Below are 115,343 nucleotides of genomic sequence, written 5' to 3'. Positions count from 1 at the left end.
CGAAGGTCCTTAATTTCAACAGATAGAGAGGCAACTTCACCAGCTCTACTCTCATCCTTTTCAAGTGGTGCAATATTGTTAGGTCTTACTGTTGCAAAAATTAATCCGTCCGTTACGATTTTCTTTTCAAATGCTTTACCAGAATAGATTGGTCTTGTAAAGACAACATTTCCGCCTGCTACTTCAACAGAAGTTGCATCAGAAATTAAACCAGATGCCAGCTTCGCAGCAATCCTTGGTGAAAGATCCTTTCCAAGGGAAGTATGTCCCAAAATTAATCCTTCTGGGATTTCTTTTTCAATAACAGCAAGCAAGCTTTGTGCAAAACCATCAGATGTATATTGCTTTAACTTTTCATCCTCGACAACAACCACACGGTCAGCACCATATTGAATTAATTCTGCTCCTAAAGCGCTAACATTTTCTCCGATTAAAACAGCTACCACTTCTCCGCCCTCTGCTACAGTCTTTGCCGCAGCAATTGCTTCGAAAGATACATTACGTAAAGAACCGTCACGCGTTTCCCCTAATACTAATACTTTTCTAGTCATTCCTTTACCCTCCTGCGAATCATTTTTGTCTTATCAGAATCTACATTCTGAACGTTTACCTGCAAGTAAGTACGATTAAACTACTTTTGCTTCTGTATGAAGAAGTTGAACAAGTTCTTTTACCTGATCAGTTAATTCTCCAGATAAGACTTTTCCAGCTTCTTTTTTAGGCGGTAAGTAAATTTCAATGGTTTTTGTTTTTGCTTCAACATCGTCTTCTTCTAAATCAAGGTCGTCTAATTCCAATTCATCCAGAGGCTTTTTCTTTGCCTTCATAATTCCTGGAAGTGATGGATAACGAGGCTCATTCAGACCTTGTTGAGCAGTAACCAATAAAGGAAGGCTTGTTTCAATCACTTCAGAATCACCTTCAACGTCGCGCGTAACCGTTACAGTGGTTCCATCAATTTGAAGCTTCGTAATCGTTGTAACATATGGAATGTTAAGCAATTCAGCAACACGTGGTGCTACTTGACCAGAGCCGCCATCAATCGCTACATTTCCACCAATAATTAGATCTGCTGCCTTATCTTTTAGATATTCAGCAATGATTTTTGATGTTGTGAATTGATCGCCATTTTCCACATCGTCTTCCGTATTAATTAATACTGCTTTGTCAGCTCCCATAGCGAGTGCTGTGCGTAATTGCTTTTCAGATTCTTCTGTTCCTACTGAAATAACAGTTACTTCACCGCCATTAGCATCACGGACTTGGATTGCTTCCTCTACTGCATATTCATCATAAGGATTGATGATAAACTCGGCACCATCCTCATTGATTTTTCCGCCAGAGATCGTAATCTTTTCCTCTGTATCAAATGTTCTTTTCAAAAGTACATAAATATTCATGATTTCCCTCCTATAATTGCAAACATTTCTTCTGTTTCAAAGATTAAGAAAATTTATAGCAAAAAAAAATTTATTATGAACTTCTACCTTCATCGATAAAAGTTACTCACCCTTTAAAATGAGGCTCACGTTTTTCAATAAATGCCTGAATTCCTTCTTGTGCATCACTTGAAACAAATATTTCTCCAAATAACTCTGCCTCTTTTTTAGAGCCTTCGTAAAACTCTTCGTTTTTTGAATAGTTTAATAGTTGAATCGTCGCTTTCAATGAACCTAAGCTCTTCTTAGCAATCTTTCCTGCCATTTTAAGTGCTTGGTCGAAAACTTCAGATTCCGGATAAGCATGGTTCGCTAAGCCAAATTGAACCGCTTCCATTCCTGTGATTGGCTCAGACGTAAACAGCATTTCTGCTGCCCTCGCAACGCCAACATATTTAGGAAGCCGCTGTGTCCCAGCAAATCCAGGGATTAATCCTAGCTGTAGTTCTGGAAGACCTAGTTTCGTATTTTCACCCACTAAACGGATATGACAAGCCATTGCCAGCTCTAACCCGCCGCCTAACGCCGCACCATGAATAGCAGCAATGATTGGTTTAGGGAATTTCTCCATTCGGTCAAACAAATCTTGACCATATGTACCAAGATTCGTAAATCCTTCAGAAGATGAAACGGTGGTGAATTCCTTAATGTCAGCACCCGCTGAGAAGAATCGCCCTTCCCCATGAATGACAAGCACCTTAATTTCACGATTGGGTTCAATTTCGTCTAAAACAGCCGACAGTTCCCTTAATAGTCCTTGTGAGAGGGCATTTGCCGGTGGACGCCCGATGGTAATTGTCGCGACTCCGTCTTGACTAGACCATTTTAAGTTTTCCAATAAAAATCCCTCCTCCTCATACACTCAAGAATTAATGATTTCCACAGCCTTTAATCAGTAGCTGATGGACCGGTTTAGCGAGTGCAACTAAATCATATTTTTCCTCATTCAAAACCCAGGTTGTAACGGTTTCATCCATCGTGCCGAAAATCATCTGCCTGGCTAGACGGACATCGAGGTCACTTGAGAACTCTCCCGTTTCTTTTCCTTCGATGATGATTTTATCTATCACCTGCAAATAGCCTTTAAGAACATTATTTATTCTCATGCGCAGCTCTTTATTTGATTGACGTAATTCAAGCTGTGTGACAATTGCCATGTGATGATCATCGGAAAGGTTTCGAAAATGAGCTTCAACCATCATATATAACTTCTCCACCGCTGTCTCTTTTCCTGCTAGTAATTCATCTATTTTTTCAATAAAGCTTCCCATTTTTTCTTCAAAGAGTGAGATGAGAATGTCTTCCTTGTTTTTAAAATAAAGATAAATGGTCCCATCTGCAACACCTGCCTGCTTGGCAATTTTAGAAACCTGTGCCTGATGATAACCAACTTCTGCTATTGCAATTACCGCTGCATCAATGATTTGCATGTATTTTGGTTTGTTTTTTTTCATTGTTTCTCCCTCCTCATGAAGAAGTGAATATAAAAATAAAAATATGAATGAATAATCATTCATATTTTTATAATAGTTTTTACTTGTATTTCTGTCAAGAAATACAACGATATTTTTTATATTACTTTACTATTTCCATATAGACAAGCACTATAAATCAAAAAAAAAGAAGTGCAGTTTTTTATGCATGTTTTTTGTTTTCTTCCTCTATTTTTATCATTTCTTCTTCGACAAGTGTCCTTCTTAAAATCTTGCCTACTGCCGTTTTCGGCAATTCTTCTCTAAATTCATATAATCTTGGAGCCTTATAGGATGCTAAATATTTTCTAGCATAATGATTCAAGTCTTCCGGGGTAATCTCTGAGCCTTCTTTTAACACCACATATGCTTTAACGGTTTCACCACGGTATGGATCTGGTATTCCTGCAGCAACCGCTTCTAAAACATCGGGATGCTCATACAATACTTCCTCAATTTCCCTTGGATATATATTAAACCCTCCTGCAATAATCATATCCTTCTTTCTATCTACTACATAAAAATATCCTTTGTCGTCCATATAGCCAAGGTCACCGGTGTATAACCAGCCATCTTGAATGGTTTCCTCTGTTGCCTCAGGTCGATTCCAATAGCCCTTCATCACTTGCGGACCTTTAATGATAATTTCTCCAATTTCACCTACAGGCATTATTTCACCATTGTCCATGGAGACAATTCTTACTTCTGTATTCGGCCATGGTACACCAATACTTCCTTTTACCCGCTCACGATCCCATAAGAAATTAGAATGGGTAACCGGTGAGGATTCTGTTAATCCATAACCTTCAACGAGTTTCCCGCCTGTAACCTTCTCAAACTCCTCTTGTACTTCAATGGGGAGTGGAGCAGAGCCGCTTAGACAGGAATCAATCGACGATAAATCGTATTTTTTCAAATCTGGATGATTTAAGAGACCGATATAAATGGTTGGTGCTCCAGGAAACAGAGTAGGTCGTTGCTTTTGAATGGTCTTTAATGTAGTCAGTGCATCAAATTTAGGTAAAATAATCATCTTATAGGCCTGCATAACCGATAAGATCATGATTATGGTCATACCATAGACGTGGAAAAACGGTACAATACCAAGGACTGATTCTTCACCTGGTTTTGATTTGTATAGCCAAGCCGTACACATAGAAGCATTAGCCACTAAATTCCGATGTGTTAGCATAACCCCTTTTGGAGAACCTGTTGTTCCACCTGTATATTGGAGCAGGGCAACATCTTCTTCAAAATCAAAGTCATATTCTACGAGCTTTTTAGGCTTAATTTTTACAATTTCTTTAAATAAGTGGGTGGTGCCTTCATGTTTAACATTCACGACAATTCCATATTGCTTTTTCTGGATAAATGGATAAACTAAGTTTTTAGGGAATGGCAGGTAGTCTTTGATAGCGGTTACAATTATATGTTGCAAACCGGTTTGCGGCATCACCTTAGAAGCGCGAGGATAGAGGATGTCGAGTGTGATGATTGCCTTAGCTCCAGAGTCTTTCATTTGGTATTCAAGTTCACGTTCGGTATATAAAGGATTGGTTTGAACCACAATAGCTCCAGCCATCAGGATTCCAAAATAACTTATGACTGATTGTGGTGTATTAGCAAGCATAATGGCAACTCGGTCACCTTTTGCTATACCGATTTCCTGAAGATAACTAGCAAAAGACAATGCTTCGTTGTAAAGCTCTTTATAGGTCATTTCCTTCCCCATAAAATGGATAGCCGTTTTTTCAGGAAAACTTTTTGCTGCATCTACTAAATACTGCTGAACAGGTTCTTTTCGAAATTCCAGTTCTGCAGGAATTTCTTCAGGATAAGACGCTAGCCATGGTTTAGAATCATACATAGTAACCCTCCTTATGGACTATTGTAAAATTTACCACTTCCCTTTTATTATAGTATAGTCAGACTGTTTAAACAATTGGAATAATGATATATGTGCACTATCTCACGAATAATATTTGTAAAAAAAAATCACCGCTGTGCTTCAGCGATGATTTCAACTTAAAAGATCATATACCCCAAACCAATTAGCAAAAACAATGCGCATAATCCAAGAAGTACTTTCGCTAACGTCTCCACGCCTAATCTCCCCTTACGATATTCCTGCACCTATTACAAAGGATAAGCCGATTGTTATAATCATCGCAATGAATCCAACTGCGCGATTATCGTTTTTAATTTCATCGTCAATGTTAAATTTAGGTGTTAAGAATTCAAAGATAAAATATCCAACCAGTAACAGCACATAGCCAAATACTCCCCAGCTTATCATCGTTACCAAAGAATCATTTTGTTCAATGGAATAACGGAAAATGTTGGAAATTCCAAATATTTTCCCTCCAGTAGCCATTGCTACAGCGATATTGCCCTTTTGGATTTCTTCCCAATTTTTATATTTCGTTACTAATTCAAAAATAGCTAAAAAGACAACCACACATAGGATAACTACGCTATAATTGGCAGCACTTTGAATATACACGTTATTCCAAAACTGGTTCATTCCCAATTCTCCCCGGATAGTATTTAAGGCCTTTTTTCCTTATTTAAATTCGACCACGGTAACACCAGAACCGCCCTCACCTGCTTCTCCAAAGCGGATTTTCTTAACAGATCGGTGATTTCGTAAATATTCCTGGACACCCTGCCTTAATGCGCCCGTGCCTTTCCCGTGAATGATCGATACACGAGGATAGTTTGATAATAACGCATCATCTATATATTTTTCCACTCTTAATAGTGCGGCCTCATATCTTTCCCCTCGTAAATCTAATTCCAGCTTCACATCTGCGTCTCTGCCTTGAACAATGGCCATTGGTCTTGTTTCTACCGGCTTTGGTGTGCTGATATACTCTAAATCCTTTTCTTTCACCTTCATTTTCAGGATACCGATTTGCACCTGCCATTCGTTATCAGATACTTTTTCTAGAAGTGTACCCTTTTGTCCAAAGGTCAAGACTTTCACTTCATCACCAGGTGTGAAGGTATGTTTCTTCGTTTTCTGACTAATTTGTTTGGAGGATTTCTTAATTTCTGGTGTTGCGGCTTCAAGACGTCGCTTAGCATCAATTAATTCATGTTCCTTAATATCCGCTTGCTTCTCAATCCTCATTTTACGCAGGTCACGAATAACCTTTTCTGCCTCACTCTTTGCTTCATCAAGAATTTCACCAGCTTTTTCAGCTGCTTTTTCAAGCATTGAATCTTTGTTCTCATAGAATTCAATCATCTGCTTCTGCATATCCTGATGAAGCTTTTCTGCCTGTCTTAAATAATCACGAGCTTCTTCCTGTTCGATTTCAGCTTGACGCTTACTGCTTTCGAGTGAGGCAATCATCTTATCAATTTGATTGGTATCTTCACTGACATGAGATCTTGCGGATTGAATCACACGTTCACTTAACCCTAAACGTTTTGATATTTCAAATGCATTGCTTCGTCCTGGTACTCCAAGAAGAAGCTTATAGGTTGGACTTAACGTTTCAACATCAAATTCAACACTTGCATTTAGCACACCTTCACGGTTATAGCCATACGCCTTTAATTCTGGATAATGTGTAGTGGCAATTACTCTTGCGCCTCGATGGTACACCTCATCTAAAATGGAAATGGCAAGCGCAGCACCTTCCTGAGGGTCTGTACCTGCACCAAGTTCATCAAATAGTACAAGAGAATTAAAGTCGACCTTTTCTAAAATATCCACGATGTTGACCATGTGGGAAGAAAACGTACTCAAGCTTTGTTCAATTGATTGCTCATCACCAATATCAGCATAAATGGCATCAAATACAGCAAGCTCTGAGCCATCATAGGCAGGAACCTGCAAACCAGCTTGTGCCATTAATGAACATAATCCCAGGGTTTTTAAGGTAACCGTTTTACCGCCTGTATTCGGTCCGGTAATAACAATCGTTGTATAATCTTTTCCAAGTAAAATATCATTCGCTACCACTTCATCTATTGGAATTAATGGGTGTCTAGCTTTGTATAAAGCAATTCGTCCTTCATTATTCATGATAGGCATACTTGCTTTCATCTTCCGGCCATACCTTGCCTTTGCAAAAATAAAATCCAGATTCGCTAGAATAGCAACAATCACTTGCAGCTCCGACTCAAATTCAGCTGTCTTTGCTGAAAGCTCTGATAATATTCTTTCAATTTCAAGCTGTTCTTTTACTCTTATATCCTGTAATTGATTATTTAGCTGAACAATTACTTGTGGTTCTATAAATAGCGTTTGACCTGATGAACTCTGGTCATGGATAATCCCGCCGTAGTGACCGCGATATTCCTGTTTAACAGGAATAACAAAGCGATCATTACGAATCGTAACAATAGAATCCGACAACATCTTTGCAGCATTCGAGGAGCGAATCATGCTCTCTAGTTTTTCACGGACACGCGCTTCATTCGAGCGCAGCTGGTGCCTTAATGTGCGCAGCAGTTCACTTGCGCTATCAAGAACTTCTCCACTCTCATCAATTGCAAATCGAATTGATTCCTCCAAATTGACTAAAGGAATAATCCGGTCCACCTGCTCCAATAAAATAGGAATTTCCGTTCTTTCTTCGGCAATATCTTCTATAAATCGCTTCATTTGCCGGCTTGCACGGATGGTGCTGGCAATCTGTATCAATTCATGGGAACTTAGGACTCCCCCAATAACAGAGCGCTTAATATGGGCTCGGATATCATGAATGCCTGACAACGGGACATTTCCTTTGATTCGTAAAACAGTTGTTGCCTCATCTGTTTCCGCTTGCAGTTTTACAACTTCTTCAAAATCTGTGGATGGAACCAATCTTTTTATTTTATCTATTCCAAGTGAAGACGCTGCATGCTCAATGAGCTGATCTCTCACTTTCGTAAATTCCAATACCTTTAACGTTCTTTCTTGCATGGAGATAAACCTCCTTAGTTTCGATTATGCAAATACTCTAGTAAGTCATTCGGTTCAAGTGTGTTGATCACTGATGATTTTTTAATCCAGCCCTTTTTAGCTGTAGAAACGCCTACCCCCATATGTGACAGTGTTTCTTTCTTATGGGCATCCGTATTAATAAATATCTTAACTCCTGCGTCCTGTGCTTTTCGTAAATATTCAGCTTTTAGATCCAACCGATTAGGATTGGCATTAAGTTCAAGTGCGGTATTTGTTTCTTTTGCTAACTGTATTAGCATATCGATATCAACATCATATCCTTCACGGCGGCCTATTTTTCTGCCAGTAGGATGGGCAATTAAATCTACATGTGCGTTTTTTAATGCTGTCGTTAACCGCTCCATTATCTTTTCTCTTGGCTGTGAAAAAGCAGAGTGAATCGATGCTATCACGAAATCCATTTCAGCTAGGAGATCGTCTTCATAATCTAGTGTACCATCTGGTAAAATATCCATTTCAACACCAGATAGAATTAGAATATCATCGTATTTTTCATTTAACTTCTTAATTTCCTCTTTTTGCTGCAATAACCGCTCTCTCGTCAGTCCATTTGCCACCTTTAAGTACTGGGAATGGTCAGTAATGGCCATATACTTATATCCTTTTGCACGACAAGCTTCAACCATTTCTTCAATCGAATGCGCTCCATCACTCCAGGTTGAGTGCATATGTAGATCGCCCTTGATATCAGTAAGTTCGATTAATTCCTCATGGGCTGAAAAATCCTCTACTTCTTTCCCATCTTCTCTTATTTCAGGCGGAATAAATGGCAGGTCAAAATGCTTGAAAAACTCTTTTTCGGAAGAAAACGTAAGAATTTCTCCTGTCTCAACATTTTCCACACCATACTCACTTATTTTTTCACCACGTTCTTTTGCAAGCTGTCTCATCCGGACATTGTGATCCTTTGACCCCGTAAAGTGGTGAAGAGTCGTGATAAATTCCTCTGGTTTGACGATTCGGAAATCAACTGAAACATCATAATCAAATTCAAAAACGAGTGAAACCTTAGTATCTCCAGCACCAATCGTTTCTTTTATATTTGGTAATTCCAGCAAAAACTGTTTTACCTTATCTGGCTGTTCGCTCGAAATAATAAAATCAAGATCTTTAACTGTTTCTCGCACTCTTCGCAGGCTTCCGGCTCGTGAGAATCTATGAATTTCAGGAAGTTCAGAAAGCTTTGCTTCAATACTTTCTGCAATTGGCAGCATGTAGGCGAGAGGCAGTCTGTCTGGCCTAGAGCCCACATTGGCAATCGCACTGAGGATTTTTTCTTCTGTCTTCTTTCCGAATCCAGCTAGTGCTTGGACTTTCCCTGCTTTACAGGCTTCCTCTAAGGTTGTAACATCTTCAATTCCTAGTTCTTTGTGAAGCTTAGCAATCTTTTTTCCGCCAAGCCCTGGCAATTGTAATAACGGAATTAACCCTTTTGGAACCTCTTCCTTAAGTTCCTTTAATACTTTTGAGGTGCCCTCATTTATGTATTCTTCAATAACAGCCGCGGTACCCTTGCCGATTCCGGATAACTTGGTAAAATCCTCGATATCAGATAAGCTGCGATCATCAAATTCAAGTGCTGATGCAGCTTTTCGAAAGGCAGATACCTTGAAAGGATTTTCACCCTTCAACTCCATGTAAACCGCGATTGTTTCTAATAATCGAATTAAATCTTTTTTATTTACCTCCATCATTTCCACCCACCTTGCATTTATTTTAACCTTTTAAAAGAAAAACTTCTCCCTTAGAGAGAAGTTAAGAGAACCTTCTCTCCTAGTGAGAAGGTGAACTACCCTTCTAACCTAAAGAGAAGTTAAAGCAGCAGTATATTCAATCCACATACTTTTTATTTGCTGTGAAAGGAATGGTGTATGATTCACAATCAAGTTCGCCATAATGGAATCATCCAAAGGTTTTTGCAAAACTTCCATTGGAACGAGCGCAGCAATATATAATAAAATAAAGATAATTAAATAGACTTCGGCAAAACCTAGGAGGCCGCCTGCCCATACATTTAATTGCTTGAGAATCGGCAAATGTGCAATAAAATCCAGCATTGACCCTATCACTTGAAGCAGAATCTTAACCGCAAAGAAAATAATGATAAAGGCAATTGCACGGTAGAAGGCTTCCTCCATATTCCCGTTCTCACTTAATAGTTTTAAAGGAGACGTCGTCCCGAGATTTGGATATGGAACCCAAAGCGTAAGTCTAGGTGCCAAATCATCGTAGTATAAATTTGCCACTATGTATGCAATAATAAAACCTGTTAAATGGACTAACTGCAAAATGAATCCTCTTTTTAATCCTATAAAAAAACCAAAAACTAATAATATAATAATTGCTAAATCCAACATGACTTATTCAGTCCTTTTCCTTTTGTAGTTCAGCCTGCAGTACCTCTAATTGTTCCTTCATTTTAATATAATCATTGACTGCATTCACGGCAGTTAATACAGCGAGTTTATTTACATCAAGTAATGGATTCCTAGAACCTATTTCGCGCATTTTTTTGTCAACTAATGAAGCGACATGTCGAACATGGTTTTGGGATTCAGTACCTAATATAACGTATTGCGTTCCGTATATATCAACGGTTGTTCTGGTTTTTTCTGTATTTGACAAATTACTGCCTCCATTCGGTTCGAAGAAATCCCTATTTTATAATATAACACGAACGGATATGTGTCGAAAAGAGAAACAGATGAAACTGGAGGTTTTTTACTTTTTCTAGAAAAAATGTCGAGGAGTGTTTTTGAAGTGGGAAATGTTGTGTTAAATCTAAGTTTGTCTGAAATTAATAAAATGAAAAGCTATTATGAAGGGAAATTAGTAGATAAAGCTCCTCCAGGCAGTGTGTTTGCTGCCAAGACTTCCGGTTCGACGATTACTGCCTATAAGTCCGGTAAAGTGTTATTTCAAGGGAGTGGCTGTGAAGCAGAGGCCAGCAGGTGGGGTGAGGCTGCTGCAAAAGCTCCAGCCAAATCCAAATCTCCGAAAGGTAATTTACCAGAAGGTTTTAGCAACTGGTCTGTTATCGGCTCTGATGAAGTTGGTACCGGTGATTTCTTTGGCCCAATAACCGTTGTCGCTGCTTATGTTAGGAAGGAAGATATTCCTTTATTAAAAGAATTAGGTGTCAGAGATTCAAAGGATTTGAACGATGAAAAAATCATTGCGATTGCAAAGGTGATTAAAGATGTTGTTCCATTTAGCCTGATGACACTAAAAAATGAAAAATACAATCAGCTGCAAAAATCAGGAATGTCACAGGGGAAAATGAAGGCGCTCCTCCATAATCAAGCCATCCTAAAGGTGCTTGAGAAGATTTCACCTGTAAAACCAGAAGGTATTCTGATAGACCAATTTGTTCAGGAAAGCACCTATTTTCAGCATGTTAAAAGTCAAAAAGCTGTAGCTAGGGAAAATGTTTATTTTAGCACGAAGGCAGAGGGTATCCACCTTGCCGTTGCAGCAGCATCCATCCTCGCACGGTATGCCTTTGTTCAATATATTGACAAGCTTAGTGAGTCAGCAGGATTTAAGATTCCAAAAGGAGCAGGATCCCAGGTGGATGAAGCTGCAGCCAAGTTGATTCTGAAAAAAGGTCAAGATGTATTTCCCCAATTTGTGAAATTGCACTTTGCGAATACGGAAAAAGCGATAAATTTGGTGAATAAAAAGAGAATGTAATGGAATTCTATCGTTTTTAATAAAAAAATGACCTAGTGGATTGATCACTAGGTCATTTTTTATCTTTATTACCCTCTTAATACTGCTCCAGCTTTTTCTTTTAAAGCTTCTAGTACTTGGGTATGAACTTTCGTTACTTCTTCATCGGTTAATGTGCGTTCTGGATCCATGTATTTCAATGAGTAGGCAATGGATTTTTTGCCTTCTTCCATGCGCTCACCTTCGTAAAGGTCAAAGACCGTTACTTCTTTTAGAAGCTTTCCGCCAGCAGTTTGGATTATATCCTGCAATACTCCAGCGACAGTTTCTTTATCGACAACAAGAGCGATGTCTCTTGTGATTGATGGGAAACGTGGAATTCCAGAGTATCTTAGCGGTGCAGTAGCTTCTTCTAAAATAGCCTTTAATGATAACTCAAACACATAGGTATCTTTTAAATCTAACTCTTTTTGCATGGTTGGGTGTACTTGGCCGACGAAACCGATTCTTTCACCATGTAAGTGAATTTCAGCAGTACGTCCTGGGTGCATGTTATCCACTTTAGCTTGAACATATGTGACACTTTCAGTAAGTCCAAGTTTAGCAAATAATCCTTCTAAAATACCTTTTAATACATAGAAGTCAACTGCCTTCTTCTCACCCTGCCAAGAATGGCTATGCCATAAACCTGTAATCGCACCAGCTAAATGCTCCTGTTCTTCAGGTAATACTTCATTTCCATTTGCTAAGAACACAGCACCTGTTTCATAAACCGCAAGGCTGTCGTTTTGACGAGCACTGTTGTATTTTAAAACTTCCATCAGCTGCGGCATGATGCTTAGGCGTAATATACTGCGGTCCTCACTCATCGGCATCGCCAGGCGAATGAAATCACGTTTCTCAAGGGCAAATTGTGCTGCTTTCTCCTCACTTGTTAAGGAATACGTTACCGCTTGATACAAGCCAGCACCTTCTAAATATTGCCGGACAATCCGGCGTTTATCCTGATATTGTGATAATTTGCCTGGTGTCGCAGAACCGATTGGCAATGTTTTTGGAATGTTATCGTAGCCGTAAAGACGTGCTACTTCTTCAATTAAGTCTTCCTCAATTTTGATGTCACCACGGCGTGTTGGAGCTGTAACCGTAATTGTTTCTTCTTCACTTGTTACCGCAAATTGAAGGCGTTCGAAAATGGCTTCAACCTCTTCTACAGTCAAGTTTGTACCGATGACACTATTTATTTTTTCCAAAGTAATAGAAACCACCGCTGGTTCAACTGTAAGTGTATCAACCACTGAAGCATCTTCTAGCACTTCTCCGCCAGCGTATTTTGCCATCAAGTATGCCGCACGCTCTCCCGCAGCTCGTACGCGGTTTGGATCGACACCCTTTTCAAAACGAGCACTCGCTTCACTTCGTAAGCCATGGTCCTTCGATGCTTTTCTTACAGTTCCTCCTGTAAAATAAGCCGCCTCCAACAACACAGTTGTTGTGTCAGAGGTAACCTCTGAATTAGCTCCGCCCATGACTCCAGCTAATGCTACTGGCTCAGTTCCATTTGTGATCACTAAATGGTCAGAAGTTAACGTACGTTCTACATCATCTAATGTTGTGAATTTCTCACCATCTTGTGCACGACGAACAAGGATTTCCTTTGAACCTAAGCGATCATAGTCAAATGCATGCAGCGGCTGACCATATTCTAATAAAATGTAGTTGGTAATATCGACAACATTGTTATGTGGACGAATTCCAGCAGACATTAGTCTTGTTTGCATCCATAACGGAGCTGGTCCGATTTTAACATTCTTAATCACTTTTGCAGCATATAGAGGATTATCCTCATTTGCTTCTACTTTAACAGTAATATAATCTGTTGCCTTTTCTTTAACTGGCTGAAGTTCGATTTCTGGAAGCTTCACGTCTCTGCCAAGAATTGCTGCAACTTCATATGCTACACCAAGCATACTCAAGCAATCTGCGCGGTTTGGTGTCAGACCAAGTTCAAGAACTTCATCATTACGGTTTAATAAAGCAATTGCGTCTGCTCCAACCTCTGCATCCTGAGGGAAAACAAAGATTCCTTCTGAATATTCTTTCGGTACAATTTTCGCTTCCATACCGAGTTCGGTTAAAGAGCAAATCATTCCATTTGATTCTTCTCCGCGAAGCTTTGCCTTTTTTATTTTAAAATTTCCTGGTAATACTGCACCAACAGTTGCTACTGCTACTTTTTGCCCTTGTGCGACATTCGGTGCACCACAGATGATTTGAACAGGTTCGCCCTGACCAATATCCACTTGGCATTTGCTTAATTTATCCGCATTGGGGTGTTGTACACGCTCAACCACATGACCCACAACTACGCCAGTAATTCCTTCATTAAGGACCTCAACGCCCTCAACCTCAATCCCGCTTTTTGTAATTTTTTCAGCTAACTCATCAGCTGAAACTCCGGATAAATCTACATAATCCTGGAGCCATTTATATGAAACGAACATTTCGTACTCCTCCTCCTACTCGTGTTTTGAATACTGTTTTAAGAAACGCACATCATTTGTGTAGAAATGGCGAATATCATCGACGCCGTATTTCAACATCGCAATCCGCTCTGGTCCCATACCGAATGCAAATCCTGTGTATTTTTTAGAATCATAGCCAGCCATTTCAAGAACGTTTGGATGAACCATTCCTGCTCCAAGAATTTCAATCCAGCCTGTTTTCTTACAAACATTACAGCCGTTGCCGCCGCAAATCATACAGGAAATATCCATTTCAACGGATGGTTCTGTGAATGGGAAGAAACTTGGACGCAATCGGATTTCACGGTCTTCTCCAAACATTTTTTTCGCAAAAATCTCTAATGTCCCATGAAGGTCGCTCATGCGGATGTTTTCACCAACAACAAGGCCTTCAATTTGCATGAACTGGTGAGAGTGTGTTGCATCATCATTGTCTCGGCGATACACTTTACCCGGGCAGATAATTTTGATAGGACCTTTCCCTTGATTCTTTTCCATCGTCCGTGCTTGAACGGGTGATGTATGTGTGCGCAGTAAAATTTCATCTGTAATATAGAAGGAATCCTGCATATCGCGGGCAGGGTGACCCTTCGGTAAATTTAACGCTTCAAAGTTATAATAATCCTGCTCGACTTCTGGACCTTCTGCTACCTGATAACCCATTCCAATAAACAAATCTTCAATCTCTTCGATGATTCTTGTTAATGGGTGGTGGTTTCCAACCTTAACCGGTCTTCCTGGTAATGTCACATCAATTGATTCAGAAGCTAGTTTTTCTAATACTGCCGCTTCTTCTAAATCCTTTTGTTTTGCTTCTAAAATAGTAGCAATAGCTTCACGAACCTCATTTGCAAGTGCTCCCATAATTGGGCGCTCCTCAGCTGAAAGCTTACCCATTCCACGCAGTACTTCTGTAATAGGACCTTTTTTACCTAAATAAGCAACGCGGATGTCATTTAATTCTTTTAAGCTTGAAGACTGTTCAATACTTTGAATAGCTTCCTGCTGCAATTCCTTTAATCGTTCTTGCATTTAGAATTCCTCCTTTAATTTTTAACGATTTCGGGGTGGTTTCTTTCACCATACAAAAAACAAAAAAACCCCATCCCTGGAAAGGGACGAGGTTTATAGTCGCGGTACCACCCTTGTAAACACGGTATGTATAAAAACATTGTGTTCGCTTCATTGGGATAACGGCATAGGCCGGTGCATCTTTACATTTCTATTGAAATGGTCCCGATGCCAACTCAGGAGGTGAACTTCTCCTATCCTTCCCATAAAAGTGCTTCCAGTCACGGCACTCTTTCCCTAAATGGTCATTGATAAGATACTTTTCTCCGTCATCGTCTTTTGTATTTTTCAATAATGTAAATTATTATATAATACTTTACTTGATGATTCAAACTAGTATCGTCTATTTTTTTAAAAAATATAACAGGATGCCCGTTGCTACGGCTACATTGAGTGATTCACTCTTGCCGTAGATGGGAATATAAAGGTTTGCGGTTGTTTTTGCGAGCAGATCTTTGTCAACGCCATTTCCTTCGTTTCCAACTATTAAGGCAAATGATTCACCTGTTGAAATATCAGTATATGCAGAGGCCCCCTCAAGTGCTGTACCATAAACCGAAATATTTTTCGTTTCCAACTTTTCGACCCACTCATGGAGATCGCCTCTTATGATTGGCAGATGAAAATGACTGCCTTGTGCTGAGCGGAGTACCTTTGAATTATAAACATCGACGCTTCCCTTTCCTACAACTACTGCGTCAATTCCAGCTGCGTCTGCTGTTCGGATCATTGTACCTAAATTTCCTGGATCTTGTACGGCATCAATGAGCAGGAATGTCTTTGCATTCGGTATTTCTAACTGCACCTGACGGCAAACGGCATATATCCCTTGTGGTGCCTCCGTGTCAGATAATGAATTGGAGATCTCTTCGGTAACCTGGATGACTGGTACTTCTCCGGAATCCCAGCGCGGCGGCAGACCTGTCTTATCAGAAACGATAATTTCGATTACACTCTCGCGTTGTTTTAATGCTTCTTCGACTAAATGAAAGCCCTCGACTAGAAAGGTTCCGGATTTATCCCGCTCTTTTTTTGTTAACAGCTTTTTCCATTGTTTTACTTTAGGGTTTTGAATCGATTCAATATGCTTCAAGTTTATTTGTGCTCCTCTAGTGTTTTTCCTCATTATATCCCAAAAAAAATACATAATAAAACCAAAGATAGAAATCATATTAAAGAAATGTATGATGAAAAAGGAGTGTGTGATGATGAATTTAAATTTGCGAAATGCGATTATTCACAATGTTACTGGTAACTCCCAAGATCAATTAGAAGATACAATTGTTGATGCCATTCAAAATGGTGAAGAAAAAATGCTTCCAGGCTTGGGTGTACTATTTGAAGTAATCTGGAAGAATTCTTCTGAGGATGAGAAGAAAGAAATGCTTTCTACACTTGAAAATGGGTTAAAGTAACTGGTATTTGCTGCTGCCGATTTGAATTCGGCAGCTATTTTTATGCTTATCCGCAAGTATTTCTCGCCATCCGCAAGTATTTTCTGCTATCCGCAAGTATTTTCTGCTATCCGCAAGTATTTTCCGCCATCCGCAAGTATTTTCTGCTATCCGCAAGTATTTTCCGCCATCCGCAAGTATTTTCTGCTATCCGCAAGTATTTTCTGCTATCCGCAAGTATTTTCCGCCATCCGCAAGTATTTTCCGCCATCCGCAAGTATTTTCCGCCATCCGCAAGTATTTTCCGCCATCCGCAAGTATTTTCTGCTATCCGCAAGTATTTTCCGCCATCCGCAAGTATTTTCTGCTATCCGCAAGTATTTTCCGCCATCCGCAAGTATTTTCCGCCATCCGCCAGTATTGCACAAAAAAATCCCCGACATAAATATCGAGGACGGCAAGCTTTATTCGTACGTTATTTTATCCACCGTCTCACGGTCTAGTCGCTTGATGACTTCAACGATTAGCTTCACCGCATTTTCGTAGTCGTCACGGTGCAGCATTGCTGCATGTGAATGGATATATCGTGTTGCGATGGTAATGGCTAACGATGGGACTCCATTATGCGTGATATGGATTGGGCCAGCGTCAGTACCTCCACCAGGAATAGCATCAAATTGATATGGGATATTCAGTTCATCAGCCAAATTGGTGATAAAATCCCGCAAACCTTTATGTGCCACAAGGGTCGCATCATATAAAATGATTTGTGGGCCTTTCCCCATTTTGCTCATAGCTTCCTTTTCAGAAATACCAGGTGTATCACCTGCAATACCCACATCGACAGCAAATCCGATATCAGGATTAATTTTCTCAGCAGAAGTTTTGGCACCACGAGAACCGATTTCTTCCTGGCTGGTTCCGAGACCATACACCTCGTTTGGATGGTCGACACCTTTTAATTGCTTCAATACATCAATCGCAATCGCACAGCCAATTCGATTATCCCACGCTTTTGCTAAGAGCATTTTTTCATTATTCATCACGGTAAATTCGAAATACGGAACAGCCATATCTCCTGGGAGAACTCCCCATCCAAGAGCCTCTTCACGGCTTGATGCCCCAATATCAATAAACATATCTTTGATTTCTACCGGTTTTTTTCGAGCTTCTACTGATAAAATATGCGGAGGCTTGGACCCGATGACACCAATGATGTCACCTTTTTTGGTAACGACAGTGACGCGCTGTGCCAGCATAACCTGTGACCACCAGCCGCCCACTGTTTGAAAACGAAGGAAGCCTTTATCATCGATTTGCGTAACCATAAACCCAACTTCATCTAAGTGGCCGGCTACGATAATTTTCGGACCGCCCTCTTTCCCAATCTTCTTAGCAATTAGACTGCCAAGTCCGTCCGTTGTTACTTCATCCGCATATGGTGCTATGTATTTCGTCATTACCTCGCGAACTTCCCTCTCGTTGCCGGGAATCCCTTTGGCGTCGGTTAAGTCCTTTAACATCATTAAAGTTTCATCTAATTTCGCCATTGCTTCGCCTCCCTTATATGTATGTTCGATCATCATTATACAATAATTTTCAGCTAATAGTTATTCTGCTGTCTTTGATAATTTACTTCATTCTTCGTAAAATATGCCTCTTCCATTTCTTGATAGCTTATACCAAGCAGCTCACCCAGCTGCAAATAAGCTTCAAGCAACGTTTTAAAATCATGTTCGTTTTTGCTGTTTTTAAGATTATTTATTTTTTCATAAATGAAAAGAAATTGTTCTGAGACCGAGAATGTAGTTGTTTCTGTTTGAATCGAGTATGGAAGTTTATCAAACCCGCATTCAATGCCGAGTGACAAGATGAAATGGATGCCATCTACAAACTCCTCTAGTACCACACTTTTTTCCGAGGATGGCTTAACACTCCAAAACTTGAAGCAGCGAGTTTCATTCGCCAACTCCCCTAGTTCCACAAGCAATGCCAGTACCTTTCTGTTAAATAAATCTTCTTCCTGCAGGCCATGCTTTTCTTCAATATGCTGATCCAATGCTTGTTGCATGTTAAATAATTTTTCCAACTGCATTTTTTTAATCACTCCCCTATTCAAAATTATATCAAAGTGTGGAAAGAATGAAACTTTTCTGTCCCCAAACCGTATAGTAGGTAAAAGTACTAGGAGGCATAACCATGGTTTTGCTGCTGCGCTTACTGTTAGTATGCTTGTTCATCTTTATTCTTTTTGTAACCATTAAGTTTCTTCTTAAACCAACTCGTAAATTAGAAGCAGCTCGAAAACACAAACGTTTCTTACTTCTAGACAATGAAGAGGTTATCAAGAATTTTCAACTTACCTACAATGGTGCCTTGTTTACGGGAGAAAAATATCTAGGTGCTACGAAGAATACGATAGATGTTGTTTCCATTTCGTTATGGCCGGATCAGACTACTTCCATTCATGGAATGGCTAAGGAGGACTTTTATTTTATCGAAAAGAAAATACACGAAAGATATCCACTTGCCCAAATTAATTGGAAAAGTCCAATTGATGAATTTTTACATCAAAAATAGCCGCCTAACCAGCGGCTTTTCCTTTTGTTCTTTTAAAAAATACATTCCATTTAATCACATTTTGTCTTTCTCTCAAGAGATAGACGAGAAAAGTTAAACCAAGAAGAGTTAATAAGATAAAAGACGGAGTAAAAGTGCTGATATACTCTCCAAAAATAGTACAGAAAAAAGCGATTGGAATATTAGTAATGAAAGAAGCTTTCAGGTACTCTTTAAATTTAGGTTTTCTTTGTTTTAGGCAAAAACTTAATAGATGATAATGTACAAATGGTATAAGTCTTAGAATGGCAATTTGACCAACGGTAAGATTTCGATACTCCCCAAACCAGCGATTTTTTATTTTAATAAGACGCTCCTGTGTTTTCGGCATTCTGTCAATGAAAGCATAGAAAAAGATACTTACTCCCATTAAGCCTATCACCGAATAAATCGTCCCCCACAGTGTTCCAAATAAAACGCCTCCAGCAATGATGACAACCGAAACAGGAATAAATAAGAACGATCTCAGCAGATGAAATAGAACAAAAGCCAATGGAGCAAAAACCCCGCCGGCTTCCACCATGATTAACAGCAAAGACAAGTCCTCATTCATATTACATGCCCCCTGGGTTGTTAATCTATCTTGTTAATTAAACATATAGATTGGACCATGCTGTTATGTCTATAACGTTAAAAAATAGCATAAAAGAATGACTTCTGCTACGGCTAGTAATGGAAAGCCAACTTTAAAGGATATGTGCTTTGTTTTATGCCTAAAAACCTGCATTCCTGCTGTTGCACCAACGGCTCCCCCAAATATAGCCACTAACCACAAAGTGTTTTCACTTATCCGATATTGATGTTTTATCGCACGATTTTTATCTACTTTCATTACAATCAAACCAATAATATTCATGATGATATATGCACCTAAAATGGTACCCATTTCCCCATCTCCCTTATAGAAAAAGCCATCCTCATTAAGAGAATGGCTTAAATAATTACTTCTGTTGTTGTTTTGCAACGTTTGCTAATTCAGTAAATGCTGCTGCATCGCTTACTGCTAATTCAGCAAGCATCTTGCGGTTTACTTCGATACCAGCAAGCTTTAAGCCATGCATTAAACGGCTGTAAGAAAGACCGTTCATACGAGCTGCTGCGTTGATACGAGTAATCCAAAGTTTACGGAAGTCGCGCTTCTTCTGGCGACGATCGCGGAATGCATACATTAAAGATTTCATAACCTGTTGGTTTGCTACTTTGTATAATGTATGTTTTGAACCATAATAACCTTTTGCTAATTTAATAACTTTTTTACGACGCTTGCGCGTAACTGTACCGCCTTTTACACGTGGCATGAATTTTTCCTCCTATATCAATCGTTAACGATTATTTAAGATTTGTTAATAAGAAACGGATGCGCTTGAAATCGCCTTTAGAAACAAGAGACGCTTTGCGAAGCTTACGCTTAGCTTTTGTAGATTTATTTGCAAATAAGTGGCTAGTATAAGCGTGTGAACGCTTCAGTTTACCAGAACCAGTCTTCTTGAAACGCTTTGCAGCGCCACGGTGAGTTTTCATTTTTGGCATTGGGATAGTCCTCCTTATTACTTTTCAGTTTTAGGTGCTAGAACGAGGAACATGCTTCGTCCATCCATTTTTGGATGTGACTCGATTGTTGCAACTTCTTTACACTCTGTAGCAAAACGGTCTAATACACGTTGACCGATTTCTTTATGGGTAATCGCCCGGCCCTTGAAGCGGATTGAAGCTTTTACCTTGTCGCCTTTTTCCAAAAACTTAATCGCATTGCGAAGTTTTGTATTAAAGTCATGCTCATCAATTGTTGGGCTGAGACGAACTTCTTTTGTAACGATAATCTTTTGATTCTTTCGAGCTTCTTTTTCTTTCTTCTGATTCTCGAATTTAAATTTGCCATAGTCCATAATTCGGGCTACCGGAGGTTTCGCATTTGGTGCAACTAGTACCAAATCAAGATTCACTCGTCCAGCAATCTCCAACGCTTCAAATTTGGTTTTAATCCCTAATTGCTCGCCGTTTTGATCAATTAGGCGAACTTCACGAGCGCGAATACCCTCATTTAACAACATGTCTTTGCTAATAATTAGCCACCTCCAAGGTTTTCACGAATACAACATCCGGGTCAAGAGCATCTGACTTTTGCTGCATCGGCAAGTACTGAACAACTTTAGATTCTTTGTTTAAACAAATAAAAAAGTGCGGATGAATACACCCACACTTTACGAAACAAAAGTAATAAACTAAAAAGTTCACGTAAAACCTGCCAACTGCCAATTGCGTCAATCAGGTGAGAAGCGGGTGCTTCTTCTTTTCCCAAAACTAGTATTCAATTTTCCTTAGTTACTATAACATAAGCAAAGACGTGATGTCAAACATGCATTTCATATGACAACGAGATTTATTCTACCAAGAAACGAAAAATTATTCAATAGAAATTTTTTCTTTTCAAAAAAAACAAAGGGAGAAAAGTCTCCCTTGTTAACACTTATCCTCTTTTCACTTCTGCAAGTAATGACTCTAGGAATTGTGCGAATGGCTCTGTTGCTGATTTTTGTTCGCCATATTTGCGGACGTTGACGGCATTTTCTTCTACCTCTTTGTCGCCGACTACGAGCATATATGGAATTTTTTGCATTTGAGCTTCACGGATTTTGTAGCCGATTTTTTCATTTCGAGCATCTAATTCCACACGGAAGCCTTCGTTTTGAAGCTGTTCCTGTACCTGCTTTGCAAAATCAAAGTGTGCTTCTGGTGAAACAGGAATTACTTGAACCTGAACTGGAGCTAACCAAGTTGGGAATGCACCTTTGTATTCCTCGATTAAGAAGGCAACAAAGCGTTCCATTGTTGATACCACTCCACGGTGGATAACGACTGGGCGGTGCTGCTTGCCGTCTTCACCCACATATGTTAAATCAAATCGTTCAGGAAGCAAGAAATCTAATTGAACTGTAGAAAGTGTTTCCTCTTTACCTAATGCTGTTTTTACTTGAACGTCAAGTTTAGGGCCATAGAAAGCAGCTTCCCCTTCAGCTTCATAATAATCAAGACCAAGGTCATCCATTGCTTCCTTCAGCATACCTTGCGCTTTTTCCCACATTGCATCATCATCGAAATACTTTTCAGTATCTTGTGGATCACGGTAGGATAGTCGGAAGGAATAATCATTAATGTTGAAATCTTTGTATACAGCTAAAACAAGGTTAACCACTCGTTTAAATTCATCCTTAATTTGGTCCGGACGAACAAAGATATGCGCATCATTTAAAGTCATCCCACGAACACGCTGAAGTCCTGATAAAGCTCCTGACATTTCATAACGGTGCATTGTCCCAAGCTCAGCAATTCGAATAGGAAGCTCACGATAACTGTGGATTGCATTTTTGTACACCATCATATGGTGCGGGCAGTTCATTGGACGAAGAACCAATTGCTCGTTATCCATATCCATTACCGGGAACATATCCTCCTGGTAATGATCCCAGTGACCAGAAGTTTTGTATAAATCGACGCTTCCCATGATTGGAGTGTAGACATGGTCATAGCCAAGACGCTGCTCTTTATCAACAATATATCTTTCAACAACCCGGCGGATTGTTGCGCCTTTTGGAAGCCATAATGGCAAACCTTGACCAACTAATTGTGAGCTAGTAAAGAGATTCAATTCTTTCCCAATTTTACGGTGATCCCGCTCTTTCGCTTCTTCTAATAAGCGAAGATGCTCTTTCAAATCTTCTTTCTTAAAGAAAGCTGTTCCGTAAATACGCTGCAACATTTTATTCTTGCTGTCTCCGCGCCAGTAAGCACCAGCAATACTCAATAATTTAAACTCTTTTATTTTTCCAGTTGAAGGAACATGAACACCACGGCAAAGGTCAGCGAAATCACCCTGCTCATAAATTGTCACTGTCTCATCATCAGGAATTGCTTCAATTAGTTCAAGCTTGTAGGGGTCACCCTCTGCTTTAAAATGTTGAACTGCTTCTGCACGACTTACTTCTTTACGAACGATATCAATATTTTCGTTAACGATTTTGGCCATTTCTTTTTCAATATTCGGAAGGTCTTCAGGAGTAATTGATTCTTCAAGGTCGATATCATAATAAAATCCGCCTTCAATTACTGGTCCTACTCCAAGATTTACTTCTTTTCCATACAGCCTTTTAATCGCCTGTGCCATTAAGTGGGCAGTACTATGACGCAAAATTTCTAAAGCATCCTTTGATTCAGGTACAACGATTTCTATTGAACCGTCTTCATTGATTGGACGGCGAAGATCGAATAATTGACCATTCCATTTCCCGGCAATTGCTTTTTTCCTAAGGCCCGGGCTGATGGAAGCAGCAATATCTTCCGTTGTTGTTCCACGAGGGAACTCCTTCACTGCTCCATCTGGAAACGAAATCTTAACAACGTCTGACATGGTAATTCCTCCTTTTGAATGTAGCGTCCTATAAAAACGCTCTAAAAAATAAAAAAACCCGTCCCTCGAAAAGGGACGAGTTTAATAAACACGTGGTTCCACCCAATTTTTCATTTTCAAAAAAATCTTTAAAAATGACTTTAGGACAGGGTAACGGGCTGTTTCCCGTCAGACGATTACTCACTTCCCAAGAAGCGTTCACCGCTGAAGTTTAAAGGTGGTAAGCATTCAATCCGTGCTAGGAGACTTTCAGCCATGTCCTCCCTCTCTGGTAACCGTGAATAAATACTGTTGTCCTTATCATTACTTTTTGCTGCATATTTTACTATGTAGGTTATTATAATGATTAATTTTTGAAAAATCAATACAGCAAACACACAATTTTACAAATTTTTTCAAGCTCCATTTTCATTTGGGGTGTTTTCCTGCTGAATCCATTCCTTTGTATGACGCAAACCCTTATAGGATTTTACTAAAACTCTTTCTTCAAAAATGTTTTTGATGGTCCTAACAAGCGGTTCCTCTGGATTTTTCGTGTAGAGAAGTATGCTTTTAGGAGCAATCGATAATAAAGGTGCAATTGATGCAGAATCTACATAGACTGGATGATTAAATAAAAGCTTCCGGTCTATCATTCTCACCAACTCTCCTCTTTTTATCTCTTCAAATTTCTCATCAAAGAAGGTAATTTCCTCATCAAAAAGAAGATGCAGCGTGTCCATTTTCGGCTCACGTCCTGTTAAGAAATCCCTTAATGTTTGGATAAACATCTGATATTCCTGCTCCATTTTATATTCGTCGATGGATATTTCTACGTAACTCTCTAATGCTCTTAAATAAGGACGCAATCGAAATTTAAGGAAGGATTCAAATGAAAAGGAGACATCCCCCTGAAAGATTTCCTCAACTACTTCTTTAATGTTTGGTTCTTCCCCATTTTCCCTAATTAAAACAGACAGGTCTTCCCGCTGGCCTTCAAGAACAGAGTAAATAATCTCCATGATGTGCTGCTGTTCCTCAGGATCCTCGAAAAAATATTGATCTTGTAAAATAGCTCTAAACCAATCATCACGCTTTATTTTTACGATAAATTCATAAAATGCTTGTTTAACCTTCTCAATATTTACCTTTCTGTCTAAAACCTTAACTATATATCGATCTTCTAAAAGAAGAATATCTTGATTACTTGGATTACCTCGTAAACACTTCAGCAAGTGATCATAAAATCTCTTCGCATCCATCTTGCTTCGGAAGATGATTTCGGCCAACCAAATCCCCCCTCTCACACATACTCTTGTTTACTATTTATATGGGGGACTTGGCCAAAATAGAAGTTAAGACATCAGAGATACACCTATATTGTGAAAAAAAATAAAAGGATTACCGAAACTATCTCGGTAATCCTTGAAAATTATTAGCTAATCGCGCCGATTTTGTCCTTCAACCAGCACTGGTTCACTTAAACTTCGAATTCTTTCCATGATTCTGCGTGCTTTCATTTTTTCTTCTTCACCACGTTGACTGTAGGTTAAATGGTGCTCAAGTCCTTGAAAGTCAAAATTAGAGGTGAAAAAAGTTGGCAGCTTCTCAAGCATCCTGAATTGAAGGATAGGACCTAACACTTCATCCCTTGTCCAGCTAGAAACGGCTTCAGCCCCAATGTCATCGAGCATTAGGATTGATTCTTTCTTCAGAGCTTCAATTTTCTCATTTAAGGTATTATCACCAATTGCACTTTTCATCTCGCGCAGCAGCTCTGGCACATAAACAATCATCGAAGAAATTTGCTTCTTAGCAAGCTCGTTGGCTATTGCTCCTAACAAATAGGACTTCCCCACTCCAAACTTCCCATAGAGATATAATCCCTTTGGCTTTAGACCAGCCTCGTAATTCATCAAGAAGGTAGCTGCCTTATCGCCTGCATCTAAGCGGCCTTCGTCACCTTCGAAGTCCTCAAACGTTGCTTCCAATATGTCTTTTGGAACATGCAGACTTTTAATAAGCTTTTGATTCTTCTTGTGTTCATCTGCCATCACTTTTCGCGGGCAGCGCTTATAAACTACATCAATAGAGTTTCGTACCAGTACCAGGTCTGGATGATACCCTTTCATGAAATTAATACAGCCATCTAGACTCTCGCAGCGATTACATTCTTTACTTTGCTGCGTATACTCATAAAGCTTACTCATGCTTTTTTCAATCGTCGCCTGGTTGATTTCATTTTGGTGCTCTGCTAAAAAAGCTTGAATATCAGGGTGATTGAGTACCTGTTTCCTCTGCTCTTCATAGCGCTTCTGAAAGCCTTCATTTGAGGCTAGACGCTTCAGTGTTCGATTAATCTTTTCCATTTACGCTCACCCCTATTTACGAAAGGCTTTAAGCTTTTCTTCAATGGCACGTTTTCTCGCTTCAAGCTCTGTGTTATTTTCTTTCACAGGCTCTTTTCCACTTTCTTTACCTTTATCATCAAACCAATCAGGTAAAACTTCTGTCCGAATAGGTTTTTGTTTCGTCGTTTTTCCTGGCTTTTTACTGTCTTTGAAGTTACGCTCTTCTTTTAATGCAGCTTCCATCGCTTCTTTAACCGTCTTTATTTTAAGCCGCGCCCAATGGCTTGCAATCGATTCAACAAAGTTCTTTGTAAATTTCATGTCTGTCTTTTTAAGAGCAACCTCAATTAATACATTTACAACACCAGGGTTCAGCTTATATTTAATCATAACTTCCTCTAAAACTTTTAAATTTGAAACGGAAGGCTCCACTCCTCCCGAGAGTTCTTTAAATATAACAATCGGTGGTGTGGTTTCATAATATCGAATTAATCTTTCCTCCTGGGTTTTCGGTTCCGTAACTTGTACCTGGTGAACAGCCGGCTGGGTTCTATTTATCAAGCTTGGAAGTTGATCATAATTCTCAAATTGATACCAATCTCGTGCCCCTTTTCTAAGGTCCTCGACATCAATTTCATCCTTTTCATTAATGGCCCCTAATATAAAGTTTTTCATTTCGATCGGGCTGATTCCATATAGAAATGCAAGGTTACTAATAACCTCTTTTACCTTTTTGGTAAGTGATTTCTGAGGAACCAGTGATTCATTTAGACCCGCCAGTAACATTTCAAAGTCAAAGGAGCTAGTATCAATTTGAATGGGCTTTTGATCCTGTCTGCCGATAAATTCTTGCTTAGGTTCTGCCTCTAATTCCTCAGAATGCTCCTGCATATATTGAAGACTGCCAGGAGTTGCCGAAGCAAACACATCCTGAAACGCTCTTGTCACCTCTACATAGTCCTCTTCCAACGGCTTTTGCTTATCACTAAAAAAACGTTTTAACCTAGAAAAATGGTTTTTCCCAATTTTACGATATAAATATATATTTAGCATTCCATCAAGGAAAAATTGCTCTGGATTTAATGGTGGATGAAGTTCATAAATAAACGATCGTCCACTCTCATCACTTTTCACATAGGTTTTTAATAAGCCAATCCCCTCAAGGTTCAACCTTGCTTCGTATATATCCTTTAAATTGACACTTAACAAATTCATTAATAAATGATGGGTGGAGGATTCAGACCACAGTCTATTTTCTTCTAGCTCAGCCCAGAGTGTCATATATAAGCTTACACATGTTGAGCCGATTAAGGGCTGATACAAAAAAGTCAACACTTTGCGATCATATTCATGCAGCAATCCACTTGACGTAACGAGATAACGGTCAATCGGAATCAATTCCTGCCAATGCTGCGCCATTTCATTCACCCTTTAATAAAAGTAATAAAGAGCCAAAGACCTCTTTAGCTCCTTAGGATTTCTCCTTGTTTATCAATTCCTTTAATTCCTGAATAAAAACGTTTATATCCTTAAATTGACGGTAAACGGAAGCAAAGCGCACATATGCCACTTCATCCACATGTGCGAGCCTATCCATGACCATTTCACCTATCAATTCACTTTTTATTTCTGATATTCCTTGACTGCGCAGTTCCTTTTCTACCCCTTGGGTAATGTCCTCTAATTCTTTTAGGGCAACGGGACGTTTTTCACAAGCTTTAATTAAGCCGCGTAAAATTTTGTCACGGCTGAATTCTTCCCTTGTACCTTCCTTTTTAACGACAATAAGTGGAATTTCCTCAATCTTCTCGAATGTCGTAAACCGATATCCGCATTCCTCACACTCACGCCTTCTTCGAGTTGCACGACCCTCATCTACCGGCCGGGAATCAAGCACACGTGTACCATAATTTTGACATGAAGGGCACTTCATTTGATCAACTCCCAAATCAATCACTACATAAGTATATTATCTACTAATTATCTTATTAGAAAGAAAACGGTAACACAAGAAGTATTATGAGCTTTTTCCGATTCTAACAAGAGTATGTAATTTGTTCATTTTCTCGTAATAAGAAATGAGCCTTTTTCTTAAAATTGGATACAGTCCAATCGGTGAAAACTTTTCGGAAGAAATATTAAAATCAACCGCTGTTTCCATGCCCCTAACAGATACAACCGTGACGATAAGAAAACAAGGTATCGGTTTATTGATTTCGACAGCTATCTCACCATGATCCTTGGAAACCGTAACAATTTTACAATCTGCATCCTGCCTAAATAACTCTTCAACAGAATTGAACATCTGATTAAATGAAGCTTTATAATAATGAGTGTTTAGTGAGCTATCTTTGTGATGATCGGATGTTTCGATTTGTTTGCTAAAACGTATAAAGAAATTGCGAATGACTGACATGGTACCCTCCAATAAATATTCTTTTCTCTTAGTTTACAATACTTTCGGAAAAAAATAAAAAGAGGTGTACTATAAATACACCTCTAGCTGTTTTTATTTTATAAAATTAAAGAGCTTTTGCCTGTTTTACGTGAACAGGACCCATACCACGTGGAATTTCAATATTTTCACGTGTTTGTGCATTCAATGCCTCTGCAATATAATCCGCTGCAACATTTGGATTTAAATCACCGCATGTGTACACATCAATACTTGCATATCCGTGCTCAGGAAAGCTGTGAATCGTTAAGTGAGATTCAGAAATAATAACAACACCGCTTACGCCTTGTGGTGCAAATTTATGAAATGCTACTTCACGGATTTCCGCACCAGATTTAAGAGCTGCTTCAACAAAAGTTTGTTCAATAAAATTCATATCATTCAATTTTTCAAAATCGCATCCCCATAATTCAGAGATAACGTGACGACCCATTGTTTCCATATTCATTTTTCCCCCTCTAAACATTTTCGCTTCATTCTTGAAATCCTTATATTGACGGTATCAAAGTAATTACCACGGGGGAAAGTTAGTCCAGAGAGGTCCTAACCCTTTAAGTAATCAACAGCTACCTAATTTCAAGAAGTTCACGATGACTAGTATACTAAGTTTATATTTTTTTTGCAACCTATCAATCTAAATTTTTTCACAACTTTTTAGTAATACTGTTTAAAGGGCTTATCTCCTCAGAAAAAAACGAAATTTCAAACTATATTATGCAAGATTATTTGAAAAAGCTACAAAAAACTGCTGTCATTTGACAGCAGTTTTTTTTTATCCGACTTTCACTGAATTTGAATTCGCCATTAGGTGTGCGACATATAAGGTAAGATCGACAACGCGGGAGGAATAACCCCATTCGTTATCATACCAAGCCAGCACTTTCACTTTCCTCGTACCCATTACCATTGTTGATAATCCATCAATAATTGCGGAGTATGGATTTGTATTGAAATCAACGGATACAAGCGGTTCCATTGTAAAATCTACGATGCCCTTTAATGGACCATTTTTAGCTTCCACAAATGCCTGATTGATATCATCTACGGTAACATCTTGTTTCAAATCGACTACTAAATCTACTAAAGAAACGTTTGGTGTTGGTACCCGAAGTGACATTCCATGCAGTTTCCCCTTTAACTGCGGCAGTACCAAGGATAAAGCTTTAGCAGCCCCAGTCGTAGTTGGGATGATAGATTGTCCACACGCTCTAGCTCTTCGTAAATCCTTATGTGGATTATCGATGTTCCGTTGGTCATTTGTATACGAATGAATCGTTGTCATTAAACCATTTTCAATTCCAAACTTTTCATCCAGCACTTTTGCAACAGGTGCCAGACAGTTTGTAGTGCAGGATGCATTGGAAATTACATCATGTTGAGTAATATCTAGCTTATCTTCGTTAACTCCCATCACAATCGTAATATCCTCGTCCTTGCCCGGTGCAGTAATTATTACCTTTTTTGCCCCTGCATCAAGGTGTAGACTTGCCTTGTCTCGTGAGTTAAATTTTCCAGTCGCTTCAATAACCACATCGATATTTAACTCTTTCCATGGAAGCTGCTCAGGATTCCGATTATTTAATAGCTTCACTCTTTTTCCATTTACGATTAGCTCTTCATCTAACGCTATGATATCCCCTTGAAATGGTCCATGAACCGTATCATATTTTACTAAATGAGCTAAAGTTTCTGCTGGATAGCTCGCATTTATAGCAATAATATCAATCGTATTTTCAAGGATCGCTTTTCTAAAAACCATCCTTCCAATTCTCCCAAAACCATTAATCGCAATTCTCGCCTTCATTGTACGGCCCCTTCCGTAATATGTTATACTCATTAACTTATTTGATGTAATTAGTATAACATATTTAGTTGAATAAGTGATATATAAAGTGCGGAATTTTATTAATGTTTTACAAATTAGGCATTTTACAAACCTATATGTGTACATAAGACACTTTAAGTGCCGGATTTTTAATTTAAGTGCCAAACTTACGATTTACGTGCCGAATTCCAATTTTATGTGCCAAACTGGTTCGAGCACCTCCAAAAAAAGCTAAAAAGCCTGGCGAACGCCGGGCTCAGGTCATTGTTTTTTCTTTTTAACTAGGTTTGAGACTGTCTCTTAATCTCTCCGTAAACAAAAAAAAAGAAGGGGACTCCCTTCTTGATTAAGTCAATTTAATTCCCCAGCCTGTTAAAACCTCAATTACCTGTTTTTTTGTTTCGCTAAGTAATCCATTATTGTTAATGACGGCGTCGGCTAATGCTACTTTTTCTGAAAGGGGCATTTGGGATTTTATTCTTGCCTCCGCGTCTTCTAATGACAGGTCATTCCGGTCCATCAGTCTTTTTAGCTGGATATCTCTATCTACATAAACAAGAATTGTTTTTTCCACCATGTGAGTTAGTTTACTTTCAAACAGCAGTGGTATATCGAGGACGATGATTTGTTCCCCGCGCACTCTCGCTGCCTCCACTTGATTATTCATTCTTCTTCTTACTTCGGGATGAACGATGTTATTTAAGAGCTGTCGTTTTTCAGCGTTATGAAAGATAATCGAACCTAGCTTCTGCCTATCAATATCTCCGCTCGGCAATACAATAGCATCACCAAATTCAGCAAGGATTTGCTGATAGGCTAGTTCGCCTTTTTCAACAGCGAGGCGGGCTTCTACGTCTGCATCTATGACAGTGATGTCCATTTCCTTAAGCATAGTTGAAACTGTACTTTTTCCACTGGCTATTCCGCCTGTTAATCCGATTACTAGTGACATACTCTTTTCCTTTCACATTATCATAATTTCCAAATACCAATAATAATTAATAAAATCCCTGGTAAAAAGGTATACTTTTGGACCCAATTAAATTTATGAAAAAAAGCACCGCTCTTTATTCCTAAAGATAGAAATAAAGAACTCATAACAGCAACACTGACAGCTAAATAAAAGGGAGAGAATCCAAGCATCGCAGCTCCAATTCCAGCACCAAACGCATCAATGGATAAGGCAAAACCAAGCATGAATGCCTCGATTCCAGTAATGGTACCCGAACGATCAAAGTCCGCTGACATTGGTTTTCTTAATATATTAATCGCAATTCCAAGTGAGCGGATTTCAAAATTAATTATCAGCTTTTCATGTTCGAGCAGCTCTGTATCCTTTTCTTTTTCTGGTCTAAAAAATTGATACAATACCCATGCGCCTAGAGCGATTAAGATAAATCCCCCGAGGCTTGCTGTGATAGCAGGGGATAAGATTTTTTCCAGGGCATGACCGATTGACACCGCAATCATTAATGAGGTAGCTGAACAGGTTGCAATAATGAGCAATGATTTAATTGGCAGTACCATTTTTCTTAGGCCATACGTAAACCCTACGCTAAAGCTATCAAGACTGAGAGCAAAAGCCAGCAGGAGAAGTGAGAACATTTGAAACATGATGTCTAGGGCTCCTTCCGTCAATCACTACGATAGTATATGGGAGGAGCCTATCCTTTGTTATTAAATTGTCATAACACTTCTACTGATTAAAGCTTTTGGCAGCTTGGACAATAATGCGTTCCGCGGCCGCCAACCGTCGTTTTTTCGAGCGGGGTTCCGCACTTTTTACATTCTTCCCCTTTGCGTCCGTAGGCATATAATTCAAGCTGGAACATACCAATTTCCCCTTGTGAGTTAACATAAGAGCGAATGGTACTTCCTCCTTTTTGAACGGCCTCATCTAAAGTCTTAATAATTTCTTGATGCAGTAATGTTAATTCAGCTTCACTCAAAGAATTAGCGAGCCTTTCCGGATGAATTCCAGACCGGAACAGAGCCTCATCTACATAGATATTGCCTAGTCCGACAAATAGCTTTTGATCTAAGAGTGCAGGTTTTAGCTTTCTGGTAGTCTTTTTCAGCTTCTCAGATAAATACTCCTTTGTGAACTCTTCTGAGAACGGCTCTGGCCCAAGGTCAATCAGCGGAGGCTTTAGAAATTCCTCCCCCTTTTTATACAAATGCATAGTTCCAAACTTACGAACATCTCGATACCGTAATTCAGTTCCATCTGTAAAATGAAAAATGACATGGGTATGCTTGTCATATGGTTCTTCTTTTGGATAAAGCCCGTACTTTCCTTCCATTCTTAAATGGGAAACTAAGGCAAAGGTATTTGTATAAATGATTAAAAACTTTCCTCGTCTGCCAACATCCTCAATTGTTTCTCCTTTAAGGGCGTCGGCAAATTGTTCAACATCAACTGGATTTTTAATAATTTTCGGCCAGTGAATGGTAATATTCTCAATTTGTTTATAGGTAACAAGACTTTTTAATGTTTTTCTTACGGTTTCAACTTCTGGAAGTTCCGGCATACCGTCCTCCTTACCATGCTAATCTGGCTGCAGTGTGTTTTCTATTTGGCGTCAAACCATGTTGGTCCATAAGAATAGTCTACTTTTAATGGTACTTTTAATTCGAGTGCATTTTCCATAACATCAGGAACTAATTTCTTCAGTGTTTCGATTTCCTCTTCTGGTGCTTCAAATATGAGTTCATCGTGTACTTGGAGAAGCAGTCTAGTTTTTAACCCATAATCCTTCAACGCTTCAACCATATCAATCATTGCTTTTTTGATAATATCAGCTGCACTGCCCTGAATTGGTGTGTTCATTGCCGTTCTCTCCGCAAAACTTCTGATGTTAAAATTCCGATGAGTAATCTCAGGAATATATCTTCTTCTTTGCAGAAGGGTCGCCACAAAGCCTTTTTGTTTAGCGGAATGGATGATATCGTCCATATACTCTTTCACTCCAGGGTAGCTGGCTAAATAACGGTCAATAAACAGACCCGCTTCCTTTCGTGTAATCCCAAGGCTCTGTGATAGACCATAATCACTTATTCCATAGACAATACCAAAGTTAACCGCCTTTGCCTGCCTCCTCATATTGGAGGTTACCTCGTCGGCACTCACATGGAAAACATCCATCGCTGTTTTTGTGTGGATGTCGAGGTCATCCTTAAATGCCTGAATCAATTTATCATCACCGGCAATATCGGCCAGAACCCTTAGTTCAATTTGTGAATAATCAGCCGCAAAGATAATCCAACCTGGCTCTGAAGGTACAAAGGCTTGGCGGATTTTCCGTCCTTCCTCTAATCGAATCGGGATGTTCTGTAGGTTTGGATCAATTGAGCTTAATCTGCCTGTTGATGTTAAGGTCTGTTGATATCGTGTATGAATTTTACCCGTTTTTGGATTAATCACCTTTAGTAAACCCTCAATATAGGTTGACTGAAGCTTCCCTAATTGCCTGTAATGAAGAATGTGGTCAATGATTTCATGATCATTTGCTAGTTTCTCCAAAACATCAGCTGAAGTAGAATAACCTGTTTTCGTTTTCTTAAAGGATGGCAGGTTTAATTTTTCAAATAAAATGACACCCAATTGCTTGGTAGAATTAATATTGAACTTCTCCCCAGCCAAATCATAAATGTTTCCTTCGATTTCGATCAGTCTATCATGAATTTCGCTGCCCATCCTCTGGAGGCGTTCACTGTCAACCTTAATTCCACAAGATTCCATATCCGCTAAAATGAGTGATAATGGCATCTCAAGCTCAGTAAACAATTCATATTGTTCGTTTGTTTTTAACTCGTCTTCCAGTTTTTGTTTCAAATCATACATAGCAAGGCTCTTTCGAACAAGGTGCTCAGCTGTTAGCATTGCTTCAGGTATTTTCCGCTTAGCCCCTTTTCCATAAAAGGATTCATCAGATTGGAATTGGATCCCATACTTTTTTGCGATGGTTGAAATATCATCAATGGTTTCGGAAGGGTTAATAATATAGGAAGCCATTAATGTATCAAAATTAACCCCTTTTAAATGGATATCATACCTTCTTAAAGCTACCTCCGTCCGCTTTGCATCATAGACGGTTTTCTTTTTTGTTTCGTCTTCCGCCCAGTTTTTAAAGCTCTGAGATTGCGTCGCTAACTCAGTTGGGAAGTAGTAATATCCATTTTCATTTACAAGTGAAAAACCAATAATATCGGCATAATGATAATTATCCTCAAGCATTTCAACATAAAAGTAATTATCCTCAGCAAACAAATCATCTGTTATCACATCTGGTGTGATAAACTCAATATCTTCAAGTTCAAGCTGTTCAATGCTTGCTGCGTCTCCACCCAGCTTTTCCAACAATGAATGAAAGCCCAGCTCTTTATATAAAGCCACTAATTTTTCTCTTTCAAATCCCTCGTAAAGAGCATTTTCTACAGTTACTTCTACTGGGGCCTGCCTTTCAATCGTAGCAAGCTCCTTGCTCATTTTTGCTTGTTCTTTAAATTCTTCTAGCTTTTCCTTTAACTTATTTCCCGTCACTTGATCGATAGAATCAAGTAATTTTTCTAAGGTTGAAAATTCCTTCAGCAACTTAATCGCTGTTTTTTCTCCAACACCAGGTACACCTGGGATATTATCTGAAGGATCGCCCATTAACCCCTTCATATCAATAATTTGCTCAGGAATTAAGCCATACTTTTCCATTACATGAGCAGGTGTGTACTCCTCGATATCAGTAATACCTTTCCGGGTAATACCAACCGTCGTATGTTCAGAGGATAGCTGCGTTAAATCTTTATCTCCCGAAATGACTTTAATTTCATAGCCTTCTTTTTCTGCTGATAAGACAAGCGTTCCAATAATGTCATCAGCCTCATAGTTTTCAAGCTCATAGCGTTTTATTCCGTAAACATCCAAAAGCTCACGAATATAAGGGAATTGTTCGGATAATTCTGGCGGTGTTTTTTGTCTGCCGCCCTTATATTCACCAAACGTCTTATGCCGGAATGTTGTTTTCCCTGCATCAAATGCCACTAGGATATGGGTTGGCTTTTCATCCTCCATTATCTTATTAAGCATCATGGTAAAACCATATACTGCATTTGTGTGTATGCCTTTATCGTTATTTAAGAGGGGCAGTGCAAAAAACGCACGGTAAGCAATACTATTCCCGTCTATTAATACTAATTTCTTCTTTTCCATCCATTTACCCCTTCCAGGTTATTTCATATACTTATGTAATTCGATGATAAATTCACTGCCTTCTCCAGGGGCGCTTATCACTCTGATGTTGCCATGATGTGCTTCAACTAGATGTTTTACAATTGCCAATCCAAGACCAGTCCCGCCGGAGTCCCTGCTTCTCGCACGGTCAACACGATAGAACCGTTCGAAAATACGAGGAATTTCCTCTTGCTTGATTCCAACACCTGTATCCTTTATATGGACCTTCACAGTCTTTTCATATTCAAAAAGAGATACTTTTACATACCCATTTGACGGAGTATACAGAATTGCATTGCTTATGATATTAATAAATACCTGCTTTAAGCGATCATGGTCACCTTGTATATATAATTCTTCCCTATTAAACTCATGTTCTAGACGAACATCTTTTGACTTTGCTTTTTTATCAAGCATCGTAATAACTTCTTTTATCAGTTCATAGAGGTCAAAGTCCTGAATGTTCAACTTGAATTCCTGCTGTTCAATTTTAGAAAAATCGAGTAAATCCTGAATCAGGGACTGCATCCGATTGCTTTCTTTATTGATAATGGATAAAAATGCTTCCAGTGTATCTGGATTATTCATCGCACCATCCATCAACGTTTCAGAAAAACCTTTTATGGAGGTAACAGGCGTTTTCAATTCATGTGAAACATTCGCTACAAAATCTTTTCTCATTTGTTCAAGCTTTTTAATTTCCGTGATGTCATGAAAAACTAGGAGAACACCTTTCCAAGCATTATTTATACCGATAATGGGGATTCCATAAACATCAAAGTATCTTCTCTCAATTCCCAATGGAAGCAAAAGATGTTTCCTGACTTTTTGCTCGGTCCGGAAAACTTCCGCTATAATATGACAGATTTCTTCTTGCTCAATGACCTCGTAATATAATTTATTTAAGGAATCCTCTGCATCCACTCGAAAGATCTCTACATATCCCTTATTAATTAAATTGACGAACCCCCTGCTATCAATTAATAGCAGTCCGGCTCCCATATTTTCAATCAGTGCACTTAAACGGTCTTGCTGTATTTCTTGAGCTTTACTCATTTCTTGTAAGTTTTGCGCCAAAATGTTTATGGAAGAGGTTAACTTACTCGTTTCGTTTAATTCATTACTTTCTATCCTAGCCCGGTAATTTCTATTTGCCAATTCTATGGCTACATTCGTGGCTGCTTCTATTGGCTTCATATATCTCGATGTTATTCTGTAACCAAGATAAATAAAGACAATCAGCACTATAACTAAGCTAATGGATAGAATCCACCAAATTTGCCCATATGCTTTTTTGAGCTCATCCGTTTTTGTGATAACAAACAGGTAACCTTCTTTCTGCCCTGCTTTTAAAACGGGTTTCCACGAGTAGTGTAAGTCATAATCCTCATGCTCCACTAGCTTGGTTTCATTATTTGGTTTTTCTTTTATTACTTCATTGATATTTTCTTTTATCCCGTTAGTATTTGATTTCTCCATTTCACCACTGTCCAAAAGGAGAATCCCTTTAGTGTCGGTGATTGCAAGTCTCACATTAAGTATTTTACTTATTCTCAATACTTCCTCATGATCGATTGACTGGACTCCGCCGTTATTTTCAATATACATACTTAGAAAATTGCTTTCTTTATTCAAGCGTTCATTGTATGTATCCAAGTAGTTATTTTTAAAAAGCTGACCTAACAAAATTTCCAAACCAATTAAGCCAATAATAATTAGCATTATTAGGGCAAAAAGAAGTTTTGTGTGGAATTTATTCATTCAACCTTCGGCTCCTCGAGTTTATATCCTAGTCCCCTAACTGTTTTAATATAAGTTGGTTTTTTCGTATCCGCTTCAATTTTTTCACGAAGATGCGAAATATGGACATCTACAATACGAGTATCGCCAGCAAATTCATAATTCCAAACCGCACTTAATAATTGATCGCGAGTTAAAACGCGATTTTTATTTTGAGCTAAATAATGCAGCAATTCGTATTCCTTTAGGGTTAATTCTAATTGTTCATTCTTAAAATAAGCTTCATATTTCTCTGGGAAGATTTGGAGATTTCCGATGGTAATCATTGAGCCCTCGGTTTGGTCCACTTCATTACTAATTGTTTGTATTTGAACTCTTCTTAAGATGGCTTTCACTCTCGCAACCACTTCTCTTGGACTAAATGGCTTAATCATATAATCATCTGCACCTAGCTCTAGACCCAAAATTTTATCAAACTCATCATCCTTCGCTGTTAACATCAGGATTGGAATCATTATCTTTTGTTGCCTGAGATCTTTGCATACTTCGATACCATCCATTTTCGGAAGCATTAAATCTAAAACAATAATATCAGGTGCCATACTTTCAGCTAATTGTTTGCCTGTTAAACCATCCATTGCCGTGATTACGTCAAAACCAGCTTGTTCCAAATTATATTGAAGCAAAGTTAGAATCGACTGTTCATCGTCTACAACTAGTACCTTGTTTTTCATAAATACCTCCGAGAGTTTTATCTATTTCGCAACCTCCCTCCATTATAATATAGAAATAAAAAGAATACCCACTATCAACCTTGAAACGAAAAAAAGGAATGTGGGTAACATTCCTTGATGATTTTAAAAATTATCTAAAACTTCCGCATCCATTCCGCCTATGCGATAAGGAGGACAAACCTTAAGTTTTCCATTCATCACTACTTCGTCTTTTTCATTTGTACCTACTACCGTCATCATCACGGTGTGATCATCTCGATTCACTTCAACAATTTCTAACAATAAATGGACAGTACCGTAATGATAAACCGGCTTTGGAAAATGGATTTCCTGGCTAACGATATGACTGCCTGGCCCTGGTAAGTACTTAGAAACAGCCGAGGTAATCATTCCTGTCAGCATAATACTTGGAACAATCGGCTTTTTATGGGGTGTTTGAGATGCGTAATCATGCTGAATATAGAGAGGATTGGCGTCATCCGTTAAACCTAAATAAAGGAGTATGTCTTTATCTTCAACTTTTTCTGTTAAGGCTAATTTTTCTCCAACTGAAATTTCTTTAATTTCCCTGCCTAGTTTTCTTTTTTTTCCTAAAAGCATTCCTTTACGCTCCTTTGCAAACGGTTTCATTTATAGTGGAAAAAATTCGGGGAAAATTTTCCCCGAATTTGTCTATCTTACACTAAAACTTTCATGACATTTTGAACAGATTCAACCGATTTATCTAGAGCTGCTTTTTCTTCAGCAGTCAGATCAAGCTCGATTACTTTTTCAATTCCATTTGCACCAAGGATAGTTGGAACTCCAAGATAGATGCCCTCGTAACCAAATTCCCCTTCAAGGTAAGCGATAGAAGGAAGCACACGACGCTGGTCTTTAAGAATAGCTTCGCACATTTCAACTAGGGAAGCTGCCGGAGCGTAATAAGCACTGCCATTTCCTAAAAGGTTAACAATTTCGCCGCCGCCTTTTCTAGTACGCTCGACAATAGCTTCTAAACGGTCTTTAGGGATTAACGTTTCTAATGGAATACCGCCAGCATAAGAATAACGTACAAGTGGAACCATATCATCACCGTGTCCGCCTAAAACAAACCCGGTAATATCTTTAACAGAAAGATTTAATTCCTGTGCGACAAATGTACGGAAACGAGCTGTATCAAGGACACCAGATTGACCAATAACACGATTCTTAGGGAATCCAGATGTTTTGAAAACGGTGTAGGTCATGGCGTCAACTGGGTTTGTTAATACAAGAATGGTACAGTTTGGAGAGTACTTAACAATTTGCTCCGTTACACTCTTCATTACTTTTTGGTTTGTTTGAACTAAATCATCACGGCTCATTCCTGGTTTACGAGCAATACCTGCCGTAATAACAACGATATCTGAATCACGAGTATCTTCGTAATTAGATGTACCCGTGATATTCGCATCGAACCCTTGAACTGGACTTGCTTCAAGCATATCTAATGCTTTTCCTTTTGTAGGGTTTTCCATTTGTGGGATATCAACTAAAACGACATCGCCTAATTCCTTTTGTGCAAGTAAGAATGCAGTTGTAGCACCAGTGAAACCTCCGCCAATTACGGAAACCTTTTTACGTTTTAAAGACATATTAAACTCTCCCCTTTGAAAGTATTATTGTCGATATTCGAAAGGGCTGTTTTAAAAACAGCCCTGATTATCCTTGTAGATTTTAGCCTCTAGGTGCTTAAAGCTCTTTATTATTCCATGTTCTTAATTAATTCATCTGCAAATTCAGATGTTTTAACTTCCGTTGCTCCGTCCATTAAACGAGCGAAGTCATAAGTTACTACTTTAGAAGCAATCGTATTTTCTACTGATTTAATAACCATTTTCGCTGCTTCATTCCAGCCAAGGTGCTCAAGCAGTAATACACCTGATAGAATAACGGATGAAGGGTTTACTTTATCAAGTCCTGCATATTTAGGTGCAGTACCATGAGTTGCTTCAAAAATTGCATGTCCAGTTTCATAGTTGATGTTTGCTCCAGGAGCGATTCCAATTCCGCCAACTTGCGCTGCAAGTGCATCAGAAATGAAGTCTCCGTTTAAGTTCATTGTAGCAACAACATCAAACTCACGAGGACGTGTAAGGATTTGCTGTAAGAAGATATCAGCAATTGCGTCTTTAACCACGATTTTGCCTGCTGCTTCTGCATCAGCCTGTGCTTTGTTTGCAGCGTCAGTTCCTTCTTCAGCCTTAATGCGGTCATATTGAGCCCAAGTAAAGACTTTATCACCAAATTCCTTCTCAGCAAGTTCATAACCCCAGTTTTTGAACGCACCTTCAGTGAATTTCATGATATTTCCTTTGTGAACAAGTGTAACTGATTTACGACCTTCTTTAATCGCATAGTTAATCGCTGCACGAACTAGACGAGATGTTCCTTCCTCAGAAACTGGTTTAATACCAATGCCTGAAGTTTCTGGGAATCTAATTTTGTTAACTCCCATTTCGTTTTGAAGGAAGTCGATTACTTTCTTAACGGCTTCTGTGCCTTTTTCATATTCGATTCCAGCATAAATATCTTCTGTATTTTCACGGAAGATAACCATATCAGTATCTTGAGGACGCTTTACTGGTGAAGGGACACCTTCAAACCATCTAACTGGTCGTAAGCATACAAATAAATCTAATTCTTGACGAAGTGCAACGTTCAATGAACGAATTCCACCGCCAACAGGAGTTGTAAGCGGACCTTTGATTGCAATCAAATATTCATTGATTACATCAAGCGTTTCTTTTGGCAGCCATTCGCCTGTTTGGTTAAATGCCTTTTCTCCAGCTAAAACTTCTTTCCATACTAATTTGCGCTCGCCCTTATACGCTTTTTCAACGGCTGCGTTTAAAACTCTCTCAGAAGCTGCCCAAATATCTGGTCCAATACCGTCACCTTCGATAAATGGGATAATTGGATTGTTTGGTACATTTAATACTCCGTTTGTTACTGTGATTTTTTTGCCTTGCATAGTTGTTCCCCTCCTGTTATGTATCCATTCGTAATTAGTATTTCCATTATACAGATTGAATCCAAGGTTAAAGAATTTGAATCTTTAACCTTTTCATACAATCCTATTAGAACAATTTTTTTGAAAAAAGTAAAATATTTATTTTTATTACCCTCTTTGTTTAATTGGAACATATGACTGCATGCCTGGACCTGTATATTCCGCACGCGGACGAATTAAACGGTTATTATCATATTGTTCTAGAATATGAGCAAGCCATCCAGAAACCCTGCTTACTGCAAAAATTGGTGTAAATAAATCATGGTCAATGCCTAAGCTATGATACATAGATGCTGAGTAAAAATCAACGTTTGGCGGTAATTTCTTTTCGCCAGTGACAATGCTTTCAATTTTTTCAGACATTTCATACCAATGCGGTTCGCCAGTTAATTCAGTTAATTTTTTGGACATAGCTCTTAAATGCTTGGCACGAGGATCTCCTTGGCGATAAACACGGTGTCCAAATCCCATAATTTTTTCTTTTTTCTCAAGCTTTTCGCGAACATATGGCTCAACATTTTCAATTGTACCAATTTCTTTAAGCATTTTCATTACTGCTTCGTTTGCACCACCATGTAGTGGTCCTTTAAGTGCTCCAATTGCAGCAGTTACACCAGAATAAACATCTGATAATGTTGCCACACAAACCCTTGCTGTGAATGTAGATGCGTTAAGTTCATGATCTGCATGTAAAACAAGTGCTTTGTCTAAAGCGTTTACCGCAATCTCGTCAGGCTCCTGCCCAGACAGCATGTAAAGGAAGTTAGCAGCAAAACTTAAATCTGTTCTTGGTGCAATTGGTTCAAGACCTTTTCTAACACGTGCAAAAGTAGTTACAATTGCAGGCATTTTCGCTTGAAGTCGAATTGCCTTTTGATAATTTGACTCTGAATCCATTAAGTCTGCTTCTTCATCATAAAGTCCTAATAATGAAACAGCTGAACGGAGCGCTGCCATTGGATGAACCTTTTCAATAGGGTACATCTTAAAGTGCTCAATCACTTCTTTTGGAAGTGCTGCATTCTCAGAAAGCTGCTTTTTTAATTCTGCTAATTCAGGCTCTGTTGGCAATTTGCGATGCCATAATAAATAAATTACTTCTTCAAAGCTTGCATTTTCAGCCAAATCATCGATGTCATACCCAACATACGTTAAGGTATCATCAATAATTGAACTGATAGAAGAAGTTGTTGCCACTACCCCTTCAAGACCACGTGTTACTGTCATAGAAATCTCTCCTTCTCATTCTAAATTCCCCATTACCCATTACCCATTTGTAAAAAGAAGTATTTTTATTAGCTAAGCCCAATTACCGGCCGCAACTATGTTGAAAGAAATTCTTCATTTCAAACATTGACTAAGAATGACTATGGCGCGCCTCTTTTTAACAAATATCTAGATTGAGCGCTTGCTCGGGATTGGTCCAACAAGCAAAGTAACTTTTCTTTAATAAAAAGTTATATTACAAGTAATCTAGCATATTTATGTGACTTATGTAAAAAAGGATGCGCTTTCAAGTCCTATTATAAACAATTATCAGATTTTTGTGAACGAAAAGGAGCTGAAAAGTTCAAAAAAATATTATTTTACAAAAAAACTAACTAAAAAAATTTATCATTTTCATAGCTGTGTAAGCTATTCCAGCGCCAATCAGCGGCCCAACTGCCACACCTTTGAAGATGGATACAGATAGAATGGTCCCTAAAACAAGTGCTGTTGTAATATGCGGGTCATGTTCTAATAAAGAAACTCCACCCTTTGCTAATAGCGCAACAAGCATACCAGAAATAAGCGCTACCCAGGCAATTGGTGATTTAAAAGCACTTGATAAATCCTTAAAACCAATTTCACCGGAAGCAATTGGAGCTAATACAGCAATTGTTATTACGGTAACTCCCCAATTAATTCCTTTGCTCTGGATAAAGCTGAAAGTTTTTGAATCTAATCCACCCAATTTTAATACGATTAATACAATAATAGCAACTAACAATGAGTTGTTTTTTACGATAAGTCCAATTATTAATAGCAATAACAAGAACAATAATGAGCCATTAAACATTTTTTTCATCCTTTCTTTTTCGAAAACTAAGTATGGAAAATCATGCAGCTTTGTCCAAAAAATGTTAAACTAGAGCTACCTATATAAGAGAGTCAGGAGGCATGTTATTGGATAAAAAGTACTTATATCGAACGATAAGGTTCATTTTGGTGATCGCCATTGTTGTCCTCGCATTTCTATCATTTTATTATCTGTCAAAAGTGACATATCCATTTCTAATCGCCTTAGTAATTGCATTCTTTATCAATCCAATTGTTAACATTTTTGAAAAAAAACTTCGCATGCCCCGAGGATTAGCAGTCTTTATAGCTCTAATCAGCATTTTTGCCTTTGCTGCTGGTTTAATCACGCTATTAGTGGCTGAAATTGTATCCGGAGCAAATTATCTGGCTAGAGTGGTTCCGGAGCATTTGGATACGTTAATAAGCTATATTGAGAAGTTTATTACTTCTCAAATAATTCCTCTTTATAATCAATTAACGAGTATGTTTAACCAATTAGAAGATGGGCAGCAAAATACAATTATCACGAATATTGAAAATGTAGGCACAACCATTGGAACCACTGTTGGCAATTTCCTGCAAAATCTTTTTGGCAACATACCAATGATACTATCATGGTTTCCTAATGCCGCAACGGTGTTAATTTTCTCTTTCTTAGCTACCTTCTTTATTAGTAAGGATTGGAACAGATTCTCACGTCTTGGCAGTACCATTTTACCTGAGAAGGCTAAATCAAGCGGTAAAACTGTATTTATCGACTTGCAGAAGGCTTTATTCGGTTTTCTAAAGGCTCAATTGACTCTCATCTCGATTACAACCGTGATTATATTAATCGGTCTCTTAATCCTCCGGGTTGATTACGCAATTACAATTGCTTTAATAACGGGTATTGTTGATATTATTCCCTATCTTGGTACGGGAGCCGTTTTTGTACCATGGATTATTTATGAGATTATTACAGGGGAAATGGGTCTTGCAATCGGATTAGGAGTTCTCTATTTACTTGTTATTGTTCAAAGACAAATAATGGAGCCAAAAATCCTTTCGTCCAGTATTGGACTAGATCCATTAGCAACCTTAATTGCCTTGTTTGTCGGATTTAAATTAATCGGATTCCTTGGGTTAATTGCAGGTCCTGTTACATTGGTTATCTTAAGCACTCTTTATCGTGCAAATGTTTTTCACGACCTATGGACATTTATTAAAGGTAAAGAAATTTAAGAGATAGGCCATATTAACTGTTGCTGTTGCTTTGTGCCAAAATCAAAATTTTGTTTTAGCACTAGAAAAAACGTCAACCTCCATTTGGAAGTTGACGTTTTTATTTTATTATTTTTATATTTCCTTTTTCGATTCTCTTACGTAATGCGTTAATCATTAAGAATTTAAAAGGCTTTCTAGACGGGGGAAACAACAATAAAAATCCGAACAAATCGCTAATAAACCCGGGCGTTAGAAGGAGCGTAGCCCCAATTAATATACAAATGCCGTCCAGGAGAGATTCTCCAGGAATTTGACCATATGAAAGCTGTTCCTGTACTCTTTTAATCGTCTGTAGTCCTTCTCTCTTTGCTAAATAAGCTCCGAGGACTCCTGTTAAAATAATAAGGGCAATCGTTGGTAAAAACCCTATCGTTTTACCTGATAACAGCAGGAATCCAATATCTATTGCGGGTATTACAATAATTAATAGTGCTAAATAGCGCATTTTGTAAGTCTCCTTCAAACCAGCTTGTATACATTATATAACGAATACATGAAAACATGCTCAAAAAAAAGAAAAAAGAAGGGAACCCCCTTCTTCTTTCAGTTATTAAAGGACACTAGCATGCCCGTTATAAATGACACCTCTAGATGCGTCAACTGTGATTTCTTGACCATCTCTAAACAGCTCTAATGCGTTTTCCACACCAACAATAACTGGAATTCCAAGGTTTAACCCCACAACTGCAGCATGGCTGGTTAACCCGCCTTCCTGTGTGATTAGGGCAGCACATTTTTCAATGGCCGGCATCATATCACGGTCTGAGCCTAAAGTAATTAATATCGATCCTGGCTTTACTTTTTCCATAGCCTCTTGTGCACTTTGTGCTATTACCACTTTACCAAATGCAGATTTGCGGCCGATTCCTTGTGCTCGAGTAATGATATCTCCAACAACATGAATCTTCATTAGGTTCGTTGTACCTGCTTCACCCACTGGAACCCCAGCTGTAATAACCACTAAATCACCATGTTTGACGATACCGCTATTCACACTTTCTTCAACAGCACTATCAAGCATTTCGTCCGTAGAACTGCAGATTCTTCCCAGCTGTGGATAAACACCCCAAACAAGTGATAAACGGCGGAATACCTGCTCGTTTGCTGTAACAGCCACAATTGGCGCCTTCGTACGGTATTTTGAAATCATTCTAGCAGTGTGACCACTTTCAGTTGGTGTAATAATGGCATTTACATCAAGATTTAATGCCGTATGAGCAACAGACTGACCAATGGCATCTGTAAGATTGTGTTCTGATTCTTTACTGCGGGCAGATAAAATTTCTTTGTGATCTAAAGCTTGTTCGGCTCTTGAAGCAATATTGTGCATGGTTTGAACTGCTTCAACGGGGTAAACTCCTGCTGCTGTTTCACCTGATAGCATAATAGCATCCGTACCATCAAATATCGCATTGGCAACATCACTTGCTTCTGCACGTGTAGGACGTGGATTACGCTGCATAGAATCAAGCATTTGTGTTGCTGTAATAACAGGTTTACCTTGTTTATTACATTTCTTAATTAACATTTTTTGTACAAGTGGTACTTCCTCCGCTGGGATTTCTACACCTAAATCTCCACGAGCGACCATTAAACCATCAGAAACCTCAAGGATTTCATCGATATTATCGACACCTTCTTGGTTTTCAATCTTAGGAATAATATGGATGTGTGTAGCCTGCTTTTCTTCTAACAGCTGGCGAATTTCCAACACATCGCTAGCTCGGCGTACAAAGGAAGCAGCAATAAAATCCACACCCTGCTCAATTCCAAAAATAATATCATTTGTATCTTTATCTGTAATACCTGGAAGCTTAACTGATACTCCTGGAACATTGACACCTTTTTTGTTCTTTAATGTTCCACTGTTAAGAATTTTTGTTTGAATTTCATTTTGTGCCTTATCAATTGTAAGGACTTCTAGTCCAATTAGACCGTCATCTAATAATATTTTTGAGCCCACATGAACATCATCAATTAATCCTGGGTATGTAATTGAAAACTTCTCTGTAGTACCTTCTACTTCCGTCATCGAAAGAATAATATTATCCCCTGATTTAAGTTCAATTGCTCCATTTACCATGTTATTTGTCCGTATTTCCGGGCCTTTAGTATCAAGTAGAATGGCTACAGTTTTTCCAGTTAATTTCGAAGCTTCACGGATATTTTGGATACGCTGGCCATGCTCTTCAAAGTCGCCATGTGAGAAGTTTAAGCGGGCTACATTCATACCTGCTTCGATTAAATGGGTTAATTTTTCTACACTTTCACTTGCAGGACCAATCGTACATACTATTTTCGTTTTACGTAACATTCTATGTTTCCTCCTATATTTCAACTGTACTTTAGATAGATAATTCTTTTGAAAGTTTCACAAGGTCTAGATCTAGGTTGTGCTTTCTTTCTAAAGCTTCGACAATGTCGTAATCAACAAGCCTATTACTTTCCATACCTACAGCACGTCCGCCTTTACCTTCAATTAGTAACTCTACTGCCCTTGCCCCTAATCGGCTTGCCAGCACTCGGTCAGCTGCTGTCGGAGAACCACCGCGTTGAATATGCCCAAGTACAGATACTCTTGTATCAAAGTTTGTTGCTTCTTTAAGCTGCTTTGCAAAATCATTGCCGTTGCAAACACCTTCAGCAACGATTATGATACTATGTTTCTTCCCGCGTTCCTGCCCTTTGCGAAGCCTATCTGTAACTTCATCCATATCATAGCCTTCTTCAGGAATAAGAATGGTTTCTGCTCCACCGGCTAATCCAGCATACAAAGCTAGGTCTCCAGCGTCCCTGCCCATTACCTCAATTACAAAGGTTCTTTCATGGGATGTAGCTGTATCACGGATTTTATCCAAAGCGTCAATAACGGTATTTAATGCCGTATCAAAGCCAATCGTTACTTCAGTTCCTGGAATATCATTATCAATTGTTCCAGGTACACCTACACAAGGATAACCCTGTTGTGTCAAAGCTCTTGCTCCACGGTAAGAACCATCTCCGCCAATAACAACAAGTCCTTCAATTCCATGTGCTTTTAACTGTTCAATCCCTTTTTGCTGTCCCTCTGGTGTTTTAAATTCTGGGCATCTTGCAGTATGCAACATGGTACCTCCGCGATGAATAATATCACCCACAGATCCAAGCTCGAGTTTTTTTATATTACCTGAAATTAATCCCGTATATCCACCATAAATTCCATACACCTCAATGTTATGATAAATCGCTTTTCGAACAACAGCCCTTATAGCGGGATTCATCCCTGGTGAGTCTCCTCCACTTGTTAGAACGCCAATTTTTTTCATTTCTACCACCTCATGTGATTTTCTAAAATCGTATGTATATTTTTTTATGAGTTTTCAGTATACGTGTACTGCATTTATTATTTACATAAACGCATGGAATATTTATAAAATACCATTAAAGAGACACCTATAACAACTCAATCACATTAGTAAATTTAATAGACGGAATAGTCCGTTAACTGGAAACGCTTAACCTTAAAATGGAAACGCAACCATTTACACAAATTGGCTATTTAATGACATATTTGTGAAATGGATAAAAATACAAAAAAATAAAACGTGCTCTTAAAAGCACGTTTTAGATACTAATATAATCCTTTAAAAATGAGTATTCACCAATTGTTCTAAATCGATTATAGCGATCAGCAACAAGTTCCTCTTTTGAAAGCTCTAAAAGTTCCTTGAGAGATTTCTTTAAGAACAAGTCTATCTCCTCTGCTTGCCCCTTGACATCCTTATGTGCGCCACCCTTGATTTCAGGGATGATATCATCAATAATGCCAAGTTCCTTTAAATCTGGCGCTGTTATTTTCATGGACTCTGCCGCCTTTTTGGCAAGGGATGAATCCTTCCATAGAATTGCAGCAGCACCTTCAGGTGATATAACGGAATAAGTTGAGTTTTCAAGCATATACATGCGATTTCCAACTCCTAGTGCAAGCGCACCACCACTTCCGCCTTCACCAATTACAATGCAGATAACCGGCACATTAAAGCCTGCCATTTCAAATAGGTTACGAGCAATGGCTTCGCTTTGTCCCCGTTCTTCAGCAGCTTTACCTGGATATGCTCCCTTTGTATCAATAAAGCAAATAATCGGGCGATTAAATTTGTCTGCCTGCTTCATTAAGCGAAGAGCTTTTCTATAGCCTTCAGGATGAGGCATACCAAAGTTCCTGCGAATATTTTCTTTTGTATCTTTTCCTCTTTGATGTCCAATGACCGTTACTGGCAGACCTCTAAATTTAGCAACCCCGCCTACAATCGCTTCATCATCACCAAATGCTCTGTCTCCATGACATTCAAAAAATCCGTCAAAAAGGTGAGCAATATAATCCAAAGTAGTCGGCCTATTTGGGTGTCTGGCAATTTGAACACGATCCCATGGCTTGATATTTTCATAAATGTCTTTTTCTAGTTTTTCAAGGCGCAATTCTAATTTTTCAATTTCGGAAGATAAATCAACATCTGCACTTTTTGTAAACTCTTTTAATTCAGCAATTTTATTTCTTAATTGCACGACCGGACGTTCAAATTCTAATTCCCCTACCATTCGATTTCGCCTCCTGGTTGATGAATTTCAAGTAAGTTTGTGATTTTATCGATTAAATCAGGTCGGGAAATGATTGCATCAAGCTGCCCATGCTTCAATAGAAACTCTGCAGTTTGAAAATCCTCAGGCAATTCCTCACGAATTGATTGTTCGATTACTCTGCGACCAGCAAACCCAATCAATGCACCTGGTTCTGCAAAGTTATAATCACCTAGAGATGCGAAGCTTGCTGAAACACCACCCGTTGTTGGGTGGGTCATAATCGAAATAATTAACCCGCCATTATCACTAAATCGTTTTAATGCAACGCTGGTTTTAGCCATCTGCATTAAGCTTAGGACTCCTTCTTGCATTCTGGCACCGCCAGATGCTGTAAAAATAATAAACGGTATTGACATTTCATCCGCTTTTTCAATCGCTCGGGTGATCTTTTCCCCTACAACGGACCCCATGCTCCCCATTCTAAATGTAGAATCCATAATAGCTAAGGCAATCTTATTTCCATTAACACTTCCACATCCAGTTACAACAGCCTCATTAATCTTTGTCTTTTGACGGTCTTTTTCTACCTTTTCTAGGTAATCTGGGAAGTTCAACGGGTTTTCAGAAACCATGTTTTCATTTATCTCTTCAAAACTGCCCTCATCTAAAAAGCTGACAATCCGCTCTTTTGCATTCATTGCAAAGTGAAACCCACAATGTAAACAAACTTTTAAATTCTTATTTAGCTCTTTCGTATACATAATGGTTTTACATGAAGGACATTTTGTCATAATACCTTCAGGTACATCATTTTTCGCAGCCTCGGTTGGAATCGTTGCATATTTTTTCTTTTTATGCGTATTTTTTGTAAAAAGTTCTTTAAGCAATTTGCCCAAACCTCCCTTGTTGGAAAAAAAATCAAGCCAAACGGCAAGTTTTTATCATTCTAAATAGAAGTCTTTCCTAAAATAATGACAATTCAAACCTAGCCCTTTAAAATTGGTCAGACCACTTAAACAGTAAAAACGCCCATATCAAATAGGGCTTGATTGCTTGTCTATCACTATAAAGGAAAAATACTTCAAATTCTGTTAGTATTTGTCGGTTAAAATAGACAAATTTCTTAATTGCCGATAAGCATCTAAAGTCTTTTGCTCATCTTTTTCAATCAAAGCTTCTAGTAGCAAGAAATAGCTGTTCCTATTATACTCCACTTTACTTAAATTCAAAGAATTATAGTAGTCCTTTAATATTAGCCAGATTCTTGAAAACAGATAGTTATCAGCCATTTCAATAAGTTGATAAAAAAATTGATCATCATTTAATTGATCATCTTCAACCAAGTCTTTTAGGATAGATAATTTGTTTTTATCCACTTTATTCAGAACCAAGCGAAGAAAATCCATTTCTATGATGTTCTTTGTTTCTATCACATCTAATTTAGCCTTTTCATCTTGAAGTATAAAGGTTCCAAGCAGCTGTACAAGCTGATTTCCTCGAAAGTCTCTAATAAACGTCCCTTCACCACGTCGGGTTTCAATTAACCCGAGCAGTTCTAACGCTCTTAAAGCTTCCCGAACGGAAGAGCGCCCGACATTCAGGCGCTCAGACAATTCACGTTCAGATGGTATTTTATCCCCAGATTTCAAATTATCTGCTGAGATCATTTCTCTTAGCTGTTTGACAATCTCTAAATACACTTTTTTATTCGTCACTTACCAATCACTCACTTTTACCGATAATAGCGAGCCTCATTGTTTTTTCTTTCACATCTTCAGGGTCAACCTTTATCCGGGCAACACCCGTTTCCATTGCAGCTTTTGCAACCGCAGCAGCAACTGCTGGTGCCACTCTTGGATCAAAAGGTGCAGGAATAACATAGTTCTCAGATAGCTCTGATTCACTGATTAAATTGGCAATTGCCTCAACAGCTGCCACCTTCATTTTTTCATTTATATGTGTCGCACGAACGTCTAGGGCGCCACGGAAAATTCCTGGGAAAGCTAGTACATTATTTACTTGGTTTGGAAAATCTGATCTGCCAGTTCCCACCACTCTAGCTCCAGCGTCTTTTGCCACATCGGGCATGATTTCTGGATTAGGGTTAGCCATTGCAAAGATGACAGAATCTTTTTTCATAGAAGCAACCATTTCTTTTGTCAAAGCACCTTCAACAGATACACCAATAAATACATCGGCCCCTTTTATTACATCCTCAAGACTTCCAGTAAGATTATCACGGTTTGTGAATTTAGCTACCTCTGCCTTGACGTCATTCATTCCTTCTGGACGGCCTTCATAAATGGCACCCTTTGTATCACACATAATAATATCTCTTACACCATAGCTGTATAATAATTTAATAATGGCAATTCCGGCTGCTCCAGCCCCATTAGCAACCACTTTAATTTCACTCATTTTCTTGCCAATTAGCTTTAATGCATTGACAAGACCCGCAGCCGTAACAATAGCAGTCCCATGTTGATCATCATGGAAAACAGGAATATTCGCTTCTTTTTTCAATCTTTCTTCAATGACAAAGCAATTTGGCGCAGCGATATCTTCAAGATTCACACCGCCAAATGTTGGTTCAAGCAACTTTACGGTTTCAATTATTTTTTCGACATCAGTTGTGTTTAAGCAGATAGGGAAGGCATCAACGCCAGCAAAACTTTTGAATAATACTGCTTTACCTTCCATAACGGGAAGTGCAGCTTCTGGTCCAATATTTCCAAGTCCCAGGACTGCAGTGCCATCTGTAACGACAGCAACCATATTGCCTTTCATTGTGTATTCGTAAACATTTTCTGGTTTTTCATAGATGTCTTTACACGGCTCAGCAACCCCAGGCGAATACGCTAAACTTAAATCCTTGGCATTTCTAACAGGTACTTTTGATTTTGACTCAAGCTTTCCTTTGTTAATTCGATGCATGTGTAATGCTTCTTCCCGTAATGTCAAGATATGTCACCCCTTAAATTAGTACAAAAAGAAATCGATAATGACAATAATAGCTAGTCCGTTTACAGTGGTCAGACCACACCTATTTCATTACCACTATATCACATCTTTAAGAGTTGTAAAGAATTATTCTTTCAAAACAACATTATTATTTCCTAAAAATTCACTCAATAATTTTAATAGTTTACCGCTGGGTTCAATCATAAATTCATTCCCCAGCCTGATGGTCTTTTTGCTTGTTTCGTAGTGTAGAACAACTTTTGTTTTTCCAGTATTGCCCTTAAATAGTTGTTTTAATTGATTTAACGAATGTTCGTCTTGTTTTCCCTGTACTATTTTTAGATATAAGATAGATTCCTGCTTCGTTTTTGAGCTTAACCAAGGTTCGATTTCAGATACTTGCTGGATAATAAATTGAAGCTTCCCATCTCGTTCTTCCACTTTCCCTTCCATCACAACAAATTTTCCATGGTCCAGCAGGTGGGAGTATTTTTTATACACAATCGGAAACGCGACTGCTTCCATTTCACCACTAGAATCACTTACATTTAAAAACGCCATTGAATCCCCTTTTTTTGTCCGGATTTTCCGGAGGGATACAATATACACCCCTGCAGCTGCTCGTTTATGGTCCGCTGATAACTCAAATAGTACAAATGCCCCAGCTTGTTTTAGTCTTTTTTCAAAAATGGATACGGGATGGTCTGAAAGGTAGAAACCAAGAGCCTCTTTTTCAAAAGAAAGCTTATCCTCTAGTCTAATTGGATCAACTTGGACGTATTTTGGTTTAAGTTGAAATTCATCTAGAAATAACTCCACTTGGCTTGAATCATCAACCTTAAATATTTGTGCATGCTCTAGCGCAACATCTAAACTTGCAAGTAAGACTGCACGGTCTTCCTTAAATTCATCGAAGCTTCCAGAATGAACAAGTACCTCCAGTATTTTTCGGTTGATTGCTTTTGTAGATACCCTTGTGCAAAAATCGAATAAATCCTCAAACTTTTTACTTTTCCTTGCTTGATATATTTCTCTTAATGCTGCCGCTCCCACACTTTTAATGGCTGCAAGACTGTATCTAATACCGCTCTTCTCAACCTGAAAGGAAAATCCGCTGTAATTGATGGAAGGTGGCAGTATCTCAATATCCTTTTGTTTTGATTCCATGACATATTGGGCTATTTTTGTTTCATTTCCAATTGCTGATGTGAGCAGCCCAGCCATAAAATGGAGGGGATAATTCGCTTTTAAATAGGCTAACTGATACGCAATCATACTGTAAGCAACTGCATGGCTTCGATTAAATCCATAATTCGCAAATCGAACGATTAAATCATAAATATCATTTGCAAGTGTTCGTTCATACCCCTTCTTTAAAGCACCTTGAACAAAGTGGTTTCGCTCCTTGTCCAACACTTCCTTTTGCTTCTTCCCTACCGCTCTCCTTAGTAAATCCGCTTCACCGAGAGAAAAACCAGCCATGGTTGAGGCGATTTGCATGATCTGTTCCTGGTATACAATTACTCCATATGTATTTTCCAGTATAGGTTCCAAATCTTTATGAGGGTATTCCACTGCCTGCCTTCCGTGTTTCCGATCAATAAATAGGGGGATATTCTCCATTGGTCCAGGCCGATATAGGGCATTAACGGCAACAATGTCTTCAAACCGTGAAGGTTTTAAACGCAATAATACCTTTCTCATCCCCTCAGATTCCAGCTGAAAAATACCAGTTGTCTCTCCCCTTGCTAATAGTTCGAACGTTTTTTCATCATTTAATGGGATCGTTTTAATATCTATTTTTCTTCCCGTTTTCTTAAGGATAGAAGATACGATTGATTCTAGTAAGGTTAAATTTCTTAATCCAAGAAAATCCATTTTCAGTAACCCTATTTCTTCAAGATGCTCCATAGAGTACTGTGTTAAGTAAACCTGGTTATGCCCTTGTTGAATGGGGATTAACTCAATCAGCTGCTTTTCACTAATAATCACCCCTGCAGCATGTGTAGAAGTGTGCCGAGGTAAACCTTCTAGCTTTAAGGCTGTTTCATAAAGCTTGCGATTTATAGGATTTTCATCAACAAAAGCTCGAAGGTGCTGCGATTCTTTATAAGCGTCTTCAAGATTGATTCCTAGACGTGCAGGAATACGTCTTGATAGCTGCTCTAATTCCTTTGTATTTAACCCAAATGCCCTCCCAATATCCCTTATTGCTGCCTTAGCGGCAAGGGTGCCAAAGGTTACAATTTGGGCTACGTGTAATTCGCCGTATTTCTTTGCAACGTATTCAATTACTTCATCCCGGCGGTGGTCAGGAAAATCAATATCAATATCCGGCATCGATATCCGCTCTGGATTTAAGAATCGCTCAAATAGTAATTGATGTGAAAGTGGGTCGACATCGGTAATATACAATACATACGCAACAAGTGAACCTGCAGCAGATCCCCTGCCTGGTCCTGTCAAAATACCATTCTCACGTGCATATCTCATAAAGTCCCAAACAATTAAAAAGTAGTTGCTAAATTTCATCGAGTTAATGACTGATAATTCATAAGACAACCGCTCAAAGTGTTCTTGTGAGGGTGAAGAGAAACGCTCCATTAACCCTTTTTGGCAGAGCATTTCTAAGTATTTCTCTGAAGGCTGGCCATCACCTGTCGGATATTCAGGTAAATAGGTTTTGTTCAATTCAATGTTTACCAAGCACCTTTTGGCAATGGCAATACTGTTTTCTAACGCCTCAGGTATTTCAGTAAATATTTCTACCATTTCCTGTGCAGTTTTTAGGTAAAATTGATCACTCTCTAATCTTTCTCTATGCTCATCCTGGAGTTTGTCACCGTTTTTTATCGCTAGTAAACATTCATGTGCAAACATATCCTCTTGTTCAAGGTAATGAACTCTATTCGTTGCGACCATTGGAATGCAACGTTCCGCGGCAACACTTTGAATCTTCTTTGTTACAGCAGCTTCCTGCTCCAATTGATGATTTTGAACAGCTAGGTAAAATGACTCACTCCCAAAGATGGACTGAAGTTTTTTTATGATTTCAATTGCCTGTTCTTGCTGATTATTTAACAGATTTTGTTCTATCTCTCCCTCTAATCCTGGGGAAATGGCAATAAGTCCTTCCGCATAATGCTTCAACCATTTAAAAGGGATACCATTTGCTGCTTTTGTTTGTACCGCACTTGATATTTTTAATAGGTTTTTAAATCCCTTTTCATTTTCAGCAAGTAAGACTAGCGGATAGGATACTTCCTTCTCTATATCGCTTTCTACATCTACCGTCAGCCCAATAATCGGCTGTATATTATTTTTTATACAGAGCTTATAAAACTCAATGGTTCCATACATAACATTCCTATCGGTTAATGCTATCGCACGGAATCCTTTTTTCTTTGCGTTATCAATCAATTCATGAACCGAGGCTGTGCTGGTTAATAAGCTATATGCACTATATACATGAAGGTGAATAAAAGACATTTTTGTCACCTCTTTCATTTAAAACTCTTATCTTTATTATAGAGCCAAACGCTAAAAAAGGAAAATATGTTCTTATTTTAAAAAACATAATCAAGGGTGTTTGTCCATATAAATGGTAGTAGGGTATTTATACTTTGTAAGGGCGGTTGAGGTTATGAAAGAGATTGGTTTTTTTCCTACTTTTATTGAAAGCTATTTTATTGCTTTAGGCGTTATTTTGGGCGGTGCTTTAATTGGGGGAATCGCTGCCTTTTTGACTGGACAACCACCGCTCACGGCTGTTTACAGGCTGTCTACAGACTTAAGAATATGGGCAATTGTCGCTGCGATTGGCGGGACATTTGATGCTGTATACACCTTTGAGAGGGGGATATTTAATGCAGAAACCCGGGACATTTTTAAGCAGCTCCTCATTATCCTTTCTGCATTAGGCGGAGCACAGACAGGTGCACTAATTATTAATTGGTTAACACAGGAGTATATATCGTGAGAATTCCTCCCTATTATCGAAACCCAGCATGGCAGCGTTTCTTTGCAGGTATGGTCATTGGCGGTGCGATTAGCTGGTGTATTTTCATTTATATTTTTGGTGTGTGGCAGGAGCAGCATACTGCATTAATTGATAAACAAAGGGAAGAAATCGTTGACTTAAAAGAGGAAAAAAAGATATGGCAGGAAGAGTATAAAGAGATTAATAAACGGACGATTGAGCAGCTGACGATTCAAAAAATCAATATTAAAATAACAAATTGGGAAAAATTCAAGCTAGATATGCTAAGCGTCTCAGAAATAGAAGATTCTGTAAAGGATGACATTAGTTTAATGATTGCAAAGGACATTGATACCGTCTATAAAAGCAAGGAATTAATCAAAAAAATCATTCATAATAAACCTGTTAAAATAAATGACAAAAGGTTTAAACTGCGAGTTAAGGAAATGGTAATTTTCACCACACTGTCCATTCAACTAGAAATAGAATTCGAACAATGAAAAGAATCGGCCCAAAAATTGAGGCCGATTCTTTCACTAGGGTTGAAACTTGTCACAAACTTCATTAAGTTCTTTTATTACATGATCCACTTCATCCCATGAATAAATAGAAGCACCTGAGGCAAGTGGATGTCCACCACCTTTAAACTTTCTGGCAACCCCATTGATTACTGGACCCTTTGAACGCAGTCGTACCCTGATTTGATCTTCCTCTTCAATAAAAAAGACCCATGCCTTAATCCCTTTTACATCTCCTAATGTACCTACAAGTAAAGAAGCCTCTGATGGCACTGCATCATATTCTTCCAATAGCTTCTTTGTAAGCAGGACTGAAGCGACGCCGTTACTCTGCATTTCGAAATTTTGGAGGATGTAGCCGTTTAATTTAATAATATTGGTGTCCCGCTCATACATCTTGTCAAAGAGTTCGGTTCTTGAAAAATTATAGTGAATCAGTTCCCCTGCATAGGCAAAGGTTTTATCTGTAGTACTTGGAAATAGGAACCTTCCTGTATCACCAACAATTCCGCCAAATAAAAGTCTGGCAGCCTCATCATTTAATTTTAATCCTCGGTCTTTACCAAATAGATAAAATTCATAAATCATCTCACTGCAGGAACTTGCCGTCGTATCTACCCACAATAAATCGCCGTAAGGATCTTCGTTAGGGTGATGGTCTATTTTAATTAGCTTATCGCCAAATGAATATCTTTTGTCGCAAATCCTCTCAGCATTTGCTGTGTCACAGACAATGACTAAGGCTCCTCTATACAACTCATCTTCAATGACATCAAGACGGCGCATAAAATGAAGCGACCTTTCTTCTTTCCCAACTGCGAACACCCTTTTATTAGGATAAGATGCTTTTAAGATTTCAACCAATCCGCATTGTGAACCATACGCATCCGGATCTGGACGGACATGGCGATGGACGATGATGGTTTCATATTGTTCAATCATTTCTAAGATTTTTTCATTCAATGTGATCACCTCTTTATTGATTTCGAAAGCTAGGGTAGAATTTTGTTAAAATAATATGTACAATGAACAAGAGAATTTTAGACTTGGAGGAAATATAATGTCTGTTCTAGTTTTTCTGATTGTCATTTTATTCGCTTTCTATTTATTCTATAAAACCAAATATTTTAGAAGCAGCCGTCCCGTTGAAAAGAAATGGCTTGCTGCCAAATCCAATATTGCTCTAGGGTTGTTTGTCGGCCTATTTGGGTTCAACCATTTAATTTTCATTTCACAAACGACCGTTACCATTATTGTTTCATTAATCTTCATTGTTTATGGAGCAGTGTTTACTGTTGTGGGTTTTAAGAAATATAAACATTACCTGCCATTTGCAGCAGAAGAAGCTGAGAGCTATAATGTGCAATAATAAATGAGAGCCGCTTACCCTTTGGTAGCGGCCTTTTTTATGTCCTATCAATCAACTGACACATCATCATTGCTTTTCCAACGAGGATGCCATCATTAAAGACCTCGACATCGACCTTTCCAAACTTTCGGCCTACTTCAAGTACTTTTGGGAAGATTTCGATGACACTTTCCATCTGAACAGGCTTGAGAAAATAAATGGTCATGTTTTCAACAACAAGGTCACCTTTTTTATAGCTTCGCAGTATACGATTTGCTGCCTCCGTAACAATTGTCGTGAAAACTCCGTAGGAAATGGTTCCTAGATGGTTCGTCATTTGCGGAGTAACTTCACTGGTGTAAACTTCTTCACCTTTTGCTCTTCCGCGCATTAACACCATTTGGTTGGTGACGATATCATCAAGCGTTTCTCCTACTTGAGGTTGGCGTTGGTTCATTTGCAATGCCTTTAATACATCCTGCCTGCTGATAATTCCTTCAAGACGGTTGTTATCATCCACAACGGGTAGGACTTCTATCCCTTCCCAAACCATCATATGTGCCGTAGAGGCAACACTTGTCTTGCCAGAAACAGTCATCGGCTGTTTTGTCATGATTTTATCAATGGAAGTATCAGCTTCCTGACCCATAACGTCCTTTGCTGTTACCATTCCTTGAATCTTCATGTTTTGATCAACAACAGGATAACGGCTGTGGGTGGTTTCATGATTCAAGTTATGCCACACTGTAACCTTATCAGAAGACTTTAGAAAATAAGTCTCTGAAAGCGGGGTTAGGATATCCTCCACCAGAATAATTTCCTTTTTTATTAACTGGTCATAGATGGCACGGTTTATCATCGTTGCCACTGTAAAAGTATCATAACTGGTCGATATGATTGGCATTTCAAGACTATCTGCTAATTTTTTGATATGGTCTTCGGTATCAAAGCCGCCAGTAATTAATACAGCAGCACCAGCCTTTAATGCCAGCTCCTGTGCTTGTGTACGATTTCCTACGATTAATAGGTTATCCGGACCAGTATAGCGCATCATCGCCTCGAGTTTCATTGCCCCGATTACAAATTTATTTAGTGTTTTATGCAATCCGGTCTTTCCGCCTAAAACCTGACCTTCCACAATATTAACCACTTCAGCAAAGGTGAGCTTTTCAATATTCTCTTTTTTCTTTCGTTCTATCCTAATCGTACCTACACGCTCAATTGTACTTACATATCCTTTATTTTCAGCTTCCTTGATTGCTCTGTAGGCTGTACCTTCACTAACTGTCATCGCCTTGGCGATTTGACGTACAGATATTTTTTCACCTACTGGAAGTTCATCAATATATTGTAGAATCTGTTCATGCTTTGTAGCCAAGACCTTCACCCTCTTCTATTACCCTTTAATAATAGGCTGTGTTAAAGGATACTGTTGATTTTAGAACCCTGTTGATTGGAGCGGAAGGCGCTCGACTCCTGCGGGATGGACGAGCTGAGTGAGACCCCGCAGGTCGGAACGACCGAGGAGGCTCACGGGCGAGCCCGCGGAAAGCGTAGCGCCTGGAGCGTAAATCAACAGACCTCTTTAAACACAGCCTAATAATAAATTAATCGATATATTATTTATACCATTATTTCGACTAATAAACCAACGCAAAAAGAGCCGTTTTACGGGCTCCCCTTGAAGTGTGGTATTTAATAATAAGATCGTGATTTCTTGTTGACCCGAAGTGCTTGGCGTTTTTTTAATGTCCTCTTTGGACTATACAACATGGCAGTCAGATTCCCTGCTATAACAATTAATGCAAACGCAAGCCAACTCAGGGCAAAGACCCCTTCAAGACCTTCTGCAAATAAAGAGAGTCTCGGTACAGCAAAATAAAGCATGAATCCACATAGCAAAAGGCATAGTAAGTATCGGTTTTTTTTCAATTCTCTTGTCTCCCTTCAAAACGGACTGCTTGTTTCACTTTATGCATAGAAGGGATAAAAAAGTATTATAATTCTATAAATTCTCCAGGTTCCATCACTTTTCCATTCTTATATTCAAGCAATTCAATAAATTGCTTCGGATCCTGTTTAATTGGCGGAAACGTATTGTAATGAATCGGAACAATGGTTTTTGCACCTAATAATTTTGCTGCATACGCTGCATCTTCTGGACCCATTGTAAAATTATCACCGATTGGCAAGAAAGCCAAATCAATCGGGTGTCTTTCTCCGATAAGCTTCATATCCGAAAATAATCCCGTATCACCTGCATGATAAACCGTCTTACCCTCTGCCATAAAAAGAATTCCCGCAGGCATGCCACAATAAATAAGTTCTTTATTTTCCGTTTCATAGCTGGATCCATGAAAAGCTTGTGTTAATTTGACTTTGCCAAAATCAAATTGATGTGCGCCGCCGATATGCATGCCATGCGTATTAACACCCTGCCAGCATAAAAATGTTGAAATCTCATGATTGGCAATAACAAGCGAATTGTTTCTTCTGGCTAACTCCACAGTGTCTCCAACGTGGTCATTGTGACCATGTGTTAACAAAATTACATCTGGATTTACATCATCCACTTTTAAATCTGTTAACTGATTACCCCGAATAAAAGGGTCAATGATAATATTTTTCCCATTGACCTGAATTTGAACGACTGAATGTCCATGATATGAAACCTTCATTTACCTATCTCCTCCAAAATTGTTATAGTATGTATTTCAATAAAAACTTCTAAATTCCTTCCTCATTTATATCCATAAATGGGGGGATTTAGCACATGCTAAAGTAAGATTGTTTACACATGGATTTAAAATTGATACCCTCAAGAAGGAAGTTTATTTTAGGAGGCGTAGTTATGAACCAAAGATTAAAAAAACTTCAAGCATGGATGAAGGAAAATGGGATTGAAGTAAGCTTCATCACCTCTTCTGAAAATGTATTTTATTTAAGCGGATTTTTCTCAAATCCACACGAGCGTTTACTTGCCCTAGCAGTTTTCCAAGAGGAAGAGCCCTTCCTTGTATGTCCTGGGATGGAAGTACATGATGTCAAAAGCTCTGGCTGGAACCAAGAAATTATTGGCTACAGTGATATCGAAAATCCATGGGAATTAGTACATACTTCAATCAAAAAAAGACTAAATGGAGTACAGAAAGTAGCGATTGAAAAGGAACATATGAATGTAGAACGCTTCGAACAGCTAACAGCTTTATTCACAGGTGCAGCTTTTGTTTCCGCAGAAGAAAAGTTAAGAAAGCTGCGGATGATTAAAGATGCAAAGGAATTAAAAATTATCGAAGAAGCTTGTGCCTTAGCTGATTACGCAATAGAAGTCGGTTGCAGCGAAATCAAAGAAGGGCGAACAGAATTAGAAGTTCTTAATGCGGTTGAGTATGCACTTAAGCAAAAAGGCGTAACGGAAATGTCATTTTCAACTATGGTTTTAACAGGTGCAAATGCTGCGTCCCCACATGGTAATCCAGGTGGGACAAAAATTCAAAAGGGCGATTTAGTACTATTTGATTTAGGTGTCGTAGTAGATCGCTATTGTTCTGATATTACAAGAACCGTTGCTTACGGTGATATAAATGATAAACAAAAAGAAATCTATGATACCGTACTAAAAGCACAGTTAGCAGCTGTTGAGGCAAGTAGACCGGGTGTTACAGCCGCTGAGGTTGACATAACGGCTCGGAGAATTATTGGGGATGCAGGCTATGGGGAATACTTCCCGCACCGCCTCGGGCATGGCTTAGGAATTAGTGTACATGAGTATCCTTCGATGACAGAGACAAATCAATTGGTTATTGAAGAAGGAATGGTGTATACCATTGAACCAGGAATTTATGTTCCTGGTGTAGCAGGAGTACGAATTGAGGATGATATTTATATAACTGCTGACGGAGCTAAAGTCTTAACCAAATTCCCAAAAGAACTACAAATTATTCGATAAATATTTAGATTTTTTTACCATTGAAATGTTGAAGGATTTGCAGTAATATACAAATACAAGCTGCGTTGTTCGTAGTGATAATTAAGTTTTAACCTTTAAGCTGTAACAGGGAGTTTTATTATCAAAGCTATAATGACAAGCCTCTGTCTATAACGACATGGAGGACAAGCAGGAGGCTTTTGCGAACACCCACTTTGAGGAGTGGTGGTTTAAAACTTTCTTATATGAGGTACGGCAAATGCGGCTCTATAAAATGAATACAAACGGCCAGCTTCGTTATGAAGCTGGCTTTATTTTTATTGCGGTGTTAACTAGGCTGTACTATTACAATTGTCCAAGTAATGTTTTAGTATCTGAATAGTGAAGACCGTGTGCTTCTGCTACTGCTTCGTATGTTACAAAGCCGCCTAGGGTATTGATACCTTTTAGGAGCGCTTCATTTTCGAGACATGCTTGTCGATAACCCTTATTTGCAATTTGGATTGCATATGGTACGGTTACGTTGGTTAACGCCATGGTAGAAGTTCTTGGAACAGCCCCAGGCATATTTGCAACAGCATAATGAACAACGCCATGTTTAATATATGTTGGGTTATCGTGTGTTGTAATACGATCCGTTGTTTCAAAGATACCACCTTGATCAATTGCAATATCCACTACGACACTTCCTGGTGTCATTGATTGAATCATTGCTTCAGAAACTAGCTTAGGAGCTTTTGCACCTGGAATTAGGACTGCACCAATCACTAAGTCAGATTCTTTAACAGCTTCGGCAATATTATAAGGGTTCGACATTAATGTTGTGATGTCAGAACCAAAGATATCATCCAGTTGACGAAGACGTTCGGGATTCAAATCGATAATTGTAACCTTTGCACCAAGTCCGATTGCCATTTTCGCAGCATTTGTTCCTGCTACACCGCCGCCGATGATTGTGACGGTTCCTCTTTGAACACCCGGAACCCCTGATAAAAGAATTCCTTTCCCGCCATGAACTTTTTCAAGGAATTGAGCACCAATCTGAGCTGCCATTCTTCCTGCAACTTCACTCATTGGGGTCAATAATGGCAGTGAGTTATTTGGTAACTGAACTGTTTCATAAGCAATTCCTACCACTTTATTATCAATTAAGGCTTTTGTTAGTTCTGGTTCAGGAGCTAAATGTAAGTATGTAAATAGGATTAAACCTTCACGAAAATATTGGTACTCACTTGGAAGTGGTTCTTTGACTTTCATAACCATTTCCATCGACCAAGCTTCTGAAGCTGTTTCTACGATCTTTGCCCCTGCAGTTATATAATCCTCATCAGTAAAAGCCGAACCGAGTCCTGCACCTTTTTCAATGTATACCTCATGACCAAATTTCAAAAGATTATAGACCCCAGCTGGTGTCATCGCAACGCGATTTTCATTATTTTTTATCTCTCTTGGAACCCCGATTCGCATGTACTTACCCCCAATTAGTATTATCATAGTAAATGAACCAAGATGATTTTAATATAACCATTTATCTAAGTAAGGAATTTACCATGAAAGCACTTTCATTTTATCAAATATATAGTGGAATCCCAACTCATTTCTTATGAAATTTGATTTTATCACAATAATTTAGTAAAAAAGCCTTGCAGGAATTGTACCTGCAAAGGCTATGATTGTTAATAGTAAGGATAGTAGTAAGGATATGGGTATGGCGGATAGTATGGATACGGGTAAGGATAATAGTAAGGTCCTGGACTTAATGCTGCCCCTAGTGCTAATCCTCCTAGGAATGGTAATCCAAATCCGAATCCAAACCTGCGACGACCAAAACCGAAGCCTGGTCGACCAAAACCAAAGCCAAATCTCATATCATTTTGATTCATGTGCATTTTTCTTTTCCTCCTCATTTTATACTTCTCACACTAAAGAATATGCACATCAGAAACTGGTTTCTTGGGTAAATGTCCCTGAGTCTGTAAATTTATATAGACATTTACATAGAAAAAACTCGCTTAGAAGCGAGTTTAGCATTTATTCCTCATTATTTTGATAAACCTCACTGCTGATTTGTTCCATCTCTTGTCCAATATACCCGCTATTATAGGAATCCATGATTTGCTCGCTTACCTCATTAGTACCATTTTCATCAAATTCAAAAGTAAATTTATTTGGGTCTTGTTTCAACATGTTTAAGCTCCTTTTCATGTATTGTTACACTTTTATTTTTCGAAAAATTGAAACATTTATACTTAGAAATTATTGTATAATTTAAGTGAGGAGGGATTGACATGGGAGGTAAATATGACCATATTTTGGTTGCCATTGATGGTTCACAAGAATCAGAGAATGCACTAGAAAAGTCGATTGAGATTGCTAAGAGGAACAATGCTAAATTGTTATTAGCACATGTGATAGACACAAGGTCATTTCTGTTAATTGATAACTATGATCCAGATATTGCTGAGCGTGCAAACAAACTTGCAATAGACATGCTCGAAAAATATCAAACCCAAGCAATAGAATCAGGCGTTGTACATGTTCAATATGAAATTGAATACGGCTCACCTAAAGTTAAAATACCTAAGGAAATAGCTAAAAAACACAATATTGACTTAATTGTTTGCGGTGCTACTGGTATGAATGCAGTTGAGAGATTCTTGATTGGCAGTGTTTCTGAACATATTACCCGTTACTCCCCATGTGATGTCCTCATTGTCCGCATACAGAAATAAACCGTGAATGCAACCTGGATGTGTTGTAGAATAGAAGAATAACTCGTCTTGGAGGCTATCTCATGAAAGAACATTTTTCCTTTGATCAACGGCTTGGCATTTCGATTCCCAATCTAAAAATGGAATGGGCACACTATAGTGAAGAAACACAGCAGGATATCCTGTTTCATTGGGAAAAAATCAGAGGTTCCATTCCTGATCGAATTGCTGAACTTGAGGATACGATTAATCAAAAGCAAGCAAAACTATCTAATGAAAATAACTTTAAAAAATCATGTGAATTAAACAGTGAAATAGCAGAACTCGCTTCCATTATTAATGACTTATGGCTATGGTACAGAGCTAACCAAACAATGGCAGATAAAATGCACCAATAAGAAGAGCTCCCCTTCTTGAAGGGAGCTCTTCTATTTATAGGTCCTTTTTTATTTCTTTTACTACATGACCAATCTCAGGCAGGATTAGTTTATTCATAGCAAGTTTTACTGCTCCTGTAGAGCCTGGGGTAGAAAATACAGCTTTATTCTTTACTACTCCTGCAATTGCCCGTGAAAGAATAGCAGCTGAACCGATATCCTCTTGGTAGCTTAACATCCTAAACAATTCTCCAAAACCAACGATTTCTTTATCCAAGATTCCCTGAACGGTTTCAATCGTTACATCCCGTTTGGCTATCCCAGTACCGCCATTTGTCAGGATGACATCAATATCTTCTTGCTCACAGCCTTTTAAAATGGCCACTTTTATTGGAGACGCTTCATCCTTAACTATGACATAATCAACAATCGCATGCCCCGCTTGTTCGAGCATTTCCATCATTACCCTGCCACTTTTATCAGTATCCTTATTTCTTGTATCACTTACAGTAATCACTTTGCAATTAACTTTCTTTGGTGCCCCTTGCTTATGTTCGGTCGTACTCATCTCACATTTCCTCTTTCTGATTTAGGTATCTCAGTTTGTAATAGTTATGGGCGAATTCTGTTACTTTTCTTGTTAATTGATAATTTGCACCTGCACCAATGGCCATGCTTACAAGTGGTATTCCTTGAATGAGCCGTTTACGGAATATCGCTATCACCATAGCTTTGAGTAACTGTTGAATGGGTTGCTCTAGCCAGGTCACATCCGATATTTCTTCATTACCTTCATAAAAATAATGGTCATTACTTGAGCTCATTTCAATCATTAAGTTAGACCAGCCCTCCTTTTGCAGGCGAGGGGGTAATGTTGCTGTATGAAAGACCTTTAAAGAACTCATCATCTCGTAAGGTGTATTTACCTCAAACCCATATGTCATGGCAATGAGTTGCACCACCCTTAAATTAATAACCGCCATAGCTGGAATATCTGTACCTAACAGCAGCGGTCCACCCGTACCCGCTAGGCCTCCCTGTGCAAAGGAGTATAGACGGTGCCTGGCAATTTGCTGCATGGCTATATACTGCAACTGATCTATATCCAATTTCCTTAAATCCTCAATTTGGTGCAATTCCTTATTAAAAACACGGCCTGAAGATAGGATTCTCTCCTTCGCATCCATTTGGATCTGAGACCCTTGAATCATTCCGTGCAAATGGAATAACCAGGAATCAATAACCGAAAAAAACTGTTGTTGTACATTTTCAGGTAATAAGGCGAAAGAACGCTCTAAATATTTTTCATACGTAAGCTGCAGGTCATTTGCTTCGTAATTCAATAGGTGCGTTTCCCATTCTCTAATTTCATTTAATACCTCTGTCTCCCGATCAGTTAATGGCATAGGCAATCCCTCTCCTCTCCCTTTATTTCCTTTCCTTCCAGTATATCACAAAAAAAATCACTAAAAAAACGCAAAAGGCAAACCATCTCTAGGATAGTTTGCCTTTTTAATATAAATTATTGTGCTAAACGTACAACGTCGCGTGCAATCATTACTTCTTCATTTGTAGGAATAACGATTACTTTTACAGGGGAGTGTGGATAGTTAATAAACCTTTCCTCACCTCTGATTTTATTTAAAGCTGGATCCCAGTAAACACCCATAAATTCTAGACCTTTTAAGACTTGTTCACGAACGACATCGCTGTTCTCACCTATACCAGCCGTAAAGATAATGGCATCGACCCCATACATACGTGAGGCATATGAACCAATATATTTATGGATACGGTTAGCAAAAACGTCTAATGCAAGCTGTGCGCGATCATTACCATTACGTGCTTCAATTTCAATGTCTCTTAAATCACTTGAGAAACCAGAAACCCCTAACATTCCGCTCTCTTTATTTAACACATCAAGAACTTCTTCTGCTGTTTTATTTGTCTTTTCCATAATAAATGGAATTAAAGCAGGGTCAATATTACCTGAACGAGTTCCCATCGTAACCCCAGCTAATGGTGTAAAGCCCATTGATGTATCAATTGATTTTCCACCTTCAATGGCAGCAATACTTGCTCCATTTCCTAGATGGCAGGAAAGAAGGCGAAGCTGTTCGACCGGACGGCCCAAAAGTTCAGCAGCACGCTGTGAAACATATTTATGACTCGTACCATGGAAGCCATATTTACGGATACCATATTTCTCATAGTATTCGTATGGAAGGCTATAGAGATATGAACTTTCTGGCATCGTTTGATGGAAAGCTGTATCAAATACTGCTACTGCTGGAACGTTCGGCAATACTGCATGAAAAGCCTTTATTCCAGTAACATTTGCAGGATTATGCAATGGCGCTAATTCTGACAATGCTTCAATCTTACCAAGAACTTCTTCAGTAATAAGAGCGGAATCATTAAACTCTTCTCCGCCATGAACCACTCGGTGACCAATTCCTTCAATTTCATTTAAAGATTGAATAATACCTAAAGTAGTAAGCTTATCAAGCAGCATTTTAACAGCTACATCATGGTCAGGAATATCCGTTGTTTCTGTAATTTTTTCACCATTAACCGAAATGGTGAAGATTGAATCGTTTATGCCTATTCTTTCAATTAGTCCTTTTGTTATTACCGCTTCAGCCGGCATTTCAAATAATTGGAACTTTAGAGATGAACTGCCCGCATTAATTGCAATTATTTTAGACATTATATTTACCGCTCCTTTTATAAAACAACATCGGTTCGGGGAAGGTCCTTTTTTTCGTTCAAGGTTATTTTGCGCAAAACCGACATCGTTTATTGCTTTCCTCACCTCATTTAATCACTGTATATATTACATTTCAAGGAGGAAATTGGATGGAAACGGTTACCTCCAAAATGATAATTTATTCACATTATTCTAATTGTTCTTAATCAATAAAAAAGCGATAAAACCGCTGTGAAACCCGGTTTTACCGCTTATTATCCTGGAACCATTTATCGATTTTTCTCAAGATATTGTCCATCTCAACTGCACTCGATAAGTTGGGAAGATTAGCAAGTAAGGCCTGTTTAGGCGCCGCTATCCCTTCACCCTTTTTTTGTAGGACCAAAATACTTTTTGCTGCATTTTTATTCTTAAACATACTTAGTGGAAGTTGAAGTACCCCTTGAACAATGATTTCTTCCTTAAAGTATTCACGAAGCTGCCCGGCCTGATCACTTTCAAAAAGCCCGTTTGGAATGATAAAAAATAAATATCCTCCCTGCTTTGTGTGCTTGACACTCTGTTCAATAAATAAATGATGCGCATATGAGTGTCCTTCTGGCGCTTTTAACTGGTAATCTGAAGCCCGGACATCATTTGGATAATATCCAACTGGCAAATCGGCAATTACCGCATCAACAGGGTCAATAAATAAAGGTTCAAGACTATCTTGATTAAAAAGCTCTATTGGGTGCTCCTGTAAATTTGCATTCACATAGGAAAGTTTAAGTAACAGGTCATCTATATCAATGCCAATACTTTGGACATCTTTTTGCAGCTGATTTAATACGGTCGTTACTAAATTTCCTGTTCCAATCGCAGGGTCTAACAAACGGAAGTTAGGCTGTTCTATAAATTTATCCACTAGATAGCTCATTAACATACCCACACTATCAGGCGTCATTTGATGGTTTGGCTGAACACTTTCTTTCATTCCTTTTAAGATGACAAGCTGATAGGCTTTTCGAATTTCTTCCTTTGTAAAACTGCTTAAATGTATTTCTTGGTATTGTTTCTGAAGTCTTTTTTCAGTAATTTCACTTACTTCATCCTGAAGTACAGATCCATGAAATAAATTCTCACCGGTTTCGGCTAATGCTTCTAAATATGTACAAGATAGTTCTTCCTGCAGGACAAGAGCAGTTTCATTGAATAACGTGAAAAGCTGCTCGACTGGAGCCATTTTCATACTATACCTCCTAAAATAAAGAAAAGACCTCATCAATTGACGAGGCCTTAATCGCCATCTAATTTACTTTGCATTCCTAGCAGCTTCAAGTGCCGCTTCATAGTTCGGGTGATTTGTTGCCTCACTTACGTATTCCACATAAGTAACAGTATCACTAGAATCTACAACAAATACAGCACGAGTCAATAATCGAAGCTCCTGAATGGCCACACCAAATGCTTCTCCAAAAGAAAGGTCGCGATGGTCTGATAGAGTTTGGACATTTTCAATGCCGTTAGCTCCACACCAGCGTTTTTGTGCGAATGGTAAGTCAACGCTGACAGTTAAGATTTTAACATCCCCTAAGCTATTCGCTTCTTCATTAAAACGACGTGTTTCTGCATCACATACGCCAGTATCTAAAGAAGGCACAGCACTAATTAAACGAACCTGTCCTTTTGTATTTTCTAGCGTTACAGGTGATAAGTCATTCGCCAATACGCTGAAATTAGGAGCTTTGTCGCCCACTTTTACTTCGTTTCCTAGCAATGTTACTGGGTTCCCCTTAAACGTTACGTTTGCCATTTAAATATCCTCCTTTTTCGTACAAAAGCGAAATAATTTGCGCCTTCATCACAATTATGTACAGTGTAAATATATCTTTTCAGAATATTTTTTGCAATGATTTAGGCTTCTTCTTTCATGAAAAAAGTTAATCTTCCTCTTGAATTTGGAAGATTAACTTTTTACCTATATATCAAATTCTTGTTTAGGAGCCTCATGTTGTTTCGATTGACCTGAACCTTGACCTGAACCTTGCTGCTCATTTTTCTTTGAGAACATTTGCTGAATTTTATCCACTGCTTGTGGAGCCATTTCTAAAATCTTTTCATAAAGATGAGTACTTTCGTCGAGATGAAGCATTTTTACTCCATGTGAATTCACAATTAAAAAAGCAATTGGAGTAATGGAAACTCCTCCACCGCTCCCGCCCCCAAATGGCAGCTTTGGTTGTCCCTGACCTTGTTCCTGACCTTTTGATTGGGAACTATCAAGTTTAAACTCACTACCACCTGCTGCAAATCCAAAACCAACTTTTGAAACGGTAAGAATGACACTTCCATCAGGCGTTTCAACAGGATCACCAATAATCGTATTTACGTCAATCATTTCTTTTAAGCTTTCCATTGCAGTCGTCATTAAACCTTGAATTGGATGTTCAGACATGGCTGTTTCCTCCTCTTTTTAAACGGTTTTAGTTTTTTCCTTTGCATAAGCTGTGTTCATTTTGAAATTTGGGCGTCCGCCCTTCCAGAATTTTATTAGTTTTAATCCTGCTAAAATAGCATACCCGATACGAAACTGAATAATACATGTAATCCGGGTTTGGATAACAGCCATTTGAAAATGAGGAGTAACGGATAAAACCGGCATTTCCTTCAGTCTCAAAAAGTGACTAATCATGCCCACAACGCTTCCTTTAAGAGTCCAAAGTGCGCCAGTTATGATGCCAGTATGTGCCGCATCACCCACTCCAACTAATGAATGCCATTCAAGTCGCTTAATCATTACTTTTTTCATAAATTTACTTACAATCACCTGCATGTTAAAAACATGCTGAATGAGTTCTTTTGCGTTTGACAATTGTGTTTCAATGTAATCCTTGCCAATTTGTTGGACCTTACTCGAGGATTCACTTTCACCTGAATCTCCCATACTCGTATTACCCTTTACGACGATACTCGGTGAGTTATCATCAATTTTAATCAAGGGAACATTGATTTTATATTTAATCAAACCAAACCAGAGTTTAAACACTACACTCAATTCATCATTATCATTATGATGAAAAAAATTAAGATGGATTGTTAGTTTCGAAAAGATGATTAGTAGAAATAATAAAATAATAGCGCTGAGAGCTATATACAGCCATACCAATTTTTTCACTCCTTTTGTCGCCTATTAGTATCACCCGAAGAAGGAAAAATAAACCCGCTAACGAATCGTTAGCGGGCTTGAATTATCGATCTACATGAATGACCGAGGTATCTGTAAAGAGGTCGTGAAGTCCTTGTTTTTTGGGTAAAAAGGCGACAATGATATATCCAATAACCACTGTTGCTGAGATAAATCGGCCAATCCATTCTCGAAAAAGTATGGTTCCCCATGATAATTTGTCATTCTTCAAATCAATTACTTTTATACCAAATACCATTTTTCCAAGCGTTTGATTAAAATATTTTGTCATTAACACGAAATATAAATAAAATATGATTGCACTAGCTATGGAAATCGGGGCAAACATATTAAATTCTATCAAAGGAATCCCAAGTGCCCGAAATAGTGGATTAATAATTAATCGCTCTATACTCCCAACCACAATTAAATCCAACAGGTAAGCCCAAAACCGCATCCAAAAACCCGCATAACGAATGGAGATTATATCGGATTCATGTGTAGTTATTGGCTCATCGACTTTAACTAATTCATTTGTATTTATTTGATTTTCATTTTCCATCTACTCGTCCCCTCCTACTCTGCATACAAATACATTAGGCGTGGAGAATTGGGTCTTGATAAAATATCCATAAGTCCAGTCATCTCATTATCCGCACCAATAAATTTTTGAACCTTAAAGTTTAATAATGAACCAAATCCTATTTGCTCGGTATAGCGGACAACCTTTGCGTCCTTTAGTTTCTCCTGTTCTTTCATCTGCTGTATCACATCTTCTAAATATCCAAAACCGTCAATTAAGTTCAGCTCTTTTGCCTGTCTTCCATCATAGATTCTTCCATCCGCAATCTTTTTCACCTGATCAGTAGTCATCTTTCTGCCTTCTGAAATAACCTTAACAAACCCCTCATAGGAATTGTCGATCATTTTTTGAAGGATTTGCCGCTCTTCCTCCGTCATTTGTCGAGTCGGACTCATAATATCTTTATATTGACCACTTTTGATGGTGACAAAATCTACCCCATACTTTTCAGCTAATCCTTCATAATTGATTCCCTGCATAATTACACCTAGTGAACCAGTCATTGTTTCTTCACTTGCAAAGATTTTTTTCGCTCCTGCGGAAATATAATACCCGCCAGAAGCAGCCATAGAACCCATTGAAACATAAACTGGTTTCTTTGTTTCCTTTTGGATTTCTAGAAGCTTATCATGGATTTCAGCACTTTCAACTACTCCGCCACCCGGTGAGTTAACCTTAAGAATAATCCCTTTTACGCTATCATCTTCTTTAATGTAATCTAACCTTTTCATAAATCCTTGATGATTATATCCTGCTGCTTGAAAGAATGATTCTGCGGTATTCGTGTCCTGAATAACACCATTGACATCCAGTACAGCAATCTTCTTCATTTCATTTCCTTCCTGTACTACTTCCTCCGTAAAAGGAAGCTCAGAAGCAGCTAAAAGCTCACTTATATCTGTTTCGATACCTTTAAAAGCAAATGCAGATAAGAAATTAATCATAACTGATACAAAAAATAATGCCGCAGCAATTCCAAGAGCGGCCCATCGTTTCCCATTCATGTTAAAAATCCTCCTTGTTTATTTTAAAAATTTTCCTTACATAATTTAATATTGTTTCAAGATAATGTTAAAATTAATGCAGGACTACCTTAGTTTAACAAAAATAAAAAGCTTATTGGGCTATTTTTACAAACTAATAACCAAAATATGGAGGGTACCATGGGAGATAGACGTAATATCTTTTTTTATCACCACTTAGATAAGGAAATGCTGGAAAGGGTCGGAGACTTACATTCGATGGCAGAACAGTATCGTTTAACTATTGTAAAGGACCACCGCCAAGCCAACATCATTGCGAGTATTGGTGATGATGGAACATTCCTGCAGGCTGTAAGGAAAACCGGATTTCGTGATGATGTTCTCTACGGTGGTATTACAATCAAGGATAGTTTAAGTATGTATTGTGACTTCAAAATTAATGAATCCTCTAAAATGATAGAGGCAGTTTCAAATGAACAGTTAAAAGTTCGCCGTTATCCATTTATAGAGGTAATGGTCGACGGACAAGGAACTTTTCCTTGTCTTAATGAATTTAGTATTCGCTCCTCTATCATAAAAACACTGGAATTTGATGTATTTATTAATGACCTCCATTTTGAAACCTTTCGTGGAGATGGTTTAATCGTCGCTACCCCAACTGGAAGTACAGCTTATAATAAATCTGTTAATGGTGCTGTTGTTGACCCCTTAATTTCATGCATGCAAATAAGTGAAGTGGCTTCGATTAATAATAACAAATACCGCACTTTAGGTTCGCCCTTTGTTATTGGCGGTGAACGCACTCTGACGCTTAAAATAATTTCTGCTGAAGGCAATGAACATCCAACAATGGGCTTAGACAATGAGGCATTAAGTATTCAGCATGTTGATAAGATCCAAATTAAACTCAGTGATAAAAAGATTAAAACGCTGAAGTTAAAAGATAACTCCTTCTGGGAAAAGGTAAAAAGAACCTTTCTTTAATAGCAAAAAGGCTGTCGATTGAATGACAGCCTTTTTTTATTATTATTGTTTTATTGATTGCATTTCCTGCTGGCGAAGTTCAATCCGACGTATTTTTCCTGAAGTTGTTTTTGGAAGTTCTGACAAATATTCAATTTTCCTTGGATATTTATATGGTGCTGTAAGTGTTTTAACATGCTCCTGAAGATTTTTGGTTAATTCAGGGGCATTTGCATCGACATCCTCTTTTAACACAACAAACGCTTTTACTATGAATCCCCTAATTTCATCAGGGCTAGCCACTACTGCGCATTCTTTAACAAATGGATGTTTTACAAGTGCATCCTCTACTTCAAAAGGTCCAATTGTGTAGCCGGAACTGATAATGATATCATCTCCACGTCCTTCAAACCAAAAGTATCCATCCTCATCCTTCTTTGCTTTATCACCCGTAATATAGTACTCCCCACGAAATTGCATCGCAGTTCTCTCTAGGTCCTTATAATAGTTCTTAAATAAAGCAGGGGTTTCAATGTGCACAGCGATGTCCCCAACTTCACCAACTGAACAAATTTCGCCTTCTTCATTGATGATTTCTACTCTATTGCCCGGAGTTGGTTTGCCCATAGAACCTGATTTAAGCTCCATTCCTTTTGTTATTCCAACCAACAAGGTATTTTCAGTCTGACCATAGCCGTCACGGACATCCACATTAAAATGTCTCTTAAACGTTTCAATAACCTCACGATTAAGTGGTTCTCCAGCAGAAACGGCACTATGCAAGCTAGGTAATTTGTAATCTCCTAGATTCTCTACCTTTGCCATTATCCGATATTCCGTTGGTGTACAGCAAAGGACATTAACGGAATATTTTTCTAAAAGGCTTAAATACTTTTGGGGATCAAATTTGCCGTTATACACAAGCCCAGTTCCTCCTGAACCAAGAACTGATAAAAATGGACTCCAAATCCACTTTTGCCAGCCTGGCGCTGCAGTTGCCCAAACAGTATCTCCATCTTCAATACAAAGCCATTTTGGTGCGGCTGTTTTTAAATGTGCAAATGCCCATCCATGTGTATGTACAACCCCTTTGGGATTACCGGTTGTTCCTGATGTATAAGATAAAAATGCCATGTCATCTCGAAGAGTATCAGCAAACTCAAACTCCTGTGACGCCGCTATCATTTCTTCCTCTAGATGTATCCAATTCTCATGCTTTTCGCCCACTGAAAACTTTATTAGGTGCTGGGTACTCGAAATATTTTTAAATTGATCAACAAACGGATAATAACTAATGACTGCTTTTACATCACCATGCGTAATTCGATATTGAAGGTCTTTTTCACGCAGCATTTCAGAGCTTGGAATGACAACTAATCCAGCTTTTAAAGCCGCTAAGTAAACAACATAGGCTTCAATTAGTCTAGGTATGATGACTAGTATAACATCGCCTTTTTTTAGACCATTTTGTGTGAAAACATTTCCCGCTTGATTTACTTTTTTAAGTAACTCTTGATATGTAACCTGATTCGTTTCCCCTAATTCATTTTCCCATTTTAATGCTAATCTTTCTGGATCCTTTGCAAAACGTTCAACTTCCGATACAAGATTATACTTTTCTGGTGCAATTAATTCTTCACGGTTCATGTTTCTCCCCCTCACTCAAAATAAAAAACTTTATCACAGATATTATTATACAAAATTATTCAAAAATTTAAAATTGTTATACTAAAAATAGTCTTTTTGTGCATAAAGAAAGAGAGTGGGAAAAATCCCACTCTCTGTAGCCATCTTATTTATTTGTTATCGTGAAAATCCGCCGCCTAATTGAGACTCAGCCATTGCTACTAAACGCTTAGTGATTTCACCACCAACAGAACCGTTAGCGCGTGAAGTAGTATCCCCACCAAGTTGTACACCGAATTCAGAAGCAATTTCGTATTTCATTTGAGAAAGAGCTTGTTCTACACCAGGTACAAGTAATTGATTTGAGTTGTTGTTACTAGCCATGTGATATCACCTCCTTGTGAGTATAGAATGTGTAGAATCACATGGCAGTATTCTTTTTTATAATTGGTAATTGTTCACAAATATTTCACATTTTTCATAATTACTGTCCCTGTTCATATTGAATGTTGATTGAAACTCCAGGCACTTCGCTTTCCGCGGGCGACCGCCGAGCCTCCTCGACACTGCGTGTCTGCGGGGTCTCGCCTGTCTCGCTTCTCCCGCAGGAGTCTCGTGCCTTCCGTTCCAATCAACATTGCGGCAATATAAATGAACCGTATCAAATTTATTTAAAATAAATCTTCAAATTCTGAGGACTGTTTGCTGTCTGGTCTGATTGTTAGTGTTTCTGTGTTTTGTACTGCTTCTTGTATTAAAGAGTCGAAGTCATGGAAGCTTTCGTAGTGCATGACTTTTTCTCTTTTTGGTTTTGTTTTTGGTGAGGATGGGACAAAGATGGTACAGCAATCCTCGAATGGTCTGATTGAGATATCGTAGGTGTCTATTTCTTTGGCGATTTTAATAATATCATTTTTATCCATTGTCAGCAGTGGCCGTAGGATTGGGGTATTGGTTACCTCATTAATGGCATACATGCTTTCCAATGTTTGACTTGCGACCTGCCCAAGGTTATCACCGGTAATAATCGCTAGTGCCTCTTGTTTTTTTCTAATTTCATCTGTGATACGAAGCATAAACCTTCTTGTTGTAGTCATCGAATAGTTTTCAGGAATTTGTTCTTTTATGGTTTGCTGTATCGTCGTAAACGGGACAATATGCAGTTTCATGGAACCAAAAATTTCAGCTAGTTTTTTTGCTAAATCGATGACTTTTTCCTTGGATCTTTCACTTGTATACGGGGGACTAAAGAAATGTACAGCTTCAATTTCCACCCCCCGTTTCATGGTAAAATAGCCTGCAACTGGACTATCAATTCCCCCTGAAAGCATCAACATCGCCTTGCCACTAGATCCAACTGGCAGTCCGCCAGCTCCTAGGATGTTCTCACAAGACATGTAAATGGCCTCAGCTAGAACCTCAATTTTTAAATTAATATCGGGATTTTTAACATCAACCTTTATGCCAGGAATATTTCCGAGTATATGCCCGCCAAATGTATGATTAATACCGGATGTATCCAATCCAAATGATTTATCTGAACGTTTAGGAGAAATTTTAAAGGTTTGACCCTCTGTGTATAGGCTTTTTACTAAGGACAGTGCGGCCTCTTTCATTTGTTCAATGTCTTTCTCAACTCTTATTGCTGGACTAAGGGATTGAATCCCAAATATATTTTTCAATGACTTAATGATTTCTTGAACATTTTCACCATTAACGAGAACATACATCCTGTCCCGCTCAGCCCGAATTTTAATTTTTGGAAAAGGAGCCAATGCAATTCGAACGCTCTTTCTTAACTTGTCTACAAATTTCTTCCGATTTCTGCCTTTGGTTGAAATTTCACCATAGCGAATCAGGATACGATCATAATTCATATTAGTTCATAACCTTTCTAAGTTGTTTTGCACCTTCTTCGATTGCCACAATTACCTTTTGTGCCTCATCCTCATTATTATCGTAGGATAAGCTTATTCTAAACGCACTGTCAGCCAAATCGTCTGGGACTCCCATCGCTAAGAGTGTTTGACTTGGCAATTGTTTCTTAGAAGAGCATGCACTTGTTGTCGATAAATAGATTCCTTTTTGCTCTAGCGTATGGATTAATACTTCTGCTTTCACACCCCTGATTGAAAAGTTTAGAATATGGGGTGCAGAATTTTCAAGCGGGGTATTGATTGTAAGTCCGTCAATCCTGCTTAGCTCTTCTCTCAGAAGTGTTTTAACCCGACTCATTCTTTCTAATCCCAAATCACTGTTTCCTATCGTCATCCTTAAAGCCTTAGCCATTGCAACTGCACCTGCTACATTTTCTGTACCGCTTCTTATTTTCCATTCCTGGTTTCCTCCCGAAAGCAGAGGGTCCAATCTAACACCTTCTCTTATAAAGAGTGAACCAGTGCCCTTTAATCCATGAAACTTATGTGCTGAAATGGAGGATAAATCCACACGATTTTCCATTAGGTTTAATGGAACTTTTCCGACAGCTTGTACAGCGTCTACATGAAAGAGAATGTTTGGATATTGGCTTAAGAGTTCACCTATCTCTTTAATGGGCTGTATGGTTCCAACCTCATTATTGACCTGCATAACAGACACAAGGATTGTATTCTTTTGAATAGAAGCTTTGACATCCTCGACCTTCACTCTTCCATGATGGTCAGTTGGCAAATAAGTAATTTCAAAGCCTAATTTCTTCAGCTGTTCCATTGAACCACGAACAGATGGATGCTCAATACTAGACAATATCAAGTGTTTTCCTTTATTTTTATGTAAAATCGCACTCCCTTTAATTGCCAGGTTATTACTTTCTGTACCACCGGAGGTAAAGTAAATTTCAGTTGGTTTAACGGCTAGGAGGCTGGCTACTTGTGTTCGTGCTTGAGTAAGAAGTTTCTCAGCTTGAACTCCCAATCCATGGAGGGAGGATGGATTGCCAAAAAATTCACTTGAAACCTTTACAAAAGAGTCTACTGCCTCTTTATATGGCTTTGTGGTTGCACTATTATCAAAATAAATCATATCTTTAACACCTCACCTTTGCGCAGATTAAATCTTACCACAAACTGAATCAATTGAAAAAGGTTTGCGTTTTAGATAAAGGCTGTGTTATATATGGCCGTTGATTTGTGCTCCATGCGCTTCGCTTTCCGCAGGCGTTGCGGGAAGCCTCCTCGGCGCTAAAGCGCCTGCGGGGTCTCCCCTGCTCCGTACTCCTGCAGGAGTCTCGCGCCTTCCGCACAAATCAACTAGTTCATTTCCAAATTTACCTTTAACACAGCCTAAAAAAAACCGATTCACCATGTAAGGTTGAATCGGTTTTTAGGGGTTGTTCTATTCTTTACCTACTGTAGCTTTAATTTTCTTTAAGGCTCCAGGGTCGATGGATTCAAGGGAAGTTGCTGCTTGTTCCAATGCTTCCTGGTACTCAAAATGTCTAAATGCTTGTTCTGCATCATTTAGTCCTTTGGCAACCGACGGATATTGACTACGATACCTATTTCCATATTGAATTGCTTTTTCAGCAAGTAATACATTCTCAATCAATTCAACTGTAGTAGTAGAAAGTTTATCAACCGTCAGAACTGCAATTTCTAAATATTGATTCAGCGCAGAAACATTAAGCGGCTTTTCTTGAAGCTGCAGCCTTACGTTTTGAATACTCTCATTGGTATCCTCAAATAAGAATTGATAATCTTCTGGTAAACCAGGAATATTACTTTTGGAAACCAAACGAATCGTTTCTCCCACTTTTTTGGTTAGGTCCTTAAGTGTTTCTCGAGCTTCGAACTCATCCTTCCTTAGCGCTTGAAGCTTGAGTCCGAAATTTTCCTGTTCTTCCTGGATCATTTCGATATGAGTTTTTATTTCTTTCAATTCTTCACAGAGTACCGTTAATGCCGTTTCATTGATATTTAATTTTTCCATTAGGATTTCATAATGTTTCGTAACAGAAGCAAGTTGTTTTTCTAAGTGTCTTTGAATTTCAAAGTCACTATCTGTTAAATGATAGCTTTCTTGAACATGCTTTACTTCGTTTGAAAGTTGGTCATGTTCATCTAATACAGAACTTAAGAGTCCACTCATACTTTTTTCGTTTTGGAAGATAAAATGCTTGGCATTTACTTCTTTTTCCAATAAGTCGAAAAGTATGTCAATCCGTTCTTTAACTTCACCAATTCCTTCTAGTGCATTTTCAATTTTCGTCTCTTCAATCAAAGCTAAATACTCAACCAATTTTTCTTTCAAACTATCGATTTCAGTCTCTAACTGAATATGACCTAAGTAATAACCTTTTTCAGTCATCTCTCTATATCCTTCGAGAATATCGGTTAATTGGGCTGGTATAAGTGAATGACATTCGATTAAAAGCTGAGGAATTAAATCCATATTCTTTTTAACGATCGTTAATTGTTCTTGGATTGACAGTACAAGTTCACGTGCTTCAAGATAATTACCATTATCTGTTTTCTCATCAAACTCATGAAACTTTTTCGTTACATCATCCAATTGCACTTCTAAGTGTTTTTCAGATTTACCAAAACTATGACGATGAGCAAGCAGCGTTTTTTTCGTTTCCCGATACATTTCCTTTAACTGCTCAATTTCCGTTCTATTCTTTTCTTCGCTTCCCACAAGCTCATGTAGTTCTTCAACAATTTTATTAATTTCAGTTTCTGTTGCTTGTAATTTATTATTGATTTCCTGTTGAATACCTTTCGCCTTATTAAAGCGATAGCGGTCTATATATTCTTCGGCGTCAAATAACATCTCTTCCAAATTAGGTAACTTAACGGTTACGATTTCATCCCATTGGTTACGCCAGCCCTCGAATAATTCTTCGGTTTGGCCGGTCATATTCAATTTTTTCACCTTTGACATTTCATCCATTATTGGTCGATTAAACAAATCAATTTTCCAGGCTTCTAACCTATCCATCTCTTTAAAATACTTTTTCTTTATAAAATACCCCAATACAAATAAGGCTAGTAGTAGGATGATAAATCCAATAAAATATTTCACATTCAAGCCTCCTGTTTCAAACACTTCATATAAATCATTAATACATTAGATACTAATCTATAAATAAATTATAATTGTTGGTAAGTTCAATGCCTCTATGATACCATGTAAACGACATTTTTTGACTATTAATTTCATTTTTTTTGTAAAAGAAATTTTAATTTACTAATTTATGACAAATTCCTTTTGAAAAAACTCACTTACCATAAATATTCAAATTAAAAAGCACTTGCTTAAAGGAAATTGGTTTCCCTAGCTAGTGCTTTGCATATAAGAATTCGTTTATTTGTTTCAATTACAATATTGCTTCTTTCTTTTCGATAAATTTTGTTCCTAGGGTGTTTTCAATCCAATTATTGATTTCCTTTAAATACTTTTGTTCAAAGAATCTTTCATTTGGAAAAATATAAAGTACTTCTCGTAAATAATGAGCATTTATAAAAGGCATCATAAGTAAGCCTTTGTATTGGATGATTAAATATGCAATGGAATGCGGACGGAATTCTTTCCTTTCAAACCCTTTTTCAAATATCTTTTGAAAGTAATACTTTTCCTTTAGTGCATAGGTGGACATAATTTCTCTTACTACCTGAGAATCCATTGACATTTCACGATATACGAAGCTTGTGAGTTCAATATTTTCACACTGAAAGTGAAGCAATTCAGCTGAAATTCGTTTTAAACAATCCTTTACCCCTACATCTAGTAAAGAAAATTTTTCTTCAATAATACTGAGGTATTGCTCAAAAAAGTAAGTGAAGCAGTATTCCAATAGGCCCAGCTTATTCTCAAAATGGTAGGCAATGGTTGCCGAGTTAACATTCGCTTCTTTAGCAATGTCACGTATCGATGTTCCAGCATATCCATTTGAATTAAAAAGCGAAATCGCTGCTTTCACTATTTCTTCCTTAGAATCCTTTTTCATCGTACACCTCCAATATTCTTGCGGCATTTTTATCCTTACTATAACTATTCTTTTTATGAGGGGTGATTCCTTTATAAATTTATCGACAAAGTATGCTCTTTTTCTTGTCAGTTTGATAAAATAAATAAGAAATTTAAAAAGAGATGGGTGAAAAAACATGTTTAATGTCGAAATGTACAAAGAGAGCCGCCAGGAAAATTTCGAGTTGGTAAAGAAACAATTGACTGCCCTTCTTGATGGCGAGAAAAATCAAATTGCTAATCTCAGTAATACTTCTGCATTGTTAAACCAATTTCTGGATCGCATAAACTGGGTAGGCTTTTATCTAATGGATGAGAACAATGAACTAGTATTGGGCCCCTTTCAAGGTCTCCCTGCATGTGTTCGCATTCCGCTTGGAAAAGGTGTATGTGGTACATCTGCCAAAACAAAAAAGACAATCCGGGTGGAAGATGTTCACCAATTTCCTGGACATATTGCCTGTGACGCTGCATCTAATTCTGAAATCGTCATTCCCCTAATAAAAGACGGAAATTTACTGGGTGTCTTGGATATTGACTCGCCAGAAAAAAGTCGCTTTGATGAATTGGACCAAGAACAGTTGGAAGAGCTTACTGCTATCCTTATTAACTATTTGTAAAATAAAAAACTCGCAAATAAGCGAGTTTTTTAAATTTTCTCAAGTGCTTGCTCGATATCTTCTTTTATATCCTCCCAAGCTTCAAGACCCACAGAAAGCCGGAGCAATGTGTCTTCGATACCCATTTTTTTCCGTTCTAGTTCAGGGACGACAGCATGCGTCATCGTAGCAGGGTGCTGTATCAATGTTTCCGCATCCCCTAAACTTACCGCTATTTTAATTAATTTTAACTGATTCATAAATAATTGAGCTGTCTGTTTTGTTCCTTTGATTGAAAATGATATTAATCCGCCTGGTTTTTTCATTTGCTTACTCATGATTGAATGATCCTCTTCATAGTCAATGTTACCGGGAAAGTAAATGGTTTCAACCTTTGGATGATTCCGTAAAAAACCAACGAGCATACTTGCATTCTCGCAGTGCCGATCCATCCTAACTGGTAATGTTTTTAACCCCCTAAGTAACAGCCAAGCATCGAATGGAGAAATAATACCGCCCATATCTTTCAGAGTGGTTCTCGACACTTGTTGAATAAATTCATTTTTACCAATTACTACTCCGGCAATGACATCACCATGACCACAAATATATTTTGTCGCACTATGAAGAACAACATCGCAGCCATGGCTAATAGGCGTTTGTAAATAAGGAGAGCAAAATGTATTATCGACTACAACTGGTATACCACGTTGTTTTGCGGTAATGGCAACTAATTCAAGATCCACTAGTTTCATGGTGGGATTGATTGGGGTTTCAATATAAATACAGGTTGTATTTGGTTTAAGGTCTTTTTCGATCATTTCTCTTGTAGACATGGCTGAAAAATCATAGCTAATTTTATATTTTTGTTTTAATAATTGCAGCAAGCCGAACGTACAACCATATATTCCTTGTGAACACAAGATATGGTCACCTGTTTTAGTTAAAGCCGTTAGCACAGCAGAGACCGCTGCCATCCCTGAGGAGAAAGCCAAGGCTGCTTCTCCTTGTTCAAGCTTTGCCATTTTGTCTTCGAGGATTTTTACTGTTGGATTTCCAAGACGGGAATAAATAAAGCCTTCTTCCTGCCCAGCAAATCTCCGTTCCCCTTGTTCTGCCGTTGAAAATGTAAATGTGGAAGTTTGATACAAGGGAGGAACTAAACTTCCTTTATGTTCTTCTGAACGATATCCAGAGTGAACAGCTTCCGTTTCAAAGCGAAAATTTTCATTTCCCAATCTGACTCCTCCTAATTGAAAACGCTGTCATTTATATATATTTCTTTATCCTATTCATTCCCTGAAATTAACTTGACACATTCATGAATAAAATTATATAATATCCTTTGTGTAAAATAACTGCAGCCTATGTGAACACTTTAATGGATTCATTTTGTTCCTCAAGAGTCAATATACTCTTTTCGATGGTGTATCTTGTAACCCTCTGCTGCTAGGGCGAAGGTGCATGAAAACAAAATGGCTATCATTGATGTTTCATAACGGTTTTTATTTTACCAAAATAAAAACACTAAGGAGGAGTCATTCATGGCTCGTTATACTGGCTCTAGCTGGAAAATTTCTCGTCGTCTTGGTATCTCACTAAGCGGCACAGGTAAAGAATTAGAAAAGCGTCCTTACGCTCCAGGACAACATGGTCCTAACCAACGTAAGAAGCTTTCTGAATACGGATTGCAATTACAAGAAAAGCAAAAACTTCGTCATATGTACGGAGTAACTGAGCGTCAATTCCGTAACCTTTTTGACAAAGCTGGCAAAATGGGTGGGGTTCACGGTGAAAACTTCATGATCCTACTTGAATCACGTCTTGATAACGTAGTTTACCGTTTAGGTTTAGCTCGTACTCGTCGTGCAGCTCGTCAATTAGTTAACCACGGACACATTATGGTTGATGGATCTCGCGTAGATATCCCATCATACCGTTTAGCTCCTGGTCAAACAATCACTTTACGTGAAAAATCACGTAATCTTGATGTTGTTAAAGAAGCAATCGAAGTAAACAACTTCGTTCCTGACTTCTTAACATTTGATGCAGACAAGCTTGAAGGTACATTCACTCGTTCACCAGAGCGTTCTGAATTACCAGCTGAAATCAACGAAACTCTTATCGTCGAGTTCTACTCACGTTAATTTTTTCAGAAAAACCGTGCCAGTGGCACGGTTTTTTATTTGTTTTTTATCCATTTTATTGCTCTTGAATAAAGAAAAGAAAGTAAAGCGTAAATTATCACGACCACTGCTGCAGTCCAAATTCTTTCTTGTATCACCCCATCGGCATACAGGACTGGACCCAATCCAAAGAAAGTAACGAGCAATATGAGAATGATAAAAAAAGCATGAATGAAAAACTTCACATCATCACCCCCAAGTTTCCTTTTTACATATAAGACGTTATACCTTGGTTCATTGTTACATCGAAAACCGGCCTCATTAAATTATTAAGACCGGTTTTACTAGATATTAGTATTTAATTAGTGAGTATTTCTTTTTGCCTCGTCTAATAATCGTAAATTGACCTTCGATTCGATCAGTGTCCTGCAATAAATAAGTTGTATCGGTAATGCGTTCACCGTTCACTGTAACCGCACCATTTGTGATGTCTTCTCGTGCCTGGCGCTTGGATGGTGAAATTTTCGCTGCAACTAATAGATCAACTAAGTTAGCTTCAGCTTCAGTTGCATTGAAGGATGGAACATCTTTGAAACCCTGCTCAATTTCGGAAGCAGACAGGCTGCGAACATCCCCGCTAAATAGCGCTTCTGTAATTTTAATCGCTTGCTGTAAAGAGTCTTCACCATGAATCAGACGAGTCATTTCCTCAGCCAAGGCCTTTTGTGCCTTACGTAAATGTGGTTCTTCCTCAACAGACCTTCCTAACGCTTCGATTTCTTCGTGGGACAAGAAAGTAAAGTACTTCAAGTATTTCACGACATCTGCATCCGCTGCGTTAATCCAAAATTGGTAGAATTCATAAGGGGTTGTTTTCTTAGCATCAAGCCAAACAGCTCCACCTTCTGTTTTTCCGAATTTTGTTCCATCAGCTTTTGTAACAAGCGGAATTGTTACACCAAATGCCTTTGAACCTTCTGGCTGCATCTTGCGAATTAATTCTAATCCAGAAGTAATATTTCCCCATTGGTCACTGCCGCCTACCTGTAACTTACAATTAAAATTCTCATATAGGTGATTGAAGTCCATTGCCTGTAGTATCGTATAAGTGAACTCCGTAAACGATATGCCAGAATCAAGTCTTGACGCAATTGTATCCTTTGCCAGCATGTAATTGACGCCAATATGCTTACCGATATCTCTTAGGAACGTAACAATATCCATAGAGCCAGCCCAGTCATAATTATTCACCATAACTGCACCATTCTCACCATCAAAGGAGAAAATTGACTCTAATTGTTTTTGAATACCCTCAACATTTTTCTGGACTGCTTCAAGTGTTTGCAGCTTTCGCTCTTCACTTTTGCCACTAGGGTCTCCAATCAACCCTGTTGCACCGCCAACTAAAACAACAGGACGATGTCCATGCTGCTGAAATCTTCTAAGTGTTAAAAACGGGACCATGTGTCCGATATGCATGCTATCTGCTGTTGGGTCTACTCCACAATAAAGAGAGATTTTCTCCTTACTAATTAAATCCTTGAGGCTCTCTTCATCTGTTTGCTGGTAGATGAGGCCGCGCCATGCTAAATCTTGTAATAAATCCATTTTCTTATCCTCCATTTTCTCTTAAATTAACACAAAAAGCGCCCCTGCAAAAAATGCAGGGACGCATATACGCGCGGTACCACCCGGCTTGAGGAATGAATCCTCCAACTCGAAAATTTAACGGTTTAGGCCGTTCACCGCTACTTCTATATTCACGGAGAAAGCTCTGGGACGTAATTCACTCTTCTATTTGTGTCAGCTTTCACCAGCCGCTGACTCTCTAAAAACAGGGATAGAAGACCTACAGTAGATTCCCTTCATAGCTTGATTATTAAATTAATAACTTATAGAATTTTTATCATAATTTATATCTGTTGTCAAACAGGAACTGGTAATATCAGAAAAATGTAGAAGTTTGTCATTTTTGCACTACTCAATATGCTATAATATATGTGATTTTAAAAGAGGTGATTCTATGAATGATAAATTTCAAGCGTGGATAGAAAAATTAAAGTCCATAACCAACTTGTTTACCCATAAAAGAACAGTAAAAAGTGCACGAATAACGTACCAGGTCTTTTGGAACCTTTTACTGCTATTACTGACTGTCGTCATCCTTGGGGGAGCATTTGCAGGTGGTGTGGGCGCAGGATATTTTGCCTCGCTTGTAAAGGACGAACCTGTCCGGTCTTATGACAGTATGAAGAAAGACATTTATAATTATACGGAAACATCGGACTTATATTTTTCTGACAATGTCTATCTCGGAAAATTGCGTACAGACCTAGAGCGGGAAGAAGTGAAAATTGACCAAGTATCAGATTACCTGGTAAAAGCAGTCATTGCAACAGAAGATGAGTATTTCTATAACCACAAAGGAGTGGTACCTAAAGCGGTTTTTCGTGCACTGTTCCAAGAAGTGACAAACTCTGCCACTCAATCTGGAGGCAGTACATTAACACAGCAATTAATCAAAAACCAAATTTTAACCAACGAAGTCTCATTCGCAAGAAAAGCAAATGAAATCTTGCTTGCCCTTCGATTAGAGAAATTTTTCAGCAAAAAAGAAATACTAGAAGCTTACTTAAACGTTTCAACATTCGGCAGAAACTCATCCGGTAAGAACATCGGCGGTGTTCAAGCAGCTGCAAAAGGTATTTTTGGAAAGAATGCCAGCGAATTAACTCTGGCGCAAGCAGCATTTATTGCTGGTTTACCACAAAGTCCCTTTGGGTATACCCCTTTTACAAGAGAGGGTACAGTGAAAAACAACTTGGAACCTGGGCTTTCCCGAATGAAAACGGTATTAAAAAGAATGTATGATGGCGGTCATATTGATGAAAAACAGTATGCGGAGGCCTCCTCTTACGATATTACAAAGGATTTTATTCCTGCAGGCGAAAATCCGCTTGAAAAGTATCCATATCTTTCATTTGAAATTGAAAAGCGAGCGGTTGAAGTCTTGACGAATGTATTGGCGAAAAACGAAGGTTATGAGGAAAAAGATTTAAAGGAAGATGAGAATCTTTTTTACAAATACAAAACATTAGCCAAGCAAAACTTAAGACAAAATGGATACGAAATTCATACAACCATTAACAAAGATATATATGATGCCTTCCAGGTTGTAAAGAATAACTACCCTAACTACGGACCTGATAAGCCAGAAGAAAAACTCGATCCAGAAACCGGAGAAACCATTACTGTCATGGAGCCGGTTGAAGTCGGTGCAATGCTAATTGAGAATAAGACAGGGAAAATAATTAGCTTTGTCGGTGGACGAGACCATAGTAAAGAGGAGCTTAATCACGCAACTAGCGCTGTCCGCCAAAATGGGTCAACGATGAAGCCTCTCCTCGTTTATGCACCAGCCATAGAATTAGGGAAAGCATCACCAGGTACACCTTTACCAGATGTAGCTTTAAGACTCGAGCCTTCCATTTCAAGACCATGGCCAAACAACTATGACAAGAGGTACAGCGGGATTACCTCAGCAAGACATGCGCTAAAAAAATCTTATAACGTTCCTGCAGTTAAGCTGTATAAAGATATATTAGACCAGCAACCTGCAAAATATCTTGAAAAGATGGGCTTTACATCACTAAAAGGTGATGATTACACCAATCTCGCAACCTCGATTGGTTCATTAAAAAATGGGGTAACAGTCGAAGAAAACACCAATGCATTCGCAACCTTTGCGAACGAGGGTAAATTTATTGATGCTTACATGATTGATAAAATTGTTGATAAAAACGGTAAAACCATCTATCAACATGAAGTGACGCCTGTCGACGTATTTAAACCGCAGACAGCATTTTTAACGATTGATATGATGCGTGATGTAATCAATAGCGGAACAGCTGCAGGTCTCAATAGTAAATTGAAGTTTAAAGCAGACTGGGCAGGTAAAACAGGGACTGGACATGAATATATTGACAATTGGTTTGTTGCTACCAACCCAAATGTAACTTTTGGAATCTGGAATGGCTATGATACGCCAAAGTCATTAAAGACCGGCGGAATGTCATATTCACAAAGAACAAACAATTTATGGGCAGCTTTAATGAATGCGGCCTATGATATTAAACCAGAGTTAATAAATCCGAATGAATCATTTCCTGTACCAGCTGGAATTGTAAAGCGCTCGTTTTGCGCAGTTTCTGGTTTACTGCCTTCGGCTGCCTGCTCACAGGCAGGTTTAGTTGTAAGTGACTATTTTAATGCGGAGAATGTACCAACTAAGCAAGATGATAGCTTAATTGCAGGAAAATATGTGCAAATTGGTGATAAAAAATATCTTGCATTAGATTCAACACCAGCTGAATTTTCAGAGCAAGGAGTTATCCTAAATCCTAACTTTATTACACAGATGGTTGGAAAGAATTTCAGCAATCCAAGCCAGCTAATTCCTAAAATGGAGCGTTGGGGTAAAATCCTTGTCCCTAATGATAAAATTGTTGATAATGGTAAAGCGCCCGATGGCGTGACCCTATCACTATCTGGAAACAATTTAATTTGGGCAGCACCTGGTGATAATGATATTGTTGGATATCGAGTATATCAAAATGGAAATAAGGTCGCGAGCATCAAAAATGGTTCTACTCTTTCCTTTAAAGCTTCTAACGGCTCATATCAGGTAACAGCCGTGGATATCGCAGGAAAGGAATCAGCGCCATCCAATCAAGTGGATGTTGGTGTTATTAGTATACCTGCACCTCAATAATCAAAATAAGGAGCTTGGATATTAATCCAAGCTCCTTATTTTTTTGATTCACTTTTTTTATTACTTCTAATCGGATAAAGTGCTTTTTCAAGAGTAAGTAAATTCTTTTCCGTTATCTCTGCCTTCCTAGGGATTGGTTTGTACATATCTTCTGGATCATCCCAGGTAGCAGGAAGATGAACGGGTGCTTTTTCTTGCCAATAATCCTGCCAATCCTGCGGTAAACTTCCATAACAGTTTGAGTTTTCAGTCATTTCCATCCATACTAGCGCCCAAGCCCTTGGAACAACCCTCCAAATATCATAGCCCCCGCCGCCGACTGCAATCCATTTACCACCACAATATTGATGGGCAATTTCATGTGCAAGCTTTGGAATTTCACGATAGATTTTCATCGTCGCAGATAAATGAGTTAAAGGGTCATAATAATGAGAGTCAGCCCCATTTTGAGTCAGGATAACATCTGGTTTAAAAAACTCAGCTACTTCTCTTAGCGATTGAGTATAAGCATCAAGCCAGGATTCATCCTCTGTAAATGCATCTACAGGAATATTAAAGGAATAACCATACCCCTTTCCTTGGCCTCTCTCGTTAACATTACCAGTACCAGGAAACAAGTATCTGCCCGTTTCGTGAATGGATAAAGTACAGACATCGGGGTCGTCGTAAAAAGCCCATTGCACACCGTCACCATGATGTGCATCGGTATCCACATAAAGCACTCTCGCATTATATTTATTTTGCAAATATTTAATGGCTACTGAACTATCATTATAAATACAAAATCCAGAAGCTTTACCGCGAAATCCATGATGCAATCCCCCTCCCAGGTGAAGGGCATGAAGTGCCTGTCCAGTCATAACTTGGTCGACGGCCGTAAGGGTTCCTCCAACTAAAAAAGCGCTTGCTTCATGCATATTAGGAAATATCGGAGTATCTTCCGTACCTATCCCATAGTTCTCAGCCACATGCTGTGGGAGTTGTCCATGCCCTGCCATCTTTACAGCTTCAATGTAACTTGGATCATGAACAAGAGCAAGCTCCTCCTCTGTTGCCATTCTCGGAGGAACTACCTGATGATTGTCCAGGGCTTTTAATCTATGTAATAAATCTACAGTAAGTTTAAGTCGAAACTGATTAAAAGGATGATTACTGTTGAATTTATAATTTAACAGTTCTTCTGAAAATACGAACGAACATTGATTGGTCATAGGGAAACACCTGGCAGATTTGGCCACAGAACGTCATAGCCAGATTGTTTTAAATCCTGGATAAGCACAGTAGGATTCATGGTTTGCACTCTGATGACAAGTATTTTGTATTGGTCATTCTTTTTGTCCGGATAGACGAGTACACTTAATATATTTGCTTTTCGTTTCTTTATTAAACTAGTAATATCACTGAGCTTTCCTGCAAGATTAGGAACCCTAATTTCAATTTGAGAACCAGGTTGATGGGCACCTGTTAACTCAACTAATGTTCGGAGTAAATCAGTTTCCGTCACAATTCCAACTAGTTTCCTACCGTTTGTAATTGGCAGGCAGCCAATTTTATGCTCATAAAAGAGTGCTGCAATTTCCTCGACAAAATCAAGCGGATGACCTGTGATAACATCCTTTTTCATTATGGTCTCCACAGGGTTTTGCATGTCCTCTACATGTACGTTCGCACGGAAAATAGATGGAGCAGCATCGCGAATATCTGATAAAGTTACAATACCAATAAGTTGGTATTCTGCATCAATAACAGGTATATGTCGAATTTTTTTCATTTCCATTAATTTCATTGTCTCAGCAATTGAAACTGTAGGCATAACTGTAACAATCTCCGTTTTCATTATTTCTTCTACTATCATCCAAACTCCCCCCTCAACCTGAAATTTCGTGTCAATACATAAATCGGTTCATAAACCGAAGTCGGTCAAACCTTTGGATTGTCTCCATATCGACTCTTTTACCAATTCTAGCCATAAGACAATTTGCCGGGTGTGAACAAATCTCTGGGTCATCCGTTGCATACCATTGAAGTCCGCCAGCATTCATCATTTTCTCCATGATTTTCCGGTACTCCCAAACATTTAAACCAGTACCCTTTAAATCCCAATGCCAATAATATTCCGTCGTAATAATTAAGTAATCCTCCATCGCATCATCCATCATAGAGACGGTGAGGAGATTCTTTCCAACCGCACAGCCCCTAAATCGAGGAATTACCTCAATAGCACCCAGCTCAATTAAATTATCCATTTTGTCTTCCGACCATCTTTCAAGAGGATCTGGAAAGAGGTAGGTCACATACCCAACAATGGTATGGTGATGCCTGGCAATAATAATTCTTCCCTCTTCGAGCTGTGCAATCCCAACTAACGCCTGATGCTGCTGTTCTGGAGGACGAAAAGCGGTAAGATGTTCGTGAAACTCATAACCCGCCAATTTATCTGAGGAAATAGGACCTTCAATTATTAAGTTTCCATGGGGAGTCTTTAATTCTTTTGCATTGTACGTTTTTCTGTGTTCCATCCCTACACCACCTGAAAAATCATTCGCATATCTTAATTCTATTATACATAATTTCTATCACTTTTTAGCCTCCCCACTCAATTTTCTGTTTAATTAGAAAACTATGTGACGATTTGCTGAAAATGATAAAACTATTTTTAAAATTGAGAATAATTACTTTTTGTACTATAATTATCTCATACTAGCATAAGGGGGAAATGGAATGAAAGTGGAAAAGCTGCCAGTGACGCAAGGAGAGCATAATTTAGCAAATTATGATGAGAAGTATAAGAGCTTCAGTTGGGAAGAGACTGAAAAGGAATTCTCCTGGCATGAAACAGGACTTGTTAACATGGCTTACGAAGCAATTGACCGCCATGCAGAAACTTTTCGAAAAAATAAGGTAGCCCTTTATTATCGCGATAATTCCAGAAATGAAAAGTATACCTTCAAAGAAATGAAAGAGCTTTCAAATAAAGCTGGGAATGTCTTGAAAGCATACGGAGATGTAGAAAAAGGAGACCGCGTATTTATTTTTATGCCACGGTCACCTGAACTTTATTTTACTGTTTTGGGAGCCATTAAGTTGGGAGCGATTGTCGGTCCATTATTTGAAGCTTTCATGGAGGGTGCCGTTAGGGATCGTTTGCAAGATAGTGAAGCAAAGGTATTAGTCACTACCCCCGAACTGTTAGAGCGTGTACCTGTCGAAGAACTGCCATCCTTAAAACATATTTTCCTTATCGGCCAAAATGTTGATGAACAGGGACCCTATATTGACTTTTTGAAAAAGTTCGAATCTGCAAGTAACAAGTTGAGAATTGAATGGGTAGAACGTACGGATGGTCTTATTCTTCATTATACTTCTGGTTCAACAGGCAAGCCGAAAGGGGTATTGCATGTACATAATGCAATGGTTCAACATTATCAAACAGCCAAGTGGGTACTGGATTTGAAGGAAGAAGATGTTTATTGGTGTACAGCAGACCCAGGATGGGTTACAGGGACATCTTACGGTATCTTTGGCCCATGGTTAACTGGAACAGCTAACGTCATTGTTGGAGGTCGTTTTAGCCCAGATACTTGGTACAAAATGATTGAGGATTTCGGTGTTAGCGTTTGGTATAGCGCTCCGACAGCATTCCGGATGTTAATGGGTGCAGGTGATGAAATTGTTAAGAAATACGATTTAAGCAGTCTGCGACATGTACTAAGTGTTGGAGAGCCGTTAAACCCTGAGGTAGTAAAATGGGGCGTAAAGGTCTTTAACAAAAGGATCCACGATAACTGGTGGATGACAGAAACAGGTGCACAGCTTATTAGTAATTATCCATGTATGGAAATTAAACCAGGTTCAATGGGTAAACCTATTCCAGGTGTCGTGGCTGCGATTGTTGACGACCAAGGCAATGAACTTCCTCCTTACAGAATGGGGAATCTTGCTATTAAGAAGGGCTGGCCTTCGATGATGTATACCATTTGGAATAATCCAGCAAAATATGAATCCTATTTTATGCCAAGCGGCTGGTATTTCTCTGGTGATTCTGCCTATATGGATGAGGATGGATATTTCTGGTTCCAGGGACGTGTAGATGATGTGATTATGACCTCTGGTGAACGAGTTGGTCCATTTGAAGTGGAAAGTAAACTTGTTGAACATCCAGCGATTGCAGAGGCTGGAGTAATTGGAAAGCCAGACCCTGTTCGCGGGGAAATTATCAAGGCTTTCATTGCACTTAGAGACGGCTATGTAGCTTCAGATGAACTTAAGGAAGACATCAGACTCTTTGTTAAAAAAGGTCTTGCAGCACACGCAGCACCAAGGGAAATTGATTTCAGAGATAAGCTTCCGAAAACAAGAAGCGGTAAGATTATGAGACGTGTCTTAAAGGCATGGGAGCTTAACTTACCAACTGGTGATCTTTCAACAATGGAAGATTAAAATAAAAAAAGCAGTTCTAAACAATGTTTAGACTGCTTTTTTTATTTGTCCAGCTCCAGCGCCTAGCCCCTCGAGGTCACTTCGGTCCTGCAGTTGAAGTCGAAAAGCTTGACTTCATCTACAGGCCCTCCAGTGCTTGTCGGGGCTAGGAAAAAATGAACTGCTTTTTTCCCTGGTCAAGGCGCCTCCGCTTTTCTTTTTAATTAGTTGATTGACGGTGCTCAATGCGATGTGGAAGAACAACGGTTTGCTCCTCTACCTCTTCTTTGTTCATTAATTTGGTAAGTAAACGCATTGCCACTGCTCCGATATCGTATAAAGGCTGAACGATTGTAGTCAGTTGCGGACGAACCATTAATGAAAGTCTTGTATTATCTGATGTAATTACTTCGAAGTCTTCAGGAATTTTATACCCTTTATCCTCAGCACCATGAACGACGCCAAGTGCCATTTCATCAGAACCAACAAGTATTGCTGTTGGTCTATTTGGAGCCTCTAATAATTTATCGAATGCTTCTAAGCCAGAGTCATAGGTATAATCACCTTCTACAACAAGTGACTCATTATAGTCTATTCCAGCATTTGCAAGTGCCCGCTGATATCCTTTTAATTTTTTGTGGATATTTCTAGGCTCCTGTAATGGTCCTACTACAAACGCAATATGCTTATGGCCTTTTTCAATAAATTCATTAATGGAGTCATAAACAGCTTGTTCGTAATCAATGTTAACAGAAGGAATCTGTTCAGATTCTTCAATCGATCCAGCTAACACAATGGGAACCGGTGACTTTCCAAATTCATCCACATGTTCTTTTGTAATATTTCCACTCATGAATACAATTCCATCCACTTGTTTTCCTAGCATGGTATTTAATAAGTGTAATTCTTTGTCTAAGTTTTGATCGGAATTGCTTAAGATAATGTTGTACTTATACATGGTTGCGATATCTTCAATTCCACGTGCTAGTTCTGCAAAGAAGATATTTGAAATGTCGGGAATGACTACCCCAACAGTCGTAGTCTTTTTACTGGCCAATCCTCTTGCAACTGCATTAGGACGGTAGCCAAGTCTATCAATGACCTCTAAAACTTTTTTTCGAGTAACAGGCTTTACATTTGGATTTCCATTGACTACACGTGAAACAGTTGCCATTGAAACATTTGCTTCCCGGGCAACATCATAAATTGTTATATTCACGTTAACACTCTCCTTAAACACGATACGTATTTTCTTTTATTTTACAGCAAATTCAATAATTTAGTCTTTTTTTTGTCCAGCTCCAGCGCCTAGCCCCTCGAGGTCACTTCGGTCCTGCGGATGAAGTCAAAAAGCACGACTTCATCCACAAGCCCTCCAGTGCTTGTCGGGGCTGAACAAGGCGCTTCCGCTTTTCTGTTTGTGAGAAAATATACAAACTTTTATATGTATTTAATCATACGATAAGAATCAACAAGTCGCAATGATATATATTCTCATTTTCACTATATTTTCATTATTTAATTAGAAAAGACCTTCTGCAAGGACTGCAGAGGGTCTTTTTCACTTAATTATATTCTAACTAGGTTTGATGCAAGCAGTTCATTATAGAAAGTATTAAACTGATCAAGATTCATTTGCTGTTGTGCATCAGAAAGTGCCACTGCTGGATCTGGGTGAACCTCAGCCATAACGCCATCCGCACCGATTGCAAGCGCTGCTTTTGCAGCAGGAAGTAGTAAATCTCTTCTACCCGTTGAGTGAGTAACATCGACCATTACTGGTAAATGTGTTTCTTGCTTAAGAATCGGGACAGCAGAAATATCAAGCGTATTTCTAGTTGCCCGTTCGTACGTTCGAATTCCACGTTCACAAAGGATAATTTGACCATTACCTTGAGCCATAATATATTCTGCAGCATTAATAAATTCTTCGATGGTAGCGGCAATACCTCGTTTTAATAAAACAGGCTTATTTACTGCACCTGCAGCTTTTAATAATTCAAAGTTTTGCATGTTACGAGCACCAATTTGGATAACATCAATATAATCAATCGCCATCTCAATATCAGCAGGGTTTACAATCTCACTAATGACAGCCATATCATACTCATCGGCCACACGTTTTAAGATTTTTAATCCTTCCACTCCTAGACCTTGGAAGTCATATGGAGATGTTCTTGGCTTATAGGCACCGCCGCGAAGCAGCTTTAAACCTTTTTCCTTCATTGCTTTTGCCACAGTTGCAACTTGTTCATAAGACTCAACTGCACATGGACCAAAAACAAAATGCTGCTTTCCGTCCCCTACTGTTTCACCTTTTAAAGTAACAATCGTATTTTCAGGCTTCTTTTTTCTTGAAACAAGTAGTGCTTTTTGATGGTCATCTTTTTGCAAATCTAAGCCTGCTTTAAAGATTTCCTTAAATAAGTGGTCAATGGTTGCATTATCAAACGGACCATCGTTATTTTCTTTAATAACATCAAGCATTTTTCTCTCGCGAACTGGGTCGTATTTGTAAACACCTTGCGTTTCTTTTGCTTTCCCAATCTCTTGGACGAGTTGAGCTCTTTCATTAATTAGTTTCAATAATTCTAGGTTAAGATCATCAACACGTGTCCTTAATTCTTCCAAATTATTTTTGCTCATGTTTTGTCCCCGTCCTTTCATAGCATGACAGATTAATCGCAAAAAACAGTTCCGAAAATTGTCAGCTAGCTCCCTATTAATAAATTTTTTTAATTATTCAATAATTAGGCTTTATTATAGCTGAAAAGGTTTACTTTGTCACGTATTTTTCTTTAATGATTAAACGCTTTTAAGCACTAAAGCGAAATGTTGTATAATAAATCATTCTATGCTGGGATTTTTATTTGATGCCTATCAATTTTCACTAATCGCACTTGTTAAAGAACGATTTGTAATTTTCCAGTGAGAGGCATTCCATACCACCGAACCATCCTTAATTAACAGCGCTTGTGGGGATTCATGCTTAACTTCAAATTTCTCGGCAATTTCATTAGATAAAGGGCGTGAGTCTTGTACAGCTAAATAATAGGCTGGCACGCTTTGATTTGACTCTGCGTATTTTTGATATTCCTGATAAGCCGCCTGACTTATTGGACATGTTAAACTATGTTTCAGAAATAAAAATTTGTCTTCTTGCTTCAATAAATCCTCAAATTGTTCTAATGTATCGATTTTTTTTAGCATATTCAATCCTCCAAAATAATAAACGGTGAAGTCATTCTATCACTTCACCGTTTTTGATACAAATAATTCGATTAGTTACCCAAATTCTTAATGAGTTACTTTATATTCTTCTTCTTCAAACGCCTTTTTTGCTTCTTCTAATTTTTTTCTGATTGCTAGTTCATCCACGGTAGCCTGTGGTTTAGTTTTTTGTATCCCGCCAATTGAAATGTAGAGTTCTTCTTCTGTATCGGTTGATGGCTGTGTTTTTTTCACAAGTTGGACCGTTTTTTCCTTTAGTGTCTCTGCTTGATTGTTAATGGTACTTCGAAGGTCCTTGCCGGATTTGGGGGCTAAGAAGATGGCAGCTGCTGCACCTACTAACCCGCCAATCAGTGCTCCTAGCAAAAAACTACTTGATGAGTCTTCACTTTTGTTTTGGTTTAGTTCTCTGCTTTCGTAATCTTTACCCATAATGGAATCCTCCTTTATTTTAATAATAATCATTATCTAGATCTAACTCTTTTTATTTCCTCGGTGCTGCCTTCTTCTTTTTCTTTTTTCCTGGCATTCCATTTATCTTTTAGTTCGAGGAAAACGTTACTCCATTGGACTAATTGGGAGACTTTTTCTTTGTTTTCTTCTACTTGTATTTCAAATGAATCTGTTAAGTCTTTTAAAGTTCCATTGAATTTATTTACTGTTGTCCCCACATCTTTTACGGCCGTTACCACACTGTTTAAACTCTTTGACTTTTCCTGGATATCATCAGCAAGTGCATTTGTTTTTTGTAAGAGTTCTGTTGTTTCTTGTGTGACACCATCCAACTGTTTTTCCAATCCAATTAGCGTTTTTGAAACACTCGAAAGGGTTACTTGGAGAGAGGTTAGTGTTTTGGCTATGAAAATGACTAGCACTAAAAAGGCAACCGCTATCAAAGCGACGCTTAAATATAAAATAATTTCCATTTGTCTTACCTCCGCATTTATACCATTATGTATTACCTATCTATCGCTGTGTTAAACGTAGCTAGGTATCTTATACTACTTCAAGATAATTGTCTCATTTTCCTGCATAGGATTACAATACGTTTTACTCTTAAGTTGAATTTTTATCACTTTCTTTGTGAAATCGGTTACAATAAATACTGTATTATTATTTTTTTCGTTGGAGGAATCTGAGCATATGAAAGATCCACGTATTGAAACGTTAGCAAAAAATCTAATTAACTATTCGGTAGACTTGCAAAAAGGTGAAAAGGTATTAATTGAAAACTTCGGTTTGCAGCGTGAGCTTGTAACGGCACTTGTTAAGGAAGCCTATCTTGCAGGTGGCTACCCATTCGTACTTCTTAAGGATCAACAAGTTGATCGTGCCTTACTCCTTGGTGCACAGGAAGAACAATTTAACATGATTGCTGATTTCGAAGCAAATGTAATGGGGAAAATGGATGCATACATAGGACTTCGTTCTGGTGATAACATTAACGAGCAAGCAGATGTTCCGGACGATAAAATCAAGATACATGGAAATACAATTGGTAAAAAGGTTCATCGAGACATCCGTGTACCGAAAACAAAATGGGTTGTCCTGCGCTACCCGACCTCAAACATGGCTCAGTTAGCAAAAATGAGTACGGAGGCATTTGAGGACTTCTATTTTGATGTATGTAATTTGGATTACGGAAAAATGGATAAAGCTATGGACAGCCTTGCAGAATTGATGAACCGTACAGATAAAGTTCGTCTCACAGGTCCTGGAACTGACCTTAGCTTCTCCATAAAGGATATTCCGGCTATTAAGTGTGCAGGCCATGCAAATATTCCTGATGGTGAGGTATATACCGCACCAGTACGTGATTCAGTAAATGGAGTGATTACTTATAATACCCCGTCCCCTTACCAAGGATTTACTTTTGAAAATGTAAAACTTACTTTTAAAGATGGAAAAATTGTTGAGGCAGTGGCAAATGATACAGAGCGTATCAATAAAATTTTTGATACGGATGAAGGAGCACGGTATGTTGGAGAATTTGCCATCGGCGTAAACCCATACATCTTAAATCCAATGCAGGATATTTTGTTTGATGAGAAAATCGCCGGCAGCTTCCACTTTACCCCAGGTCAATGCTATGATGAAGCCTTTAACGGAAATCATTCTAATATTCACTGGGATATGGTCAACATTCAGCGTCCGGAATACGGTGGTGGAGAAATCTACTTCGATGATGTGTTAATCCGTAAAGACGGCCTTTTCGTTATCCCTGAACTTGAAGGTTTAAATCCTGAAAACCTAAAATAAAACTAAAAAAGGATGTCCGTATAGATACGGGCATCCTTTTTTATTATAAAGTAAGCTGATTTTCATAGGATTCTTGGAATTTCTGTATATCTCCAGCGCCCATAAAAATAATGACACTATTTTTATGTTTCGCAAGCAGAGAAGTATTTTCTTCCGACAATATTTCTGCCCCTTCAATTTTCATTTGCAGGTCATTAATTGTCAATTTCCCTTGGTTTTCCCGTGCAGATCCAAAAATTTCACATAAATACGTCTTATCTGCGAGTCTCAAGCTTTTTGCAAAATCCTCAAGAAAAGCTTGAGTTCTTGAAAAGGTATGCGGCTGAAATACAGCTACAATTTCCCTGTCTGGATATTTTTGATTGGCCGCATCAATGGTAGCTTTAATTTCTGTAGGGTGATGGGCATAATCGTCAATCAAAATTTGTGAACCAATTCGTTTTTCTGTAAATCTTCTTTTAACACCCTGGAAGCTGATTAATTGTTCCTTCACAATTGCAGCATCAATTTCTTCATAGTGACATACCCCAATGACAGCAAGAGCATTTAGAACACTGTGCTCACCGAAAGTAGGGATGGTAAATGTATCATAGAAGGTATTACGAATAAATACATCAAAGGTAGTTCCACTAGTGCTTTTCACAAGATTCTTGGCTTGATAGTCATTTTCCTCGTCAAAACCATAGAACAATACCGGTACCTTTGCCTGAATCTTTTGAAGCTGTTCATCATCACCATAAGCAAAAATTCCCTTTTTAACTTGAACGGCCATTTCCTGGAATGCTGAAAAAACATCATCAATATTTGCAAAATAATCAGGGTGATCGAAATCAATATTTGTCATGATTGCATAATCTGGAAAATAGGACAAAAAGTGTCTTCGGTATTCACACGCTTCGAAAACAAAATATTTAGATCCTTCCTCGCCCTTACCTGTACCGTCACCAATTAAAAACGAAGTCGGCTTTGCACCCTTAATAACATGGGCAAGCAAACCAGTTGTAGACGTTTTACCGTGTGCTCCTGTAACAGCCACACTAATAAAATTCTGCATAAAATCGCCTAAAAAACGGTGGTAACGAACAATTGGCAGTCCGAGCTTCATGGCCTCTTGAATTTCCTCATGTGTATCAGGAAATGCATTACCAGCAATAATCGTCATCCCCGGTTTAATGTTTTCCTTTTGAAAGGGGAGAATCTTTATTCCTGATTCTTCAAGGGCCAGTTGAGTAAAAAAGCGCTTTTCGACATCGGAGCCTTGTACATCGAAATTCATATCATGGAGAACTTGTGCTAATGCACTCATTCCTGACCCCTTTATACCTACAAAATGGTAAATAGTCATATAAAGAACCTCCAACCAACGTCTATCTGTAAAACAGTATATGACATCTATCTTGAAATGCTAATTTTTAACTTTAGCTTGGTAACACATGAAATCAATATCGTAATCACATTTAAGTATTATAACATTGTTCATCAATAAAAACTATTTGATACCTATGTCACCTGTAATTTTTTTTAAATTAATTTATTGTACCAGTATCTTGCAAGGACTCCAAGTCTGTTATTGTGATGAGTACTTCTCGCGGCTTGCTGCCATTGGCACTTGTGATGAAACCATTAGATTCAAGCATATCCATTAGTCTTGCTGCACGGTTATAACCGATTTTAAATCTTCTTTGAAGGCTTGAAGTGGAAGCAAGCCCTTGTTCAATAATAAATTCACAGGCTTCGTAAAAAAGCTCATCCTCTTCTTCCGTTACTTGTGCCTTTTTTAACAGTTCCTCTTGTTCAAACAAGTATTCAGGCTCACGCTGCTCTCTCACGTGCCCGACAACTAGGTCAATTTCCTCATCTGACACAAAGGTTCCTTGCAAACGAACAGGCTTTGAAGAGCCATTCTCTAAAAAGAGCATATCCCCACGGCCAAGTAGTTTTTCAGCCCCACTTATATCAATAATTGTTCGCGAATCCACCTGTGAAGAAACAGAAAAGGCAATCCGCGTTGGGATGTTGGCTTTAATTAACCCTGTAATAACATCCACTGAAGGTCTTTGCGTCGCAACAATTAAATGAATTCCACATGCTCGAGCTTTTTGTGCAATCCGGCATATCGCTTCTTCCACATCCGCAGGTGACATCATCATTAAGTCAGCTAACTCATCGATGATAATCACAATAAACGGAAGTTTATCACTGTATTGTTTATGCTTTATGGCAAGCTCATTAAATCGATTAATATCACGAACACCAGTATGGGCAAATAGCTCATAACGTCTTTCCATTTCATCGACAGCCCATTTAAGGGATGCAGTCGCAGCCTTTACATCCGTTATAACTGGACTAACTAAATGCGGAATTCGGTTATACGGAGCTAGCTCTACCATTTTAGGGTCAATCAATAATAGCTTTAAATCTTCCGGACTAGCTTTAAACAATAAACTTACTAGGATGGTATTAATACATACACTCTTACCAGAACCAGTGGCACCAGCTATTAAGCCATGGGGCATTTTCTTCAGATCGGTAACGATTGGCTTGCCGGAAATATCTAGTCCTAGTACTGCAGTCAATGGGGATTCAGACTCTCGAAAGACTGGACTTTGAATGATTTCATTGATAAACACAGGGCGTGATTTTGGGTTTGGTACCTCAATACCTATTGTATGTTTTCCTGGAATCGGTGCTTCAATCCGAATATCCCGAGCGGCAAGACTTAGCTTTATATCATCACTAAGATTTGTAATCTTGTTTACTTTTACCCCGGGCTCTGGTTGAACTTCAAACCGAGTCACCGCTGGTCCTTGCGTTACATTCACTACACTTGCACCGACATTAAAATTTTGCAGTGTTTGGTTTAATAGTTCTTCTTGATATAATAACCATTCCGTATCGTCTTCTACAATAACTGGCGGGTTTAATAAGTTCATTTTAGGAAACTCATATATATTCGAACCTGCATGTATTGATTGCTCCTCTATCAGCCTCTGAATGATAGGTTTTATTGTAACTTCTTCTAGATCATTTGTTTGGTCCATTGTGAGATCTTCTACTTCATCTGATTGTTCTAGTGCGACGACCTCTACTTCATTTATCTGTTCTAGTGCAACGATTTCTACATCATTTGACTGTTCCATTGCCACTGTTTCTAAATCATTCACTTGCACTGCCTCAGGGGTTTCTTCGATTACCTTTTCCGACTGTAGTTTATCTACGGGCAATAATCTTCTTTTGCGTTCTTCCCATTTTACCTTATCCTGTTTTAGCATCATGACATTGAAAGGAAGCGGCGATCGTTTTGGTGTGTGTACCTCAATTGTTTCTTGGGGTTTTTCTTCCACCTTCGTTTCAATTACCGGAACTTCTTCAATTGCCTCTACCTCTACTATTTCAATTGTCTCAGCTACCTCGGATATCGCAACAGCTGTTTGGGCTGCAGCCATTTCAATCTCAGAGAGTGACTCATTCTCCGATACAGTTGTGACAGAATCAAGCTGTTCTTCAAGTTCATCATCAAAAAAATGACTTAATTCATGTTCTACTACTTTATCAGGAACTCTATTCGGTCTGCTAAACCCAAAAATAGGCGATGGAATTTCTGTCAACTGAAACGGTTTTTTCTTAATAGGCGGTGTACTAGTCTTTGTAGTTTCAGGCAGCTTCCTCGTATTATCTATTTTCTTTGTTTCTGAACTTCTTCTTTCATCATTTCTTTTTTCAGTGCTACTTTTTTCAGTATTTTGTTCTACCCTCTTTTGCCGAGCTGCATGTTCAGTTCTTACCATTGAAACTTCTGCCTTCAATTTGAAGTGAAGCTGCCCTTTAGGATACTGATAAGATATTTTTGTATCTAAATGGTGCCCCCCTTCTACTATCTTATGAGGCAATGACCGTACCGGTTGCTTGTTATGTATGTCATATTCAGCATATTCATCTTGATTGTCCTTTATAAACCTTTGAAAAAAGTTTTGGATCCAGCTCAAAACTATCACTCTTTCTAAAATTTCTATCACTCTATTTTAACAGGTATTATTATTTTATCGACAAAAAATCTTAGAATAAGCAAAAAAGACCACTTATCGTGATCCTTTTCCGTCTCTATTGCCTGTCTTTCCTAAAATAAATATTGGTTCTAGTTCTCCATCCTCATACAAAAAGGATAATGCCGTTATCGGTACACGTCCACTAGCAAAGAAGCTCATTGCCATTTGCGCTAAAACATCATACCCTGTATTGTTTTGAATATCAGCGATAATTAAGACATCCTGGTGTGGAACACCAAGGACCATTGTCCCTGTTATTTTTTTCTTCATATCATTCAAGAAGCCTTTATTTAATATCCTGCTTGCGTCATATCCATCATTTGAATTAAGAAAATAAAAAGTATTTCCTGCTACTTGATCCTCTTTCAATGATGTCTTTAGCGACCTGACATTAAACAAGGCGATTTCTTTAATCCGGCTTGCCTGCCATCCCTCTTTTTCCATGATTCGTGAATCAATTAATCGGTAAGTCGTCCCCATATCATAGGCATAATATATTTTTGTTTCCGCCGTATGTTCCTCTGTTAAGAACGGAACCCCTTCCTCCGCTTCGATGGGAAAGGACGTTGAGCGAATAACTGGAAAAATCTTTTTCTCATGGTCTGTTAACTGGACTGTGTCCGTCATGGCCCTTAGTCCCTCTTCCACATAATAAACCACTTCATCAATTGCTTTATCTTTTTCTGAATGCCACTTAGCAACAATACCACCCAGCGAGATGGTAATTCCTTTTCCAAGGGCTTTATTTTCGATTCGCAGTTGATCCTTTTCTCGATCATATGTGATTAGACGATCTTCTGCGCTTAAGCGTGATTCTAATTCTCTTTTCATTTTTATACTATCCATTTTCATTTTAATCCCTCCAACCTATCCCACCCATTGTACATTAAAAATCCTCCATCTCAAAAGACGGAGGATTTGAAACTAAATTAATTTAAACCGTTAATAAATTCTTCAATTTCCTCTTGAGTTTTCCTGTCTTTGCTTACAAAACGACCAAGCTCTTTCCCCTTTTCAAATGCGATAAAACTTGGAATTCCATAAACATCTAATTGCTGGCATAACTCAATAAACTCATCTCGATCGACATGGATAAAAGTAAATTCACTATACTTCGTTTCGATTTCTGGGAGAATTGGTTCAATAATTCGACAATCAGGACACCAGTTAGCAGAGAACATAAAAATTGTTTTCCCCTCATCACGGAGTTGTTCAAATTGCTCCATCGATGCTAAATTCTTCACCGTCATCGCCACCTATAATTATTTTTGGTTTTTTACCGATTTAACAATTTGCGTCATTACAGCAGCTTCATTTTTTAAGCTGCTCGTTTTAATCAAAGTAGTAATTTTTGTTCCACCAATACCAATCGTCATTTCATTCATATCTTCTTCAAGTTTCTTAATAATTAAATATCCAAATTGATTGTTATCCTTGAATTGTTCATTTATTTCTATTTCTTTATTTTGTGCGACTGTTGATTTATATACAACATCACTTACTTTACTTTCTTGTGGATTATTAAAAAGAATATATTGTTTCGATCCATTTTTCAAAAGAATGTTATTTGGAGACTCTTCTTCAATTTCATAACCAAAAGGCAAATAAAAGTTAATATCTCCACTTTTATTATTTGTTTTTTTAGCCTTTTCATTAAGTGTTTCTTTTACTACTTCAATACTTTCTTTACTTTCTGCTTTGAAATTTGTTTTTCCACATGCACTCAGTAAGATAATAGATAAGATGATAATCAATATGGCATTAAAGAATTTCAGCTTTCTTCGCCTCCTAATGACAATTGTCCTATCACTATCATACCTTTCATAATATTCAAAAGACAAGTCTTTTGTCGATATTTGTTGTCGAAATAGGAAGTATTTTCAATTATTTGTGCATTTTTTACTTCTTTGAGCCTTTTTGATAGTAGTATTGCCCAACCAAGAGATTCATGATATGTGAAAACATCTCTGAACGATTGATTAATCCATTCGTAAAGATACCAATAGCACCTTCGTTCTTGCGTACATTTTCCTGTTTTGCATAATCATCCATTACAGGTCCAAGCTCTTCACCAGCTCTTAATCTATCTGCAATTTCTTCTGGCAGAAGAAATCTCGCCCCGCCAGCAATAATTGGCTCTCTCTCCTTCGAAGCTAGTGCACCCCAATTACATAATAATAAACCATGTGGGGATTCCTGCACTCCGCCCTCCAGACCAATGCCAATTTCACCATTTCCCTTTTCTAATGCCCCAACAGCACGGTTGATTGCCCCTTTAATTGTCTCGTCATCAGAAAATGGCTGTTCACTTACTCCAGAAGGGATGTCTAACGAAAGGAACTCCGTTTGCTGATAGTGAAAAGCATTTTTAACTGCCGCAACCTTAGCAGGGTTATTTGAACCAATAATTATTTTCATAACTCCCTCTCCTTTATCAAAGAAAAAGAAGGCATCTATATGCCTCCTCCTCATCGTTAATTAACTGTTCGCCTTAATGGTATCTACAGTTGTTTGATCACAAGCCTTTACAAGTTTTACGATTAGTTCTTTTGCAGCAGCATAGTCATCGATATGGATCATGGAAGCATGCGTATGAATGTAACGTGAACAAATACCGATTACACCGCTTGGGACTCCCTCATTGGATTGATGTACACGGCCAGCATCCGTACCGCCTTGTGAAACAAAGTATTGATAAGGGATTTTGTTTGTCTCTGCAGTATCAAGAATGAACTCTCTCATTCCTCGGTGTGTCACCATGGATCTGTCAAGAATACGAAGCAGCGCTCCCTTACCTAATTGACCAAATTCTGATTTATTACCTGACATATCGTTAGCCGGGCTCGCATCTAATGCGAAAAAGATATCTGGGTTAATCATATTGGCAGCTGTTTGTGCTCCGCGCAGACCTACTTCCTCTTGGACAGTTGCTCCAGAATAAAGTATGTTCGGTAATGTTTCATCTTTTACTTCTTGAAGCAGTTCAATTGCAAGTCCACAGCCGTAACGATTATCCCATGCTTTCGCAAGTATTTTCTTTTCATTCGCCATTGGTGTAAATGGACATATTGGCAGGATGGCCTGCCCTGGCCTTATACCGATTGCTTGTGCATCCTCACGATCATCCGCACCAATATCAATGAGCATATTTTTGATTTCCATTGGTTTGTTGCGCTGTGCTTCAGCTAGCAGGTGCGGTGGAATGGAACCTATGACACCAATAACAGGTCCGTTATTTGTCATGACTTGAACACGTTGGGCTAATAGCACCTGACTCCACCAGCCTCCTAACGTTTGGAATCTCAGCATTCCATTATCCGTAATCCCTGTTACCATGAAGCCAACTTCATCCATATGACCGGCCACCATGATGGTTGGACCCTCATGGTTACCTTTTTTAACTCCAAAAATACTTCCTAATTTGTCTTGCACGATTTCATCCGCATATTGAGATAATTGCTCTCTCATGAAATTTCTAACTAAATGTTCATTGCCTGAAGCTCCTGGTAACTCTGTTAATGTTTTAAATAGATTTAATGTCTGCTCATTCATAGTTATTTCCCCCTAAAGTGTGTATGTAAACAATATGTATATTTTTATATTACTGAAATATTAATTCTCTTACCAATAATAAATTTGTCAGAAGGATTTATTATGTTCTACCTGATAAATGAGATATACTGGAAACAAGAGCAAATTTGAAATTTTGGAGGTGCCTTATGAACTGGAAATCATTTATCCTTGGTGCTGCTGTTGGAGTTATCAGCGGCTATGCAGTTAAGGAAATCATTTCACAAAAAACATATGTTTCACCTGAAAAAGTTTTGGAGAATGTGAAAAAGCAATTTAGCCAAAATGGACCGATTAGCGGCTCTTGGATACATATGGTAACGGAGCCTTTTGAGAAGCATCAAATCAAGTATCAAGTTTATAAAGGCGGCATCTCAAAAAGTCAGGATGGAGTAAATGAACAGTTCGAATTTATTGCGGACGCATCGACCGGTACCCTCCTAGACGTAAAAGCCTCCACAGACTTAGCCCTATAAAGACAGAAGCCGTATCTATATAGATACGGCTATTTTTTTATATCGTCACCTTATTTTTCCCTCTTTATACTGTTTTGAATTTGCCCATCTGTTCCCCATTTGACTGCACGATAATATGCATCATGATAAAAAGTAAACCATACATCCTTATCCATCACATAGGCACTCCATTTCTCTTTGGCCGCAATCGAGTCCATTGGATAATCATCATAGGCCATGACCCATAGTGGATTTTTATGAGCATGGGTAGGCATTATGTCTGCCATATGGATAGCCATTTCACCTTCATCCTCGATTATCACGATAGAATGTCCATTACTATGGCCTCCGGTATGATACATACTAATCGCTCCTAAACTCCATTTCTCATCAAAAGTAAAAACTTGTGATTGTATGGCCTCCCAATTTTCTTTCCAATATGTACTTTTTGAACGGATATTCGGATTTCTCATTTCATCCCATTCAATACTTGATGTGATAATCACGGCATTTGGGAATGTCGATTTATAAAGTCCATCTTCCAACCTCGTCAGTCCGCCAACATGGTCATTATGCATATGGGTCATTAAAACATAATCAATATCCTTTGGTTCTAGCCCTAATTTATTCAAAGAGCCCTCCACATCTGATTCTGCTGTAACTCCGAAATTTCTAAGCTGTTTCTCAGATAGTTTTCCCTTTCCAAGTCCTGCTTCCAGTAAGATATTTTTCCCTTCCATTTGGATTAAGATTGGATCTGTAGGAAGTTCAATCAGGTTATTTTCATTAGGGTGATACTTTTTTGACCATAACGCTTTGGGAACGACACCAAACATTGCACCGCCATCTAAGTTTGTCACACCACCGGCTAACCAAGTCAGCATAACTCTGCCAATTTTTAAAGTCTCCATCTCCTGCCCCCTCTGAGCTTTTATATAAATATTACCATATTCAAAAAGGACAGTCTTTTAAATAGACTGTCCCAAGATTAGTTCTGATACTTTACTTCACAACGATAGATGCGGTTTCCCATTTCAGAGAATTTTTCCTCATATTCTGTCATGATATTTCCTTCAAATTCACTTTTATGAAGATCAAGGCTAAGGAAGGTCAATAATAAACCATATTCAGAAAAACTCTTTAGAGAGTATTCAAACAAGCCTTGATTATCCGTTTTAAAATGGATTTCCCCTTTATTAACCATAATGTTTTCATAAAGCTTCAAGTAATCCTTATAGGTTAACCTTCTTTTTTCATGACGGGTTTTTGGCCATGGATCAGAGAAATTCAAATAGACTCTGTCGACATCATTTTTTTCAAAGTATTTATTTAAATCACTGGCGTTGATATTTAACAGCCTTAGATTTGGTAAATCCGCTTCGATTAATCGATCTAAAGCAGCTACGATAACGGAATCGTAAATTTCTATTCCCATATAGTTGATATCAGGATGGGCTTTAGCCATTTCAGTAATAAACCGGCCTTTTCCAGTCCCCACTTCGATATGCAGAGGCTGTTCATTATTAAATACTTCATTCCACTTTCCCTTAAAATTCTCTGGGTTAGCGACAATATATTGAGGATGTGCTTCTATCCTTTCTTTTGCCCAAGGTTTATTTCTAAGTCTCATTTTGCCACTCCTAAATCTTATATTGTTTTTATTATTGGTAATAATGGGGTTTCCCATTAATGTATAAACAAAAAAAGAATTCACAACCTAACTGTGAATTCTTTTTTATTTTCACTTGAAAGGGTGTACCAAAACATGCCATTAAGTCATCAGGACCAAGTTTCATTACTAAAAGATATTTTAAATAATCATCAAACCGATTGCTGTGGATCTGTTTCCGAATGTGAACAATTGGAACGATTAGTGAAATCTCTGATGGTTAACACACAGATTGATCAAAATGTTAAAAGCATCTTACAGGAGGTATATAATTACAGTCAGCATGGTGCCGAGACAGCAGACCTAGATGAACATATTCTTTCGAATCAGGATAACTTATCACAATGGGTCTCAAATATTGATACGTACTCCTAATTACAAAAGATTATGTAAAAAATTAACCCATTTATCCATTTCATCTAGTCTGCCTTTGTTTTTGTAAAATTGAATGGAATAGAGAGTTTGAAGTGCCACATACCATTTCATTCTGAGTTTCAAGTTTTCCGTTAACGGCTTCCCGTACATGGCTAACCAGCTAGTCCAATTATCTTCTGGTATATAACAATAAAGCAGCGTACCAAGGTCAATGGCAGGGTCTGCTATCATTGCACCATCCCAGTCAATTAAATACAACTGGTTGTCTTCTGTTAGCAGCCAGTTGTTGTGGTTGACATCTCCATGACAGACTACCTTTTCGTCACAGAAGACATTTTCTACTTCTTGCAATAGAAAACTCAGAGTTTGGATTACAACAGGTAACGTTAACACTTCTTCATCCAAATCCACGACAACTGATTGAAAAATCGCTTCTGGCTGTAAAGGCTGCATTTCAAGCCGGCTTAACATCCCTACCATCGGTTCAGACTGGTGGATTTTGCTAAGCATCCTCGCAACATTTTCATGATTCATGTCATGAGGTTTTAATTCACGCCCAGGAAGCCATTGCTGTGCTGTAATCACATCTCCATTTTCCAATCGTTTTGTCCAAACAAGCTTTGGGACGATTCCTTCTGCAGATAGTACTGCTAGAAAAGGAGAGGAATTGCGTTTTAGAAAAAGCCTTTGGTCTTTATAACTAGCATAAAAGGCCTCTCCCGTTGCGCCCCCCGCAGGGACAATCTCCCATTCTTGTCCTAATATATGTTCCAAAATTGTTCACCTTCAATGTATGCCGTTCTCAAATGGGTATAGGAACTCCCATTTAGTAGTATATAAGAAAAATTCTAAATCTATTTTAGAAAAATAAAAAAAGCTATTGGACAATTACACACAATAGCCATCATAGTAAATTTTATTTTAATTAGCCTAGGTCGTCAAGTACAACTGAATAAACTATTTTTTTGCTAAAATGGTTAAACAAACTGGTTCTAGCACCATTTCTTTCCCCGATACAACCTGTTTGGTGGAAATTTCCACTTTTTTTTCATCAGCGAGAACACTCCATCTGCCATCAGGAATCTGGATAGTCTGTTTACTCCTTAAAGGATTAATTAGTAAAAGTACTTCACGGAAATCATGATTTTTATTTTGAATACGATATCCAACGAGAGGAATTGGCAGCGGTAAAACCTGAATATAATTCCGTATTGCGTCACCCGTCTTTAGCCGGAAGCATGGAAACTGTTTTCTTATTTGTATTAAACCTTTAATATATTTTACATTATCTGAGTATAGCTGCTTGCGATTCCAATCGAGCCGGTTGATATGGTCCGGAGATTTGTAACTGTTCCCATCACCTCGCTTAGTACGAAAGAACTCCTGACCGCTGTGAAGAAAAGGAATACCCTGAGATAGTATGACAAGACCTGTTGCAAGCCTATGATATTTGATATGGAGTAATTCGTCCATATCCGGTAGACAGGAAAGTAGTTTATCCCACAAAGTGTGATTATCATGACATTCAACATAATTCACAGATTGTGAAGGATTTGCTAGAAGCCAACTTTCTTCTTTATCTATTCCTACACTCCCAGCAAGGACCTCTTTTGCGTCCTCATAGTAATGCTCGTTTCCAAGCACATACCCTTTATCATATAAATAAAAAGTATTACCCTTTATCGTATCCCGAAACTTATCATTAAATTGGGCGATGCTGGGAAGCTTCGATTGATTTCGAAGAATTGCTTTTTTGTCAATGGGGAGCGGCGTATTCAGGTTCCACCCTTCACCGATAATGAGGGCTCCCTCTTGAATGCTGTCACACGTCTTTCTGACTTCCTTCATTGTATCAATATCCAATATCCCCATTAAATCAAAGCGAAAACCGTCAATATGATATTCTTCCATCCAAAAGCGGATGGAGTCCAAAATGAACTTTCTTACCATTTTCCGCTCTGAGGCAATATCATTTCCAACTCCTGTTCCATTCGATGGAAAACCAAGTTCATTATGTCGAAAGTAATAACCTGGCACTACTTTTTCAAAGGATGAGGTTTCTCTGATAAATACATGGTTGTAAACCACATCCATAATAACTCTTATTCCTTGGCTATGGATGTTATCAATTAATTGTTTGAGTTCTATGATTCGTGCATAAGGGTCGGAAGGATTGGATGAATAGGAGCCCTCTGGTACATTAAAGTGAAGGGGATTATATCCCCAGTTATACTCTTTATTAGGCTCTGTTTCATCCACTCCTGCAAAATCATTGAAAGGCAGGAATTCAATGTGAGTGACTCCTAAATCCTTTACATAAGAGATTCCAGTAGGTTCACCATCTTTTCCTTTTGTATTTAGCTCACCAGCACCTAAATAGAGTCCTTTATGTTTGACACCGCTATCAGGGTGGATGGTGAAATCCCTGATGTGTGTCTCATAGATAATCGCATCTACTGGATTTTCAAAAGGAGGTAAGTAAGGTTTCTGTCTGCGGGTCTTCTCTAAATTCACAACTACTCCAAGCTCCCCGTTTGCTGTGACACTAGCGGCATAAGGATCAACAGATTCACGCCATTCCTGATTTACTAGGACTAAGAACGTATATTGATAAAGTTCTAAATCTGAATGAACTAGTACTGACCATACACCTTTTTCTTCACGTCTCATCTTGATGATTTCAGAGAAGGTGCTGTTTGGCTGTCTTAATTTTAATTTTACCTGAGCAGCTGTGGGTGACCATAATTTAAATTGTGTTTGACCTTCCACAAATCTAACACCTAAGTCATTTCCATCATAGAAAAAACGGTCATCAAATCGAGCTGTTCGAATGACTGCACCAATTTGTAAATCAGTTTTTCCACCATGCTCATCAATAATCCAATAAGGATGACCAAAAGAAATTTCCTCAGCAAGCCGACAAATATATTTATTATAATTTTCTATTTGTTGTTTTTTAATAATTTGCAAGGTTAATACTTTTTGTGTTTCATCTAAAATTGAGAATGTGGAAGACAATCCATGGTGATAGGTAAGTGGAAGAAGTATCGTAATGATATCCATCTCATCTAAATAGGCTTGGAAATTACGGTCATTGGAGTTCATTCGATTTCCTCTCTTTCAGATCAGTTTCTTGCGTATTTCACACCCTCGTTAACACCTTAAGTGTTTTTGTTTGTACGTGAATATTTAGTGGAGTAAACCCAATATCCTCACCGTCAGCATGGACATATAAGGAGGATTGGGAATGAATGGTAACCATTTGCCCCTTGAATGTTTTTACCTCTTTAAAATGTATATGCTTACCCCAAAATACGCTAATAAAAACCAATAATAGCTTTAATTTTGATAACCGATGAACGACTGTAATATCTAAGAGGCCATCATCTGGGACGGCATTAGGCGCAATCATCATTCCTCCCCCGTAATAGGGTTGATTGGAAACAGTTACAAACCATGTTTTTTCAAGTATATGCCTACTGCCGTCAATTGATAAATCAATTGTTGTACATTTATAAGAAAAGAGTTTTTTTAGTAAAAAATACACATAAACCAACCGGCCTAAAGATAGTTTATTGAGCCAAGCTTTTGTTTTTGAATGGTTCACTTCATAGGAAATAAATGCGTCAAACCCTGCCCCCATATTATTAATAAAATAATGCTCAGAATCATCCTTCATGGTAATCTTTCCAATATCAATCGAAGGTACTTCTTCCTTCATTAATCTAAGAATCACCTTTAACGCTTCTTCTGGATTTGCAGGGATCTGAAACCCTCTCGAGAAATCATTGCCTGAACCTCCGGGCACAAATCCCAGAGTGATATGGTTATGACTTGCAATCCCGTTCATGACTTCGCTTATTGTTCCATCACCGCCGAGCGCAATAATGACTTTTTTCTCCTTATTCTCCTGTGCAATTTGTGTGGCAAGCTTGATTGCATGACCATGGTATTCTGTAAAGAAAGCCAAGTAAGGTATCTTATCATCCATTAGTTTTGTTTCAACTTTTCCCCATACCTTTAAACTATAGCCGTTTCTAGCCTTAGGATTGATAATAAAATAGATTTGCTTCATACAACCAACCTTTATCTCGTTAATTTATCTCTTTTTCTAATTGGAATATTGTTTTTGGCTCGTATTTTGGTGTCTTATCAAGATGTGTTTGGTATAAAACTACCTCGTTTATGTTAAATAGGAGTGGTTCTGGTTGTAGTTCCATCCACACATCTAAGAGGTTTTTATGAAAGTGTTGAGAACCCGTCCACTTTCGGGCAAGGGTAATATGAGGTTTAAACGGCCTAGTTTCAAGTTGAAAACCAGCTTCTATGCAGGCTGTAAACACTTTTTCCCTCAGAGTCAAAAGCTCATTACTTTCCTTTGTGTCCAGCCAAAAGATACGGGGTGATTCTTCTTTTCCGAAGATTCCCAGCTTGTTCATTTCTAAACGAAATCCCCTTGTCCCGCTTAAGTCTGCATTTACTTTATCGACCACATTGGACAGTTTATCAGCAGGTGCATTTCCTAAAAAAGCTAAGGTAATATGTAAATCTTCATGATGAACCCAGGTGCTGAAAGGGAGAGTTTCTCTTAACTTATCGCACGTTTCTTTAATGAGTAATTTTATGTCTTCAGGAAGTTTTACGGCAAAGAAAAAATGTGTTTGCTGCATTATACTTATCATTCCTTATCTTATTTTAGACTATTTTTCACATCATGTATGTATTTTATAGCTTAATACAAAGAAAACGTGCACCACAACAGTGCACGCCCTCATTCTAGACTACTTTATCCACAAGTAGACCACATTGTTTTTCAATTTCTTTCTCAAATAATCCTTGTAATTTTCGAGTAATTGGTCCAGGGACACCTTCTCTTATTATCTTTCCATCAATTTCAATAATCGGCATAACTTCAGCTGTTGTACTAGATAGAAATACTTCCTCTGCATCTTCCATTTCAGCCAAAGTAAATGTCCGTTCCTGCACCTGGATATTATTTTTTATACAAAGTTCTAAAATAACATCCTTTGTTATTCCTTTTAATATTAAATTGTTCGATTCATGGGTTATAACACTCCCATTTTTCACAATAAAAATATTGGAAGAGCTGCCTTCGGTAACATCCTGACCACGGTGCTGAATCGCTTCGAAACAGCCCTGCTCACTGGCTTTTTGTTTTGCTAATAGATTTCCAAGCAAATTTAAGCTCTTTATATCACAGCGCAGCCAGCGAAGATCCTCCGTCACGATTGCTTTTACACCAGATTTCAGATTCTCAAGCGGTCTTACTCCCTTAATGGTATAGGCGATAAGGGTAGGAGCCACATTACCAGTTGGAAATACATGATTTCTTGGTGCAGTCCCTCTAGTAACCTGCATATAGATATTTCCGGTTTCAAGATTGTTTTTAATAAGGAGTACCTCTAACATTTCTGCTAATTGCTGACTGATAAATGGGATAGAAATTCCTATGCTCTCAGCACTTTTTACAAATCTCTTTAAATGTTCATCGATTGTAAACATTTTTCCATTATAGATACGAATTACTTCGTAAACACCATCACCAAATTGATAACCTCGGTCTTCAACGTCGACCTTGGCCTCCGAACGGTCAATGATTTCTCCATTTAATAAAGCAAATTCCATGTGTTCATTCCCCTTTATATTTCCTGCTATTTAGCCAATTCATAGATTGCTTGAGCGTAAATAGCGGTGGCTTTCAATAGGTCATCGATATCTATATATTCATCTTTTTGGTGGGCAATGTCTGGTCTACCTGGAAATAAGGGGCCAAATGCCACTCCTGATTTTAACGAACGTGCATACGTACCGCCGCCAATTGCTATTAAATATGATTTTTCTCCCGTTTGTTCTTCATATACCTTTTTCAAGGTTTGGATTAAGAACTCATTCTCATCCACATAATGCGGTTTTGTATCTTTGAACTTTGTTATGGCAAAGCCTTTTACCTCTAAAAGGACATCCAGCTTTTTCATGGTTTCATCAATTTTATTTGTAACTGGGTATCTGCAGGTCAACCCAACGCTGCCACCTGAGTGACGTGAGTATGAAAATTTCCCAGGATTGATGGTTAATTCACCTGAAATTTCGTCAGAGTATGCTACACCTAGGCTCACTCCTCTAGAATCATTAAAGAAATAGTTTGAAACGAATTTGAAATAATCAGAAGCTGAAGGATTTAAATCTAGTTTTGAAAGAAATTCTCCTAAAAATAAACCTGCATTAATCCCCTTCTTCGGCTCCATTCCATGTGCAGATACTCCCTTAACCTCGAGAATTAACTCTCCGTTTTCTACATATGAAGTGTATTCCAATTGATTCTGCTTCATGAAATCTGTGAATCTCTGTACAACATCCATTTGATTTCCAATGATGTTTAGTGTCACCATTGCATGGTCAGGAACCATGTTGTACCTCTTTCCAGAGGTAAAGCTTAGAACTTCAATAGTACCCGCTCCTACTTCCCAAACAGGCTGCTTCTGGACGATATCAATATCGGCAATCCCTTTTTCAGCATTTATGATTGGAAAGTCAGCATCAGGAGCAAAACCTAATGTAGGCATTTCTTCATTCTCAAAATAGTGATCTACACATCTCCAGTCACTTTCTTCATCGGTTCCGATAATCATTCTGATACGCTTATTTAGAGGCAGTCCGAGTTCCTTGACTATTTTCATGGCATAAAAGGCTGCCATTGTTGGTCCCTTATCATCAACGGCACCACGAGCAAATAGTTTACCTTCACGAATTTCAGCAGCAAACGGGTCACTCGTCCATCCATCACCTTCAGGGACTACATCAACATGACATAGAATGCCTAATAATTCCTCCCCCTCTCCAAATTCTAGATGGCCAGCTAAGTTCCCAACATTCTTCGGAATAAACCCATCCTTCTCTCCAAGAGAGAGCATAAAATCTAAAGCTTCTTTAACACCTTTCCCGAGCGGTGCGTCTGGAAACGTATTTTCTTCGTCTAAAAGACTCTTAATATGTAATAAATTTTGTGTATCTTTCAAAAGATTATCTCTTCTCTTTTCTACCTCTTCCATCCAATTAATCTTCGACAATAGCGCAACCCTCCTAATACTGGTATTTGTTATTTATATCCATACAGATATTTTATCAATATTCACTAAAAAAACGAAATAATTTCGGCTATGGTCTATACAATAAATTTACTAAAAATTCAATTAATT

116 protein-coding genes, 1 other RNA gene and 3 other annotated features (1 of these 120 only partly in view) are annotated in these 115,343 nt (G+C 38.3%); of the genes, 19 read left to right on the top strand and 98 right to left on the bottom strand.

Annotated elements, in window-relative coordinates; translation table 11 throughout:
- The 10 genes from M3189_RS12850 to zapA form a co-directional block, all read right to left on the bottom strand.
- Positions 1-551, bottom strand: partial view of an electron transfer flavoprotein subunit alpha/FixB family protein gene (locus tag M3189_RS12850; RefSeq protein ID WP_251634472.1) — the 5' portion only. Its footprint begins 427 nt before the window's first position; the window shows 551 of its 978 coding nt (coding positions 1-551); the start codon lies at positions 549-551; its stop codon lies off the left edge, out of view.
- A 75-nt stretch (positions 552-626) separates the two neighbouring features.
- Positions 627-1,400, bottom strand: coding sequence for an electron transfer flavoprotein subunit beta/FixA family protein (locus tag M3189_RS12845; protein WP_251634471.1), 774 nt, complete (start codon positions 1,398-1,400; stop codon positions 627-629).
- Between the two features lie 106 nt (positions 1,401-1,506).
- Positions 1,507-2,277 carry an enoyl-CoA hydratase gene (locus M3189_RS12840; protein ID WP_251634470.1) on the bottom strand — a complete coding sequence of 257 codons (771 nt, stop codon included), beginning with the start codon at positions 2,275-2,277 and terminating at the stop codon, positions 1,507-1,509.
- Between the two features lie 31 nt (positions 2,278-2,308).
- Complete coding sequence (locus M3189_RS12835) at positions 2,309-2,893, bottom strand: TetR/AcrR family transcriptional regulator (RefSeq protein ID WP_435368083.1); 585 nt, start codon at positions 2,891-2,893, stop codon at positions 2,309-2,311.
- A gap of 181 nt (positions 2,894-3,074) precedes the next feature.
- On the bottom strand, positions 3,075-4,778 hold the full coding sequence (locus M3189_RS12830; RefSeq protein ID WP_251634468.1) for a long-chain-fatty-acid--CoA ligase: 1,704 nt from the start codon (positions 4,776-4,778) through the stop codon (positions 3,075-3,077).
- Positions 4,779-5,027: 249 nt separating this feature from the next.
- Positions 5,028-5,435 (bottom strand): DUF350 domain-containing protein, encoded by a 408-nt coding sequence (locus tag M3189_RS12825; RefSeq protein ID WP_251634467.1) that lies wholly within the window; start codon positions 5,433-5,435, stop codon positions 5,028-5,030.
- A gap of 39 nt (positions 5,436-5,474) precedes the next feature.
- A complete protein-coding gene (locus tag M3189_RS12820) occupies positions 5,475-7,832 on the bottom strand; it encodes an endonuclease MutS2 (protein ID WP_251634466.1) in 2,358 nt (785 codons plus the stop codon).
- Between the two features lie 14 nt (positions 7,833-7,846).
- A complete protein-coding gene (gene polX / locus M3189_RS12815; protein ID WP_251634777.1) occupies positions 7,847-9,565 on the bottom strand; it encodes a DNA polymerase/3'-5' exonuclease PolX in 1,719 nt (572 codons plus the stop codon).
- Positions 9,566-9,676: 111 nt separating this feature from the next.
- A complete protein-coding gene (locus M3189_RS12810) occupies positions 9,677-10,231 on the bottom strand; it encodes a CvpA family protein (RefSeq protein WP_251634465.1) in 555 nt (184 codons plus the stop codon).
- 7 nt (positions 10,232-10,238) lie between these two features.
- Entirely contained in the window at positions 10,239-10,499 is a 261-nt protein-coding gene (zapA, locus tag M3189_RS12805) for a cell division protein ZapA (RefSeq protein WP_251634464.1), read from the bottom strand.
- Positions 10,500-10,634: 135 nt separating this feature from the next.
- Between zapA and rnhC the strand changes: the two genes are divergently transcribed.
- Entirely contained in the window at positions 10,635-11,567 is a 933-nt protein-coding gene (gene rnhC, locus M3189_RS12800) for a ribonuclease HIII (protein WP_251634463.1), read from the top strand.
- A 68-nt stretch (positions 11,568-11,635) separates the two neighbouring features.
- Here the strand turns inward: rnhC and pheT are convergent, their stop codons facing one another.
- The 3 genes from pheT to M3189_RS12785 all read right to left on the bottom strand — a co-directional run bounded on the left by pheT (position 11,636) and on the right by M3189_RS12785 (position 16,235).
- A complete protein-coding gene (pheT, locus tag M3189_RS12795) occupies positions 11,636-14,050 on the bottom strand; it encodes a phenylalanine--tRNA ligase subunit beta (RefSeq protein WP_251634462.1) in 2,415 nt (804 codons plus the stop codon).
- Between the two features lie 15 nt (positions 14,051-14,065).
- Positions 14,066-15,103, bottom strand: a complete 1,038-nt coding sequence (pheS, locus tag M3189_RS12790) for a phenylalanine--tRNA ligase subunit alpha (RefSeq protein ID WP_251634461.1) — start codon at positions 15,101-15,103, stop codon at positions 14,066-14,068.
- Between the two features lie 79 nt (positions 15,104-15,182).
- Positions 15,183-15,424: a binding site (T-box leader), on the bottom strand.
- Between the two features lie 61 nt (positions 15,425-15,485).
- Positions 15,486-16,235, bottom strand: a complete 750-nt coding sequence (locus tag M3189_RS12785; protein WP_251634460.1) for a TrmH family RNA methyltransferase — start codon at positions 16,233-16,235, stop codon at positions 15,486-15,488.
- A 115-nt stretch (positions 16,236-16,350) separates the two neighbouring features.
- Here M3189_RS12785 and sspI point away from each other — a divergent pair, with 115 nt between their 5' ends.
- Positions 16,351-16,557, top strand: a complete 207-nt coding sequence (gene sspI / locus M3189_RS12780) for a small acid-soluble spore protein SspI (RefSeq protein ID WP_251634459.1) — start codon at positions 16,351-16,353, stop codon at positions 16,555-16,557.
- On the opposite strand, the gene M3189_RS12775 is transcribed toward sspI, so the two are convergent.
- From M3189_RS12775 to M3189_RS12760, 4 genes are read right to left on the bottom strand one after another with little or no spacing between them, the layout of a single operon-like run.
- On the bottom strand, positions 16,549-16,713 hold the full coding sequence (locus M3189_RS12775) for a hypothetical protein (RefSeq protein WP_251634458.1): 165 nt from the start codon (positions 16,711-16,713) through the stop codon (positions 16,549-16,551). The two genes, sspI and M3189_RS12775, sit on opposite strands and share 9 nt — an antisense overlap.
- Before the next feature lie 50 nt (positions 16,714-16,763).
- Positions 16,764-16,979, bottom strand: a complete 216-nt coding sequence (locus tag M3189_RS12770) for a hypothetical protein (protein WP_251634457.1) — start codon at positions 16,977-16,979, stop codon at positions 16,764-16,766.
- A gap of 21 nt (positions 16,980-17,000) precedes the next feature.
- A complete protein-coding gene (locus M3189_RS12765) occupies positions 17,001-18,086 on the bottom strand; it encodes a M42 family metallopeptidase (RefSeq protein ID WP_251634456.1) in 1,086 nt (361 codons plus the stop codon).
- A 53-nt stretch (positions 18,087-18,139) separates the two neighbouring features.
- A complete protein-coding gene (locus tag M3189_RS12760) occupies positions 18,140-18,631 on the bottom strand; it encodes a dUTP diphosphatase (RefSeq protein WP_251634455.1) in 492 nt (163 codons plus the stop codon).
- A gap of 104 nt (positions 18,632-18,735) precedes the next feature.
- Between M3189_RS12760 and M3189_RS12755 the strand changes: the two genes are divergently transcribed.
- Positions 18,736-19,116 carry a sigma-w pathway protein ysdB gene (locus M3189_RS12755; RefSeq protein WP_251634454.1) on the top strand — a complete coding sequence of 127 codons (381 nt, stop codon included), beginning with the start codon at positions 18,736-18,738 and terminating at the stop codon, positions 19,114-19,116.
- 4 nt (positions 19,117-19,120) lie between these two features.
- Here the strand turns inward: M3189_RS12755 and M3189_RS12750 are convergent, their stop codons facing one another.
- The 24 genes from M3189_RS12750 to M3189_RS12635 all read right to left on the bottom strand — a co-directional run bounded on the left by M3189_RS12750 (position 19,121) and on the right by M3189_RS12635 (position 42,964).
- Complete coding sequence (locus M3189_RS12750; protein ID WP_251634453.1) at positions 19,121-19,708, bottom strand: TVP38/TMEM64 family protein; 588 nt, start codon at positions 19,706-19,708, stop codon at positions 19,121-19,123.
- A gap of 69 nt (positions 19,709-19,777) precedes the next feature.
- The gene (locus tag M3189_RS12745) at positions 19,778-20,041 is read right to left on the bottom strand and encodes a DUF1294 domain-containing protein (protein ID WP_251634452.1); all 264 of its coding nucleotides are present in this window, start codon (positions 20,039-20,041) and stop codon (positions 19,778-19,780) included.
- 55 nt (positions 20,042-20,096) lie between these two features.
- Positions 20,097-20,453, bottom strand: coding sequence for a 50S ribosomal protein L20 (gene rplT / locus M3189_RS12740; RefSeq protein ID WP_133367531.1), 357 nt, complete (start codon positions 20,451-20,453; stop codon positions 20,097-20,099).
- 31 nt (positions 20,454-20,484) lie between these two features.
- Positions 20,485-20,685: a 50S ribosomal protein L35 gene (rpmI, locus tag M3189_RS12735; protein ID WP_034676880.1), complete on the bottom strand. Its 201-nt coding sequence runs from the start codon at positions 20,683-20,685 to the stop codon at positions 20,485-20,487.
- Positions 20,686-20,702: 17 nt separating this feature from the next.
- Positions 20,703-21,206, bottom strand: coding sequence for a translation initiation factor IF-3 (infC, locus tag M3189_RS12730; RefSeq protein ID WP_034676878.1), 504 nt, complete (start codon positions 21,204-21,206; stop codon positions 20,703-20,705).
- 115 nt (positions 21,207-21,321) lie between these two features.
- Positions 21,322-21,453 (bottom strand) — a sequence feature (ribosomal protein L20 leader region).
- A gap of 169 nt (positions 21,454-21,622) precedes the next feature.
- Complete coding sequence (gene thrS / locus M3189_RS12725; protein ID WP_251634451.1) at positions 21,623-23,560, bottom strand: threonine--tRNA ligase; 1,938 nt, start codon at positions 23,558-23,560, stop codon at positions 21,623-21,625.
- Between the two features lie 395 nt (positions 23,561-23,955).
- A complete protein-coding gene (gene ytxC / locus M3189_RS12720) occupies positions 23,956-24,828 on the bottom strand; it encodes a putative sporulation protein YtxC (RefSeq protein ID WP_251634450.1) in 873 nt (290 codons plus the stop codon).
- 150 nt (positions 24,829-24,978) lie between these two features.
- Positions 24,979-25,908 (bottom strand): primosomal protein DnaI, encoded by a 930-nt coding sequence (dnaI, locus tag M3189_RS12715; protein WP_251634449.1) that lies wholly within the window; start codon positions 25,906-25,908, stop codon positions 24,979-24,981.
- A 12-nt stretch (positions 25,909-25,920) separates the two neighbouring features.
- Entirely contained in the window at positions 25,921-27,309 is a 1,389-nt protein-coding gene (locus tag M3189_RS12710) for a replication initiation and membrane attachment family protein (protein WP_251634448.1), read from the bottom strand.
- 52 nt (positions 27,310-27,361) lie between these two features.
- Positions 27,362-27,823, bottom strand: coding sequence for a transcriptional regulator NrdR (gene nrdR, locus M3189_RS12705; protein ID WP_045523558.1), 462 nt, complete (start codon positions 27,821-27,823; stop codon positions 27,362-27,364).
- Positions 27,824-27,907: 84 nt separating this feature from the next.
- Positions 27,908-28,306, bottom strand: coding sequence for a hypothetical protein (locus tag M3189_RS12700; protein WP_251634447.1), 399 nt, complete (start codon positions 28,304-28,306; stop codon positions 27,908-27,910).
- 106 nt (positions 28,307-28,412) lie between these two features.
- A complete protein-coding gene (gene speD / locus M3189_RS12695) occupies positions 28,413-28,787 on the bottom strand; it encodes an adenosylmethionine decarboxylase (protein WP_095248884.1) in 375 nt (124 codons plus the stop codon).
- A gap of 330 nt (positions 28,788-29,117) precedes the next feature.
- Positions 29,118-30,149, bottom strand: coding sequence for a glyceraldehyde-3-phosphate dehydrogenase (locus M3189_RS12690; protein WP_251634446.1), 1,032 nt, complete (start codon positions 30,147-30,149; stop codon positions 29,118-29,120).
- 367 nt (positions 30,150-30,516) lie between these two features.
- Positions 30,517-31,122, bottom strand: a complete 606-nt coding sequence (coaE, locus tag M3189_RS12685) for a dephospho-CoA kinase (protein WP_251634445.1) — start codon at positions 31,120-31,122, stop codon at positions 30,517-30,519.
- A 20-nt stretch (positions 31,123-31,142) separates the two neighbouring features.
- Complete coding sequence (gene ytaF, locus M3189_RS12680) at positions 31,143-31,784, bottom strand: sporulation membrane protein YtaF (RefSeq protein ID WP_251634444.1); 642 nt, start codon at positions 31,782-31,784, stop codon at positions 31,143-31,145.
- 89 nt (positions 31,785-31,873) lie between these two features.
- Positions 31,874-32,701, bottom strand: coding sequence for a DNA-formamidopyrimidine glycosylase (gene mutM, locus M3189_RS12675; protein WP_251634443.1), 828 nt, complete (start codon positions 32,699-32,701; stop codon positions 31,874-31,876).
- A gap of 41 nt (positions 32,702-32,742) precedes the next feature.
- Positions 32,743-35,376: a DNA polymerase I gene (polA, locus tag M3189_RS12670; protein WP_251634442.1), complete on the bottom strand. Its 2,634-nt coding sequence runs from the start codon at positions 35,374-35,376 to the stop codon at positions 32,743-32,745.
- An 18-nt stretch (positions 35,377-35,394) separates the two neighbouring features.
- A complete protein-coding gene (gene pnpS / locus M3189_RS12665) occupies positions 35,395-37,158 on the bottom strand; it encodes a two-component system histidine kinase PnpS (protein ID WP_251634441.1) in 1,764 nt (587 codons plus the stop codon).
- Positions 37,155-37,871 (bottom strand): response regulator transcription factor, encoded by a 717-nt coding sequence (locus M3189_RS12660; RefSeq protein ID WP_251634440.1) that lies wholly within the window; start codon positions 37,869-37,871, stop codon positions 37,155-37,157. The genes pnpS and M3189_RS12660 overlap by 4 nt, the downstream gene beginning before the upstream one ends.
- Before the next feature lie 123 nt (positions 37,872-37,994).
- Positions 37,995-38,471 (bottom strand): MaoC/PaaZ C-terminal domain-containing protein, encoded by a 477-nt coding sequence (locus M3189_RS12655; protein WP_251634776.1) that lies wholly within the window; start codon positions 38,469-38,471, stop codon positions 37,995-37,997.
- A gap of 77 nt (positions 38,472-38,548) precedes the next feature.
- Complete coding sequence (gene mdh, locus M3189_RS12650; RefSeq protein ID WP_251634439.1) at positions 38,549-39,487, bottom strand: malate dehydrogenase; 939 nt, start codon at positions 39,485-39,487, stop codon at positions 38,549-38,551.
- A gap of 110 nt (positions 39,488-39,597) precedes the next feature.
- Positions 39,598-40,866, bottom strand: coding sequence for an NADP-dependent isocitrate dehydrogenase (icd, locus tag M3189_RS12645; protein ID WP_251634438.1), 1,269 nt, complete (start codon positions 40,864-40,866; stop codon positions 39,598-39,600).
- A 147-nt stretch (positions 40,867-41,013) separates the two neighbouring features.
- Positions 41,014-42,132: a citrate synthase gene (citZ, locus tag M3189_RS12640; protein WP_251634437.1), complete on the bottom strand. Its 1,119-nt coding sequence runs from the start codon at positions 42,130-42,132 to the stop codon at positions 41,014-41,016.
- A gap of 370 nt (positions 42,133-42,502) precedes the next feature.
- On the bottom strand, positions 42,503-42,964 hold the full coding sequence (locus tag M3189_RS12635; RefSeq protein WP_251634436.1) for a DUF441 domain-containing protein: 462 nt from the start codon (positions 42,962-42,964) through the stop codon (positions 42,503-42,505).
- A gap of 107 nt (positions 42,965-43,071) precedes the next feature.
- On the opposite strand from M3189_RS12635, the gene ytvI reads away from it, so the two are divergent.
- Positions 43,072-44,187, top strand: coding sequence for a sporulation integral membrane protein YtvI (gene ytvI, locus M3189_RS12630; RefSeq protein ID WP_251634435.1), 1,116 nt, complete (start codon positions 43,072-43,074; stop codon positions 44,185-44,187).
- Between the two features lie 100 nt (positions 44,188-44,287).
- Here ytvI and M3189_RS12625 read toward each other — a convergent pair whose 3' ends face one another.
- From M3189_RS12625 to dnaE, 8 genes are all read right to left on the bottom strand, one after another.
- Positions 44,288-44,674 carry an FxsA family protein gene (locus M3189_RS12625; RefSeq protein ID WP_251634434.1) on the bottom strand — a complete coding sequence of 129 codons (387 nt, stop codon included), beginning with the start codon at positions 44,672-44,674 and terminating at the stop codon, positions 44,288-44,290.
- A 105-nt stretch (positions 44,675-44,779) separates the two neighbouring features.
- Positions 44,780-46,543, bottom strand: a complete 1,764-nt coding sequence (gene pyk / locus M3189_RS12620; protein ID WP_251634433.1) for a pyruvate kinase — start codon at positions 46,541-46,543, stop codon at positions 44,780-44,782.
- Positions 46,544-46,574: 31 nt separating this feature from the next.
- Positions 46,575-47,534, bottom strand: coding sequence for a 6-phosphofructokinase (pfkA, locus tag M3189_RS12615; protein ID WP_251634432.1), 960 nt, complete (start codon positions 47,532-47,534; stop codon positions 46,575-46,577).
- A gap of 298 nt (positions 47,535-47,832) precedes the next feature.
- Entirely contained in the window at positions 47,833-48,807 is a 975-nt protein-coding gene (gene accA / locus M3189_RS12610) for an acetyl-CoA carboxylase carboxyl transferase subunit alpha (protein WP_251634431.1), read from the bottom strand.
- On the bottom strand, positions 48,801-49,676 hold the full coding sequence (gene accD, locus M3189_RS12605) for an acetyl-CoA carboxylase, carboxyltransferase subunit beta (protein ID WP_251634430.1): 876 nt from the start codon (positions 49,674-49,676) through the stop codon (positions 48,801-48,803). The genes accA and accD overlap by 7 nt, the downstream gene beginning before the upstream one ends.
- A gap of 204 nt (positions 49,677-49,880) precedes the next feature.
- Entirely contained in the window at positions 49,881-50,504 is a 624-nt protein-coding gene (locus tag M3189_RS12600; protein ID WP_353057422.1) for a FadR/GntR family transcriptional regulator, read from the bottom strand.
- Between the two features lie 7 nt (positions 50,505-50,511).
- Complete coding sequence (locus M3189_RS12595) at positions 50,512-51,750, bottom strand: NAD(P)-dependent malic enzyme (RefSeq protein WP_251634429.1); 1,239 nt, start codon at positions 51,748-51,750, stop codon at positions 50,512-50,514.
- A gap of 126 nt (positions 51,751-51,876) precedes the next feature.
- Complete coding sequence (gene dnaE, locus M3189_RS12590; protein WP_251634428.1) at positions 51,877-55,239, bottom strand: DNA polymerase III subunit alpha; 3,363 nt, start codon at positions 55,237-55,239, stop codon at positions 51,877-51,879.
- A 154-nt stretch (positions 55,240-55,393) separates the two neighbouring features.
- Here dnaE and M3189_RS12585 point away from each other — a divergent pair, with 154 nt between their 5' ends.
- The gene (locus M3189_RS12585) at positions 55,394-55,729 is read left to right on the top strand and encodes a YtrH family sporulation protein (protein ID WP_034676826.1); all 336 of its coding nucleotides are present in this window, start codon (positions 55,394-55,396) and stop codon (positions 55,727-55,729) included.
- The gene (gene ytrI / locus M3189_RS12580) at positions 55,726-56,229 is read left to right on the top strand and encodes a sporulation membrane protein YtrI (RefSeq protein ID WP_251634427.1); all 504 of its coding nucleotides are present in this window, start codon (positions 55,726-55,728) and stop codon (positions 56,227-56,229) included. Before M3189_RS12585 ends, ytrI begins: the two co-directional genes overlap by 4 nt.
- A 36-nt stretch (positions 56,230-56,265) precedes the next feature.
- On the opposite strand, the gene M3189_RS12575 is transcribed toward ytrI, so the two are convergent.
- Entirely contained in the window at positions 56,266-57,210 is a 945-nt protein-coding gene (locus M3189_RS12575) for a DHH family phosphoesterase (protein ID WP_251634426.1), read from the bottom strand.
- 97 nt (positions 57,211-57,307) lie between these two features.
- Here M3189_RS12575 and M3189_RS12570 point away from each other — a divergent pair, with 97 nt between their 5' ends.
- Positions 57,308-57,616, top strand: coding sequence for a YtpI family protein (locus tag M3189_RS12570; RefSeq protein WP_251634425.1), 309 nt, complete (start codon positions 57,308-57,310; stop codon positions 57,614-57,616).
- A 37-nt stretch (positions 57,617-57,653) separates the two neighbouring features.
- Here M3189_RS12570 and M3189_RS12565 read toward each other — a convergent pair whose 3' ends face one another.
- The 3 genes from M3189_RS12565 to M3189_RS12555 form a co-directional block, all read right to left on the bottom strand.
- On the bottom strand, positions 57,654-58,973 hold the full coding sequence (locus M3189_RS12565) for a CBS domain-containing protein (RefSeq protein WP_251634424.1): 1,320 nt from the start codon (positions 58,971-58,973) through the stop codon (positions 57,654-57,656).
- 317 nt (positions 58,974-59,290) lie between these two features.
- A complete protein-coding gene (locus M3189_RS12560; RefSeq protein WP_251634423.1) occupies positions 59,291-59,527 on the bottom strand; it encodes a hypothetical protein in 237 nt (78 codons plus the stop codon).
- Between the two features lie 65 nt (positions 59,528-59,592).
- Positions 59,593-60,273 (bottom strand): metal-dependent hydrolase, encoded by a 681-nt coding sequence (locus tag M3189_RS12555; RefSeq protein ID WP_251634422.1) that lies wholly within the window; start codon positions 60,271-60,273, stop codon positions 59,593-59,595.
- Positions 60,274-60,446: 173 nt separating this feature from the next.
- Between M3189_RS12555 and M3189_RS12550 the strand changes: the two genes are divergently transcribed.
- A complete protein-coding gene (locus M3189_RS12550) occupies positions 60,447-61,544 on the top strand; it encodes a M24 family metallopeptidase (RefSeq protein WP_251634421.1) in 1,098 nt (365 codons plus the stop codon).
- A 54-nt stretch (positions 61,545-61,598) separates the two neighbouring features.
- Positions 61,599-61,795: non-coding RNA, 6S RNA (ssrS, locus tag M3189_RS12545), on the top strand.
- 73 nt (positions 61,796-61,868) lie between these two features.
- On the opposite strand, the gene ald is transcribed toward ssrS, so the two are convergent.
- The 3 genes from ald to M3189_RS12530 form a co-directional block, all read right to left on the bottom strand.
- Positions 61,869-62,990, bottom strand: a complete 1,122-nt coding sequence (gene ald / locus M3189_RS12540; protein WP_251634420.1) for an alanine dehydrogenase — start codon at positions 62,988-62,990, stop codon at positions 61,869-61,871.
- A 209-nt stretch (positions 62,991-63,199) separates the two neighbouring features.
- A complete protein-coding gene (locus M3189_RS12535) occupies positions 63,200-63,412 on the bottom strand; it encodes a hypothetical protein (RefSeq protein WP_251634419.1) in 213 nt (70 codons plus the stop codon).
- 142 nt (positions 63,413-63,554) lie between these two features.
- Positions 63,555-63,710 carry a hypothetical protein gene (locus M3189_RS12530; RefSeq protein WP_251634418.1) on the bottom strand — a complete coding sequence of 52 codons (156 nt, stop codon included), beginning with the start codon at positions 63,708-63,710 and terminating at the stop codon, positions 63,555-63,557.
- A 101-nt stretch (positions 63,711-63,811) separates the two neighbouring features.
- Here M3189_RS12530 and M3189_RS12525 point away from each other — a divergent pair, with 101 nt between their 5' ends.
- On the top strand, positions 63,812-64,255 hold the full coding sequence (locus M3189_RS12525) for a universal stress protein (RefSeq protein WP_251634417.1): 444 nt from the start codon (positions 63,812-63,814) through the stop codon (positions 64,253-64,255).
- A gap of 62 nt (positions 64,256-64,317) precedes the next feature.
- Entirely contained in the window at positions 64,318-64,632 is a 315-nt protein-coding gene (locus tag M3189_RS12520; protein WP_251634416.1) for a DUF4391 domain-containing protein, read from the top strand.
- A gap of 34 nt (positions 64,633-64,666) precedes the next feature.
- Here M3189_RS12520 and M3189_RS12515 read toward each other — a convergent pair whose 3' ends face one another.
- The 9 genes from M3189_RS12515 to sppA all read right to left on the bottom strand — a co-directional run bounded on the left by M3189_RS12515 (position 64,667) and on the right by sppA (position 72,071).
- Positions 64,667-65,179 carry a MogA/MoaB family molybdenum cofactor biosynthesis protein gene (locus M3189_RS12515; RefSeq protein ID WP_251634415.1) on the bottom strand — a complete coding sequence of 171 codons (513 nt, stop codon included), beginning with the start codon at positions 65,177-65,179 and terminating at the stop codon, positions 64,667-64,669.
- 1 nt (position 65,180) lies between these two features.
- On the bottom strand, positions 65,181-66,017 hold the full coding sequence (locus M3189_RS12510) for an EcsC family protein (RefSeq protein ID WP_251634414.1): 837 nt from the start codon (positions 66,015-66,017) through the stop codon (positions 65,181-65,183).
- Positions 66,018-66,133: 116 nt separating this feature from the next.
- The gene (locus M3189_RS12505; RefSeq protein ID WP_251634413.1) at positions 66,134-67,321 is read right to left on the bottom strand and encodes an acetate kinase; all 1,188 of its coding nucleotides are present in this window, start codon (positions 67,319-67,321) and stop codon (positions 66,134-66,136) included.
- A 244-nt stretch (positions 67,322-67,565) separates the two neighbouring features.
- Positions 67,566-68,549 (bottom strand): class I SAM-dependent methyltransferase, encoded by a 984-nt coding sequence (locus tag M3189_RS12500; protein ID WP_251634412.1) that lies wholly within the window; start codon positions 68,547-68,549, stop codon positions 67,566-67,568.
- 63 nt (positions 68,550-68,612) lie between these two features.
- Complete coding sequence (tpx, locus tag M3189_RS12495; RefSeq protein ID WP_251634411.1) at positions 68,613-69,113, bottom strand: thiol peroxidase; 501 nt, start codon at positions 69,111-69,113, stop codon at positions 68,613-68,615.
- A gap of 165 nt (positions 69,114-69,278) precedes the next feature.
- On the bottom strand, positions 69,279-69,755 hold the full coding sequence (gene ytfJ / locus M3189_RS12490; RefSeq protein WP_251634410.1) for a GerW family sporulation protein: 477 nt from the start codon (positions 69,753-69,755) through the stop codon (positions 69,279-69,281).
- An 18-nt stretch (positions 69,756-69,773) separates the two neighbouring features.
- Positions 69,774-70,475, bottom strand: a complete 702-nt coding sequence (locus M3189_RS12485; RefSeq protein ID WP_251634409.1) for a DUF2953 domain-containing protein — start codon at positions 70,473-70,475, stop codon at positions 69,774-69,776.
- 73 nt (positions 70,476-70,548) lie between these two features.
- Positions 70,549-71,046 carry an RDD family protein gene (locus tag M3189_RS12480; RefSeq protein WP_285889622.1) on the bottom strand — a complete coding sequence of 166 codons (498 nt, stop codon included), beginning with the start codon at positions 71,044-71,046 and terminating at the stop codon, positions 70,549-70,551.
- A 14-nt stretch (positions 71,047-71,060) separates the two neighbouring features.
- Positions 71,061-72,071, bottom strand: a complete 1,011-nt coding sequence (gene sppA / locus M3189_RS12475; RefSeq protein ID WP_251634408.1) for a signal peptide peptidase SppA — start codon at positions 72,069-72,071, stop codon at positions 71,061-71,063.
- Positions 72,072-72,230: 159 nt separating this feature from the next.
- On the opposite strand from sppA, the gene M3189_RS12470 reads away from it, so the two are divergent.
- Complete coding sequence (locus tag M3189_RS12470) at positions 72,231-73,034, top strand: NAD kinase (RefSeq protein WP_251634407.1); 804 nt, start codon at positions 72,231-72,233, stop codon at positions 73,032-73,034.
- Between the two features lie 42 nt (positions 73,035-73,076).
- Here the strand turns inward: M3189_RS12470 and mbcS are convergent, their stop codons facing one another.
- The 7 genes from mbcS to refZ form a co-directional block, all read right to left on the bottom strand.
- Positions 73,077-74,660, bottom strand: a complete 1,584-nt coding sequence (gene mbcS, locus M3189_RS12465; RefSeq protein WP_251634406.1) for an acyl-CoA synthetase MbcS — start codon at positions 74,658-74,660, stop codon at positions 73,077-73,079.
- 156 nt (positions 74,661-74,816) lie between these two features.
- Positions 74,817-75,023, bottom strand: a complete 207-nt coding sequence (locus M3189_RS12460) for an alpha/beta-type small acid-soluble spore protein (protein WP_133367568.1) — start codon at positions 75,021-75,023, stop codon at positions 74,817-74,819.
- Between the two features lie 287 nt (positions 75,024-75,310).
- Positions 75,311-76,516, bottom strand: coding sequence for a tRNA uracil 4-sulfurtransferase ThiI (gene thiI / locus M3189_RS12455; protein ID WP_251634405.1), 1,206 nt, complete (start codon positions 76,514-76,516; stop codon positions 75,311-75,313).
- A 1-nt stretch (position 76,517) separates the two neighbouring features.
- Positions 76,518-77,660, bottom strand: a complete 1,143-nt coding sequence (locus M3189_RS12450; RefSeq protein WP_251634404.1) for a cysteine desulfurase family protein — start codon at positions 77,658-77,660, stop codon at positions 76,518-76,520.
- A gap of 87 nt (positions 77,661-77,747) precedes the next feature.
- Positions 77,748-77,942, bottom strand: a complete 195-nt coding sequence (locus tag M3189_RS12445; RefSeq protein WP_251634403.1) for a hypothetical protein — start codon at positions 77,940-77,942, stop codon at positions 77,748-77,750.
- A gap of 30 nt (positions 77,943-77,972) precedes the next feature.
- Positions 77,973-79,661, bottom strand: a complete 1,689-nt coding sequence (gene ezrA, locus M3189_RS12440; RefSeq protein ID WP_251634402.1) for a septation ring formation regulator EzrA — start codon at positions 79,659-79,661, stop codon at positions 77,973-77,975.
- 295 nt (positions 79,662-79,956) lie between these two features.
- Positions 79,957-80,586, bottom strand: coding sequence for a forespore capture DNA-binding protein RefZ (refZ, locus tag M3189_RS12435; RefSeq protein ID WP_251634401.1), 630 nt, complete (start codon positions 80,584-80,586; stop codon positions 79,957-79,959).
- Positions 80,587-80,743: 157 nt separating this feature from the next.
- Between refZ and M3189_RS12430 the strand changes: the two genes are divergently transcribed.
- On the top strand, positions 80,744-81,226 hold the full coding sequence (locus M3189_RS12430; RefSeq protein ID WP_285889619.1) for a GAF domain-containing protein: 483 nt from the start codon (positions 80,744-80,746) through the stop codon (positions 81,224-81,226).
- Positions 81,227-81,255: 29 nt separating this feature from the next.
- On the opposite strand, the gene megL is transcribed toward M3189_RS12430, so the two are convergent.
- Positions 81,256-82,443 (bottom strand): methionine gamma-lyase, encoded by a 1,188-nt coding sequence (gene megL, locus M3189_RS12425; RefSeq protein ID WP_251634400.1) that lies wholly within the window; start codon positions 82,441-82,443, stop codon positions 81,256-81,258.
- Positions 82,444-82,749: 306 nt separating this feature from the next.
- Between megL and rpsD the strand changes: the two genes are divergently transcribed.
- A complete protein-coding gene (rpsD, locus tag M3189_RS12420; RefSeq protein WP_251634399.1) occupies positions 82,750-83,352 on the top strand; it encodes a 30S ribosomal protein S4 in 603 nt (200 codons plus the stop codon).
- 35 nt (positions 83,353-83,387) lie between these two features.
- Here the strand turns inward: rpsD and M3189_RS12415 are convergent, their stop codons facing one another.
- Together M3189_RS12415 and tyrS are read right to left on the bottom strand one after the other, a co-directional pair.
- Entirely contained in the window at positions 83,388-83,576 is a 189-nt protein-coding gene (locus M3189_RS12415) for a DUF6954 family protein (protein WP_251634398.1), read from the bottom strand.
- A 106-nt stretch (positions 83,577-83,682) separates the two neighbouring features.
- Positions 83,683-84,939 carry a tyrosine--tRNA ligase gene (gene tyrS, locus M3189_RS12410; RefSeq protein ID WP_251634397.1) on the bottom strand — a complete coding sequence of 419 codons (1,257 nt, stop codon included), beginning with the start codon at positions 84,937-84,939 and terminating at the stop codon, positions 83,683-83,685.
- Between the two features lie 54 nt (positions 84,940-84,993).
- Positions 84,994-85,209, bottom strand: a binding site (T-box leader).
- Between the two features lie 145 nt (positions 85,210-85,354).
- On the opposite strand from tyrS, the gene M3189_RS12405 reads away from it, so the two are divergent.
- Entirely contained in the window at positions 85,355-88,102 is a 2,748-nt protein-coding gene (locus M3189_RS12405) for a transglycosylase domain-containing protein (RefSeq protein ID WP_251634396.1), read from the top strand.
- Positions 88,103-88,137: 35 nt separating this feature from the next.
- Here M3189_RS12405 and M3189_RS12400 read toward each other — a convergent pair whose 3' ends face one another.
- Genes M3189_RS12400 through M3189_RS12390 form a run of 3 tightly spaced genes read right to left on the bottom strand, consistent with a single transcriptional unit; the run spans position 88,138 to position 90,621 of the window.
- Complete coding sequence (locus M3189_RS12400; RefSeq protein WP_251634395.1) at positions 88,138-89,313, bottom strand: acetoin utilization protein AcuC; 1,176 nt, start codon at positions 89,311-89,313, stop codon at positions 88,138-88,140.
- Entirely contained in the window at positions 89,310-89,957 is a 648-nt protein-coding gene (locus M3189_RS12395) for an acetoin utilization AcuB family protein (RefSeq protein WP_251634394.1), read from the bottom strand. The genes M3189_RS12400 and M3189_RS12395 overlap by 4 nt, the downstream gene beginning before the upstream one ends.
- A 31-nt stretch (positions 89,958-89,988) precedes the next feature.
- The gene (locus tag M3189_RS12390) at positions 89,989-90,621 is read right to left on the bottom strand and encodes a GNAT family N-acetyltransferase (RefSeq protein ID WP_251634393.1); all 633 of its coding nucleotides are present in this window, start codon (positions 90,619-90,621) and stop codon (positions 89,989-89,991) included.
- 202 nt (positions 90,622-90,823) lie between these two features.
- Here M3189_RS12390 and acsA point away from each other — a divergent pair, with 202 nt between their 5' ends.
- On the top strand, positions 90,824-92,542 hold the full coding sequence (gene acsA, locus M3189_RS12385) for an acetate--CoA ligase (protein ID WP_251634392.1): 1,719 nt from the start codon (positions 90,824-90,826) through the stop codon (positions 92,540-92,542).
- Positions 92,543-92,741: 199 nt separating this feature from the next.
- Here the strand turns inward: acsA and ccpA are convergent, their stop codons facing one another.
- The 5 genes from ccpA to M3189_RS12360 form a co-directional block, all read right to left on the bottom strand.
- Positions 92,742-93,740, bottom strand: coding sequence for a catabolite control protein A (ccpA, locus tag M3189_RS12380; protein ID WP_251634391.1), 999 nt, complete (start codon positions 93,738-93,740; stop codon positions 92,742-92,744).
- Between the two features lie 350 nt (positions 93,741-94,090).
- Positions 94,091-95,167, bottom strand: a complete 1,077-nt coding sequence (locus M3189_RS12375; RefSeq protein WP_251634390.1) for a bifunctional 3-deoxy-7-phosphoheptulonate synthase/chorismate mutase — start codon at positions 95,165-95,167, stop codon at positions 94,091-94,093.
- A 234-nt stretch (positions 95,168-95,401) separates the two neighbouring features.
- On the bottom strand, positions 95,402-95,731 hold the full coding sequence (gene ytxJ, locus M3189_RS12370; protein WP_251634389.1) for a bacillithiol system redox-active protein YtxJ: 330 nt from the start codon (positions 95,729-95,731) through the stop codon (positions 95,402-95,404).
- A gap of 87 nt (positions 95,732-95,818) precedes the next feature.
- Complete coding sequence (locus tag M3189_RS12365) at positions 95,819-96,184, bottom strand: YtxH domain-containing protein (protein WP_251634388.1); 366 nt, start codon at positions 96,182-96,184, stop codon at positions 95,819-95,821.
- A gap of 32 nt (positions 96,185-96,216) precedes the next feature.
- Positions 96,217-96,678: a DUF948 domain-containing protein gene (locus M3189_RS12360; RefSeq protein WP_251634387.1), complete on the bottom strand. Its 462-nt coding sequence runs from the start codon at positions 96,676-96,678 to the stop codon at positions 96,217-96,219.
- Between the two features lie 217 nt (positions 96,679-96,895).
- On the opposite strand from M3189_RS12360, the gene M3189_RS12355 reads away from it, so the two are divergent.
- The gene (locus M3189_RS12355; protein ID WP_251634386.1) at positions 96,896-98,011 is read left to right on the top strand and encodes an aminopeptidase; all 1,116 of its coding nucleotides are present in this window, start codon (positions 96,896-96,898) and stop codon (positions 98,009-98,011) included.
- A 43-nt stretch (positions 98,012-98,054) separates the two neighbouring features.
- Here M3189_RS12355 and murC read toward each other — a convergent pair whose 3' ends face one another.
- The 7 genes from murC to M3189_RS12320 all read right to left on the bottom strand — a co-directional run bounded on the left by murC (position 98,055) and on the right by M3189_RS12320 (position 105,609).
- Positions 98,055-99,356, bottom strand: a complete 1,302-nt coding sequence (murC, locus tag M3189_RS12350; RefSeq protein ID WP_251634384.1) for a UDP-N-acetylmuramate--L-alanine ligase — start codon at positions 99,354-99,356, stop codon at positions 98,055-98,057.
- Between the two features lie 181 nt (positions 99,357-99,537).
- Complete coding sequence (locus M3189_RS12345) at positions 99,538-101,997, bottom strand: DNA translocase FtsK (protein WP_251634383.1); 2,460 nt, start codon at positions 101,995-101,997, stop codon at positions 99,538-99,540.
- Positions 101,998-102,090: 93 nt separating this feature from the next.
- Positions 102,091-102,903, bottom strand: coding sequence for a DUF1444 domain-containing protein (locus M3189_RS12340; protein WP_251634772.1), 813 nt, complete (start codon positions 102,901-102,903; stop codon positions 102,091-102,093).
- Positions 102,904-102,986: 83 nt separating this feature from the next.
- A complete protein-coding gene (locus M3189_RS12335; RefSeq protein ID WP_251634381.1) occupies positions 102,987-103,301 on the bottom strand; it encodes a thioredoxin family protein in 315 nt (104 codons plus the stop codon).
- A gap of 18 nt (positions 103,302-103,319) precedes the next feature.
- Complete coding sequence (locus tag M3189_RS12330) at positions 103,320-103,811, bottom strand: hypothetical protein (RefSeq protein WP_251634375.1); 492 nt, start codon at positions 103,809-103,811, stop codon at positions 103,320-103,322.
- 145 nt (positions 103,812-103,956) lie between these two features.
- Positions 103,957-104,475 carry a DUF84 family protein gene (locus tag M3189_RS12325; RefSeq protein ID WP_251634374.1) on the bottom strand — a complete coding sequence of 173 codons (519 nt, stop codon included), beginning with the start codon at positions 104,473-104,475 and terminating at the stop codon, positions 103,957-103,959.
- 60 nt (positions 104,476-104,535) lie between these two features.
- Positions 104,536-105,609 carry a M42 family metallopeptidase gene (locus tag M3189_RS12320; protein WP_251634372.1) on the bottom strand — a complete coding sequence of 358 codons (1,074 nt, stop codon included), beginning with the start codon at positions 105,607-105,609 and terminating at the stop codon, positions 104,536-104,538.
- Positions 105,610-105,776: 167 nt separating this feature from the next.
- On the opposite strand from M3189_RS12320, the gene M3189_RS12315 reads away from it, so the two are divergent.
- A complete protein-coding gene (locus M3189_RS12315; RefSeq protein ID WP_251634370.1) occupies positions 105,777-106,103 on the top strand; it encodes a PepSY domain-containing protein in 327 nt (108 codons plus the stop codon).
- Positions 106,104-106,153: 50 nt separating this feature from the next.
- On the opposite strand, the gene M3189_RS12310 is transcribed toward M3189_RS12315, so the two are convergent.
- Both M3189_RS12310 and trmB read right to left on the bottom strand, forming a co-directional pair.
- Positions 106,154-106,993 carry a YtnP family quorum-quenching lactonase gene (locus M3189_RS12310; protein WP_251634363.1) on the bottom strand — a complete coding sequence of 280 codons (840 nt, stop codon included), beginning with the start codon at positions 106,991-106,993 and terminating at the stop codon, positions 106,154-106,156.
- Between the two features lie 77 nt (positions 106,994-107,070).
- The gene (trmB, locus tag M3189_RS12305) at positions 107,071-107,712 is read right to left on the bottom strand and encodes a tRNA (guanosine(46)-N7)-methyltransferase TrmB (protein WP_251634361.1); all 642 of its coding nucleotides are present in this window, start codon (positions 107,710-107,712) and stop codon (positions 107,071-107,073) included.
- Positions 107,713-107,847: 135 nt separating this feature from the next.
- On the opposite strand from trmB, the gene M3189_RS12300 reads away from it, so the two are divergent.
- The gene (locus tag M3189_RS12300; RefSeq protein WP_251634357.1) at positions 107,848-108,126 is read left to right on the top strand and encodes a YtzH-like family protein; all 279 of its coding nucleotides are present in this window, start codon (positions 107,848-107,850) and stop codon (positions 108,124-108,126) included.
- On the opposite strand, the gene M3189_RS12295 is transcribed toward M3189_RS12300, so the two are convergent.
- The 6 genes from M3189_RS12295 to pepV all read right to left on the bottom strand — a co-directional run bounded on the left by M3189_RS12295 (position 108,127) and on the right by pepV (position 115,214).
- Positions 108,127-108,900, bottom strand: a complete 774-nt coding sequence (locus M3189_RS12295; protein ID WP_251634356.1) for a phosphotransferase family protein — start codon at positions 108,898-108,900, stop codon at positions 108,127-108,129.
- A gap of 183 nt (positions 108,901-109,083) precedes the next feature.
- The gene (gene pulA / locus M3189_RS12290) at positions 109,084-111,231 is read right to left on the bottom strand and encodes a type I pullulanase (protein WP_251634354.1); all 2,148 of its coding nucleotides are present in this window, start codon (positions 111,229-111,231) and stop codon (positions 109,084-109,086) included.
- Positions 111,232-111,268: 37 nt separating this feature from the next.
- Positions 111,269-112,201 carry a diacylglycerol/lipid kinase family protein gene (locus M3189_RS12285; RefSeq protein ID WP_251634352.1) on the bottom strand — a complete coding sequence of 311 codons (933 nt, stop codon included), beginning with the start codon at positions 112,199-112,201 and terminating at the stop codon, positions 111,269-111,271.
- A 19-nt stretch (positions 112,202-112,220) separates the two neighbouring features.
- Positions 112,221-112,796: an RNA 2',3'-cyclic phosphodiesterase gene (gene thpR / locus M3189_RS12280; protein WP_251634351.1), complete on the bottom strand. Its 576-nt coding sequence runs from the start codon at positions 112,794-112,796 to the stop codon at positions 112,221-112,223.
- A gap of 106 nt (positions 112,797-112,902) precedes the next feature.
- Positions 112,903-113,772 carry a D-amino-acid transaminase gene (dat, locus tag M3189_RS12275; RefSeq protein WP_251634349.1) on the bottom strand — a complete coding sequence of 290 codons (870 nt, stop codon included), beginning with the start codon at positions 113,770-113,772 and terminating at the stop codon, positions 112,903-112,905.
- Positions 113,773-113,798: 26 nt separating this feature from the next.
- Positions 113,799-115,214: a dipeptidase PepV gene (gene pepV / locus M3189_RS12270; RefSeq protein ID WP_251634347.1), complete on the bottom strand. Its 1,416-nt coding sequence runs from the start codon at positions 115,212-115,214 to the stop codon at positions 113,799-113,801.
- Between the last annotated feature and the right edge of the window lie 129 nt (positions 115,215-115,343).

Source organism: Neobacillus niacini, from assembly GCF_023715415.1.
GTDB classification, from domain to species: Bacteria; Bacillota; Bacilli; order Bacillales; family Cytobacillaceae; genus Neobacillus; species Neobacillus niacini_C.
The sequence above is the reverse complement of the archived record's forward strand: the minus strand, read 5'-3'. Positions and strand labels throughout refer to the sequence as shown.

Coding starts and splice junctions, on each gene's coding strand:
- M3189_RS12845 (WP_251634471.1), bottom strand. CDS start 1,400: ATGAATATTTATGTACTTTTGAAAAGAACATTTGATACAGAGGAAAAG.
- M3189_RS12835 (WP_435368083.1), bottom strand. CDS start 2,893: ATGAAAAAAAACAAACCAAAATACATGCAAATCATTGATGCAGCGGTA.
- M3189_RS12830 (WP_251634468.1), bottom strand. CDS start 4,778: ATGTATGATTCTAAACCATGGCTAGCGTCTTATCCTGAAGAAATTCCT.
- M3189_RS12825 (WP_251634467.1), bottom strand. CDS start 5,435: ATGAACCAGTTTTGGAATAACGTGTATATTCAAAGTGCTGCCAATTAT.
- M3189_RS12820 (WP_251634466.1), bottom strand. CDS start 7,832: ATGCAAGAAAGAACGTTAAAGGTATTGGAATTTACGAAAGTGAGAGAT.
- polX (WP_251634777.1), bottom strand. CDS start 9,565: ATGGAGGTAAATAAAAAAGATTTAATTCGATTATTAGAAACAATCGCG.
- M3189_RS12810 (WP_251634465.1), bottom strand. CDS start 10,231: ATGTTGGATTTAGCAATTATTATATTATTAGTTTTTGGTTTTTTTATA.
- pheT (WP_251634462.1), bottom strand. CDS start 14,050: ATGTTCGTTTCATATAAATGGCTCCAGGATTATGTAGATTTATCCGGA.
- pheS (WP_251634461.1), bottom strand. CDS start 15,103: ATGCAAGAACGATTAAAGGAATTGCAGCAGGAAGCTATTCAAAGTATT.
- sspI (WP_251634459.1), top strand. CDS start 16,351: ATGAATTTAAATTTGCGAAATGCGATTATTCACAATGTTACTGGTAAC.
- M3189_RS12770 (WP_251634457.1), bottom strand. CDS start 16,979: ATGTCGGGGATTTTTTTGTGCAATACTGGCGGATGGCGGAAAATACTT.
- M3189_RS12765 (WP_251634456.1), bottom strand. CDS start 18,086: ATGGCGAAATTAGATGAAACTTTAATGATGTTAAAGGACTTAACCGAC.
- M3189_RS12760 (WP_251634455.1), bottom strand. CDS start 18,631: ATGCAGTTGGAAAAATTATTTAACATGCAACAAGCATTGGATCAGCAT.
- M3189_RS12755 (WP_251634454.1), top strand. CDS start 18,736: ATGGTTTTGCTGCTGCGCTTACTGTTAGTATGCTTGTTCATCTTTATT.
- M3189_RS12750 (WP_251634453.1), bottom strand. CDS start 19,708: ATGAATGAGGACTTGTCTTTGCTGTTAATCATGGTGGAAGCCGGCGGG.
- M3189_RS12745 (WP_251634452.1), bottom strand. CDS start 20,041: ATGGGTACCATTTTAGGTGCATATATCATCATGAATATTATTGGTTTG.
- rplT (WP_133367531.1), bottom strand. CDS start 20,453: ATGCCACGTGTAAAAGGCGGTACAGTTACGCGCAAGCGTCGTAAAAAA.
- rpmI (WP_034676880.1), bottom strand. CDS start 20,685: ATGCCAAAAATGAAAACTCACCGTGGCGCTGCAAAGCGTTTCAAGAAG.
- infC (WP_034676878.1), bottom strand. CDS start 21,206: ATGTTGTTAAATGAGGGTATTCGCGCTCGTGAAGTTCGCCTAATTGAT.
- thrS (WP_251634451.1), bottom strand. CDS start 23,560: ATGTCAGACGTTGTTAAGATTTCGTTTCCAGATGGAGCAGTGAAGGAG.
- dnaI (WP_251634449.1), bottom strand. CDS start 25,908: ATGGAAAAGATTAATCGAACACTGAAGCGTCTAGCCTCAAATGAAGGC.
- M3189_RS12710 (WP_251634448.1), bottom strand. CDS start 27,309: ATGGCGCAGCATTGGCAGGAATTGATTCCGATTGACCGTTATCTCGTT.
- nrdR (WP_045523558.1), bottom strand. CDS start 27,823: ATGAAGTGCCCTTCATGTCAAAATTATGGTACACGTGTGCTTGATTCC.
- M3189_RS12700 (WP_251634447.1), bottom strand. CDS start 28,306: ATGTCAGTCATTCGCAATTTCTTTATACGTTTTAGCAAACAAATCGAA.
- speD (WP_095248884.1), bottom strand. CDS start 28,787: ATGGAAACAATGGGTCGTCACGTTATCTCTGAATTATGGGGATGCGAT.
- M3189_RS12690 (WP_251634446.1), bottom strand. CDS start 30,149: ATGAAGGCGAGAATTGCGATTAATGGTTTTGGGAGAATTGGAAGGATG.
- coaE (WP_251634445.1), bottom strand. CDS start 31,122: ATGTCACTAGTAATCGGATTAACAGGCGGAATAGCCAGTGGAAAAAGT.
- ytaF (WP_251634444.1), bottom strand. CDS start 31,784: ATGTTTCAAATGTTCTCACTTCTCCTGCTGGCTTTTGCTCTCAGTCTT.
- mutM (WP_251634443.1), bottom strand. CDS start 32,701: ATGCCGGAACTTCCAGAAGTTGAAACCGTAAGAAAAACATTAAAAAGT.
- polA (WP_251634442.1), bottom strand. CDS start 35,376: ATGGAAAAGAAGAAATTAGTATTAATAGACGGGAATAGTATTGCTTAC.
- pnpS (WP_251634441.1), bottom strand. CDS start 37,158: ATGAATAAATTCCACACAAAACTTCTTTTTGCCCTAATAATGCTAATT.
- M3189_RS12660 (WP_251634440.1), bottom strand. CDS start 37,871: ATGAAAAACAAGGTACTAGTTGTAGACGATGAACAGTCGATTCTAACT.
- M3189_RS12655 (WP_251634776.1), bottom strand. CDS start 38,471: ATGCTTTTAGGAAAAAAAAGAAAACTAGGCAGGGAAATTAAAGAAATT.
- mdh (WP_251634439.1), bottom strand. CDS start 39,487: ATGTCTTTAAAACGTAAAAAGGTTTCCGTAATTGGCGGAGGTTTCACT.
- icd (WP_251634438.1), bottom strand. CDS start 40,866: ATGCAAGGCAAAAAAATCACAGTAACAAACGGAGTATTAAATGTACCA.
- citZ (WP_251634437.1), bottom strand. CDS start 42,132: ATGACAGTAACACGTGGTCTTGAAGGGGTAGTGGCAACAACTTCTTCT.
- M3189_RS12635 (WP_251634436.1), bottom strand. CDS start 42,964: ATGTTTAATGGCTCATTATTGTTCTTGTTATTGCTATTAATAATTGGA.
- M3189_RS12625 (WP_251634434.1), bottom strand. CDS start 44,674: ATGCGCTATTTAGCACTATTAATTATTGTAATACCCGCAATAGATATT.
- pyk (WP_251634433.1), bottom strand. CDS start 46,543: ATGTTACGTAAAACGAAAATAGTATGTACGATTGGTCCTGCAAGTGAA.
- pfkA (WP_251634432.1), bottom strand. CDS start 47,534: ATGAAAAAAATTGGCGTTCTAACAAGTGGAGGAGACTCACCAGGGATG.
- accA (WP_251634431.1), bottom strand. CDS start 48,807: ATGGTAGGGGAATTAGAATTTGAACGTCCGGTCGTGCAATTAAGAAAT.
- dnaE (WP_251634428.1), bottom strand. CDS start 55,239: ATGTCTTTTATTCACCTTCATGTATATAGTGCATATAGCTTATTAACC.
- M3189_RS12585 (WP_034676826.1), top strand. CDS start 55,394: ATGAAAGAGATTGGTTTTTTTCCTACTTTTATTGAAAGCTATTTTATT.
- M3189_RS12570 (WP_251634425.1), top strand. CDS start 57,308: ATGTCTGTTCTAGTTTTTCTGATTGTCATTTTATTCGCTTTCTATTTA.
- M3189_RS12555 (WP_251634422.1), bottom strand. CDS start 60,273: ATGAAGGTTTCATATCATGGACATTCAGTCGTTCAAATTCAGGTCAAT.
- M3189_RS12550 (WP_251634421.1), top strand. CDS start 60,447: ATGAACCAAAGATTAAAAAAACTTCAAGCATGGATGAAGGAAAATGGG.
- ald (WP_251634420.1), bottom strand. CDS start 62,990: ATGCGAATCGGGGTTCCAAGAGAGATAAAAAATAATGAAAATCGCGTT.
- M3189_RS12535 (WP_251634419.1), bottom strand. CDS start 63,412: ATGCACATGAATCAAAATGATATGAGATTTGGCTTTGGTTTTGGTCGA.
- M3189_RS12530 (WP_251634418.1), bottom strand. CDS start 63,710: ATGTTGAAACAAGACCCAAATAAATTTACTTTTGAATTTGATGAAAAT.
- M3189_RS12525 (WP_251634417.1), top strand. CDS start 63,812: ATGGGAGGTAAATATGACCATATTTTGGTTGCCATTGATGGTTCACAA.
- M3189_RS12520 (WP_251634416.1), top strand. CDS start 64,318: ATGAAAGAACATTTTTCCTTTGATCAACGGCTTGGCATTTCGATTCCC.
- M3189_RS12515 (WP_251634415.1), bottom strand. CDS start 65,179: ATGAGTACGACCGAACATAAGCAAGGGGCACCAAAGAAAGTTAATTGC.
- M3189_RS12510 (WP_251634414.1), bottom strand. CDS start 66,017: ATGCCATTAACTGATCGGGAGACAGAGGTATTAAATGAAATTAGAGAA.
- M3189_RS12505 (WP_251634413.1), bottom strand. CDS start 67,321: ATGTCTAAAATAATTGCAATTAATGCGGGCAGTTCATCTCTAAAGTTC.
- M3189_RS12500 (WP_251634412.1), bottom strand. CDS start 68,549: ATGAAAATGGCTCCAGTCGAGCAGCTTTTCACGTTATTCAATGAAACT.
- tpx (WP_251634411.1), bottom strand. CDS start 69,113: ATGGCAAACGTAACGTTTAAGGGGAACCCAGTAACATTGCTAGGAAAC.
- ytfJ (WP_251634410.1), bottom strand. CDS start 69,755: ATGTCTGAACATCCAATTCAAGGTTTAATGACGACTGCAATGGAAAGC.
- M3189_RS12480 (WP_285889622.1), bottom strand. CDS start 71,046: ATGGAAAATGAAAATCAAATAAATACAAATGAATTAGTTAAAGTCGAT.
- sppA (WP_251634408.1), bottom strand. CDS start 72,071: ATGAATGGGAAACGATGGGCCGCTCTTGGAATTGCTGCGGCATTATTT.
- M3189_RS12470 (WP_251634407.1), top strand. CDS start 72,231: ATGGGAGATAGACGTAATATCTTTTTTTATCACCACTTAGATAAGGAA.
- mbcS (WP_251634406.1), bottom strand. CDS start 74,660: ATGAACCGTGAAGAATTAATTGCACCAGAAAAGTATAATCTTGTATCG.
- M3189_RS12460 (WP_133367568.1), bottom strand. CDS start 75,023: ATGGCTAGTAACAACAACTCAAATCAATTACTTGTACCTGGTGTAGAA.
- thiI (WP_251634405.1), bottom strand. CDS start 76,516: ATGAATTATGATCGTATCCTGATTCGCTATGGTGAAATTTCAACCAAA.
- M3189_RS12450 (WP_251634404.1), bottom strand. CDS start 77,660: ATGATTTATTTTGATAATAGTGCAACCACAAAGCCATATAAAGAGGCA.
- M3189_RS12445 (WP_251634403.1), bottom strand. CDS start 77,942: ATGGTGAATCGGTTTTTTTTAGGCTGTGTTAAAGGTAAATTTGGAAAT.
- refZ (WP_251634401.1), bottom strand. CDS start 80,586: ATGAAAAAGGATTCTAAGGAAGAAATAGTGAAAGCAGCGATTTCGCTT.
- M3189_RS12430 (WP_285889619.1), top strand. CDS start 80,744: ATGTTTAATGTCGAAATGTACAAAGAGAGCCGCCAGGAAAATTTCGAG.
- rpsD (WP_251634399.1), top strand. CDS start 82,750: ATGGCTCGTTATACTGGCTCTAGCTGGAAAATTTCTCGTCGTCTTGGT.
- tyrS (WP_251634397.1), bottom strand. CDS start 84,939: ATGGATTTATTACAAGATTTAGCATGGCGCGGCCTCATCTACCAGCAA.
- M3189_RS12405 (WP_251634396.1), top strand. CDS start 85,355: ATGAATGATAAATTTCAAGCGTGGATAGAAAAATTAAAGTCCATAACC.
- M3189_RS12400 (WP_251634395.1), bottom strand. CDS start 89,313: ATGACCAATCAATGTTCGTTCGTATTTTCAGAAGAACTGTTAAATTAT.
- M3189_RS12395 (WP_251634394.1), bottom strand. CDS start 89,957: ATGATAGTAGAAGAAATAATGAAAACGGAGATTGTTACAGTTATGCCT.
- M3189_RS12390 (WP_251634393.1), bottom strand. CDS start 90,621: ATGGAACACAGAAAAACGTACAATGCAAAAGAATTAAAGACTCCCCAT.
- acsA (WP_251634392.1), top strand. CDS start 90,824: ATGAAAGTGGAAAAGCTGCCAGTGACGCAAGGAGAGCATAATTTAGCA.
- M3189_RS12375 (WP_251634390.1), bottom strand. CDS start 95,167: ATGAGCAAAAATAATTTGGAAGAATTAAGGACACGTGTTGATGATCTT.
- ytxJ (WP_251634389.1), bottom strand. CDS start 95,731: ATGCTAAAAAAAATCGATACATTAGAACAATTTGAGGATTTATTGAAG.
- M3189_RS12365 (WP_251634388.1), bottom strand. CDS start 96,184: ATGGGTAAAGATTACGAAAGCAGAGAACTAAACCAAAACAAAAGTGAA.
- M3189_RS12360 (WP_251634387.1), bottom strand. CDS start 96,678: ATGGAAATTATTTTATATTTAAGCGTCGCTTTGATAGCGGTTGCCTTT.
- M3189_RS12355 (WP_251634386.1), top strand. CDS start 96,896: ATGAAAGATCCACGTATTGAAACGTTAGCAAAAAATCTAATTAACTAT.
- murC (WP_251634384.1), bottom strand. CDS start 99,356: ATGACTATTTACCATTTTGTAGGTATAAAGGGGTCAGGAATGAGTGCA.
- M3189_RS12340 (WP_251634772.1), bottom strand. CDS start 102,903: ATGGATAGTATAAAAATGAAAAGAGAATTAGAATCACGCTTAAGCGCA.
- M3189_RS12325 (WP_251634374.1), bottom strand. CDS start 104,475: ATGAAAATAATTATTGGTTCAAATAACCCTGCTAAGGTTGCGGCAGTT.
- M3189_RS12320 (WP_251634372.1), bottom strand. CDS start 105,609: ATGAATGAGCAGACATTAAATCTATTTAAAACATTAACAGAGTTACCA.
- M3189_RS12315 (WP_251634370.1), top strand. CDS start 105,777: ATGAACTGGAAATCATTTATCCTTGGTGCTGCTGTTGGAGTTATCAGC.
- M3189_RS12310 (WP_251634363.1), bottom strand. CDS start 106,993: ATGGAGACTTTAAAAATTGGCAGAGTTATGCTGACTTGGTTAGCCGGT.
- trmB (WP_251634361.1), bottom strand. CDS start 107,712: ATGAGACTTAGAAATAAACCTTGGGCAAAAGAAAGGATAGAAGCACAT.
- M3189_RS12300 (WP_251634357.1), top strand. CDS start 107,848: ATGCCATTAAGTCATCAGGACCAAGTTTCATTACTAAAAGATATTTTA.
- pulA (WP_251634354.1), bottom strand. CDS start 111,231: ATGAACTCCAATGACCGTAATTTCCAAGCCTATTTAGATGAGATGGAT.
- M3189_RS12285 (WP_251634352.1), bottom strand. CDS start 112,201: ATGAAGCAAATCTATTTTATTATCAATCCTAAGGCTAGAAACGGCTAT.
- thpR (WP_251634351.1), bottom strand. CDS start 112,796: ATGCAGCAAACACATTTTTTCTTTGCCGTAAAACTTCCTGAAGACATA.
- dat (WP_251634349.1), bottom strand. CDS start 113,772: ATGGAATTTGCTTTATTAAATGGAGAAATCATTGACCGTTCGGAGGCC.